This window comes from Paracoccus sp. (in: a-proteobacteria), assembly GCF_030538755.1.
Classification (GTDB): domain Bacteria; phylum Pseudomonadota; class Alphaproteobacteria; order Rhodobacterales; family Rhodobacteraceae; genus Paracoccus.
In genome coordinates this window covers 1-96,560 of the sequence record NZ_JAUNTJ010000011.1, presented here as the reverse complement: position 1 = coordinate 96,560, position 96,560 = coordinate 1, and the positions used below count along the sequence as shown (strand labels likewise).

Annotated in this window: 95 protein-coding genes, 2 tRNA genes, 1 pseudogene and 1 other annotated feature; of the genes and pseudogenes, 52 read left to right on the top strand and 46 right to left on the bottom strand. The window is 65.5% G+C overall.

What is annotated here, in order from left to right; all coding sequences use genetic code 11:
• Positions 1 to 290: 290 nt before the first annotated feature.
• From Q4G14_RS08835 to Q4G14_RS08810, 6 genes are all read right to left on the bottom strand, one after another.
• Complete coding sequence (locus Q4G14_RS08835; protein WP_303361367.1) at positions 291 to 542, bottom strand: hypothetical protein; 252 nt, start codon at positions 540 to 542, stop codon at positions 291 to 293.
• Positions 468 to 584: a sequence feature (AL1L pseudoknot), on the bottom strand. It overlaps the preceding gene by 75 nt.
• A gap of 435 nt (positions 585 to 1,019) precedes the next feature.
• A complete protein-coding gene (locus Q4G14_RS08830) occupies positions 1,020 to 1,763 on the bottom strand; it encodes an SDR family oxidoreductase (RefSeq protein ID WP_303361366.1) in 744 nt (247 codons plus the stop codon).
• Positions 1,764 to 1,865: 102 nt separating this feature from the next.
• The gene (locus Q4G14_RS08825) at positions 1,866 to 2,630 is read right to left on the bottom strand and encodes an SDR family NAD(P)-dependent oxidoreductase (protein ID WP_303361365.1); all 765 of its coding nucleotides are present in this window, start codon (positions 2,628 to 2,630) and stop codon (positions 1,866 to 1,868) included.
• A gap of 48 nt (positions 2,631 to 2,678) precedes the next feature.
• A complete protein-coding gene (locus tag Q4G14_RS08820; RefSeq protein WP_303361364.1) occupies positions 2,679 to 3,113 on the bottom strand; it encodes a lipocalin-like domain-containing protein in 435 nt (144 codons plus the stop codon).
• A gap of 66 nt (positions 3,114 to 3,179) precedes the next feature.
• Positions 3,180 to 3,926 (bottom strand): SDR family oxidoreductase, encoded by a 747-nt coding sequence (locus Q4G14_RS08815; RefSeq protein ID WP_303361363.1) that lies wholly within the window; start codon positions 3,924 to 3,926, stop codon positions 3,180 to 3,182.
• A complete protein-coding gene (locus Q4G14_RS08810; protein ID WP_303361362.1) occupies positions 3,919 to 5,136 on the bottom strand; it encodes an MFS transporter in 1,218 nt (405 codons plus the stop codon). Before Q4G14_RS08810 ends, Q4G14_RS08815 begins: the two co-directional genes overlap by 8 nt.
• A gap of 102 nt (positions 5,137 to 5,238) precedes the next feature.
• Here Q4G14_RS08810 and Q4G14_RS08805 point away from each other — a divergent pair, with 102 nt between their 5' ends.
• Entirely contained in the window at positions 5,239 to 6,144 is a 906-nt protein-coding gene (locus Q4G14_RS08805) for a LysR family transcriptional regulator (RefSeq protein ID WP_303361361.1), read from the top strand.
• 164 nt (positions 6,145 to 6,308) lie between these two features.
• Complete coding sequence (locus Q4G14_RS08800; RefSeq protein WP_303361360.1) at positions 6,309 to 6,698, top strand: hypothetical protein; 390 nt, start codon at positions 6,309 to 6,311, stop codon at positions 6,696 to 6,698.
• Positions 6,699 to 7,169: 471 nt separating this feature from the next.
• On the opposite strand, the gene Q4G14_RS08795 is transcribed toward Q4G14_RS08800, so the two are convergent.
• Both Q4G14_RS08795 and leuB read right to left on the bottom strand, forming a co-directional pair.
• A tRNA-Pro gene (locus Q4G14_RS08795) sits at positions 7,170 to 7,246 on the bottom strand.
• Positions 7,247 to 7,506: 260 nt separating this feature from the next.
• Entirely contained in the window at positions 7,507 to 8,634 is a 1,128-nt protein-coding gene (gene leuB, locus Q4G14_RS08790) for a 3-isopropylmalate dehydrogenase (protein WP_303361359.1), read from the bottom strand.
• Between the two features lie 156 nt (positions 8,635 to 8,790).
• Here leuB and Q4G14_RS08785 point away from each other — a divergent pair, with 156 nt between their 5' ends.
• The 4 genes from Q4G14_RS08785 to Q4G14_RS08770 all read left to right on the top strand — a co-directional run bounded on the left by Q4G14_RS08785 (position 8,791) and on the right by Q4G14_RS08770 (position 14,568).
• Positions 8,791 to 9,174, top strand: coding sequence for a hypothetical protein (locus Q4G14_RS08785; RefSeq protein ID WP_303361358.1), 384 nt, complete (start codon positions 8,791 to 8,793; stop codon positions 9,172 to 9,174).
• Positions 9,175 to 9,293: 119 nt separating this feature from the next.
• On the top strand, positions 9,294 to 10,370 hold the full coding sequence (locus Q4G14_RS08780; RefSeq protein WP_303361357.1) for an efflux RND transporter periplasmic adaptor subunit: 1,077 nt from the start codon (positions 9,294 to 9,296) through the stop codon (positions 10,368 to 10,370).
• Positions 10,367 to 11,479 carry an efflux RND transporter periplasmic adaptor subunit gene (locus Q4G14_RS08775; RefSeq protein ID WP_303361356.1) on the top strand — a complete coding sequence of 371 codons (1,113 nt, stop codon included), beginning with the start codon at positions 10,367 to 10,369 and terminating at the stop codon, positions 11,477 to 11,479. Before Q4G14_RS08780 ends, Q4G14_RS08775 begins: the two co-directional genes overlap by 4 nt.
• Complete coding sequence (locus Q4G14_RS08770; protein WP_303361355.1) at positions 11,476 to 14,568, top strand: efflux RND transporter permease subunit; 3,093 nt, start codon at positions 11,476 to 11,478, stop codon at positions 14,566 to 14,568. Before Q4G14_RS08775 ends, Q4G14_RS08770 begins: the two co-directional genes overlap by 4 nt.
• 47 nt (positions 14,569 to 14,615) lie before the next feature.
• On the opposite strand, the gene dapB is transcribed toward Q4G14_RS08770, so the two are convergent.
• Positions 14,616 to 15,422 carry a 4-hydroxy-tetrahydrodipicolinate reductase gene (dapB, locus tag Q4G14_RS08765; protein ID WP_303361354.1) on the bottom strand — a complete coding sequence of 269 codons (807 nt, stop codon included), beginning with the start codon at positions 15,420 to 15,422 and terminating at the stop codon, positions 14,616 to 14,618.
• A gap of 68 nt (positions 15,423 to 15,490) precedes the next feature.
• Here dapB and rbfA point away from each other — a divergent pair, with 68 nt between their 5' ends.
• The 9 genes from rbfA to Q4G14_RS08720 all read left to right on the top strand — a co-directional run bounded on the left by rbfA (position 15,491) and on the right by Q4G14_RS08720 (position 24,151).
• Positions 15,491 to 15,931, top strand: coding sequence for a 30S ribosome-binding factor RbfA (gene rbfA / locus Q4G14_RS08760; RefSeq protein WP_303361353.1), 441 nt, complete (start codon positions 15,491 to 15,493; stop codon positions 15,929 to 15,931).
• A gap of 43 nt (positions 15,932 to 15,974) precedes the next feature.
• Positions 15,975 to 16,688, top strand: coding sequence for a phosphodiester glycosidase family protein (locus tag Q4G14_RS08755; protein WP_303361376.1), 714 nt, complete (start codon positions 15,975 to 15,977; stop codon positions 16,686 to 16,688).
• Between the two features lie 69 nt (positions 16,689 to 16,757).
• On the top strand, positions 16,758 to 17,651 hold the full coding sequence (gene truB, locus Q4G14_RS08750) for a tRNA pseudouridine(55) synthase TruB (RefSeq protein WP_303361352.1): 894 nt from the start codon (positions 16,758 to 16,760) through the stop codon (positions 17,649 to 17,651).
• 129 nt (positions 17,652 to 17,780) lie between these two features.
• On the top strand, positions 17,781 to 18,962 hold the full coding sequence (locus tag Q4G14_RS08745) for an MFS transporter (RefSeq protein WP_303361375.1): 1,182 nt from the start codon (positions 17,781 to 17,783) through the stop codon (positions 18,960 to 18,962).
• Positions 18,959 to 20,005 (top strand): glycosyltransferase family 4 protein, encoded by a 1,047-nt coding sequence (locus Q4G14_RS08740; protein WP_303361351.1) that lies wholly within the window; start codon positions 18,959 to 18,961, stop codon positions 20,003 to 20,005. The genes Q4G14_RS08745 and Q4G14_RS08740 overlap by 4 nt, the downstream gene beginning before the upstream one ends.
• A 14-nt stretch (positions 20,006 to 20,019) precedes the next feature.
• On the top strand, positions 20,020 to 20,379 hold the full coding sequence (locus Q4G14_RS08735) for a hypothetical protein (RefSeq protein WP_303361350.1): 360 nt from the start codon (positions 20,020 to 20,022) through the stop codon (positions 20,377 to 20,379).
• Between the two features lie 123 nt (positions 20,380 to 20,502).
• On the top strand, positions 20,503 to 21,129 hold the full coding sequence (locus Q4G14_RS08730; protein WP_303361349.1) for a glycosyltransferase family 29 protein: 627 nt from the start codon (positions 20,503 to 20,505) through the stop codon (positions 21,127 to 21,129).
• A gap of 298 nt (positions 21,130 to 21,427) precedes the next feature.
• The gene (locus Q4G14_RS08725) at positions 21,428 to 22,450 is read left to right on the top strand and encodes an aspartate-semialdehyde dehydrogenase (protein ID WP_303361348.1); all 1,023 of its coding nucleotides are present in this window, start codon (positions 21,428 to 21,430) and stop codon (positions 22,448 to 22,450) included.
• A 72-nt stretch (positions 22,451 to 22,522) separates the two neighbouring features.
• Positions 22,523 to 24,151: a DUF4139 domain-containing protein gene (locus Q4G14_RS08720; RefSeq protein WP_303361347.1), complete on the top strand. Its 1,629-nt coding sequence runs from the start codon at positions 22,523 to 22,525 to the stop codon at positions 24,149 to 24,151.
• Positions 24,152 to 24,157: 6 nt separating this feature from the next.
• On the opposite strand, the gene Q4G14_RS08715 is transcribed toward Q4G14_RS08720, so the two are convergent.
• The gene (locus Q4G14_RS08715) at positions 24,158 to 24,802 is read right to left on the bottom strand and encodes a carbonic anhydrase (RefSeq protein ID WP_303361346.1); all 645 of its coding nucleotides are present in this window, start codon (positions 24,800 to 24,802) and stop codon (positions 24,158 to 24,160) included.
• A gap of 148 nt (positions 24,803 to 24,950) precedes the next feature.
• Here Q4G14_RS08715 and Q4G14_RS08710 point away from each other — a divergent pair, with 148 nt between their 5' ends.
• The 3 genes from Q4G14_RS08710 to Q4G14_RS08700 all read left to right on the top strand — a co-directional run bounded on the left by Q4G14_RS08710 (position 24,951) and on the right by Q4G14_RS08700 (position 27,613).
• Positions 24,951 to 25,328, top strand: a complete 378-nt coding sequence (locus tag Q4G14_RS08710) for a hypothetical protein (protein WP_303361345.1) — start codon at positions 24,951 to 24,953, stop codon at positions 25,326 to 25,328.
• A gap of 69 nt (positions 25,329 to 25,397) precedes the next feature.
• Complete coding sequence (locus tag Q4G14_RS08705) at positions 25,398 to 26,783, top strand: M17 family metallopeptidase (protein ID WP_303361374.1); 1,386 nt, start codon at positions 25,398 to 25,400, stop codon at positions 26,781 to 26,783.
• A complete protein-coding gene (locus Q4G14_RS08700; protein ID WP_303361344.1) occupies positions 26,780 to 27,613 on the top strand; it encodes an NlpC/P60 family protein in 834 nt (277 codons plus the stop codon). Before Q4G14_RS08705 ends, Q4G14_RS08700 begins: the two co-directional genes overlap by 4 nt.
• Before the next feature lie 35 nt (positions 27,614 to 27,648).
• On the opposite strand, the gene Q4G14_RS08695 is transcribed toward Q4G14_RS08700, so the two are convergent.
• The 9 genes and pseudogenes from Q4G14_RS08695 to coxB form a co-directional block, all read right to left on the bottom strand.
• On the bottom strand, positions 27,649 to 28,230 hold the full coding sequence (locus Q4G14_RS08695; RefSeq protein ID WP_303361343.1) for a GNAT family N-acetyltransferase: 582 nt from the start codon (positions 28,228 to 28,230) through the stop codon (positions 27,649 to 27,651).
• Positions 28,230 to 29,501, bottom strand: a complete 1,272-nt coding sequence (locus Q4G14_RS08690) for a pitrilysin family protein (RefSeq protein WP_303361342.1) — start codon at positions 29,499 to 29,501, stop codon at positions 28,230 to 28,232. The genes Q4G14_RS08695 and Q4G14_RS08690 overlap by 1 nt, the downstream gene beginning before the upstream one ends.
• The gene (gene thrC / locus Q4G14_RS08685; protein WP_303361341.1) at positions 29,498 to 30,880 is read right to left on the bottom strand and encodes a threonine synthase; all 1,383 of its coding nucleotides are present in this window, start codon (positions 30,878 to 30,880) and stop codon (positions 29,498 to 29,500) included. Before thrC ends, Q4G14_RS08690 begins: the two co-directional genes overlap by 4 nt.
• 11 nt (positions 30,881 to 30,891) lie before the next feature.
• The gene (locus Q4G14_RS08680) at positions 30,892 to 31,563 is read right to left on the bottom strand and encodes an SURF1 family protein (RefSeq protein ID WP_303361340.1); all 672 of its coding nucleotides are present in this window, start codon (positions 31,561 to 31,563) and stop codon (positions 30,892 to 30,894) included.
• Between the two features lie 65 nt (positions 31,564 to 31,628).
• Entirely contained in the window at positions 31,629 to 32,459 is an 831-nt protein-coding gene (locus Q4G14_RS08675; RefSeq protein ID WP_303361339.1) for a cytochrome c oxidase subunit 3, read from the bottom strand.
• 35 nt (positions 32,460 to 32,494) lie between these two features.
• Positions 32,495 to 33,082, bottom strand: coding sequence for a cytochrome c oxidase assembly protein (locus Q4G14_RS08670; RefSeq protein ID WP_303361338.1), 588 nt, complete (start codon positions 33,080 to 33,082; stop codon positions 32,495 to 32,497).
• The gene (locus Q4G14_RS08665) at positions 33,079 to 33,312 is read right to left on the bottom strand and encodes a hypothetical protein (RefSeq protein ID WP_303361337.1); all 234 of its coding nucleotides are present in this window, start codon (positions 33,310 to 33,312) and stop codon (positions 33,079 to 33,081) included. The genes Q4G14_RS08670 and Q4G14_RS08665 overlap by 4 nt, the downstream gene beginning before the upstream one ends.
• A 1-nt stretch (position 33,313) precedes the next feature.
• On the bottom strand, positions 33,314 to 34,231 hold the full coding sequence (cyoE, locus tag Q4G14_RS08660; RefSeq protein ID WP_303361336.1) for a heme o synthase: 918 nt from the start codon (positions 34,229 to 34,231) through the stop codon (positions 33,314 to 33,316).
• A gap of 518 nt (positions 34,232 to 34,749) precedes the next feature.
• Positions 34,750 to 35,505: pseudogene (gene coxB, locus Q4G14_RS08655) on the bottom strand (cytochrome c oxidase subunit II); the annotation flags it as partial.
• Between the two features lie 230 nt (positions 35,506 to 35,735).
• On the opposite strand from coxB, the gene tldD reads away from it, so the two are divergent.
• The 3 genes from tldD (at position 35,736) to Q4G14_RS08640 (ending at position 39,503) form a co-directional block, all read left to right on the top strand.
• Positions 35,736 to 37,157, top strand: coding sequence for a metalloprotease TldD (gene tldD / locus Q4G14_RS08650; protein ID WP_303361335.1), 1,422 nt, complete (start codon positions 35,736 to 35,738; stop codon positions 37,155 to 37,157).
• A gap of 104 nt (positions 37,158 to 37,261) precedes the next feature.
• Positions 37,262 to 38,476, top strand: coding sequence for a DNA-processing protein DprA (gene dprA / locus Q4G14_RS08645; RefSeq protein ID WP_303361334.1), 1,215 nt, complete (start codon positions 37,262 to 37,264; stop codon positions 38,474 to 38,476).
• Between the two features lie 337 nt (positions 38,477 to 38,813).
• Complete coding sequence (locus Q4G14_RS08640) at positions 38,814 to 39,503, top strand: aspartate/glutamate racemase family protein (protein ID WP_303361333.1); 690 nt, start codon at positions 38,814 to 38,816, stop codon at positions 39,501 to 39,503.
• Between the two features lie 3 nt (positions 39,504 to 39,506).
• Here Q4G14_RS08640 and aspS read toward each other — a convergent pair whose 3' ends face one another.
• The 6 genes from aspS to Q4G14_RS08610 all read right to left on the bottom strand — a co-directional run bounded on the left by aspS (position 39,507) and on the right by Q4G14_RS08610 (position 45,814).
• The gene (gene aspS, locus Q4G14_RS08635) at positions 39,507 to 41,279 is read right to left on the bottom strand and encodes an aspartate--tRNA ligase (protein ID WP_303361373.1); all 1,773 of its coding nucleotides are present in this window, start codon (positions 41,277 to 41,279) and stop codon (positions 39,507 to 39,509) included.
• Between the two features lie 59 nt (positions 41,280 to 41,338).
• Positions 41,339 to 42,007 (bottom strand): CPBP family glutamic-type intramembrane protease, encoded by a 669-nt coding sequence (locus Q4G14_RS08630; protein WP_303361332.1) that lies wholly within the window; start codon positions 42,005 to 42,007, stop codon positions 41,339 to 41,341.
• Positions 42,004 to 42,762: a GH25 family lysozyme gene (locus Q4G14_RS08625; protein WP_303361372.1), complete on the bottom strand. Its 759-nt coding sequence runs from the start codon at positions 42,760 to 42,762 to the stop codon at positions 42,004 to 42,006. The genes Q4G14_RS08630 and Q4G14_RS08625 overlap by 4 nt, the downstream gene beginning before the upstream one ends.
• 154 nt (positions 42,763 to 42,916) lie before the next feature.
• Entirely contained in the window at positions 42,917 to 43,213 is a 297-nt protein-coding gene (locus Q4G14_RS08620) for a hypothetical protein (RefSeq protein WP_303361331.1), read from the bottom strand.
• A 99-nt stretch (positions 43,214 to 43,312) separates the two neighbouring features.
• Positions 43,313 to 44,293, bottom strand: coding sequence for a sulfotransferase (locus Q4G14_RS08615; RefSeq protein WP_303361330.1), 981 nt, complete (start codon positions 44,291 to 44,293; stop codon positions 43,313 to 43,315).
• Between the two features lie 141 nt (positions 44,294 to 44,434).
• The gene (locus Q4G14_RS08610) at positions 44,435 to 45,814 is read right to left on the bottom strand and encodes an FAD-binding oxidoreductase (protein WP_303361329.1); all 1,380 of its coding nucleotides are present in this window, start codon (positions 45,812 to 45,814) and stop codon (positions 44,435 to 44,437) included.
• 147 nt (positions 45,815 to 45,961) lie between these two features.
• On the opposite strand from Q4G14_RS08610, the gene Q4G14_RS08605 reads away from it, so the two are divergent.
• From Q4G14_RS08605 to Q4G14_RS08595, 3 genes are all read left to right on the top strand, one after another.
• Positions 45,962 to 46,849, top strand: coding sequence for a glycosyltransferase (locus Q4G14_RS08605; RefSeq protein ID WP_303361328.1), 888 nt, complete (start codon positions 45,962 to 45,964; stop codon positions 46,847 to 46,849).
• Entirely contained in the window at positions 46,846 to 47,661 is an 816-nt protein-coding gene (locus Q4G14_RS08600; protein WP_303361327.1) for an NAD(P)-dependent oxidoreductase, read from the top strand. Before Q4G14_RS08605 ends, Q4G14_RS08600 begins: the two co-directional genes overlap by 4 nt.
• A gap of 138 nt (positions 47,662 to 47,799) precedes the next feature.
• A complete protein-coding gene (locus Q4G14_RS08595; protein ID WP_303361326.1) occupies positions 47,800 to 49,746 on the top strand; it encodes an AAA family ATPase in 1,947 nt (648 codons plus the stop codon).
• Between the two features lie 76 nt (positions 49,747 to 49,822).
• Here Q4G14_RS08595 and Q4G14_RS08590 read toward each other — a convergent pair whose 3' ends face one another.
• Complete coding sequence (locus Q4G14_RS08590; RefSeq protein WP_303361325.1) at positions 49,823 to 50,872, bottom strand: TAXI family TRAP transporter solute-binding subunit; 1,050 nt, start codon at positions 50,870 to 50,872, stop codon at positions 49,823 to 49,825.
• A gap of 28 nt (positions 50,873 to 50,900) precedes the next feature.
• On the bottom strand, positions 50,901 to 51,803 hold the full coding sequence (locus tag Q4G14_RS08585) for a hypothetical protein (RefSeq protein WP_303361324.1): 903 nt from the start codon (positions 51,801 to 51,803) through the stop codon (positions 50,901 to 50,903).
• Positions 51,804 to 52,079: 276 nt separating this feature from the next.
• Here Q4G14_RS08585 and ybgC point away from each other — a divergent pair, with 276 nt between their 5' ends.
• The 11 genes from ybgC (at position 52,080) to folD (ending at position 62,823) form a co-directional block, all read left to right on the top strand.
• Entirely contained in the window at positions 52,080 to 52,484 is a 405-nt protein-coding gene (gene ybgC / locus Q4G14_RS08580) for a tol-pal system-associated acyl-CoA thioesterase (RefSeq protein ID WP_303361323.1), read from the top strand.
• A gap of 172 nt (positions 52,485 to 52,656) precedes the next feature.
• Positions 52,657 to 53,349 (top strand): protein TolQ, encoded by a 693-nt coding sequence (gene tolQ, locus Q4G14_RS08575; protein ID WP_303361322.1) that lies wholly within the window; start codon positions 52,657 to 52,659, stop codon positions 53,347 to 53,349.
• Between the two features lie 2 nt (positions 53,350 to 53,351).
• Positions 53,352 to 53,810, top strand: coding sequence for an ExbD/TolR family protein (locus tag Q4G14_RS08570; RefSeq protein WP_303361321.1), 459 nt, complete (start codon positions 53,352 to 53,354; stop codon positions 53,808 to 53,810).
• A 3-nt stretch (positions 53,811 to 53,813) separates the two neighbouring features.
• Entirely contained in the window at positions 53,814 to 55,397 is a 1,584-nt protein-coding gene (locus tag Q4G14_RS08565) for a protein TolA (RefSeq protein ID WP_303361320.1), read from the top strand.
• Between the two features lie 37 nt (positions 55,398 to 55,434).
• The gene (tolB, locus tag Q4G14_RS08560) at positions 55,435 to 56,769 is read left to right on the top strand and encodes a Tol-Pal system beta propeller repeat protein TolB (RefSeq protein WP_303361319.1); all 1,335 of its coding nucleotides are present in this window, start codon (positions 55,435 to 55,437) and stop codon (positions 56,767 to 56,769) included.
• Between the two features lie 11 nt (positions 56,770 to 56,780).
• A complete protein-coding gene (locus tag Q4G14_RS08555; protein WP_303361318.1) occupies positions 56,781 to 57,338 on the top strand; it encodes an OmpA family protein in 558 nt (185 codons plus the stop codon).
• Between the two features lie 14 nt (positions 57,339 to 57,352).
• Positions 57,353 to 58,267: a tetratricopeptide repeat protein gene (locus Q4G14_RS08550; RefSeq protein WP_303361317.1), complete on the top strand. Its 915-nt coding sequence runs from the start codon at positions 57,353 to 57,355 to the stop codon at positions 58,265 to 58,267.
• Positions 58,260 to 59,492, top strand: coding sequence for a tRNA lysidine(34) synthetase TilS (gene tilS / locus Q4G14_RS08545; RefSeq protein ID WP_303361316.1), 1,233 nt, complete (start codon positions 58,260 to 58,262; stop codon positions 59,490 to 59,492). Before Q4G14_RS08550 ends, tilS begins: the two co-directional genes overlap by 8 nt.
• A gap of 68 nt (positions 59,493 to 59,560) precedes the next feature.
• Positions 59,561 to 61,459, top strand: coding sequence for an ATP-dependent zinc metalloprotease FtsH (ftsH, locus tag Q4G14_RS08540; RefSeq protein WP_303361315.1), 1,899 nt, complete (start codon positions 59,561 to 59,563; stop codon positions 61,457 to 61,459).
• A gap of 189 nt (positions 61,460 to 61,648) precedes the next feature.
• A complete protein-coding gene (locus Q4G14_RS08535; protein ID WP_303361314.1) occupies positions 61,649 to 61,951 on the top strand; it encodes a chorismate mutase in 303 nt (100 codons plus the stop codon).
• Positions 61,948 to 62,823: a bifunctional methylenetetrahydrofolate dehydrogenase/methenyltetrahydrofolate cyclohydrolase FolD gene (gene folD, locus Q4G14_RS08530; RefSeq protein ID WP_303361313.1), complete on the top strand. Its 876-nt coding sequence runs from the start codon at positions 61,948 to 61,950 to the stop codon at positions 62,821 to 62,823. The genes Q4G14_RS08535 and folD overlap by 4 nt, the downstream gene beginning before the upstream one ends.
• A gap of 130 nt (positions 62,824 to 62,953) precedes the next feature.
• Here the strand turns inward: folD and Q4G14_RS08525 are convergent, their stop codons facing one another.
• The 6 genes from Q4G14_RS08525 to ruvC form a co-directional block, all read right to left on the bottom strand.
• Positions 62,954 to 63,382, bottom strand: a complete 429-nt coding sequence (locus Q4G14_RS08525; RefSeq protein ID WP_303361312.1) for a PaaI family thioesterase — start codon at positions 63,380 to 63,382, stop codon at positions 62,954 to 62,956.
• On the bottom strand, positions 63,379 to 64,974 hold the full coding sequence (locus tag Q4G14_RS08520; RefSeq protein WP_303361311.1) for a hypothetical protein: 1,596 nt from the start codon (positions 64,972 to 64,974) through the stop codon (positions 63,379 to 63,381). Before Q4G14_RS08520 ends, Q4G14_RS08525 begins: the two co-directional genes overlap by 4 nt.
• Positions 64,974 to 66,005 (bottom strand): Holliday junction branch migration DNA helicase RuvB, encoded by a 1,032-nt coding sequence (gene ruvB, locus Q4G14_RS08515; RefSeq protein ID WP_303361310.1) that lies wholly within the window; start codon positions 66,003 to 66,005, stop codon positions 64,974 to 64,976. Before ruvB ends, Q4G14_RS08520 begins: the two co-directional genes overlap by 1 nt.
• The gene (locus Q4G14_RS08510) at positions 66,002 to 66,832 is read right to left on the bottom strand and encodes a M48 family metalloprotease (RefSeq protein WP_303361309.1); all 831 of its coding nucleotides are present in this window, start codon (positions 66,830 to 66,832) and stop codon (positions 66,002 to 66,004) included. Before Q4G14_RS08510 ends, ruvB begins: the two co-directional genes overlap by 4 nt.
• A gap of 64 nt (positions 66,833 to 66,896) precedes the next feature.
• Positions 66,897 to 67,583, bottom strand: a complete 687-nt coding sequence (gene ruvA / locus Q4G14_RS08505) for a Holliday junction branch migration protein RuvA (RefSeq protein ID WP_303361308.1) — start codon at positions 67,581 to 67,583, stop codon at positions 66,897 to 66,899.
• The gene (ruvC, locus tag Q4G14_RS08500) at positions 67,580 to 68,074 is read right to left on the bottom strand and encodes a crossover junction endodeoxyribonuclease RuvC (RefSeq protein WP_303361371.1); all 495 of its coding nucleotides are present in this window, start codon (positions 68,072 to 68,074) and stop codon (positions 67,580 to 67,582) included. Before ruvC ends, ruvA begins: the two co-directional genes overlap by 4 nt.
• Before the next feature lie 131 nt (positions 68,075 to 68,205).
• On the opposite strand from ruvC, the gene Q4G14_RS08495 reads away from it, so the two are divergent.
• The 6 genes from Q4G14_RS08495 to Q4G14_RS08470 are packed head-to-tail and all read left to right on the top strand — an operon-like array spanning position 68,206 to position 74,242.
• Positions 68,206 to 71,061 (top strand): monovalent cation/H+ antiporter subunit A, encoded by a 2,856-nt coding sequence (locus Q4G14_RS08495; RefSeq protein ID WP_303361307.1) that lies wholly within the window; start codon positions 68,206 to 68,208, stop codon positions 71,059 to 71,061.
• Positions 71,061 to 71,450: a Na+/H+ antiporter subunit C gene (locus Q4G14_RS08490; RefSeq protein WP_303361306.1), complete on the top strand. Its 390-nt coding sequence runs from the start codon at positions 71,061 to 71,063 to the stop codon at positions 71,448 to 71,450. Before Q4G14_RS08495 ends, Q4G14_RS08490 begins: the two co-directional genes overlap by 1 nt.
• The gene (locus Q4G14_RS08485; protein WP_303361305.1) at positions 71,447 to 73,045 is read left to right on the top strand and encodes a monovalent cation/H+ antiporter subunit D; all 1,599 of its coding nucleotides are present in this window, start codon (positions 71,447 to 71,449) and stop codon (positions 73,043 to 73,045) included. Before Q4G14_RS08490 ends, Q4G14_RS08485 begins: the two co-directional genes overlap by 4 nt.
• On the top strand, positions 73,045 to 73,536 hold the full coding sequence (locus Q4G14_RS08480) for a Na+/H+ antiporter subunit E (RefSeq protein WP_303361304.1): 492 nt from the start codon (positions 73,045 to 73,047) through the stop codon (positions 73,534 to 73,536). Before Q4G14_RS08485 ends, Q4G14_RS08480 begins: the two co-directional genes overlap by 1 nt.
• Positions 73,533 to 73,802 (top strand): K+/H+ antiporter subunit F, encoded by a 270-nt coding sequence (locus Q4G14_RS08475; protein ID WP_303361303.1) that lies wholly within the window; start codon positions 73,533 to 73,535, stop codon positions 73,800 to 73,802. The genes Q4G14_RS08480 and Q4G14_RS08475 overlap by 4 nt, the downstream gene beginning before the upstream one ends.
• A gap of 11 nt (positions 73,803 to 73,813) precedes the next feature.
• Positions 73,814 to 74,242, top strand: coding sequence for a Na+/H+ antiporter subunit G (locus tag Q4G14_RS08470; RefSeq protein WP_303361302.1), 429 nt, complete (start codon positions 73,814 to 73,816; stop codon positions 74,240 to 74,242).
• A gap of 15 nt (positions 74,243 to 74,257) precedes the next feature.
• Here Q4G14_RS08470 and Q4G14_RS08465 read toward each other — a convergent pair whose 3' ends face one another.
• Both Q4G14_RS08465 and Q4G14_RS08460 read right to left on the bottom strand, forming a co-directional pair.
• Positions 74,258 to 75,619, bottom strand: a complete 1,362-nt coding sequence (locus tag Q4G14_RS08465; RefSeq protein WP_303361370.1) for a deoxyribodipyrimidine photo-lyase — start codon at positions 75,617 to 75,619, stop codon at positions 74,258 to 74,260.
• Positions 75,616 to 77,067 carry an aldehyde dehydrogenase family protein gene (locus Q4G14_RS08460; RefSeq protein ID WP_303361301.1) on the bottom strand — a complete coding sequence of 484 codons (1,452 nt, stop codon included), beginning with the start codon at positions 77,065 to 77,067 and terminating at the stop codon, positions 75,616 to 75,618. Before Q4G14_RS08460 ends, Q4G14_RS08465 begins: the two co-directional genes overlap by 4 nt.
• A gap of 176 nt (positions 77,068 to 77,243) precedes the next feature.
• On the opposite strand from Q4G14_RS08460, the gene Q4G14_RS08455 reads away from it, so the two are divergent.
• Entirely contained in the window at positions 77,244 to 77,900 is a 657-nt protein-coding gene (locus Q4G14_RS08455) for a peroxiredoxin (RefSeq protein ID WP_303361300.1), read from the top strand.
• Positions 77,901 to 77,958: 58 nt separating this feature from the next.
• Here the strand turns inward: Q4G14_RS08455 and Q4G14_RS08450 are convergent, their stop codons facing one another.
• From Q4G14_RS08450 to pnp, 3 genes are all read right to left on the bottom strand, one after another.
• Complete coding sequence (locus tag Q4G14_RS08450; RefSeq protein ID WP_303361299.1) at positions 77,959 to 78,768, bottom strand: glycosyltransferase family 2 protein; 810 nt, start codon at positions 78,766 to 78,768, stop codon at positions 77,959 to 77,961.
• A gap of 74 nt (positions 78,769 to 78,842) precedes the next feature.
• Positions 78,843 to 79,646 (bottom strand): hypothetical protein, encoded by an 804-nt coding sequence (locus Q4G14_RS08445; RefSeq protein WP_303361298.1) that lies wholly within the window; start codon positions 79,644 to 79,646, stop codon positions 78,843 to 78,845.
• A 78-nt stretch (positions 79,647 to 79,724) separates the two neighbouring features.
• Positions 79,725 to 81,866: a polyribonucleotide nucleotidyltransferase gene (gene pnp / locus Q4G14_RS08440; protein ID WP_303361297.1), complete on the bottom strand. Its 2,142-nt coding sequence runs from the start codon at positions 81,864 to 81,866 to the stop codon at positions 79,725 to 79,727.
• Between the two features lie 262 nt (positions 81,867 to 82,128).
• On the opposite strand from pnp, the gene Q4G14_RS08435 reads away from it, so the two are divergent.
• Both Q4G14_RS08435 and Q4G14_RS08430 read left to right on the top strand, forming a co-directional pair.
• A complete protein-coding gene (locus Q4G14_RS08435) occupies positions 82,129 to 83,184 on the top strand; it encodes a 2,3-butanediol dehydrogenase (RefSeq protein ID WP_303361296.1) in 1,056 nt (351 codons plus the stop codon).
• Between the two features lie 124 nt (positions 83,185 to 83,308).
• Positions 83,309 to 84,520 (top strand): PLP-dependent aminotransferase family protein, encoded by a 1,212-nt coding sequence (locus Q4G14_RS08430; RefSeq protein WP_303361295.1) that lies wholly within the window; start codon positions 83,309 to 83,311, stop codon positions 84,518 to 84,520.
• 159 nt (positions 84,521 to 84,679) lie between these two features.
• Here Q4G14_RS08430 and Q4G14_RS08425 read toward each other — a convergent pair whose 3' ends face one another.
• The 6 genes from Q4G14_RS08425 to Q4G14_RS08400 all read right to left on the bottom strand — a co-directional run bounded on the left by Q4G14_RS08425 (position 84,680) and on the right by Q4G14_RS08400 (position 87,551).
• A complete protein-coding gene (locus Q4G14_RS08425; protein WP_303361294.1) occupies positions 84,680 to 85,138 on the bottom strand; it encodes a nuclear transport factor 2 family protein in 459 nt (152 codons plus the stop codon).
• 135 nt (positions 85,139 to 85,273) lie between these two features.
• The gene (gene rpsO, locus Q4G14_RS08420) at positions 85,274 to 85,543 is read right to left on the bottom strand and encodes a 30S ribosomal protein S15 (protein WP_303361293.1); all 270 of its coding nucleotides are present in this window, start codon (positions 85,541 to 85,543) and stop codon (positions 85,274 to 85,276) included.
• Between the two features lie 137 nt (positions 85,544 to 85,680).
• Entirely contained in the window at positions 85,681 to 86,571 is an 891-nt protein-coding gene (locus tag Q4G14_RS08415) for a calcium-binding protein (protein WP_303361369.1), read from the bottom strand.
• Positions 86,572 to 86,631: 60 nt separating this feature from the next.
• Positions 86,632 to 87,138, bottom strand: a complete 507-nt coding sequence (locus Q4G14_RS08410) for a DUF1643 domain-containing protein (RefSeq protein WP_303361292.1) — start codon at positions 87,136 to 87,138, stop codon at positions 86,632 to 86,634.
• Positions 87,139 to 87,263: 125 nt separating this feature from the next.
• On the bottom strand, positions 87,264 to 87,389 hold the full coding sequence (ykgO, locus tag Q4G14_RS08405; protein WP_028725484.1) for a type B 50S ribosomal protein L36: 126 nt from the start codon (positions 87,387 to 87,389) through the stop codon (positions 87,264 to 87,266).
• 87 nt (positions 87,390 to 87,476) lie between these two features.
• Positions 87,477 to 87,551 (bottom strand) — tRNA-Val (locus tag Q4G14_RS08400).
• A gap of 156 nt (positions 87,552 to 87,707) precedes the next feature.
• Between Q4G14_RS08400 and Q4G14_RS08395 the strand changes: the two genes are divergently transcribed.
• Genes Q4G14_RS08395 through Q4G14_RS08380 form a run of 4 tightly spaced genes read left to right on the top strand, consistent with a single transcriptional unit; the run spans position 87,708 to position 90,182 of the window.
• Positions 87,708 to 88,571, top strand: coding sequence for an N-formylglutamate amidohydrolase (locus tag Q4G14_RS08395; RefSeq protein WP_303361291.1), 864 nt, complete (start codon positions 87,708 to 87,710; stop codon positions 88,569 to 88,571).
• Positions 88,572 to 88,586: 15 nt separating this feature from the next.
• Complete coding sequence (locus tag Q4G14_RS08390; protein ID WP_303361290.1) at positions 88,587 to 89,477, top strand: SPFH domain-containing protein; 891 nt, start codon at positions 88,587 to 88,589, stop codon at positions 89,475 to 89,477.
• Positions 89,474 to 89,749 (top strand): hypothetical protein, encoded by a 276-nt coding sequence (locus Q4G14_RS08385; protein ID WP_303361289.1) that lies wholly within the window; start codon positions 89,474 to 89,476, stop codon positions 89,747 to 89,749. The genes Q4G14_RS08390 and Q4G14_RS08385 overlap by 4 nt, the downstream gene beginning before the upstream one ends.
• Positions 89,742 to 90,182, top strand: coding sequence for an NUDIX hydrolase (locus Q4G14_RS08380; RefSeq protein WP_303361288.1), 441 nt, complete (start codon positions 89,742 to 89,744; stop codon positions 90,180 to 90,182). The genes Q4G14_RS08385 and Q4G14_RS08380 overlap by 8 nt, the downstream gene beginning before the upstream one ends.
• Before the next feature lie 5 nt (positions 90,183 to 90,187).
• Here the strand turns inward: Q4G14_RS08380 and Q4G14_RS08375 are convergent, their stop codons facing one another.
• Positions 90,188 to 90,946, bottom strand: a complete 759-nt coding sequence (locus Q4G14_RS08375; protein ID WP_303361287.1) for a hypothetical protein — start codon at positions 90,944 to 90,946, stop codon at positions 90,188 to 90,190.
• Between the two features lie 92 nt (positions 90,947 to 91,038).
• Here Q4G14_RS08375 and Q4G14_RS08370 point away from each other — a divergent pair, with 92 nt between their 5' ends.
• Positions 91,039 to 91,524 (top strand): GNAT family N-acetyltransferase, encoded by a 486-nt coding sequence (locus Q4G14_RS08370; protein WP_303361286.1) that lies wholly within the window; start codon positions 91,039 to 91,041, stop codon positions 91,522 to 91,524.
• Here Q4G14_RS08370 and pyrF read toward each other — a convergent pair.
• Positions 91,511 to 92,197: an orotidine-5'-phosphate decarboxylase gene (gene pyrF / locus Q4G14_RS08365; RefSeq protein ID WP_303361368.1), complete on the bottom strand. Its 687-nt coding sequence runs from the start codon at positions 92,195 to 92,197 to the stop codon at positions 91,511 to 91,513. The two genes, Q4G14_RS08370 and pyrF, sit on opposite strands and share 14 nt — an antisense overlap.
• 110 nt (positions 92,198 to 92,307) lie before the next feature.
• Here pyrF and Q4G14_RS08360 point away from each other — a divergent pair, with 110 nt between their 5' ends.
• The 3 genes from Q4G14_RS08360 to Q4G14_RS08350 all read left to right on the top strand — a co-directional run bounded on the left by Q4G14_RS08360 (position 92,308) and on the right by Q4G14_RS08350 (position 96,555).
• Entirely contained in the window at positions 92,308 to 92,502 is a 195-nt protein-coding gene (locus Q4G14_RS08360; protein ID WP_303361285.1) for a hypothetical protein, read from the top strand.
• 95 nt (positions 92,503 to 92,597) lie between these two features.
• Positions 92,598 to 95,237 (top strand): ATP-dependent chaperone ClpB, encoded by a 2,640-nt coding sequence (clpB, locus tag Q4G14_RS08355; protein WP_303361284.1) that lies wholly within the window; start codon positions 92,598 to 92,600, stop codon positions 95,235 to 95,237.
• A 418-nt stretch (positions 95,238 to 95,655) separates the two neighbouring features.
• Positions 95,656 to 96,555 carry a glycerophosphodiester phosphodiesterase family protein gene (locus Q4G14_RS08350; RefSeq protein WP_303361283.1) on the top strand — a complete coding sequence of 300 codons (900 nt, stop codon included), beginning with the start codon at positions 95,656 to 95,658 and terminating at the stop codon, positions 96,553 to 96,555.
• Positions 96,556 to 96,560 lie beyond the last annotated feature (5 nt).

Sequence of the window (96,560 nt, the reverse complement as noted above, 5' to 3'; positions counted from 1 at the left end):
TCGGCAATCGCTCTCGCCGCTACGGTCATCTACTGGCTATGAGTCCTGAGCCTAGGGTTATCAGAATCCGGGCACAAGTATCAAAAGAAATCAATGTAGTGAGGTGGGGTAGTCAAGGTTTTTAACTTTGAAATAAGTCTGAGCCGCCAACCTAGCCAGTTCAAGCCCGAAGTCTTTGCTCTACCGGCTTTCATCTTGGCGCGCAGCGCCAAGATAGACCCCTATATCCCCGAGAGGAAGGCTGCATTCTCGGGGTCAGATGCAACGCTTACCCCCAATTCATAGTGTACTCATTCAGAAATCGCGGTCCAGCGGCATCCTGCCGCACTGATCTTGCGGGTCCCGTAGCGGCCGCGGCTGGCATCGAAAGCGCGCTTGATCTCTGCGCCGTTCCGTGCATCCCGCTTCGCCCGATCCGAGGTTCGATCGGGGGCGCGGAGGATCGCCCTGCGCGCGTAATATGTCGAGGGGGCGATCGGCAGCACGCGACAGATCGGCTCGACCCAGAAGACCTCTCGATGATCTGCAATGAACGCGATCATTTCCGGAACGGGCGGTCGAGCTCCGCCTGCGCGAAATACGCACTCGCCTTCTTCAGGATGTCGTTGGCCGTCCGAAGTTCACGGACCTCGCGCTTCAATTCCTTGATCCGATCCTTCTCTGCGCTTGTCAGTCCGGCCCACTGTCCCGCGCCACATTCGGCCTGCTGGCCCCACACGCGAAGACTGTCCGGAGAGCAGCCCAGCTTCGGGGCAATCGCCCGGTAGGCAGCATTGTCGCTGCATATTCACCACGATGCTCGCGGAAAAGCCGAACGCCGCGATCGCGAAGTTCGGCAGGATAGGCGGGCTATATCTCTTCTGGCTCATCCTTCAAGTGTTTTACTCTCCTGTAAACCAGGGCCGCTTCAGTCCAAAGTTGGCAGGAAGGCACGTTGGGCCGGACTCTAGTCGCAGAGGGAGAAAAAATCTCGTGACAGGTCAGAAGTCGCAGCAACCTCGCTGGTGCCGATCGAGGGATTACCAGGGCTGGTTTGCCGGTCCCACCGTGAATTCGTTGATCGTCGTGTCTTCGGGCTGGTCAATGGCGATGGCCACGACATTGGCGATGCGCTCTGCCGGGATTCCGTAGGTCTTGTAGATCCCATGCAGTGCTTCGGAGGTTTTCTCATCTCCGATAGCGTTCAGAAGCTCGGTGCTGATCGCCGCCGGATAGATCGTGCTGGTGCGGATGTTGGTGCCCTCCATCGCGGATTCCATGCGCAGGACTTCCATGAAGTTCTTCACGAACCACTTCGTGCCGCCATATACGGCTCCGTTCGGGTAAGCCTTCAGGCCGGCGATGGAAGACGTGGCGATGATCTGCCCACCCTTCTGGGCGATGAATGCGGGCAGGATGGCGGCGACCCCGTTCAGAACGCCTTTGACATTGATATCGACCATCTCGTGCCACTCGTCGGTGCGCAGTGCCGAGAGGGGCGAGTTCGGCATGATGCCCGCGTTCAGGAAAACCACGTCCACACGGCCATAGGTCTCGGTGGCAAGCTTGACGATGGCGTCGTTCTGATCCTGACGGGTAACGTCGAGTTCCTGATAGACCGCCTGACCACCTGCGTTGATGATATCGTCCGCGATGGCCTTGAGCTTGTCGGCACGGCGCGCGCCGAGAACGATTCTGGCGCCTTTGCTGGCCAGCAGCCTGGCGGTCGCTTCGCCGATACCAGAGGATGCGCCAGTGATGATAACGACTTTATCCTCGATCATGATAAGATCCTTCCTTCAAACTGTGGTCGCCATGTCCTGCGGCGACCGGTGGGGGATTGGGGCCGGACCCACGCCATCCGGGGCGTTCAGTCCGGCAAGGCGCTAGAGACGGATGCCGGACAAGTCCCGGCACAGTTCCAGAAGACGGCTCTGGATATTGGTGTCTCGTGTGCCCTGCTGTGGTGGGCGCACGCTCATGTGATAGAGGAACGCGCCGCTGAGGTTTTGCAGCGCCCGAGAGGTGCCAGAGGCAAGCGCGGCCTGAGTTGTGGCGCCCTGCTCCAGATCATCCGGGGCAGATCGTCCGCCCATCCGGGTCGGCACCCAGCCCGGATCCACGGCGTTCGAATAGATGTCCGGTCGCAAGCGGGCCACGGCAAAGGCCAGCGCCGTCACGAAAAACTTGCTTTCGGAATAGGCCGAGTAGCCGCTCCAGCTGCGGCGACGCCAGAGCATGTCGTCAAGGTCAGGCGTGACGAAATGCATGTCCGAACTGAGATAGACCAGACGTGTGGGGCCTGGAATGCTTGCCGTCAGCACATAGGGGGCAAGGACGTTGACCCCGAACAGGTCGGGAATGCCGTCGGATGTCAGGGTCAGTCCGGTATCGGCCCCAAGCCCCGCATTGTGGATAACGGCGTCTGGCGGGCCAAGTGCATTGACCTGATCCGCGATGTCGAGGGCCCCCGCAACCGTGCTGATATCGCCGATCACGATGCTGGAGCCATCACCGATGCTGGACCTGAGGGCTTGGGCACGGGCAGCATTGCGGGCATGGAAAATCACGTCGTGCCCCTCGGACAAGAGGGTTCTGCCGGCGTTCAGGCCAAGGCCGGTTGTCGATCCGGTGACGAAGATGCGCGCCATGGTTCGGGCACTCCTGCTGAAGGGGGGCCGGCGGACCGGCCCGATGGTTCACATGCGGTCGTAGGTGACGCGCCAGGGTTCACTGGAATCGACCGGGCCGATGGTCAGTTGATCGCCTTCCACCGTCCAGACGCGGGTCAGTTCCTGACCGATCAGGTCGCGCACCAGCGACGACTCGACCGTGATGGTGAAGGTGCCGTCCTGATCGTCGATGGCGACGGGGCCGTAATAGGCCTCGTATGCGTTCGCCGTATAGGTCGTGGGCGCGGCATCGGGGTCTGCGTCCATGGCCTGAACCGAGAGCGTGCCCGCTTCGGTGAAGATCAACTGGCCGCTGTAGGGGATCGTGATCGTGGTGCCGTCATCCTGTGTCATCATCAGCGCGGTCATGCGCCAGCCGCCGATGATCGGAGACGTGGCGTCCTGAGCGAAGGCGGGGGCGCCCATCATCAGGGCGGTGACAGCCAAAACGGGAAGTCGCATTGTTGTTTTCCTCTTTGTTGGAAGGGATGAGTTCAGGTCACAAGCACCGGCCACGGGCCTGTCTGGTCAGACCGGCTGTTGGACCGGGCGGAACAGGATTTCGTTGATATCGACGTTCTCGGGTTCGTTGATCGCAAAGGCGACCGCGCGCGCGAAAGTGCCGGGTTCGATTGCGAATTTCGAGACCGCATCCTTTACGCCTGCGCGCACATCCGCCTCGCCGATATGGTCGGTCAGCTCGGTGTTGACCGCGCCCGGTGAAATGACGGTGGTGCGGATGTTATAGGGCTTCGTTTCCTTGCGCAGCCCTTCCGACACCGCGCGGACGGCGAATTTCGTTGCGCAATAGACTGCCGCACCCGGATCTACGACATGGCCGTAGACGGAGGACACATTGATGACATGGCCCGACTTCCGAGCCTGCATATGCGGCAGAGCGGCGGCGATACCGTAGAGCGTGCCCTTGAGGTTGACGTCGATCATGCGATCCCATTCGTCGGTTTTCAGGCGCTCCAGCGGGGCAAGCGGCATGAGGCCGGCATTGTTCAGCATCACGTCGATCCGGCCATAGACCTCGACCGCGCGGTCAACCAGCGCCTTTACCTGATCCTTGTCGGTCACGTCGGTTTGGACTGCGGTCGCCTGAAAGCCTGCTTCGGTCAGTTCTTTCGCAAGGGCGTCGATCCGATCCGCGCGGCGGGCGCCAAGCACGACCCGCGCCCCTTTTTCCGCCAGATGACGGGCGGTCGCCGCCCCAAGCCCGCTGCTGGCGCCGGTGATGACGACGACTTTGTTTGCGATGTTCTCAGACATGAGGGATTCCTTCGGGTTGGTATGTGAGGGATGATTTGGCCGGTGCCCGCACCGTGGCCGCGGCAAGCAGGGCCGATCCGATCAGCAAGAGAGAGGCAAGCAGGAAACCGCTCCACCAGCCGACGTGATCGAACAGGACGCCGCCCACGAATGCCCCGCCCGCAAGCGCGCATTGCATAAGGGCGACCTGCAATCCGCCACCGGCCTCAAGATCGTCGGGGATGGTTCGTGCCATCCAGGCGTTCCAGGCGACGATCAGCGGGCTTGTGAAAAGCCCCCAGAGCACCAGAAGCGAGACCGTGACCGGCTGCACATCTCCGAAGGCGATCAGGGCAAGAGCGATGATCGCGGTCATCACGGGAAGGCCGATCAGGATGGGATTGATCCCACGGCGAAGTGCGCGTCCGATCAGGGCCAGACCTGTCAACCCGCCGAGACCCAGCCCAAGCAGCGCGAAGGACACGGCAATCGCGTGAAAGCCGGTGACGCTTTCAAGGAAGGGCCGAAGATAGATCGACAGCGTATTCTGCCCGATGAACGCCACGGCAATGGCCGCCATGCCGGTTGCAAAATCTCGCCGGTTCAGCAGGCCAACCATCGCACCTATCGACGCCGACGCTTTGGGCGGCATCTTGGGCAGCACGGCAAACTGCCAGACGAAAAGCGCAACGCCAATCGGAACGGTGACGAGAAAGGTCGTGCGCCAGCCGATCAGGGCCTCAAGGAAACTGCCAAGCGGGGCTGCGATCACCAGCGCGGACGCGTTTCCGATCTGGAGCAGGGCGATGGCCTTTGTGATGTCCTCCTTGCGCGCCAGCCGGGCGGCAAGCGCGGTCGAGAGCGACCAGAAACCACCGATGGCAATGCCGGCAAGGGCGCGGCCAGCAAGAAATACCACGAAGTTGGGGGCCATGGCGACCGCAAGGCTCGATACCGTCAGAGCGGTCGTATACATCAGCACCGTCTTGCGGCGATCAATCTGGCCAAGCAACGTGTTGCCAAGCAGGCTCGACATCACGGCCAATGCGCCGGAAACGACAATCGAAAGACCGGCCTGACCTTCGGAAATTGCAAGATCCGTTGCGATTGGTGTCAGCAGGCTTGCAGGCATGAATTCAAGGCCGACAAGCAGAAAGGCCAGCACCGAAAGGCTGGTGACTGCCATCCACGGCGTTGCCGCAGGCTCGGTTTTCGTGGTGGTGGCAGTCATCAGTCCGGCTTTTCAATTTGTGTTCCGATCTGCAAGGTAAGGACTCTGATTTACCGTCACTAGGCGCTATAATGTGAACCCGGTAGTGAAACAGGTTCACCAATGAAGCGTGACGAATTCAGTGAGCTGAGGGCACTTATCGAGGTGGCCCATGAACGCAGCTTTACGCGGGCCGCAGCCAATCTGGGCGTGACGCGTTCCGCGCTGAGCCATACAATCCGCGCACTTGAAGAACGCCTGGGCATTCAACTGCTTTCACGCACGACACGCGATGTCGCACCGACCGCAGCAGGCGAACGTTTGATCGAAGGGATTGTGCCCCACTTTCAGGGGATTGCGACCGAGGTCGAGGCAATGGGCAGTTTGCGCAGCAAACCTGCCGGGAACGTCCGTATCGTCTGCCCCGACGACGCCATCACGATTGTCTTCCGGAGCCGGATGCCCGCCTTCCTGAAGGAATACCCCGACATCAACGTGGAACTGGTCGCGGATAATGGTCTCACGAATATCGTCGAAAGCCAGTTCGATGCAGGCGTCAGACTGGGAGAGGCGATTGCGCTGGACATGGTCGCGGTTCGTGTCAGCCCTGACATTCGCTATGTCGTTGCCGGATCAGAAGCCTATCTTGCGGCCAGTCCCTCGCTGGATACGCCAGATGACCTTATGCGGCACCAGTGCATCAATCTGCGGCTTCCCACTTCGGGTGCGATCTACGCATGGGAGTTCCAGAAAGGCGACAGGGAATTCAGTGTCCGTGTCAGCGGGCAACTGACCTTCAACAACTATCTGCCGGCGGTCGAGGCCGCGCTCGACGGGGTGGGGCTGATATACGCCCCGCGCGCGTTCCTTGAAGACCACCTGGCCTCGGGCCGCCTGCAAGAAGCCCTGAACGACTGGACGCCCACATTCCAGGGGTATCACCTCTATTATCCCAGCAGACGCAACCTCCCCCCGGCCTTCTCTGCCTTCGTAAAAGCGTTCAGGTGTCGTTCCGGGCGCGAAGCGTGAGCCATGGGGGTATGGTGAGAAGCCTGAGCTTGCGCATTTTTGCTGAGGGAACCGGGTCTCGAAAATACCAGCTTCATGCAGGTCGTCCGGAACAGCACCGTCTTGGGACGCGTCGCAAAAATACTGTTGCCTGAACTGCTTCTCCGCAAGCAAGAGAAGGGACATTGGTCCGGCGGTTCGATCTTGGTCTTGAATGGCTCGATGTTCTCCAGACAGGATCGCTGTTCGCTGACCTTGCGAAAATATTCGGTCTGGTCGGAGAAATAGGTGCGCGTGGCTCGAATGTCCTGATTGAGGTTCCCCAGACGTTCCTGAAGCGTGCTCTGTTCCTCACGGAGGCGTGCAATGGTTTTACCGAAATCGGATATGAGGCCGCGCCGGGCGGCCTAGCGCCTGTTATTACACGCGCGGATATCTTGAGCACCAGCACCGAAATCCGTCGTTTCGCGGAAGCGCTGGCGCTGTTCATCCGCTATTGGCTGATGGCCACGGCCTCAAGCATGTGCTGGAGAAACTCCCATGCCATCTTTCTGTCAGCTTTCGCGACGAGTTGAGCGATGGTGAAGCCAAACGTCCGGTCGATTCCGACGAATAGGCAGAGCTTGCTCTCGGCGGTGCGCCCCTCGGCAATGTCAATGTGGGGTTTATGCCGTCCTGCGCGATGATTGATCCACTGGATTAATCCCTTATCGCCCGACCCCAGACTCAGTTGTGCGAGCGAATCTTGCGATCATTCGAACAGGCCCTTGGACCGATGGCGCGCCGGCCCTCATTATTGCTGCTCGGACAGCGTGCCTTCGCCAGCGGGCTGGAACCGGTGGCGCCTTGATGGTTCGATCATGGCCATCCCGTGATGAACTTGTCACATAAGGCTTCCTTCCATTCCTGCGAAAGAAGCGCATGATAGAAATCGGGGGATTAAACACCCCAGGAAGAGATGTCGGTCGGCGGAGGGCCTCGCCTCTCCAGAAAGCCGCCCTGTGAAACAAAAGGCAAGACTCTCTGAAACGCCATACGGGAAAAACTGGTCGGAGCGAGAGGATTCGAACCTCCGACCCCCTGCTCCCGAAGCAGGTGCGCTACCAGGCTGCGCTACGCTCCGACCGTGACGGGGCAGGTAGCGCGGCTGGGCGGGGATTGCAAGGGGGGGCGGGCAGGAAAGCTGCGCGATGCGGCGCAGGGGGCGGGCACGGCGGCGATGCGGGGTGCCGCAGCCGCCCGGCGCGGCCCGGATGGCGGAAGGGCCAAGGCCCCCGAACCCTCATTGCGCAGTTACAGGGCGGCCCCGCTGGGGCACTCAGCCCCAAGATGGACGGGGCAGCGTGGGCGATCTGCCCGCGATGCCCCGCTTGGGGCAGGAACCTAAGCCCCGGCGCTCAGTTCGGCCAGGATTTCGTCGCCCATGCCGGCGGTGGATACCGGCGTGCCGCCCTCGGGGCCCATCAGGTCGGCGGTGCGCACGCCCTTGGCCAGCACACGCTGCACGGCGGCCTCAAGATCGTCGGCGGCCTGCCCCTGATCGAAGGAATAGCGCAGCGCCATCGCGAATGACAGGATGCAGGCGATGGGGTTGGCCTTGCCCTGCCCGGCAATATCGGGCGCGGAACCATGGACCGGCTCGTACAGCGCCTTGGGCCGGCCATTCGCCATCACCGCGCCAAGGCTGGCCGAGGGCAGCATCCCAAGGCTGCCGGTCAGCATCGCCGCCGCGTCCGACAGGATGTCGCCGAACAGGTTGTCGGTCACGATCACGTCGAATTGACGCGGGTTGCGCACCAGCTGCATCGCGCCGTTGTCGGCATACATATGCGACAGTTCGACATCGGGATATTCGTTGTCGTGGACCCATTGCACCTCTTCGCGCCACAGAATGCCCGATTCCATGACATTGGCCTTTTCCATTGAGCAGACCTTGTTGCCACGCCGCCGCGCCAGCTCGAATGCGGAACGCGCCACACGCCGGATCTCGCCCGAAGTGTAACGCTGGGTGTTGATGCCGACGCGGCCACCTTCGTTTTCGGGGTTATTGTCGTCGGCATGAATGCCGCGCGGCTCGCCGAAATAGACGCCGCTGGTCAGTTCGCGCACGATCAGAATATCCAGACCGGCGACGATTTCGGGCTTCAGCGACGAAAAATCTGCAAGCGCATCAAAGCATTGCGCCGGGCGCAGGTTGGCGAACAGGTCCATTTCCTTGCGCAGACGCAGCAGGCCGCGTTCGGGTTTGACGCTGAAATCCAGAACGTCGTATTTCGGCCCGCCCACAGCCCCCAGCAGCACCGCATCGGCGGCCTGCGCGCGCGCCATGGTTTCATCCGACAGCGGCTTGCCATGCGCATCATAGGCGGCCCCGCCGACCAGATCCTGCTCGACGCGGAAATCCAGCCCGCGATTGTCGCGGAACCAGTCGATCACGCGGACGACCTGCCCCATGACTTCGGGGCCGATGCCGTCGCCCGGCAGAATCAGCAGGTTATATGTCTGTGTCATCACGGCCTCCTGTTGGGTTCGGTTCCGCCTAGACCCGGTGCCCGGCGGGGTCAAGTTCACGCCGAATTTGGTTGAGCTTTCCCGCCCGATCAGGCCGGATGCGCGCGGCGGAACGACAGGAAATCGAGGCGGCAGATGCGTCTTTGGGATATGATAATGGTGGTTGTGGTTGTGATCGGCGCGGTGATGGCCGGGGCGCAACTGGCGGGCGCGCAGGATCGCGTGCAGGTCACGCTGCCCGATCTGTCGCCGCTGTCGCGTCAGCAGGCCGAATCGCTGAGCCGGGACCTGGCGCAGGCCGATGTCATCACCGCCAACTGTCCCGGTCAGGCGATCAGCAACGGGGAATGGGCGCTGATTAACGGCACCGGCAATCAATTGGCGACCTTGCTGGGGCTGGACCCGGTATCCTATGAACGGAAATTCTATGGCCCCGCCTTCAACCTGCTGGACGATCCGGGCGCCTGCGACCGGCTTGGCCCGGCTGTGCATCCGCTCATTCAACGTCTGATTGAAATGGGCGGCACCACCAGGCCGTGACGCGGGCGGGCGCACGGTAAGGATTTCTCAATAATGCTTAATCTGGACGCCGCGTCACGAGAAACCAGAATCTGACAAGACGGCTTCCCAAAAACGGGCGAATCGCGCAAAAGAACCGAATGGTTTCATTCTGTCGCGCTGCCGTTGTCATATGCCTGCTGTCGCTGACCTGCCACGCCTCTGCCGCTGTGGCCGAGGGGCGGGCACTGGGCGTCGAATTCGTGCCGATCACGCCCACGTTGCAGAACTCGGGCTTCGCCATGACCGGCACGATCGAGGCCAAGGATAACATGTCGCTGGGCTTTCGCCTGGGTGGGCGCGTGGCCGAAGTCATGGTCAGCGAGGGCGATCAGGTCTCCGCCGGTGATCCGCTGGCGCGCACCGATCCGTTGCAGCAGGATCAGGCGTTGCAGGTCGCCACGGCGGCGCTGACCTCGGCGCAGGCGGCGCAGGAACAGACGGCGGCGGCCTCCAGCCGGGCCGATGCCATGCTGGCGCGCGGGGTCGGCACCCGTGCCGCCGCCGATCAGGCGCGGCAGGCGCTGTCGCAGGCAACCGGCGCGGTGGAACGCGCCAGCACCGCCGTCGAACAGGCCCGCCGCGCGGTCGAGGATACCGTGCTGCGCGCGCCCGCCGATGGCGTCGTCACCCTGCGCGCGGCCGAGGCGGGGCAGATCGTCGGCGCGGCGCAGCCGGTGATCGGCCTGTCCAGCCTGACCAGCTTCGAGGCGGTGTTTCAGGTGCCCGACGCGCCGCATCTGAACGATTCCGTCGGCCTGCCCGTCACGCTGGACCTGATCGACGTCGATCTGCCGCAACTGACCGGGCAGGTGGCCGAAATCTCGCCTCTGGTGAACCCGGTGACGGGGGCGGTGGAAATGCGGGTGCGCATCGACGGGGCACCGGCCGATGCCGATCTGCTGGGCACGGCGGTCTATGGCAGCATGACCTATTCCGACGGTGCGGGCATCAGCATTCCGTGGACGGCACTGGCGCGCCATGGGCGCGGGCCTGCCGTCTGGGTCGTGGGCGACGATGGCCGCGTCGCGATGCGCCCCATCACCATCGCGCGGTTCCTGAACAGCGCCATCATCGTGGCCGAGGGGTTGAGCGCGGGCGAAACCGTGGTCGGCGCCGGATCGCAGATGATGTATCCGGGCCGCCCGGTCATCGACGCAGGCAGGGGCAGGCCATGATGCGCGCGCGCGGGCTGTCGGCGGTTGTTCTGGCCCTGGCTCTGTCCGGGCCTGCTGCCGCGTTTGATCTGTCGTTCCTGCCGTGGTCGCCCGGCAATGCCTCTGAAACGCAGGCCCGGCCGCGCCCGGTGGTCAGCGAAATTCTGGCCGACACCGACCAGCGCCAGCGATCCGTCCCCGGCGTGATTTCCGCCCACACCGAAGTAAGCCTGGCATTTCAAACCCTTGGCCGCCTGATCTCGCGCAGCGCCGATCTGGGCGACCATGTGACCGAGGGGCAGGAACTCGCCCGGCTCGACCCCGAGGATCTGACCGGCGATGTCCGCGCAGCCCAAGCCAGCGTCGATGCCGCCGAAGTGCAACTGACCACGCAACAGGCCACCGAACAGCGCACCCGCGAACTGGCCCGGCGCAACGTCGCCTCGCGCGCGCAGCTGGAACAGGCGGAACAGGCGCTGGCCGCCGCGCAGGCCGCCGCCGATCAGGCGCGGTCCGAACTGGTGCGCGCCCGCGATGCCGAAGGCTTCGCCCGGATCACCGCCCCGTTCAGCGGCGTCATCAGCGCCGTCTATGAAAACCCCGGCGCCATCGTCACCGCCGGCACACCGATCCTGCGCCTCTCCGCCGAAGACGGGCGCGAAGCCGTCGTCGATCTGCCCGAGGCGCTGGCCGCCTCGCTGCCCCGCGACAGCCTGTTCATCGCCTTTCAGGACAGCACGCCGCCGCTGGAAACCCGCGCCCGCATCGACCGGATCGAACCGATGACCGACAGCGCCACCCGCACCCGGCGCATCCACCTGTCGCTGGAAAACGGCGACGCCTTCCGGCTGGGCGCGCTGATCCGGGTGCGGATGGGCACCGATTCGGGCGAGGTGCTGACCCTGCCCGAAACCGCCATCCTGCGGCGCGGCGGCGAAACGCTTGTCTGGCGGGTCAGCCGCCCCGATGACGGCACGGCCACCGTGCATCTGACCCCGGTTCAGACCGGCACCCGGCTAGAGGGGCGGGTGCTTGTCACCGGCGGCCTGACCGCTGGCGACGAAATCGTGACGCGCGGCGTCTATTCCCTGACCGAAGGTCAGGCCGTCGGACAAAGGGTCGATCCATGAGGGGCTTCAACCTGTCCGACTGGGCGCTGCATCACAGGTCATTCGTCTGGTTCCTGCTGATCGTGTCGATGATCGCGGGCACGATCAGCTATATCAACCTCGGGCGCGAGGAAGACCCGAACTTCACCGTCAAGGTCATGGTGATCGGCGCATCCCTGCCCGGTGCCAGCACCGAAGAAACGCTGCTTCAGGTCACCACCCGGATCGAAAAAAAGCTGGAAGAACTGGACGAGCTGAAATTCACCCGCTCGGTCACGATGCCCGGCCATGCGGTGGTTTACGTCGAATTGCTGTCCACCATCCGCGGCCCGCAGGTGCCCGAAGTGTGGAAGCGGGTGCGCTCGATGATGGCCGACATCCGCCCCGATTTTCCGCAGGAATTCGCCGGGTTTCAGTTCAACGACAATTTCGGCGACGTGTTCGGCAATATCTATGCCTTTACCACCGACGGCTTTTCCCGGCGCGAGCTGCGCGACCGGGTCGAATCCATCCGCCGTCAGGTCGCCACGCTGCCCGCCGCCGGTAAAACCGAACTGCTGGGCGAACAGGACGAGGTGATCCACCTCGAATTTTCCACCGCGCGTCTGGCCGCGCTGGGGCTGAACCAGCAGCAGGTCATGGCGTCTCTGGCCAGCCAGAACGCCATCCCGCCCTCGGGCGTGATTCAGGCCGGGCCGGAACGGATGCTGCTGCGCGTGGGCGGCCAGTTCGACGACGCATCGGCCATCGCCGCCGTGAACCTGCGCGTGGGCGGGCGGTTCTTCAATCTGGCCGATGTCGCCACCATCCGGCGCGGCTATCAAGACCCGCCGGATCAGTTGTTCCGCTATAACGGCCGCCCCGCCATCGGCTTGCAGGTGGCGATGCGCGGCGGCGAAAACATCATGGATTTCGGGCGCGATCTGGATGCGCTGATGACCCGCATCGCCGCCGATCTGCCCATCGGCATCGAAATGGCAAAATTCGCCGATCAGCCGACCGTGGTCAGAAACGCCATCGGCCATTTCATCACCGCCCTGGCCGAGGCGGTGGCCATCGTCCTGATCGTCAGCTTTATCAGCCTGGGTGTCCGCGCCGGTTTCGTGGTGACGCTGACCATCCCGCTGGTGCTGGCGATTACCTTTGTCGTCATGGATCTCTATGGCATCACCTTGCAGCGCATTTCGCTGGGCGCGCTGATTATCGCCCTTGGCCTGCTGGTCGATGACGCGATGATCGCCATCGAAACCATGATTACCCGGCTGGAAATCGGCGAAAGCCTGGATCGCGCCGCCAGCTATGCCTGGACCTCGATTGCCTTCCCGATGCTGACCGGCACGCTGGTCACGGTCGCCGGTTTCATCCCCATCGGCCTGAACAGTTCCGCCGCGGGCGAGTTCACGTTTTCCCTGTTCGTGGTCATCGCCGTATCGCTGATGATTTCATGGGTGGTCGCGGTTCTGTTCGCGCCGCTGCTGGGCGTCGCCTTTCTGCCGCGCAAGATGGATCACCACGCGGGCCGCGCCGGGCTGCTGCGGCGCGGTTTCCGGCGGCTGCTGCTGATCGCGATGCGGGCGAAATGGCTGACCATCGGCATCACGCTGGCGATCTTTGCCGTTTCGGTCTGGGGGATGCGCTTTGTCGAACAGCAATTCTTCCCCACATCAGACCGGACCGAGGTCATCGTTGACATAAACGAACGTCAGAACGCCTCGATCGCCAAGACCCGCGCCGATATGGACCGGCTGGAATCGCATCTGGCCGACGACCCCGACGTGCTGTTCTGGACATCTTACGTCGGGCGCGGCGCGCCCCGCTTCGTGCTGTCGGCCGATGTGCCGACCGCCGGCCCGCATATGGGGCAGATCGTGATCCAGACCCCTGATCTGGCCGCGCGCGACCGGCTCAAGGCCAAGCTGGCGGGGATTGCCGCCAGCGACCTGATCGGCACCGGGGTCTATATCAAGAATCTGGAAATCGGCCCGCCCGTCGGCAAGCCGGTCCAATACCGCGTCGCCTCGCCCGACATCGACGCCGCCCGCGACGCGGCGCGCGATCTGGCCACCATTCTGGCCTCCGAAGACAGGCTGCGCGACATCGAACTGGACTGGAACGAACCGGCCCGCGTCGTCCGGCTGGAAGTCGATCAGGACAAGGCGCGGCAACTGGGCGTCACCAGTCAGGACATCGCCGGGGCCATGGCCGCGGTGTTTTCCGGCACCATCGTCACCCAGATCCGCGACGGCATCTTCCTGATTAACGTGCTGGCGCGCGGCGACGCACAAGACCGCACCTCGCTTGAGGCGATCCAGAACATGCAGATGTCCTCGGGCGCGGGGCCGAACATTCCGCTGGCCTCGCTGGTGCGCCTGACATGGACCACCGAACAGCCGCTTATCATGCAGCGCGACGGGCTGCCGACAGCCACCGTCAAGGCCGCCATCGCCAGCAAGGAACAACCCGCCACGCTGGTCGAATCGCTGCGCCCGCAAGTTCAGGCGTTTACCGACGCCCTGCCCTCGAATGTCACGGTCGAAATCGGCGGCACCGTCGAAACCTCAACCGAAAGCCAGGGGCCAATTGCCGCTGTCGTCCCGGTGATGATCCTGATTATGGCAATGCTGGTGATGGCCCAAATGCAAAGCTTCCGGCTGTCGCTGATCGTCTTTGCCGCCGCACCGCTGGGGCTGATCGGCGTGGTCGCGGTGCTGGTGCCCTTTGGCGTGCCAATGGGCTTTGTCGCCATTCTGGGCATTCTGGCGCTGATCGGCATCCTGATCCGAAACTCGGTGATTCTGGTCCACGAGATTCAGGAACTCATCAAACGCGGTCGCAACCGCTGGGATGCGGTCTATCTGGCATCCGACAGCCGCGCCCGCCCGATCCTGCTGACGGCGGCGGCGGCCTCGCTGGCGCTGATCCCGATCTCGCGGCAGGTCTTCTGGGGGCCGATGGCATTCGCCATGATGGGCGGCATCATTGCCGGAACGTTGATTACGCTGATCTTTGTCCCCGCCCTTTACTGCGCCGTCTTTGGCGTGCGCGACCACGGCGATCCGATCGCCCCGGAACACGACCCCCACGCACCCCCTGGGCCATCTTTGGTCTGAAAATATCCTCGGGGGGTCCGGGGGGCGAAGCGCCCCCGGCGGCACCCTCACAACCCCAGAACATCGGCCATGGTATATTCCCCCGGCCCCTTGTCCTGCCCCCACAGCGCCGCGCGCAAGGCGCCGCGCGCGAAAATCGCCCGGTCGGTGGCCAGATGACGCAGCACCACACGCTCGCCCGCACTGGCAAAGATCACGTCATGCTCGCCCACCACATCGCCGCCCCGGATCGCGGCAAAGCCGATGCTGCCCGCCCGACGCTCGCCGGTGATCCCCTCGCGCGCAGGCACGCGCAGATCGTCCAGCACCGCGCCGCGCCCTTGGGCAGCAGCCTCGCCCAGCATCAGCGCCGTGCCCGAAGGCGCGTCAACCTTGTGCCGGTGATGCGCCTCGACCACCTCGATATCCCAATCCTCACCCAGCGCGGCGGCCACCTTGCGGGTCAGCCCGACCAGCAGGTTCACCCCCAGCGACATGTTCCCGGCCCGGATCACCGCAGCATGGCGCGCGGCCGCGGCGATCAGCGCCAGATCATCGCCCGACAGCCCGGTGGTGCCGATCACATGCACCGCCCGCGCCTGCGCCGTCAGCTCGGCAAAGGCAACGGTGGCGGCGGGGGCGGTGAAATCAATCACCGCCTGCGCCCCCGCGATCACCTCGACCGCATCATCGCTGACCACCACGCCCAGCGGCGCGCCCCCCATCGCCTCGCCCACATCGCGGCCGATCCAGCCGCTGCCCGGCCGTTCCAGCGCACCGGCCAGCCGCGCATCCGGCGAATCGGCCACCGCGCGCACCAGCATCTGCCCCATCCGCCCCGAGCATCCGGTAATGACGATTCCCGGCTTTTCCATGCGTCTCTCCTGTTTTCCTGCTTCCTAGCCCGTTGCGGCGCGCCCCGCGACCCCCTACATCGGGACGCATGGCACAGAACCGCTTTCATCAGGGCACCGGCCCCTCGCAACGTCAGCTCCGCGTGGGCGAGCTGATCCGCCGCACCCTGTCCGACATCCTCTTGCGGGCCGAGGTCCACGATCCCGACCTGAACCGCCACTCGATCACCGTGGGCGAGGTATCGGCCTCGCCCGATCTCAAGGTGGCAACGGCCTATGTCCTGCCTCTGGGCGGGCATGACGCGCAGGATGCGCTGGCCGCCCTGCGCCGCAACCAGCGCGAGCTGCGCCACCTGGTCGCCAAGGGCATGAACCTGAAATACGCCCCCGAATTGCGCTTTCGGCTGGACGAAACCTTCGACCGGATGGACGACACCCGCCGCATGTTCGCCGATGAACGGGTGCGCCGCGACGTGCAGACCGACGACGCCGATTCTGGCGACGACGCGCCGGATACGCATGACCGCTGAGCTGCGCCGGCATCTGGGCGTCGCCATCGGTGCCCTGATCGCCATGGTCACGCCCGCGCTGGCCGATGGCTGCGGGCGTATGACCCATGACGGGCAGGGCTATGTCATCTGTCAGGTTGACGCCGCGCAGGAACCGCAACTGCGGCTGTGGCAAGACGGCCCCGATGGCAAGCCGCTGAACAATTTCTCCAACATCCGCCGCATTCTGCCATCAGGCCAGCAGATCCGCTGGGCGATGAACGCGGGCATGTATCACCCCGATTACAGCCCCGTCGGCCTGCTGGTGATCGAGGGCGACGAACGCGCTCCCATCGTCACCGCCGGGGGCGGCGGCAATTTCGGGATGCGCCCGAACGGCGTGTTCTGCACCGGCGGCGACCGGCCCTTCGCCGTGATCGAAAGCCGCGCCTTCGCCGCCAGCCCGCCCGCCTGCCGCCTCGCCAGCCAGTCCGGGCCGATGCTGGTGATCGACGGCGATCTGCACCCGCGCTTTCTGACCGATTCCGACAGCCGCTATATCCGTAACGGAGTCGGCGTGTCAGCCGATGGCCAGACCGCATGGTTCGCCATCTCCGACCGCCCGGTGACGTTCCACGAATTCGGGCGGCTGTTCCGCGACGGGCTGGGCACGCCGGATGCGCTGTATTTCGACGGCTCGATCAGCCGCCTTTACGCCCCCGCCCTGCGCCGCGCCGATTGGGGCCGCGCGCTTGGCCCGATGATCGGTCTGGTTGACACAACGACCGGCGGCGGCTGACGGCAACCGACGACAGTTGACGGCGGCCAGACGCACCGCTATCCCGCCGCCTTTCGCATGGAGGCCCCAATGGCACGCAAAAAAGGACGCGAGATCACCGGCTGGCTGATCGTGGACAAACCTGCGGGCATCGGATCAACCGATGTGGTGGGCCGCGTCCGCTGGGCGCTGGATGCGAAAAAGGCAGGCCACGCCGGCACGCTGGACCCGGACGCCACCGGCGTTCTGGCCATCGCCCTGGGCGAGGCGACGAAAACCGTCTCCTACCTGACCGAAGCCCTGAAAGCCTATGATTTCACGGTGAACTGGGGTGCCGAAACCGACAGCGACGATGCCTCGGGCCAGATCACCCGCCAGTCGGACCAACGCCCCACCGCCGATCAGATCACCGCCGCCCTGCCCGGCTTTACCGGCGACATCATGCAGGTGCCGCCCGCCGTTTCCGCCGTCAAGGTCGATGGCGCGCGCGCCTATGACCTTGCGCGGGGGGGCGAAACCCCCGATCTGGCCGCCCGCCCGCTCTGGGTCGAATCGCTGCGCCTGCTGAATGCCACCCCCGACTCCGCCCGGCTGGAAATGACCTGCGGCAAGGGCGGATACGTCCGCGCCATCGCCCGCGATCTGGGCCGCACCCTTGGCTGCCTTGGCCATGTCGCCCAGCTGCGCCGCATCTGGTCCGGCCCGTTCCGCGCCGAACAGGGCGTGCCGCTGGACCTGATCGACCGCGCCAACCAATCCGAACTGGAAACCCGCCTGCTGCCGCTGCAATCGGCGCTGGCCGACCTGCCCTGCCTGCGCGCCACCGAAACCGGCGCCACCCGCATCCGCAACGGCAACCCCGGCGACGTGACCACCGGCGCGGAATATGGCGAAACCGTCTGGGTCACAGGCCCCGCAGGCCCCCTGTGCATCGGCCGCTACATGGCCGGACAGGTCCACCCCGACCGGGTGTTCAACCTGTAACCCCCCATACGCACCCCAAACAAACGCCCGCCGCTTCCTGTTTGCCCAAATACGCACCTTCGGGCACAACGCGGCCCCTTGCGCAACGACAGCCAATCCCGCAGCCTGCCGCAAAAACCAGAGGCCGCCATGTCGTTCTTTTCACCAGGAATCACCAGCCTGATCCTCGCCTATATGCTCAGCCAGTTCTACCGGGCGTTTCTGGCCGTGCTGACCCCGGTGCTGCAAGCAGAGCTGGGCGCGACGCCCGGCGATCTGGCGCTGTCATCGGGGCTGTGGTTCATCGCCTTTGCGGTGATGCAGCCCGCCGTGGGGCGCGGACTGGATCAATACGGCCCGCGCCTGACCGTCGCCCTGCTGCTGGGCCTTGGCGGAGCCTCGGGCGCGGCGGTCTTTGCACTGGCCAGCCAGCCATGGCACCTGCATGTGGCCATGGCGCTGCTGGGGGTGGGCTGCGCGCCGGGGCTGATGGGGGCCTATTACATCATCGCCCGCGAATTTCCGCCCGCAGCCTTCGGCGTGCTGACCGGGGCGGTGGTCGGCATCGGGTCGCTGGGCAATATCCTTGGCGCCGCGCCGCTGGTCTGGGTGACACAAGCCCTGGGCTGGCGCGAAACCCTGTGGGGGCTGGCGGCGATCACCCTGACGGTGGCGGCCATCATCTGGCTGCTGGTGCGCGACCCGGCCCGGCCCGAGGGCGACCAGCCGCAAGGCTCGCTGATGGCGGTGCTGCGGCTCAGGGCGCTGTGGTTCATGCTGCCGCTGTTCGCGGTCAGCTATGCCGCATCCGCCGCCATCCGGGGGCTGTGGGCCGGACCATACCTGACCGAGGTCTATCACGCCGACGCCACCCTGATCGGGCGTGCAACGCTGGCGATGGGGCTGGCCATGGTGATCGGCAATTTCCTGATCGGCCCGATGGTGCGGCTGGTCGGATCGCTGCGGCGCACCATCCTGCTGCTGAATGCCGCCTCTGCCGCGATCCTGTTCGCGCTGTGGGCCGCGCCCGATGCCGGTATCTGGCCCTCGGTCGCGCTGCTGACTCTGGTCGGGTTTTCGGGGGCGGGCTATGTGCTGCTGATGGCGCATGGCAAGGCGTTCCTGCCGCCGCACCTGCTGGGCCGGGGCGTCACCTTGCTGAACATGTTTTCCATTTCCGGCGTCGCGGTGATGCAATTCGCCTCGCGCCCGCTGTATAATGCCATGGCCGGACTGCCGCCGCAGCAGGTCTATGGGCTGATGTTCCTGTTCTTTGCCGTGCCGCTGGCGGTTGGCGTGCTGATTTACCTGCTGACGACCGAGGCCCCATGACCACCACCCCTCCGCTTGTGATCGCGCCCAATCTGAAACGCCGCCTGTCGGGGGTGACGGCCACCGTGGTGCGGCTGATCCCGATTCAGGCGCAGATGATCGCCATCGCCGCCACCGGGCCGGGCCTGCCGCCGGAACTGCCGCATATCCCCCTGCGCCGCGCCGCCACCCTGCCGCGCGACGGGTGGCGCGTGTGGCACGCGCGCCGCAATACCGAAATGGCGCTGGGGCTGATCCTGCGCCATGTCCTGCGCCGCCGCTTCCGGTTGCTGTTCACATCCGCCGCGCAGCGCCGCCACACCGGGTTCACCCGCTGGCTGATCCGGCAACAGGACGCGCTGATCGCCACCTCGCCGCAGGCCGCCAGCTATCTCGAACGCCCCGCCACCACCATCCTGCACGGCGTCGATCTGGACACGTTCCACCCCGCCCCCGCGCCCGAACGCGCCGCGATCCGGGCGCAGATGGGCTTTGCCCCCGATGACATCGTGATCGGCTGCTTTGGCCGGGTGCGGGCGCAAAAGGGCGTCGATCTGCTGGTGAATGCGGCGCTGGATCTGTTCCCGGCGCGGCCCCGCGCGCGGCTGATCCTGACCGGGCGCATCACCGCCGACAATCAGGGCTTTGCCGACGATCTGAAACAGCGGATCGAGGCCGCGGGCCTGTCGGATCGCATCCGCTTTCTGGGCGAAATCCCGTGGGAACAGGTGGTGCGCAGCTATCAGGCGCTGGACCTGTTCGCCGCCCCTGCCCGCTGGGAAGGCTTTGGCCTGACCCCGTTAGAGGCAATGGCCTGCGCCGTTCCCGTCGTCGCCAGCCGCGTCGGCGCCTATGAAACCCTGATCCGCGACGGCGAAACCGGCTCGCTGGTGGCGCGCGAAGATCAGGCGGCGCTGACCGCCGCGCTGGCCCGCTGGCTGGATGACGACGCCGGTCGCGCCGCCGCCGGGCAGGCCGCGCGGGCGCATGTCGCCGCCCGCCACTCGATCCGCGACGAGGCCGCCGCCATCACCGCCGTCTATCGCGAATTGCTGACACGCTAGGCCGCCCTATATAAATGCCATTTTTATTGCCCCCACCTGAAGGATTGCGATCAGTTTCCTATACCAGGATGGAACAATTCCTATCCGCACATGGCGAAAAGATCGAAAACCTGCACGGGCCGGTTTCCTTTGGAAACAGGATGGATTCTATCCGCCTGTTTGAAAGGCGACTGGACGGAAATATATCGCACAATACCCGGCAAATGATCCTTTCTCTTTTAAGCTGCCTGCATGAAAGCCGCGCCGACAAGGTGGGGATTGCGGTTATCAAGCTGAAAGAGGCAGAGATATTCTTATATGCAGACGAAAACAGAGAATATATAGGCAGCATGATATTCCCCCAAAAAGCCGGCGAGGCAAGCACATCGCCTTGAATGCTTGATTCTGGCTGCGCCATGATTACGCTTCGAACGGCCAGATCACCCCGCACCCGCCACAGCAACAGTCGCGCCGAACATTTCGCCGATACGCCCGAAAAGCGTTACAGAAAGGACCACATGACCCCGCTGCGCTTTTACATGGCCCGCACCCTGCGTAACGAACCGGCGATGGCCGCGCTGTCGGTGCCGCAGGCCAGCCTGCTGGTCCCCTTGCGGGGCCGCTCGGTCGCGCTGGTCGGCAATGCCCGCGCGCTGGCCGATGGCACGCAGGGCGCGGCCATCGACGCCGCCGATGTGGTGGTGCGCATCAACCGCGCGCCGATGCCCGATGCCGCCAGCCACGGCAGCCGCACCGACTGGCTGGGCCTCGCCACCAGCCTGCCCGCTGATGATTGCGCCCGGCTGGCCCCCGGCCGCATCCTGTGGATGTCGCCCAAGCGCAAGCGGCTGGATTGGGAAACCGCGCACAGTCCCGGATTCTATCTGCACCCGCTGGCCGATTACGAACGCCTTGCCGAAACGCTGGGCGCACCGCCGACCACCGGCGCGATGCTGATCGACCTGGCTCTGCGCTCCGATCTGTCGGCGCTGTCTCTGTATGGGTTCGATTTCTTTGCCAGCCAAAGCCTGTCGGGCCGTCGCAGTGCCGATCAGGTGCCGCATGATTTCGGGGCCGAACGGAACTGGGTGCAGGGGCTGGCCGCCGCCGATCCGCGCCTGCATCTGCACCTGCCCCCCGCCTGAACCCCGCCGAACCGTCGAACCATCGAACCGACACTCAGGCGTGCCTTGCCGCACGGTTGGGCCAACTCGCTTTTGTTGCGTATCCCTCCCGTTCAGCGCGCGCGGGCTGTGTACAGGTTGTGTACAGCCTGTGCACGGGTTGTGCATTGGTTGTGCAGCCCCAAACCCGGCAATTGCTGGCCCATGCGGGCAGCCGATCACATTCCGGTCACGCAACACGTGTCGCGCAACGCGCGCGGCTGTTGCGCGCTGGCCCGCCGCCACCTATGTGGAACAGGTTGCAGGAAAGGACTGACCGATGGGCTATAACATCGTCGTCGCCGGGGCCACCGGCGATGTGGGCCGCGAGATGCTGAACATTCTGGCCGAACGGGAATTTCCCGTCGATCAGATCGCCGCGCTGGCCAGCCGCCGTTCCATCGGAACCGAGGTCGGCTTTGGCGACAAGACCTTGAAATGCCGCGATATTGATGGCTTTGACTTTGCCGGCTGGGACATCGCCCTGTTCGCCACCGATGCCGAAACCGCGCGCGCCCATGCCCCCGCCGCCGCCCGCGCCGGGTGCTTTGTGATCGACGGGTCCGGCGTCTGGTCCACCGACCCCGACGTGCCCCTGATCGTCCCCGAGGTAAACGCCGCAGCCATTGAAAACGCTGCGAAAAAACACATCATCGCCGGCCCCTTGGGCGCGGTGTCGCAACTGGTGGTGGCGCTGAAGCCCCTGCACGACCGCGCCCGCATCCGCCGCGTCGTGCTGTCCACCTATCAGTCGGTTTCCGACGCCGGCACCAAGGCCATGGACGAGCTGTGGAACCAGACCAAGGGCCTGTATGTCCCCGGCCAAGAGGTTGAACCAAAAGAATTTCCTCGCCAGATCGCCTTTAACGTCATCCCCCAGATCGGCGATTTCATGGAGGACGGCACCACCCGCGAGGAATGGCAGATCGTCGCCGAAACCAAGAAAATCCTCGATCCGAAGATCCGCCTGGCCGTCACCTGCGTCCGCGTGCCGGTGTTCGTCGGTCAGGCCGAATCCCTCAATGTGGAGTTTCAGGATTTTCTGGACGAAGACGAAGCCCGCGACATCCTGCGCGAGGCCCCCGGCCTGCTGGTCATCGACAAGCACGAGGACGGCGGCTATATCACCCCCATTGAATCTGTTGGGGAATTTGCCACTTTCGTCAGCCGCATCCGGCAGGATTCGACGGTCGAAAACGGCCTGAACCTGTGGTGCGTCAGCGACAATCTGCGCAAGGGCGCGGCGCTGAACATGGTGCAGATCGCGGAATTGTTGGGCAATCGTGTGCTGGGCAAGGGCTGAATCGCGGCGCGTGGCGCTTGATTTTTGTGCCGCGCGCGACAACCCTGCCCCCACCCCATTGCAGGAGCAGACATGACCCGCCTTGCCGCCCTTATCGCCGCCACCACCGCCCTGACCAGCCTGCCCGCGCTGGCCGATGAAATCCGGGCGCAGGCGCATATCACCGATATTCTGCTGCATTCCCAAGGCGCTACCATCACGCGGCAGGTGGTGATCGACGCACCTGCCGGGCAGAATCAGCTGATCCTGCCCGGTATGCCCGCAGGCATCGACGCGGCCAGCCTGCGCATTCAGGCCGACGGGGCAACGGTCGGCGCGGTCAATCTGCAACACAGCCGCGCCACCCCGGACGAGCGGCCCGAAACCCCGGAAATGACCGCCGCGCGGGCCGAGGTGGACCGCCTGGAAAAGGCCCTGCGCGACCGCGACGCCGCCACCGCCGCCATCCGCGCCGAGGCGCAGGCGGCCGAGGATACCATCGCTTTCCTGCGCGATCTGGCCAAATCCCAAGGGGCGGCGGCAGGCGATGTCGCCGCGCTGGCCGGGGCGGTTCAGGCGCAGATGCTGGAAGCGCGGCGGCAGGCGATCTGGGCCGAAAACGCCGCCCGCGATGCGGAAACCGGGCGCGACCGCGATCAGCGCGCGCTGGATGCCGCCCGCGCCCGGCTGAACACCCTGACCGAAGCGCCGCTGACCGGCCCGGCGCTGGTGCTGGACGTGCAGACGACCGACGCGCCCGCCACGCTGCGCATCAGCAACGACAGCCCGCAGGCCACATGGCAGCCGGTCTATGACCTGCGGCTGGATCGCGCGGCCAACAGCCTGACCCTTGTGCGCGGCGCGCTGGTGTCGCAATCCACCGGCGAGGACTGGACCGATGTCGCGCTGCGCCTGTCCACCGCCCGCCCCGGCGGTCAGTCGCAGGCCACTCAGGTCACGCCCGAAATCGTCCGCACCGAGGCGGAACCGACGATGCACCCTATGGGCCGCAGCATGGATATGGCCATGTCCGAGGCAATGGCCGCCCCCGCGCCCGTCCCTGCCGCGATGGGTTCCGCGGCGCAAAAGCTCGATCTGGGGGTGACGGTCGCCTATGACATGCCCGCCCCCGTCACCATCCGCGACGGCGCCGATGCGCTGCGCCTGACGCTGGATCAGTCATCGCTGACACCCGAAATCTATGCCGAGGCCGCGCCGCGTTACGACAGCAGCGCCTATCTGACGGTGGATGCCGTCAATGACAGCGGCGCACCGATCCTGCCCGGCCCGGCGACCCTGTTCGCGGATGGCACGCTGACCGGGCAAACCGATCTGGATCTGCTGGCGGCGGGGGACCGGCTGCATCTGGGCTTTGGCCCGATCGACGGGCTGGTGGCCGAACGCCGCCTGCCCGACCGCAGCGAAGGCAGTGGCGGCCTGATCCGCCGCTCGAACACCGAAACCGAAACCGCGCTGTTGCGGGTGGAAAACCTGACCGATAGCGCATGGCCGCTGCGGCTGGTGGACCGGGTGCCGGTGTCGGAACAGGAAACGCTGCGGGTGTCGTGGTCGGCCGACCCGGCCCCCGACGAAACCGACCCCGAAGGCAAGCGCGGCGTGCTGATCTGGCGCTTTGACATCGCCCCCGGCGAAACCCGTCAGGTCACGGTGCAGACCGACATGTCATGGCCCGAGGGCAATATCCTGCTGCGCGACTGGTAAACGCGCTCAAAGCTGGGAAAACTCACCCTTTTCATCGGCCTGCCACAGCACCCCCTCGGCAATGTCATGCACCAGCCCGTGCAGGGACAGTTCGTCTTGCCCAACCGCTTCGCGGACAAAGGGGAAGCTCATCAGGTTTTCGACCGAGATCAGCACCGCCTGCCGTTCCAGCGCGCCAATCTGCTGTTCGGCAGGCAGATCGCGCACCCGTTCGTAACCGGGGCGCAGAATATCCATCCAGCGCCCGACAAAGCTGGTGCGTTCCTCCAGCTCGGGCGCATGGCCGCTGCACATCGCATGGCAACCCGCGACACCGCCGCATTGCGTGTGCCCCAGCACGATCACATGCGCCACCCGCAAGGTGCGCACCGCATATTCCACCGCCGCCGAGGTGCCATGCTGTTCGCCATCGGGCGCATGGGCGGGCACAAGGTTGGCGATGTTGCGGTGGATGAAAAACTCGCCCGAATCCGCGCCAAAGATGCTGCTGACATGCACCCGTGAATCGCAGCACGACACAATCATCGCCCGCGGCCGCTGACCGTCATGCGCCAGTCGCCGGAACCATGCCCGGTTTTCCGCATAGGCGGTGGCTTTCCAGCCCTGATAACGCTGGACAAGGTATTTCGGCAAAGGGCGGGTCAGGGGCATGGCGATCTCTCATCGGTTATGCGCCAACCAATAGGCATCATTCGCTGAAAATTCAAAAGACTTATGCGTGTGCGGATAAGCCTTTTTTCACGCTTTCGCGCCATGTTGCCCAGACGTGTGGGGACACTGATTTTGTTGGAGGTGGGCAATGGCTCATGTCACGGCTTTGGCCGTAAACGAACCTGTGCGCGTGGATGCGCGGCGTGTGGGCGACATCGTGAACGAACTGGGCGAGGCGGCGGCGCAGACCGTGATCGGCCTTGCGCTGGAACAGCTTGCAACCGCGCTGACCGCCATAGACGAGGCGGCGGGCCGCGACGATCTGGCCGATACCATCACGCAGGCCGACCGGCTGTCGCGGCTGGCGTGGCAGGTGGGGCTGACCTCGCTGGCGGGGGTGGCGGCTGATCTGGCGGGCTGCGCCGAGCGGCGCGACAGCGGCGCGCTGGCGGCGGTGCGGGCGCGGCTGATGCGGGTCGGCAACCGCTCGCTGACGCAAATCTGGGACAGCAGCGATTTCACCTGACGCGGCGGGCTGGCAGGGGCGGCAACGGGCGGTTAATCTGGCGCGGTCACACCAGACCCGAGGAATATGATGACCGCCAGCCCTGCCTTTGCCCCGCCCTCGCCCGATGCCCGCCCGCTGTGGCTGGTGGCCAAAGGCGCGCCGCTGCCCAAGGATGCGGGCGACTGGCCTGCGGCGGCAGGGTTCGCGGCCAAGGCGGGCGAAATCTGCCTGCTGCCGGATGGCAACGGCGGGCTGCGCGGGGCGCTGTTCGGCCTTGGCGATCCGGCGCGGGCCGGGCGCGGTCGCTTTGCGCTGGCCCGTGCGGCCGATGCGCTGCCGGCGGGCGATTGGTATCTGGCCGGCGATCTGCCGGGCGGGGTTGACCCCGATCAGGCGGCGCTTGGCTGGCTGCTGGCGGGCTATCGCTTTGACCGCTATGCCAACTCGCCCGCGCCGCGCGCGCGTCTGGTCGCGCCCGGCGGCGTGGATGCCGCGCAGGTGCAGGCCATCGCCGCGGGCGAGTATCTGACCCGCGACCTGATAAACACCCCCGCCGCCGATATGGGACCAGCCGATCTGGCCGATGCCGCCGCCGATCTGGCCCGCCGCATCGGTGCCGCGATCAGCGTGACCACCGGCGATGCGCTGCTGGAGGCCGGGTTTCCGATGATCCACGCCGTTGGCCGTGCCGCCGCGCCCGGCCGCGCGCCACGCCTGATCGACCTGCGGCTGGGGGGCAGCGGCCCGGCTGTGACTCTGGTCGGCAAAGGGGTCTGCTTTGACACCGGCGGGCTGAACCTCAAGCCCGGAGCCTCGATGGGGCTGATGAAAAAGGATATGGGCGGCGCGGCTACGGTGCTGGGGCTGGCGCAGATGCTGGCCGATACCGGCGCGGCGCGGCAGATGAACCTGCGGGTGCTGATCCCGGCGGTGGAAAATGCCGTGTCGGGCGATGCGATCCGCCCCGGCGACATCCTGCGCAGCCGCAAGGGGCTGACGGTCGAGATCAACAACACCGATGCCGAAGGGCGGCTGGTGCTGGCCGACGCGCTGGCCTTTGGTGCCGAGGAACGCCCTGACCTGATGATCTCGATGGCGACGCTGACCGGGGCGGCGCGGGTCGCGCTTGGGCCGGACATTCCGCCGTTCTACTGCGATGACGATGCGCTGGCGGCGGCGCTGGCGCGCGCCTCGGCGGCGGTGGCCGACCCGATCTGGCGAATGCCGTTCTGGGAACCATACGAGGCCATGATCGAACCCGGCATCGCCGATCTGGACAACGCGCCATCGGGCGGCATGGCCGGGTCGATCACCGCCGCGCTGTTCCTGCGCCGCTTTGCCCAAGGGGCGGGCCGATACGCGCATTTCGACATTTATGGCTGGCAACCCACCGCCGCGCCGGGCCGCCCCAAGGGCGGCGTCGGCCAAGGCGCGCGCGCCATCCTTGCCGCCTTGCCGCAGGTGCTGGCATGACCCCGACCCCGGATCGCCGCCTGACCCCCGCCACCGACCGCACCGTGCTGGAGGGGTGGCAGGACCGCGCCCCCCGCCGCCCCAGCATCACCGCAGGGCGCCCGGCCCGGCTGGCCGTGCCGCTGGCCGATCTGTGCCGCGCACCGGCGGGTGCCCGCGACCGGCAGGTGAATTTCGGGGCCGACCTGACCGTGATCGAGGATCGCGACGGCTGGTGCTTTGTCCGCACGGCGCTGGATGGCTATTGCGGCTGGCTGCGCAGCGGCGGGCTGGGCGATCCGGCGGCACCGATCACCCACCGGGTGCGCGCACCCGCGACCCATGTCTACCCCGAACCCGACATGAAAACGCATCAGCTGCACGCCCTGTCCATCGGCGCGCGCCTGTCGGTGACGGAAACGCAGGGCCAGTTTGCCCGGCTGGCGACCGGGGGCTGGGTGCCGGTGCAGCACATCGCCGACCACCCCGCCGCCGATCCGGTCGCCATTGCGGAACGGATGATCGGCACCCCCTATCTGTGGGGCGGCAACAGCGATTGGGGGATCGACTGTTCCGGTCTGGTGCAGGCGGCGCTGACGGCAGCCGACATCCCCTGCCCCGGCGACAGCGATCTGCAACGTGCCGCCTTTGCGCCGACCGACACGATCCGGCGCGGCGATCTGTTGTTCTGGCCCGGCCATGTCGCCATCGCCGAAAGCGACACCAGCATGATCCACGCCACCGCCTGGCAAATGTCGGTCATCCGCGAGGATATCGCCCATGCCAAAGCCCGGATCGAGGCGGCGGGCGACGGCCCCTTTCTGGGCGCGCACCGCCCCGTGCCGGCCTGAAACCGCGCGCCAGTCGCCTGCCCATTGGGCGGCAGCTATCGCACGTCCGTCCGCCCGCGCCGATCACCGCGCAGGTTGGCATACAGCACATGGTTGCGCCAACGCCCGTTGATCTGAAGATAGCTTTGGGCCACGCCCTCGTATTTAAAGCCCGACCGCTCCAGCACCCCGCGCGAGGCGGCGTTTTCGGGCAGGCAGGCGGCCTCGATCCGCGACAGGTCCATCTGCGTAAAAGCGTGGTGGACCAGCGCGCCGATGGCCTCGCGCATATAGCCTTGCCGCGCGAAAGGCGCGCCGACCCAATAGCCGATGGTGCCCGATTGCGCCGGACCGCGGCGGATATTGTCCAGCGTGATCGCCCCCAGCAACACCCCGTCGCGGCGGATCAGGAACAGCGGCAACGCACTGCCGCTGCGGGCGGCGCGGGCGGCCCAATAGACGCGGTTGGTAAAGCTGCGGCGGCTGAGGTGGTCGGGCGACCAGACGGGTTCCCACGGGGTCAGGAAATCGCGGCTGGAATCGCGCAGGCTGCTCCACCCGGCGAAATCCGCGTGGGCGGGCAGGCGCAGGATCATGCGTTCGGTTTCCAGCCGAACCGACGTGCGCCGCCAGATCATCACGCCGCCAGACGTTCCGCCAACGCGGCAACCGCAGGCGCGCGCGCAACCGGGCCATACAGCGCCAGTGCCGGACGCGCCGTCGCCAGCAGCCGTTCGCCATGCGCGCGCACATCCTGCACCGTCACGGCGGAAATGCGCTGCGCCACCTCGGCCGGGTCGGGGACGCGACCCCAGATCGCCAGCGAGCGGGCCATCCGTTCCGCCTGCGACGAGGCGCTTTCCAGCCCCATCAGCAGCCCGGCGCGCAGTTGCGCCTTGGCGCGTTCGACCTCGGCCAGCGACAGGTCATCGGCGGCGCGGCGGATTTCATCGACGGTCAGATGCGCCAGATCGGCGATCTGATCGCCGCCGGTTCCGGCATAGATGGTCATCATCCCGGTATCGTCGTGAAAGCCCGATTGCGCAAAGATGGTATAGCACAGCCCGCGTTCCTCGCGGATTTTCTGGAACAGGCGCGAGGACATGCCGCCGCCCAATGCGCTGGAAAAGATTTGCGCAGGATAGAAATCGGGGGCCAGATAGGACGGCCCTTCCAGCGCCAGTGCGAAATGCGCCTGTTCCAGCTTTTTCTGCCGCCGCAATTCGCCGCCCTGCCAACGCGCCGCTTCGCGCGTGCCGCTGTCGATGGCGGGCAGATGGCCAAAGGCGGCCTCGGCCAGACGGGTGATGCGGTCGTGATCCACCGCCCCCGCCGCCGCAACGATCATCTGCCCCGGCCCGTAATGTTCGGCCACAAAGCCCGACAGATCGGCGCGCCCGAACCGGGTCACGCAATGCGCCGGGCCAAGGATCGTGCGCCCCATCGCCTGCCCCGGATAGGCGGCCTCTTGCAGCCAGTCAAAGATCACATCATCGGGTGTGTCCAGCGCCTGCCCGATTTCTTGCAGGATGACGCCGCGCTCGACCTCGATCTCGCGGTCGTCGAACAGCGGATTCAGCACGATGTCGGAAATCACATCGAAGGCCAGATCGACATCGCTGTCCAGCACGCGGGCGTAATAGGCCGTCACATCGCGCGAGGTATAGGCGTTGATATAGCCGCCCACATCCTCGATCGCCTCGGCAATCTGGATGGCGCTGCGGCGCGGCGTGCCCTTGAAGGCCATGTGTTCCAGAAAATGCGCGATGCCGTTCTGTTCGGCGCGCTCATCCCGGCCACCGGCGTTCACCCAGACACCGACGGTGGCCGAATGCAGCCCCGGCATGTTGCGGGTGACGACGCGAAGGCCGTTGGGAAGGGTGGAAATCTGCACGAATGGGTCGGTCAAGCTGTCCTCCGATCAAGGATCAGCGATTTAAGCGCGGCATTGTCGTTTTCAACCCGAGTCACACGTTCGGGCAGATCGAACAGCCCGGACATATGCGGCGGCAGAGCCGGGCGGATGCCGATGGCATCCTGCACCGCATCGGGGAATTTCGCGGCATGGGCCGTGGCCAGCGTCACCATCGGCACGCCCGGTTCCAGATGCTGGCGCGCGACATGGACGCCGACAGCGGTATGCGGGCAGATCACCTGCCCGGTTTCGGCGCGGATCGTGGCGATCATGGCCCGCGTCTCATCCTCGGACACGCGGCCCGAGGCGTATTGATCGCGCAGGCTTTCCAGCGCGCCCTGACTGATGGCAAAGCCGCCGGTTTTCAGTTCGTCCATCAGCTGCCGGATCGCGCCCGCATCGCCACCATAGGCCAGATACAGCGCCCGTTCAAAATTGGAACTGACCTGAATATCCATCGAGGGGCTGATCGAGGGTTCGACCGTGCCGGTGCGATATTCGCCCGTGGTCAGCGCACGGTGCAGGATGTCGTTCTGATTGGTGGCGACGACAAGGCGGCGGATCGGCACGCCCATCTGCCGGGCGATGGACCCGGCAAAGATGTCGCCAAAGTTGCCGGTCGGCACGGTGAAATCGACCTGACGCCCCGGCGCGCCAAGGCTGACAGCGGCGGTGACATAGTAAACGATCTGCGCCAGCACCCGGCCCCAGTTGATGCTGTTCACCCCAGCCAGACCCACGCTGTCGCGGAAATCATGGTCGTTGAACAGATCCTTCAGCCGCGCCTGACAGTCATCGAAATGCCCGTCCAGCGCCAGGGCGTGAACATTGGCATCCGCAGGCGTGGTCATCTGGCGGCGCTGCACTTCGCTGACGCGGCCGTGGGGGAACAGGATGAACACATCGACATTGGGCAGGCCCCGGAACGCCTCGATCGCGGCGCTGCCGGTGTCGCCGCTGGTCGCGCCGACGATGGTGATGCGCTGCCCCGACCGCGCCAGAGCGATCTGGAACAACTGCCCGATCAACTGCATGGCAAAGTCCTTGAAGGCCAGCGTCGGGCCGTGGAACAGCTCCAGCAGGAAATGGCCGGGGGCAAGCTGGCTCAGCGGCGCGCGGGCGATATGGCCGAACCCGGCATAGGCGCGGCTGATGGCCCCGCGCAGTTCATCGTCGCTAAAGCTGTCGCCGGTAAAGGGTTTCAGCACCCGAAAGGCGGCGTCTTCGTAGGGCATCCCCTCGAACGCGGCCAGATCGTCCAGCACCGGCACGGCCTCGGGCAGATACAGGCCGCCGTCGCGCGCCAGCCCGGTCAGCATCGCCTGTTCGAAATCCAGCACCGGGGCCTGCCCCCGCGTCGAAACATACCGCATCCGTGTTTCCTTCAATAAGTGCGCTGCCTGATACGCCAGATCAGCGCCCCTGTCATCCCTGCCCATGTCGCCGCGATCAGGAACCACTGCACGGCATAGGACAGGTGGTTGTTCGGTATCCCCTCAATCGCGACGGGCACCGGGCGCACGCCCTGACTGTCGCCCTGAACGGCGGCGGCGACCACCAGAACCGGCTCGGTTTCCAGCAGGGCGGCCATGGCGGGCACATCGCGGGCGAACCAGATATTTTCGGCCAGATTCGGGTCGGGCGTGGCGCTGCCCTTTTCATCGGGCCAGTGCAGGTTGCCCCGGATGGTCAGATGCACCGGCGGGCGATCCGCGTGGCGCGCCCCTTGCGGGACAAAGCCGCGATCCACCAAGATCCGCCGTCCGTCATCGGTGACAAGGGCAGACACCACCTGATAGCCGCCGCCCAATTCCCGGTCGCCCGACAGCACGTCGATTTCCTGCCCGGTGGTGGTGCCGCTGACCGTGACCGGCAGGTATTTCATCGAAAGATCGGGATTGGCGGGCAAGGCCACCGGCGCGGCGTCGATGCTGGCCTGAATATCGTCCAGCATCGCCTGCTTCCACGTCATGCGCTGCAACTGCCAGACGCCAAGCGCGATCAGGATGGCGCAGCCGATGATGCCGGCAAGAACAGGAAAGAGATAACGGCGCATGGACGGGTTCCGAACGAAAAGGCGCGGGATTTGCCCCGCGCCCGTTTCAGCACTATCGCAAGGTCTTAGCGGCCCCAGACATAGACCGAAAAGAACAGGAACAGCCAGACCACATCGACAAAGTGCCAATACCACGCGGCGGCCTCGAACCCGATGTGCTGTTTCTGGCTCATCTGGCCTTTCATCATGCGGATCAGGCAGACCAGCAGAAAGATCGTGCCGACGATGACGTGAAAGCCGTGAAAGCCGGTGGCCAGATAAAAGCCGCTGGCATAGGCGGTATCCGCCAGCCCGAACGAGGCATGGCTGTATTCATAAGCCTGCAAGATGCTGAAGAACACGCCCAGGATAACGGCGACGGCCAGCCCGCGGATGGCGGTCTTGCGGTCGTTTTCGTGCAGCAGCGCATGATGCGCCCAGGTCACGGCCACGCCCGACAGCAGCAGAATGACGGTGTTGATGAACGGCAGGTGCCACGGGTCGAACGGCACGATCCCCTCGGGCGGCCAGACGCCATCCTGAATCGGCGACATCGGTCCCATCGGATACAGCACGTTTTTGAACCAGTTCCAGAACCATGCGACAAAGAACATCGCTTCGGAAATGATGAACAGGATAAAGCCGTATTGCAGGCCGATCTGCACCACCGGGGTATGATCGCCGGTTTCGCCCTCATGCACCATATCGGCCCACCAGCCGAACATGACATACAGCACCGCGACCAGACCGATCAGGAACAGCCACGGCCCGTTGACCGGAATGCCCAGCAGTCGCACATCTTCGGCCGACATCCAGCCGACCGCACCGTAAAGCATCAGAAATGCCGCGATCGCGCCAAGAAACGGCCAGACCGACGGTGGCAGGATATGGTAATCGTGGTTCTTCGCATGTGCCATGTGTGCCCCGTCCCTTGTGGTTGTGTCTGGCATTATCAGTTGGTGTTGACCGCAGCATCCCCGGCCAGCGCGGCCTGCGTGGCGCGCGGCGGATCGGTGCGGTGGAAAGTATATGACAGCGTGATGTCCCGGACCCAGCCCGCGTCGCGATCCCCCACGATGTCGGGGTTGACGTAAAAGGTCACGGGCATTTCCATCCGCTCGCCCGGTTGCAGGGTCTGTTCGGTAAAGCAGAAACATTCCACCTTGTCGAAGAAATACCCCGCCACCTCGGGCGCGACGTTAAAGCTGGCGGTGCCGGTGATCGGTTCATCCGAATTGTTGGTCGCCTCGTAAAAGACCAGCGCGGTTTCGCCGATGTTCAGGTCGATGCGGGTCTGCATCGGGCGAAAGGTCCAGTCCAGATTGCGGTCGGTGTTGGCATCGAACCGCACCCGAACGACCTGATCCACCACGGTTTCCGACGCCGAATCCGCCCGCTGCGTCGTGCCGCCATAGCCGGTGACGCGGCAGAACCAGTCGTAGAACGGCACTGCGGCCCATGCCATCGCGCCCATGAACACGACCACGCCCAGCAAGGACCAGACGGTTTTCATATGGTTCGGTTGCGGTCTGTCGGTCATTGTCCTGCCTGCGGTTGGGGGTGAACCTCGTGCGGTTCGGGCGGCGGCAGATAGGTGCTGTCCTGCACCCGGTGGTCATAGCCTTTCAGCATGTTCCCCTCGCCCACCTTGACCTTGACGACGGTCAGGCCAAAGACAAGCGCGACGAACAGCACCAGCACCACGCCCAGCCCGGCATTGCGCGACCAGCGGCGGCGATGCAGTTCGTGATCGGCCCGGAATGCGTTCATCTTACCAGCCTCCGACGACCGATTGCGCCAGCAGCGCGGCGAAATGCAAGAAGGTGTAATACAGCGACAGGCGGAAATAGGATTTCTCGACCCTGTAGCCATCCGCCGTGGCCTGTTCCTCGGTCCGGCGCAGGATACGCCAGCCGCCGGCGATGAACAGCGCGTTCAGCGCCACCGACACCGCCAGATAGATCGGCCCGCCGATGCCGGTAAAGCCCAGCCACAGCGCAAAGGGCGCCAGCACCAGCGTATAGGCAAAGATGTGGCGGCGGGTGACGGCGCGGCCATGGGTGACGGTCAGCATCGGCACCCCGGCCTTGTGATAGTCTTCCTTCATGAACAGCGCCAAGGCCCAGAAATGCGGCGGCGTCCAGAAAAAGATCAGCGCGAACATCAGCAGCGATTCGAGGCTGATCCCACCCGTGGCGCAGGCCCAGCCGATCATCGGCGGAAACGCCCCGGCAGCACCGCCGATGACGATATTCTGCGGCGTGCTGCGCTTCAGCCAGATCGTATAGATCACGGCGTAGAAAAAGATCGTAAAGGCCAGAAAGCCGGCGGCGAACCAGTTGGCGGCCAGCCCCAGCATCAGCACCGCGATGCCCGACAGCGCCAGCCCGACGGCCAGTGCTTCGGGGCCGGTGATCCGGCCTGCGGGAATCGGGCGTCCCTGCGTGCGGCGCATCACCGCGTCGATGTCGGCATCATACCACATGTTCAGCGCGCCCGAGGCCCCGCCGCCAAGGGCGATGAACAGCACGCTGCAAAAGGCGACGAAGGGGTGAACCGTGACCGGCGCCACCCACAGCCCGACAAAGGCCGTGAACACCACCAGCGACATGACGCGCGGTTTAAGCAGCGCGACGTAATCGCCGAACTGAGCCTCGGGCGTGGTATCATATGCGCGAACGTCGGTCATCGGTCCGTTTCAGATCAGTTCGAGACCGCAGGCGCAGCGGCGGGTTCGACGCTCACAGCGGATTCCTGCGCCGGTTCTTCGGCGGCATCCTGCGATTCCGCAGCAGGGGTGGCAGGTTCCGCTGCGGATTCTTCGGCAGAGGCAGCGGGTTCGGCGGGGGCGGCTTCTGCCGCAGGCTCATCCGCGGCGGGGGCAGCTTCTGGCTGGCCCTCATCTGCGGGTTGGGCCGGAGCCTCGGCGGCGGATTCGTCAGCGGCGGCTGCGGGTTCCTCGGCATCTGCGGCAGGCTCGGCCACCGCCGGTTCTTCCGCCGGTTCTTCGACAGCAGCCTCGGCTTCGGCCTGCTCGGCCGAGTTCAGATCAGCGGCGGCGGCATCCGTGTCGGCGGCAGCCTCTGCCTCGGTGCCGGCATCAGCGGCGGCGGTTTCTTCGCTGTCGGCGGCTGCTTCGTCGGCCTCGGCCTCGGCGCTGGCCGGGGCGAAATCAGCCTCGGCCCCGGGCATGGTGCCGCCCTGTTCGGCGACCCAGGCGGCATAAACATCGGGCTGAACGGCCTTGACCACGATGGGCATATAGGCGTGGTTGATGCCGCACAGCTCGCTGCACTGGCCGAAATAGACGCCCTCTTTGTCCACGTTGAACCATGCCTGCGCGATCCGGCCCGGCACGCCGTCCTGCTTGATCGCAAAGGCCGGGATGGTCCAGCTGTGGATCACGTCATTCGCCGTCACCTGCAACAGCACGTTCTGCCCGACCGGCACCACCATGGCATTGTCGGTGGCCAGCAGATATTCATCTTCGGCATAGCCGTAATCAGCCAGTTCGTCCTTGGACAGCATGATCGCATCAAAGGCAATGCCGTTGTCAGGGTATTCATAGGACCAGAACCACTGGTTGCCGATGGTCTTGATAACCACATCCGGGTTTTCCGGCATTTCCTGCGAATAGAACAGCTTGGGCAGCGAAAACACGCCGATTGCGATCAGGATCAGCACCGGGACCAGCGTCCAGCCGATTTCCAGCGGCGTGTTATGGGTGAACTTGGCCGGGGTCGGGTTGCTGCGGCTGTTGTAACGCACAATGACGAACAGCAGCAGCAGGCAGACGAAAATCGTGATCGCCGCGATGATAATCAGGACGAAATAGTCCAGCCACTGCTGCTGATGAGCCAGTTCCGTCACCGGTTCCTGAAAGCCCATGCCGCGTGCCTGCGGCTTGCCGATAGAGGGCAGATCGCCCAGCACATCCTGCGCGCGCACCATTCCCGCCGTCATTGCTGCGGTCAGCCCGCCTGTCGCCGCCAAAGCCTTGCGAATCATCGCTGTTGCCATTGTCTCATCCCGTTCGCTGGGCGCTGCCTTGCCGGTCAAGCGCCGGGCCGGTTGCGGCGATTTGCCACCCCTGTCCCTTTCATCCTTTGGGATTTATGACCATATATCGACCTGTCCGGCAAGTCATACCTGTGCCCGATGCCCAAGATCATCCTTTCCGAAAGGCCCCCCGCATGAGCCGTGCTGCATTTGACCCCTTTGCCCAGCATCTCGACCGCGATGCGGCGCTGGCTGTTTTGCGCGATACGGTCGCGGGGGCCGACGATGGCGAATTGTTCATGGAACGCAGCCTGTCGGAAACGCTGGTGCTGGACGATGGCCGCTTGCGCAGCGCCGGTTACGCCGCGGGCGAGGGATTCGGTCTGCGCGCGGTGCGCGGCGGCACCACCGGCTATGCCCATTCGACCGAAATCAGCCTGCCCGCCCTGCGCCGCGCCAGCGAAACCGCGCGGCTGGCGGTTGGCGCGGGCGGTGGCATCGCCGCCGAGGCGGCACCGATGCGCCCGGTGACGATGTATCCCGCCATCGACCCTGCCGAAGGTGTCAGCTTTGCCCAACGGGTCGCCGTGCTGCGCGACATCGACGCCTATGCCCGCGCCGCCGATCCGCGCGTGGTGCAGGTGACGGCGGCGATCTCGACCTCTCTGCAAGAGGTGGCGATCCTGCGCCCCGAAGGCGGGCTGGCCACCGACATCCGCCCGATGGCGCGGCTGTCGATCACCGTCATCGCCGAAAACAACGACCGCCGCGAATCAGGCAGCACCGGCGGCGGCGGGCGGATGCCGCTGGCCGATCTGCTGGAACCGGCCCACTGGCGCGCCCAGGTGGACGAGGCGCTGCGCATCGCGCTGGTGAACCTGCGCGCCGTGCCCGCGCCTGCGGGGGTGATGGACGTCGTGCTTGGCCCCGGCTGGCCCGGCATCCTGCTGCACGAGGCCGTGGGCCACGGGCTGGAGGGTGATTTCAACCGCAAACAGGCATCAGCCTTTGCCGGGCTGATGGGCCAGCGTGTCGCTGCCCCCGGCGTGACCGTGGTGGATGACGGCACGATTCCGGGGCGGCGCGGCTCGATCGCCATCGACGACGAAGGCACGCCCCCCGCCCGTAACGTGCTGATCGAAGACGGGATTCTGGTCGGCTATCTGCAAGACCGCATGAACGCCCGGCTGATGGGCGTGGCCCCCACCGGCAACGGCCGCCGCGAAAGCTTCGCCCATGCGCCGATGCCGCGCATGACCAACACCTATATGCCCGGCGGCAATGCCGACCCTGCCGCGATTCTGGCCGATCTGCGCGACGGCATCTATGCGGTTGGATTCGGCGGCGGGCAGGTGGACATCACCAACGGCAAGTTCGTCTTTTCCTGCACCGAGGCCTATCGCGTCAAAAACGGCGTGGTCGGCGATCCGATTCGCGGGGCGACGCTGATCGGCGACGGGGCCAGTGCGCTGAAACAGGTGCGCGCCATCGGCAATGACATGGCGCTGGACCCCGGCATCGGCAATTGCGGCAAGCAGGGGCAATGGGTGCCGGTTGGCGTCGGCCAGCCCACGCTGATGATTGGCGGGCTGACGGTGGGCGGATCGGCGGCGTGAATTTTTCCGCTGCGGGCGAAAAGAATCGATTCCGCTAACACTTTGTTAACCAATTGCCGGTTATGCCTGCGCTCAGGATGAGACGAGGGCAGCAAGGTATCGGGATGTTTTCTTTCGACACCCCCAACACCCCACCCACCACGAAGGAAGACGATCTCTGCGTCCTCCGTCTCATCCGCTCTCGCCGCGTGGGGCCGGCGACGTTTTATCGGCTGATCGCGGAACATGGCTCGGTGCGCGCCGCGCTGGAGGCGCTGCCCGAGATTGCCCGTGCCGCCGGGATGGACAGTTATACCCCCTGCCCCGAAGGCGTGGCGGCGGCGGAACTGAACGCCGGGCGCCGGGCCGGGGCGCGGCTGATCCGCTGGGACAGCGCCGATTACCCCGCCGCGCTGCGCGACATCGACGGCGCGCCGCCCGTGCTGTGGCTGCGCGGCGATGTGAAATGGCTGACGGCTGATCCCGTTGCGGTGATCGGGGCGCGCAATGCCTCGTCTCTGGGGCTGCGCATGGCGCGCAGCATGGCGCTGGGGCTGGGCGAGGCCGGGCATTGCGTCGTGGCCGGTCTGGCGCGCGGCATCGACACCGCCGCCCATAACGCCGCGCTGGACAGCGGCACCGTGGCGGTGATGGCGGGCGGGATCGACGTGATTTATCCTTCCGAAAACAACGTGCTGGCCGCGCAGATCGCCGAACGCGGCGCACTGCTGTCGGAACAGCCGCCGGGCACCGAACCCGTGGCGCGGCATTACCCGATGCGCAACCGCATCGTCTCGGGCCTGTCGCGCGCCGTCGTGGTGATCGAGGCCGCGCACCGTTCCGGCAGCCTGATTACCGCCAAGGCGGCGCTGGATCAGGGGCGCGAGGTGATGGCGGTTCCCGGCCATCCGATGGACGCACGCGCGGCGGGCTGCAACACGCTGATCCGCGATGGCGCGACCTTGGTGCGCAGCGCCGCCGATGTGGCCGAGGCGCTGGCGAATGCCCCGCAGCACGCGGCGGAACAGGTGGCGCAACCTGTGCCCGAACCCGCGCCGCGCCGCCCGCGCATGGTCGTGGTGCCCTCTGGCCCCGCGCCCGATCCGGCGGCATCGCGCAACCGCGCCGCTGCTACGCTGGCCCGTGCCCGCGAAGGGCTGCCCAGCCCCGCCGATCTGGAACGCCGCATCCTGTCGTCGCTGTCCCCCAGCCCGACCGAGGAAGACACCCTGATCCGCGACCTTGGCCTGCCCGCAGCCACGCTGACCCCGGCGATCCTGTCGCTGGAACTGCAAGGCCGCCTGACGCGGCTGGCAGGCGGGCGGCTGGCACTGGTGTGACGGCGGGGCGGTTGCGGGGCTGATCTGCCCGGTCAGCCGCACGGCCCCGGATCGCAACAGAGGACCGCAAGCGCGACGGGTCAGGGCATATCTGACAACCATTCAGCCCCCCGACCACAACAGCCAATCTGGCCACACCGACAGAGGCGGCGGCGGGGGCGATGCACTGGAAACACGCTGGCAGCAGCCCCCTGGGGCCAGGCACATAGGATCAGGCCGCAAGCCGCCAGAACCTCTGCCCGTGCCGAACAGCCGCGGCAAGGCACACTCTGCTGGCCTGCGCGCGAAACCGGCGCTAGCCTGCGCGGATGCGGACAGTCGCGCAGACGGGGGACAGATGAAAACCATCGGCATTCTGGGCGGCATGTCCGCCGCCTCGACGCAGATCTATTACCGCAGGCTGTGCAACCTGACGCGCGACCGGCTGGGCGGGCTGCATTCGCCCGATCTGCTGATCCGCTCGGTCGATTTCGCGCCGATTGCCGATTTGCAGGCGGCGGGGGATTGGGATGGCGCGGCGGCGATCCTGAACCGACACGCCAAGGCACTGGCGGCAGGCGGGGCCGATCTGCTGATTCTGGCGACCAATACCATGCACAAGATTGCGGATCAGATAATGACGGGCGTGCCGATCCCCTTGCTGCATATCGCCGATGCCACCGCCGCGCAGATAACCGCAGCCGGGCTGCGCGCGCCGGGGCTGATGGCAACCGCCTTTACCATGGAGCAAGATTTTTACACCAACCGGCTGATCGCCGCCGGGCTGCGCCCGATCATCCCAACCCCCGACGACCGCGCCACGATCCACCGGATCATTTACGACGAATTGTGCCGCGACATCACCACCCCCGCCAGTCGCGCCGCGTTCGAAACCATCGCCGCCCGACTGATTGCGCAGGGGGCCGACAGCCTGATCCTTGGCTGCACCGAGGTCGGAATGCTGCTGCATCAGGGCAATGTCGCGGTGCCGGTCTTTGACACCGCGCTGATCCATTGTCAGGCCGCGCTGGAATCGGCGCGGACCTAGCCCTTATTCCTTGGGCAGCACCCGCAGACGCAGCTCGCGCATCTGTTCGTTGGTCGGCTCGGACGGGGCGCCCATCATCAGGTCTTCGGCGCGCTGGTTCATCGGGAACATGATGACCTCGCGGATGTTCTGTTCATCCGCCAGCAGCATCACGATCCGGTCGATCCCCGCCGCACAACCGCCATGGGGCGGCGCGCCATAGCGGAACGCCTTGACCATGCCGCCAAAGCGTTTTTCCACCTCGTCCTGACCATAGCCGGCCAGTTCGAACGCCTTGAACATGATTTCCGGCTTGTGGTTGCGGATTGCGCCCGAAACCAGTTCGTAGCCGTTGCAGGCCAGATCGTATTGATAGCCCTTGACCGCCAGCGGATCGCCCGACAGCGCGTCAAGGCCACCCTGCGGCATGGAAAACGGGTTGTGGGAAAAGTCGATCTTCCCTTCGTCGCTTTTCTCATACATCGGGAAATCGACGATCCATGCGAATTTGAACTGGTTTTCGTCGGTCAGTTCCAACTCGCGCCCGATTTCGTTGCGGGCACGACCGGCGACGGCCTCGAACTGTTCGGGCTTGCCGCCAAGGAAGAACACCGCGTCGCCTTCGCCCAGCCCAAGCTGAGTGCGGATCGCCTCGGTCGGGGCATCGCCCAAGGCCTTGGCGATGGGACCGGCGGCTTCCATGCCGTTGTCGCCCTTGCGCCAGAAGATATACCCCATCCCCGGCAGGCCCTGCGCTTGGGCAAAAGCGTTCATCCGGTCGGCGAATTTGCGCGAGCCGCCGGTGGGGGCGGGGATGGCGCGGACCTCGGTGCCGTCCTGTTCCAGCAGTTTGGCAAAGATGCCAAAGCCGGAACCGCGGAAATGGTCGGACACGTCCACCATTTCGATCGGGTTGCGCAGGTCGGGCTTGTCGCTGCCGTATTTCAGCATCGCGGTCGCATAGGGGATGCGCGGCCAGTCGGCATCGACGCGACGACCGCCGCCGAATTCCTGAAACAGGCCCTGAATGACGGGCTGCACGGCGGCAAAGACATCCTCTTGATCGACAAAGGACATTTCCAGATCAAGCTGATAGAAATCGGTAGGGCTGCGGTCGGCGCGCGGGTCTTCGTCGCGGAAACAGGGCGCGATCTGGAAATAGCGGTCGAAACCGGCAACCATAATCAACTGCTTGAACTGCTGCGGGGCCTGCGGCAGCGCATAGAACTTGCCCGGATGCAGGCGCGAGGGCACCAGAAAGTCGCGCGCCCCTTCGGGGCTGGAGGCGGTGATGATCGGGGTCTGAAACTCGGTAAAGCCGCCCTCCCACATCCGGTCGCGCAGCCATTTCACCACGCGCGACCGCAGCATGATGTTGTTGTGCAGGCTTTCGCGGCGCAGGTCCAGAAAGCGATAGGCCAGCCGCGTTTCCTCGGGGTAGTCCTGATCGCCGAAGACCGGCAGGGGCAGTTCCTCGGCCGGGCCGAGGACTTCGACCTCGGTGGCGTAAACCTCGATCTCGCCGGTGGGCAGTTTCGGGTTCACCAGCGACGCATCGCGCAGCTTGACCCGGCCATCAATGCGCACCACGGTTTCGGCGCGCAGCCGCTCCATCGCGGCGAATGCCGGGCTGTCGCTGTCGGCCAGCACCTGCGTCATGCCGTAATGATCGCGCAGATCGACGAACAGCACGCCCCCGTGATCGCGGACGCGGTGAACCCAGCCCGACAGACGGACGGTTTCCCCGGCTTGGGCGGCGGTCAGATCGGCGCAGGTATGGCTGCGATAGGCGTGCATGGTCAGTTCCCGGTTGTTCAGCCCCCGCATAAGGCGCGGCAGCGCAGTAAAGTCAACCGTCAGAAGGGCCTCTGGACGTTGCCGGTCCAGAAATAGACGCCCATGCCGACGGCAAAGATCATATTCCCCGCCACCGCGTGCAGCACCCATGCCGCCGGAAAGCCGTGCCGCAGATAGGCGCGGGCAAAGACCCAGCCGCCGATCAGCGTCATGGCGGCGACGATCCATGACCAATACATCAGATGCGCAAAGCTGAAGATCGCCGAATTGACCAGCAGCGCCTGACGCTGATTGTCGAACAGGCTGCCATAGCGGTGAAAGAACAGCGGGCGAAAGATCAGTTCCTGCGGCAAGGCCGACAGCAGCGGATACAGCGACCAGATCACCAGCAGAAACTCGGGCCGCGACCGCAGGATGCCAAAGATCGCCCCCTGCCGTCCGGCCAGCCACAGGATGATGACGCCCGAAACCAGCGTCACGGCGGCCAGCAGCGCGGCTTCGGCCCAGGGGATTTTCCGCCAGCCGCGAAACAGCGACCGCCAGTCGAACCCGCCGGTGAACCACAGCAGGATCAGCCCGGCGACGGTAAAGGCGAACAGTGCCGGAAACATCTGCCGGGGCGGCAGAAACAGCGCCATCGCCAGCGGCGCGCCGATATACAGCGCGGCAAACTCGATCCCCAGCCGCAGGCGGCGGTTTGCGTGTGGCAGGGAATCGCTGGTCGTCATCGTTGCAACCTGTTGTTCAGATACTGACGCCATTGCGCGGGCGATCCGGCAAAGACGTTCAGATCGACGTCGCCCCGGATACCCGGCACGATGCCGGTGCCGGAATATTGCCAAAAGCTCCAGCGTTGGCCGGGATAGACAAGGCGCGGGTGGCCCGCGACGCTGCGCAGCCAGAATTCCTCGGGCCAGTTGCCAAGGTTGTTGTCGCGATAGAAATCGACCGTGGTGTAGATGATCGGGCGCTGACCATAATGCTGGTGCAGGATGTCCTTGAAGATTTTCGCCTCGCGCAGCACCTCGTGGCTGGGCGGGCGGCGCGGGCAGGTGCGCGAGGCCGTCCATTCCAGATCCAGCACCGGCGGCAGCGCGCCACGTTCGCGCGGCACGTTGCGGATGAACCATTCCGCCTGCTGCCGGCCCGAGCGGCAGAAGTAGAAATAGTGATACGCCCCGCGCGGGATGCGGGCCTGCGCGGTTTCATACCAGTAACGGCGAAAGTTCGGGTCGGCATGGTCGCCGCCCTCGGTCGCCTTGATGAACACAAAGCTGACACCGGCGCTGCGCACCCGGTTCCAGTCAACATTGCCCTGCCAGCGCGACACGTCGATGCCATGCACCGGGTGGGCATAGGGGTGCCCGCCGACCCACGGATGCGGGGCGCGGTCGCCCAGTTGCGGCACCGTGGTCGCCACGCTGCCCGCCATGACGGCAGGGCCGCTTGCCCGTTGCTGCGGAGCAGGGCCGCAGGCGGCCATGACGGCCAGAACCAGCCCCAAAAGAAGTTTCGTTGCCTTGCGCACCCTGCCCCCGACTTGTCTGGTGGATTTTCGGCACCTATCGCAAAACTCGGGCGCAAAGTCACGGGTGCCCGAGTGTCACGAAAGCGTCAGCGGGCAGGCAAGGCCCGCATCAGTTCGACGGGGCCGTGGGCAGCGTCTCGCCGGGTGCCGACGTCGCGGGCTGCCCCTCGGCCTGCGGAGGTTCGCTGCCGGGGGTCGGCTCGACCGTGGGGGTCGGCGGAATGGTTTCGGTTCCCCCGGCCTGCCCGCTTTGCGGCACCTCGACCTGCGTCAGATCATCGGGCGAAGGATCGGATGCACCGAAAACGAAAAAGACCAGCGCCGCGACCACCAGCGCCAGCAAAATGGCCAGCAGGGCGGGGCTGTGCTTGCGCGCCTGTTTTTCGGGATTCGGGTTATGGGACATGCTGTTTCTCCTGCTGGTTGAGGGCACAACGCCGCAGGCGGCGCAGGGTTCCACAGCAGGTGCCGGGGCGGCCGATGGCTCACCGTCGCCGGCCATGCACTATTCCAGATGCCGCAGGTCTTGCTGCATGATCCGCTGCCGCGCCTTGTGCCCCAGCCATGCCAGACCCAGCCGGTTCGAGGCCAGGTCCAGCATCGTATCGCGCAGCCCATAGCGGTTTATGCGAAAGCCCATCCGCTTGAGCTTGCCGCGCAGTTTGACCCGCAGCAGCCGCAACCGGGTCAGCCTGACCGGGGCCACATCGCTGACAGAATAGCCGCGCGCCGCAATCAGCGGGCCGACCGCGCTGTCAATCAGCGCAATATCAGACATTTTCGCACTACGCTGCCACCGAAAAGACGATGACGCATCAACCGGGCGATAGCTGGATGTTTCGTGAAACCGCAGCATCACCGGATCAAAATCGACGCCCAGAAACCGGCACAGACGCTCGATCTGTTCTCGGGGTTGATCGACAAGGCTTTCGAAATGCACGGTCTTTATCGGCCTTGTGGCCAGTTGCGATGCGGCCCGGTCCCAGTCGGCTTCGGTTGCGACCCAGTGTTGCGCGGCGTGATACACATCCCCCGCCCAGCCCATGCGGACCGAGGAAATCGCCACATCACGCGGATCGCGCACAAGGTGAATGACCCGTGCATCCGGCAACAGCGCCAATGCGGCATCCAGCCCGCGATGCAGCGACAAAACCAGCCGCGCCTGCGGCTTGTGCGCCTTCAGCGCCGCGATCATCTCGGCCACTGCGGGCTGGCCATGGTGACTGCGGGGCGGCGCGATAGAAGACTGCATAAAGATCCGGTCGCCCAGCAGGCGATTGCGATCCAGAATCCAGCCGCCCCCGGATGGCCGCAGATGATCGAACAGAAAATCCGCCTCGATCGGGCAGGACAGTTGTGGATGCATGTCCAGAATCAACCGCAGCATGGTGGCACCCGACCGCAGCGCACCATACAGAATTACCGGCGGCGCGGCAGGCGGCCCAGCAACAGGCACCGGACCATCGCCCGCCACATCGCGAGACATGATCTCATTTGCAATGTTCATTGCACCGCCACCAAGCAGATTCTTCAATCAGCCGACACGCAGACAAATATCGACCTATGGTAGATCCAAAGGCGGCCCGCAAACCGGATGCGTGTATGTTCTACGCAAACACCTGATATGTCAATTGCGATCGGGTATCAATTTACCCGGATTCAGGATATTACGAGGGTCCAGCGCCGCCTTGATCGCGCCCATGACGACCCATGCCTCGCCATGTTCGGCGGCCATCAGGGGGCGTTTGCCGACACCGATGCCATGTTCGCCGCTGATCGTGCCGCCCACAGCCAGCGCGCGTTCGGCCATGCGGCGCGCGATGGCCTTGGCGCGGGCCAGTTGATCGGTGTCGCCGGGATCGACCAGCAGCGCGGCGTGGAAATTGCCGTCGCCGACATGGCCCAGAATCGGGCCGGTCATCCCCTGTTCGGCAATATCGGCACTGGCGGCGGCAACGGCCTCGGCCAGATGCGACATCGGCACGCAGACATCCGTCACCACCGCCGTCGCGCCGGGGCGCAGCGCCAGACAGGCCGGATAGGCCTGATGCCGCATCTTCCACAGGGCCGAGCGTTCCTCGGGCGTGTCGGCCCAGTCAAAGCCGGTGCCGCCGAATTCCTGCGCCAGATCGCCGAACGCCGCCGCATCGGCGCGCACCGATTCCGCGCTGCCGTTGAATTCCACGAACAGATGCGGCGTTTCGGGATAGCTGCGATGCGCCATCGCGTTCACCGCCCTGATCCCCAGCGAATCGACAAATTCGATCCGTGCCATCGGAATGCCCGACTGCATCGTTGCAGTGACGCATTCGACCGCCGATTCCAGCGTCGGAAAGGCACAAACCGCCGCCGCGACATGTTCAGGCTGGCCGTGCAGCCGCAAGGTCAGTTCGGTGATGATGCCCAGCGTGCCTTCAGACCCGACCATCAGCCCGGTCAGATCGTAACCGGCGCTGGATTTCGCCGCGCGGGTGCCGGTGCGGATCACCCGGCCATCGGCCAGCACCACTTCAAGCGCCAGCACGTTATCGCGCATCGTGCCGTATCGCACCGCCGTCGTGCCACTGGCCCGCGTGGCCGCCATGCCGCCAAGGCTGGCATTGGCGCCCGGATCGACCGGGAAAAACAGCCCCGTCGCGCGCAGTTCGGTGTTCAGCGCCTCACGCGTGACGCCGGGCTGAACCGTGACCTGCATATCGCCGGGGCGGATCTCGATCACCTTGTCCATGCGGCCAAGGTCCAGCACCACCCCGCCATGAACCGCCAGCGCGTGCCCCTCTAACGAGGTGCCGGTGCCCCAGCCGATCACCGGCACCCGGTGTTCGTTGCAGATCGCCAGCGCGGACGAGACCTCGGCCGTGGTCAGCGGCCAGATCACCGCATCGGGCGGCGGGGCGCGATGAAAGGTCTCTGACCCGGCATGGTGATCGCGGTCAGCGGCACGTTGCGACAACCGGTCGCCGAAAACGGCGGTCAGAGCGGCGATGGCGGGTTCGGAAATGGGCATGGGCGTCTCCTCGCTGAAGGGGGTTCTAGCGTGATCCGGCGCTCTGTCCAAGACGCGCGGCGGCTGTCATAATTCATTCATCCGATTGTGACAGTGTTGCCCCGACAATCCTGGCCCACGCCCCACAAGAGATTGAAAAACATGACAATGCAGCCACCGCCCCAAACCACGCCGACAGAATCGCCCGCCGATTGTTACACCCTTGCGCCCGGATTGCGGGCTGAACGCGGGCCACAGGCCGGGTGCGCCTATGTGACGCTGGTCACGAATGCCGATTATCTGCCGGGGGCCGAGGCTCTGGTGCGCTCGCTGCGGCTGACCGGCACCGGGGCCGATATTGCGGTGATGCACCGCGGCATTCCGCATCCCGCGCTGCAAGGGCTGCGCGACCTTGGCGCACGGCTGATCGCGGCGGACCTGCTGCCCACTTCGGCGGAATTCGACCGCACCCACGCCCGCGACGCCCTGCACGCCCGCGCCGCATTCACGCGCGGGGGCAAGCCCGATTTCCACACGCCGCTGGATAATTTCGTCAAGCTGCGGCTGTGGCAACTGGATTACGCCCGCACGGTGTTCATCGACGCCGATGCGCTGGTGGTGCGCAATATCGACAAGCTGTTCGGCTTTCCCGAATTCTGCGCCGCCCCGAATGTGTATGAGGGGCTGGACGGGTTCCACCGCATGAACTCGGGCGTGTTCACGGCGCGCCCCGACGCGGCCACCTTTGATGCGATGATGGCGCGGCTGGATCGGCCCGGCGTGTTCTGGCGGCGCACCGACCAGACCTTTTTGCAGGAGTTTTTCCCCGACTGGCACGGGCTGCCGGTCCAATACAACATGCTGCAATATGTCTGGATCAACATGCCCGCGCTGTGGGACTGGGACGGGCTGCATGTGATCCATTACCAATATGAAAAGCCGTGGTCGGATCATGCCAAGGCGGCGGCGCTGCGCCCTCTGATCCAGATCTGGCGCGACATCGCGGCGGGCGGCCCGCTGCCCGACCTGTCCGCCCAGATCCGCCCCGCCGCATGAGGGTGGCGCTGACCGGCGCGACCGGGCGGCTGGGGGGCATGATCGCGCCCGCGCTGGCGGCAGCGGGGCATGATCTGAACTTGCTGCCCGGCTGGCGGCTGGGGGATACCCCCGATCTGCGCGGCACCGATGCGCTGGTGCATCTGGCGCTGGCCCATGCCCCCGGCCGCTATCGCGGGGGCGAGGGCGACGACCCCGCCGGGTTCCGCGCCGCCAATCTGGATGGCACCCTGCGCCTGTGGCAAGCCGCCGCCCGCGATGGCGTGGGCCGCGTGGTGTTTCTGTCATCGCGCGCCGTGCATGACGGCCATCCGCCGGGGATGCGCCTGCCCGACGACCTGCCCCCCGCGCCGACCAGCCTTTACGGGCAGGTCAAGGCGCAGGCCGAGGCCGCGCTGGCCGCTCTGCCCCTGCGCGGCACCAGCCTGCGGGCAACCGGCGTTTACGGGCCGGGGCGGGCGAATAAATGGGCACCGCTGTTCGCCGCATTTCTGGCCGGGCAACCGTTCGAGCCGCATGTCGCCACGGAACTGCATGGCGACGATCTGGCCGCCGCCATCGGGCTGATCCTTGCGCATCCCGCCCCGCCCGCCACGCTGAACGCCAGCGATCTGGTGCTGGACCGCCACGATCTGCTGGCCGAGGTGGCCAAGCTGACGGGGTGCCGCCACCCTCTGCCCGCGCGCGCCGATGCCAGCGGGCTGCGCCGTCTCGATTGCACCGGGCTGGCCGCAATGGGCTGGCGTCCGGGCGGGTTTGCACGGCTAAGGGCCAGCCTGCCCGGCCTGATCTGCGACATTCCTGCATCATAGCGGGAAAACCCTGAAAATAGCGGGCATTTATTGGAATTTCTGCCTCTGATCGGGGGTCCGCTGAATAGACAAGGCGCGGGGCTGGCTTTACACTGTCAATCATAAAAGAACCCCGTTTTTATTGATTGCGCCCCGCCGATGACACCAGCCCGGCCTGCCTTGCCCTTGTTTTGCCCCGCCTTCCGCGCCATTCCCGATCCGGCCTGCCATTTCATGTCGGCCAGCCATCGTCAGGCCATGACGATGATGGAATTTGCCGTTGCCAATAATCAGGCCATTTCCCTGCTGACCGGCGATGTCGGCACCGGGAAAACATTGCTGATCCGCAGTTTTGTCGAATTGCACCGGGATCAGGCGCATATCGGGCTGATCGGGCAAAGCGGCGCCGATCTGCTGAACCCGCTGCGCTGGGTCTTGCAGGCCTTCGGGCAGGATGATTCTGACGCGCCGCCGTTCGAATTGCTGGGCCGGTTGCGCCAGTTCCTGCACGCCCGCCACGCCGAGGGGCGGAAAGCCCTGCTGATCGCGGACGAGGCGCAATCCCTGTCGCCCGAGGCACTGGACCACTTGCGGCAACTGGCCGATCTGCATCAGGACGGGCTGACGCTGATGCCGCTGTTTCTGGTCGGCGACCCGGCGCTGCGCGTGATGGTGGCCGCGCCGGAAAACCGCGCTCTTGGCAGCCGCATCGGCGGGCAGGTTCACCTGACGCCGCTGACCGAACAGGAAACCGCCGCCTATGTTGCGCACAGGCTGGCGGTGGCGCAATGTCTTTGCCATCAGGGCGCGCAGGTGTTCGATGCCGGCAGTCTGGCCATCCTGCATCAGATGTCAGGTGGCGTGCCCCGGATCATCAACTATCTGGCGCAGCATTGCCTGTATCAAGCCGCGATGGATGGCCGGCGCGAACTGGACGCCGATTTCGTGCGCAACTGCCTTGCCGGGGCCATATCCGATGGCACGTTGTCGCATCTGGCCCCCTGGGCGCTGTCGGGTGCAGATGCGGCACCTGTGGCGGCGGCGGGATCATCGGCGGATCTGACACTGGCCACGCAGGCCATGCAGCAGATGCAGAGGTGGCAGGATCAGCCCTTGCCCGCCGACCCCGCTCGGCCCGAAGCGCCCGCCGTTCAGGACGACACACCCCCTGCGCCGGTGACGCAGCCGCAGGTTTCGCAGGCTGTGGATATGGCAGAGGCCGAACCGGTCGCAAACCCGACACCGGCAGTCGATCCCACGCCGTCAGCCCCGGCCACCGCCCCGCCCCTGCCCCAGCCGGCACCGCGCCGGGGCCGGGTCGCGGCCTTGGGCGCGGCCGGCGCCCTTGCGGCGGCACTGGCCGGGGTCTGGTTGCTGCGGCCCGGCCCCGACACCGCCCAAGGCCCTGCGCCCTTGGGCACCACCGCCGAACAGTCCATGGCATCCGCCGCCCCCACACCCGCCGCGATGACCGCTGAAACACCCGCGATGCTGCTGGCCGCGCCTGCCGTCACCACAGCGCCGCCTGCCGCCGTGGTGGTCGCCGAACCCCCGCCCCTGCCCCCCGTCATCGAGCCGAACGCACCGCCCCCGCCCCAGGACCTGTTCAATCAGGCCCTGACGGTCGAGGCGACAGACCCGGCGCAGGCGGCACTGCTGTATGCGCGGGCGGCGCTACGCGGGCATCAGCGGGCGGCCTATTACCTTGGCCAGTTGTATGACACCGGCGTTGGCGTGCCTGCCGACCACCTGCGCGCCGCCGCCTGGTATGACCGCGCGCCCGACATCGCGGCGGCGCAGGCGCGGCTGACCGCACTTGCCGAGACCCCGGCATCACCCACCCTCGCAGACGCGCCGGTTCTGGTGATGCAGGACAAGCTGTCAGACGGTCGGGCCGAACTGCATTGGCGCGGCGCAGCGGGCACCCCCCGCTTTGCCGTCGAATATATCATCGCGGGGCAAGAGACCTCGCAGCATCTTGAAACCGTGCTGAACGCAGCGATGATCGACGCCCCGGTGGCACGCTGGCGGGTGACGGCGATGGACGCGGCGGGGCAGCCCGCAGGCATCAGCGCATGGGCCGATCTGACGCCAGCCCTGAACTGAGCCAGCCCGCGCAACGCATCTGAAAACAGCAAAACGCCCGGCGCATCGCACCGGGCGCTTGCCGTCAGGGCACAGATCAGCAGCCCAGGGCGGCGCAGATGCTGCGGCGATACGCCTCGTTCGCTTCGCTTTCGATGGCCGCGGCAGGGGTGGCGGGGGCGGTGCAGTTCGCCTGATAATCCGGGCTGATGCCCCGGTTCACGCAGCTTGCAATATCCCAGCCGGGGGGAATGTCGGACAGATCGACATCCTTCCATTTCGGATGCCCGTTTTCGCGCAGATCATCCAGCCGGGTCAGGATCAGCGACGACAGATCCGACACGCCATTGCACGCCGCCCGGTGATAGGCATTCTGACGCGGATTATATTCATAGGTCATCAGCACCGCCTTGACCGCCAGCAACTCGACCGCCTGCGACTGGAAATCATAGGTGCCCGCCGGAATGGTTGCCGGAGTGTAAACCGCGCTCAGCGTCGGGTCGGCAATCGGCAGCAGATGGAACTGCGCCCCGTCGATCTGCCCTTCGGTATAGATCGCCGCCGGGGCACCCGCGACATAAAAGAACGCGTCGATATTCCCGGCCTTCAGTTCCGGCAGCGCATCGGCGGGCGAGATCTGCACCGTTTCCGCCGGCTCGACCCCGGACAGCGACAGCATCAGCGAGGCGGTCAGAAAGGTGCCGCTGTTTTCCACCCCGATCGCCACACGCTTGCCCGCCAGCCCCTGAAAATCGGCGATGTCGTTGCGGGCAAGGATATGCACTTCTTCCTCATACAACGGAAAGGCGATGCGCACGCCGGTGATCGCACGGGCCACCGCCGGATCATCCGCAGCGAAGGTCTGCATATATTCCAGCACGTCGTTCTGGACGATGCCGAACTGCGTGCTGGGGCGCTGACGCACACCCAGAAAGTTTTCCAGCGAGCCGGCCGATTCCACCACATTCAGCGTCTGCCCGCATTGCTGCATCAAACCCGCCATATCGCGACCGAACTGGATATAGGTGCCGGTCGGACCGCCGGTCATCACACTCATCTCGGTTCCTTGCGCATGGGCTGGCAACAGCGGCCCCGTGACAAGGGCGGCCGCAAAGGCAATCTGGCGCAGAATCCGTGACAGTCTCATGGTTTGTTTCCTTTGTTGGTCCCTGACGTCAGCAGCCGCCAAGTCGAGATACAAGCACCAGCAGGGTCTGCCGGTTGATGGGGTTCTGCACCTGCCCCAATGCCTCGGGGGCACAGGTGCCATCGGCCAGCAGGTTGCGCAGACGGGTGCGCAGGGCCGGATCGGCGGGCAACCCCGGCGCATTGGCCAAGGCCGCGTCAATGGCCGCCAGACGCGCGCGGCTGTCTGTCGCCTGCTGCGGCTGCGATTGCGACGTGGCTGGCAGGGCGTCTGCCTCGGCAACAGGGGTGGGCTGCGCCGCTGCCTGATCGCGCAGGGCCGCCACATCCGCCGATACCGCATCACGATCAGCCGTCAGCGCAGCGACTTCGCCACGCAGCGTTTCCGCCTGCGATTGCAGCGCGGCCAGCTCATCCCGCGCCGCTGCGGCATCGCCCGCAACCTGCGCCTGCTGTGCGGCGGCTGTCTCGGCCTCGGCCTGCGCGGCGGTCACGCGATCCTGCTGCGCCGCCTCATCCGCCGCCAACTGCGCCAGACGCGCCTCTGCTGTGTCAAGCTCGGCCCGCACCTCGGCCTGCCGCGCAGTCAGAGCCTGCGCCGCCTCGGTCTGCTCAGCGATCTGCGCCTGCACCGCATCACGTTCGCCGGTCAGGGCGGCAACCTCGGCGCGCGCAGCCTCGGCCTGCTGTGCCAACTGGTCCAGTTCGGACCGGGCCTCGGTCAGTTGCGCTGCCACCTGCTCATGTTCAGCGGCGGCCTGTTGCGCCTGGGTAATCTGCGCCTGCGCCGCGTCGCGCTCGCCGGTCAAGGCGGCAACGTCGGATCGCAACGCCTCGGCCTGTTGCGTCAGCTGCGCCGCCTCATCCTCTAGCGCGGCGACAATCTGGCGCAGGTTTTGCGCCTGCTGCGACATATCCTCTTGCGCGCGCAATCCGGATGGAGCGGTCAGAAAAACCAGCGACGCCAACAAATAACACATAAACCGCAGCACAAATTTCCCCCAATTCAGCCCGGTTCAGGATCAGAAATAACAATCGCTTGTCAACGATTCTGACCACCGCTTGCAATATTTATCCAAGCAGGCTGCTTATTTACCATGCCGCACACCAAAACAAGACCGCCCCGTTCAAAATACGCCGCCCGGTGCTGGACGACAGCAACAAAGCAGGCCACAAACTGATTGGGCAAAGCCACGGAAAGAACCAGAATGCACAAATTCCCGATCCGTATTTATTACGAGGATACCGACCTTGCCGGAATCGTCTATTACGCCAACTATTTGAAATTCATCGAACGGGCGCGGTCAGAATGGCTGCGCGACCTTGGCGTGGATCAGGCCGCGCTCAAGGATACGGGCATCGTCTTCGCCGTTCGCCGGGTCGAGGCCGACTACCTGTCCCCGGCCCGCTTCGACGACCTGCTGACGGTCGAAACGCGCCCGATCCAACTGGGCGGATCGCGGATCGTGATGGGGCAGGATGTGCTGCGCGACGGGGTGCCCCTGTTCCGCGCCATCGTCACCGTGGTCTGCGTCGCGCTGAACAGCGGCCGCCCGACCCGCATCCCCGCCTCGGTCGCAGCGGCGCTTTTCCCGCAGGAAAGCCCCGGCTGACCCCACAGACAAACCGCGCAGCCCATCTTTGGTCCGTAAATATCCCGGGGGTCCGGGGGCTGGCCCCCGGCCTGCTCACCCCGGCCTCGCGCCAAAGTGTTGCCCAAGCCGCTGACGACGGCGTAAACTGCCGCTAGAAGCCCGCCACAGACGGGCACACAAGAGGCAGAGCATGGAAACCCTTCAGGCCGCACAGGCCATCGACTTTTCGCTGTTGGCGCTGTTTGCCCGCGCCTCGCTGACCGTCAAGGTCGTGATGGTGGTGCTGATCCTGATGTCCTTCTGGGCATGGGCGATCATCATTCAGAAACTGCTGGCCTTCGCCGCCGCCCGCACCTCTGCCGGGCGTTTCGACCGCAGCTTCTGGTCGGGCGAGCCGCTGGACGATCTGTATGACCGCATCGGCGACACGCCGCGCGGCGCGGCAGAACGCATCTTTGCCGCCGGGATGACCGAATGGCGGCGCAGCCACCGCGATGATGGCGCGCTGATCCCCGGAGCCGGCCAGCGCATCGACCGCGCCATGAACGTCGCCATCCAGCGCGAAGAAACGCGGCTGATGCGCGGCCTGTCCTTTCTGGCCACCACCGGCGCGACCGCCCCCTTCATCGGGCTGTTCGGCACCGTCTGGGGCATCAAGAACGCGTTCGAAGGCATCGCCGTCAGCCAGAATACCAACCTTGCCGTCGTCGCCCCCGGCATCGCCGAGGCGCTGCTGGCGACCGCGCTTGGCCTGCTGGCCGCAATCCCGGCGGTGGTGTTCTATAACAAACTGTCGGGCGATGCCGATCGCATCACGGGCAATTACGAAACCTTTGCCGACGAATTTTCCACCCTGCTGTCGCGGCAGATGGCTGCGGACTGACCATGGCGCAGGTGGTCAGACGTATGGCGCGGGGGCGCGGCGCACGCGGGCGGCGGCGCAATGCGCCCATGGCGGAAATCAACGTCACGCCCTTCGTGGATGTGATGCTGGTGCTGCTGATTATCTTCATGGTCGCGGCCCCTCTGTTAACCGTGGGCGTGCCGCTGGAACTGCCGCGCACCGCCGCGCAGGCCGTCCCGACCGAACCCGAGGAACCGCTGGTCGTGTCGATCCCGGTCGAGGGCGACATCCGGGTGATGGACAGCGCCGTCACCGAATCCGAACTGATCGCGCGCCTTGGCGCGGTGCTGGCCGAACGCCAGTCGCAACGCATCTTTTTGCGGGCCGATGGCAGCATCCCCTATGCCCGCGTGGTGCAGGTGATGGGGGCGCTGAACGCGGCGGGCCTGACCGATCTGGTGCTGGTGACGGAAACCGGCGGGCCGCGGATGGGCGGTTAAGCCATGGAGCGGGCCGAACGCATCGGGCGCTGGACCTCGGGGGTGGCGCATGGCGGGCTGATCCTCTGGGCAGTGCTGGCGGGGGCTTTCCTGCGCCCGCAAGATGGCCCGGCGATCCGCCAGACCGAAGTCACCACCATGTCCGAGGCCGAATTTCAGGACTTTGCCGCCGCATCACGCGGGGCCGGGCCGATAACGCCGGGCACGACCGACATTGCCGCCCTGCCGCAACCGCCCGCCGATGACAGCGCCGCGCCTCTGCCCGACGCTGCCGCGCCGACCGACACACCCGACACCGCCGCCGCTCTGCCCGCGCCGCAGCCCGCCGAGGACCAGCCGGATCTGAGCGGCGTCCCCCCCGCGGCCCCGGTCAGCGCGGCCACGGAACTGCCGCAGATGGCCGCACCCACGCCCGACAGCGCACCGGCCCCGGCACCCCTGCCCGCGCCCCCTGCCCCGCCGCAAACCGCGCAGGCCCCGGTCGCACCGCCCGCGCCACAGGCGGAAACCGGCCTGACGCCCCCCGCCGCGCCTGAAACCGCCCCGCAGCCGCGTTCGGAGCTGGCGCTGGACGCCTCGCCCCGCCCACAGGCCCGCCCCGACGGGCTGCTGGCCGCCCGCGAGGCCCGCCTCGCCGAGGCCGCGCGCCAGCAGGCCGAGGAACAGGCACAGCGTCAGGCCGAGGCGGACCGCATTGCCCAGGAACAAGCCGCCGAAGCCGCGCGCCAAGCCGAGGCAGATCGGATTGCACAGGAACAGGCGGCAGAACAGGCCCGTCAGGCCGAGGCGCAGCGCATCGCACAGGAACGCGCCGCACAGGCCGCACGTCAGGCCGAGGCGCAGCGGCAGGCCGAAGAAGCACGGCGGCAAGCCGAGGCGGATCGCATCGCTCAGGAACAGGCCGCCGAAGCCGCCCGGCAGGCCGAAGCAGACCGCATCGCGCAGGAACAAGCCGCCGAAGCCGCACGGCAGGCCGAGGCCGAGGCCGCGCGGCGGCGGTCGGCCGAAATGCCCTATGATCCGCTGGCCGAGGCACTGGCAGATGCCTTTGCGACCGATCCCGACGCAGCGGCCAGCATCGGCGGCGGGCTGTCGGCGGAATTGCAGGCGGCGCTGGATGATGCCGCGCGCGCCGAACAGGCGGTGCGCGATGCGGGGGCTGCGGCGGCGGTCGGGGCCTCGCGCACCGAACCGCAGGGCGACGCCTTGGCGATGGCGCTGGACCGCGCGCTTGGTGCCCCCAATGCCGGGGCGGCGGACGGCCCGCCGCTGTCGCTGTCGGAACGCGAAGGGCTGGTCGTCGCCATCAACGCCTGCTGGAACCGCGCCATGCTGTCACTGGACGCGGCGCAGACCTCGGTTTCGGTGCGCTTTCAGATGAATATGAACGGCATCCCCGATCAGGCCACGCTGCGGCTGGATGCGTCGGATGGCGGATCGCCCGCCGCCGTGCAGCAGGCGTTCGAGGTGGCCAGCCGCGCCATTCTGGAATGTGGCCGGGGCGGTTACGCGCTGCCGCCGGAAAAATACAACCGCTGGCGCGAAATCATCGTCGATTTCCGCCCTCAGGGGCTAAGCGTGAACTGATCTTTCGCCGCAGGGCCAACATTGCTAAGGACCGGATATGTTTTGCCGTGTGATCCCGTTTTGCGCCTTGCTGACCGCCGCCCTGCCGCTGGCGGCGCCCGCCTTTGCGCAAGACCAGGAAGGCCCGTTGCGGATCGAGATCACCGATGGCGTCACCGAACCCATGCCGCTGGCGATCGCACCCTTTCACGGTGATGCGGACATGGCCGCGAAGGTGCGGCAGGTGGTGATCGACGATCTGACCGGCACCAGCCTGTTCCGCGCCATCCCCGATGAGGCGCATATCACCACCCCCGCCAGCTTTCGCAGCCCCGTCGCCTATGCCGACTGGCGCGCGATCAATGCGCAGGCGCTGGTCACGGGCGATGTGGCCGTGACGGGCGAAGGTGATGCCGCCGAAGTCACCGTCAAGTTCCGCCTGTTCGACGTGGTGGCGGGCCAGCCCCTGGGCGAGGGGATGCAATTCGTCACCGCCCATGCCGACTGGCGCCGCGCCGCGCATAAGATCGCCGATCAGATCTATGCCCGGCTGACCGGCGAAGGCCCCTATTTCGACAGCCGCGTGGCCTTTATTCAGGAAACCGGCCCCAAGGACGCGCGCCGGATGCGGCTGGGGGTGATGGATTTCGACGGTGCCAACCCCGTCTGGCTGACCGACGATTCTCATCTGGTGCTGTCGCCGCGCTTTTCCCCCGACGGGACCAGCATCCTGTTCACCAGCTTTGAAACGGGGGTGCCGCAGATTCGGGTGATGGATGTGGAATCCGTCACCTCGCGCCCGCTGACCTCGGCGCGCGACAGCATGGCCTTTGCGCCGCGCTGGTCGCCCGATGGCCGCTGGATCGTCTATTCCCGTGAAAAGCGGGGCAATTCCGACATCTGGCTGATGGATGCCGCCACCGGGGCCGCGCGGCCTCTGGCCGAATCGCCCGGTATCGACACTTCGCCCGATTTCAGCCCCGATGGCAGCCAGATCGTGTTCGAAAGCGACCGTTCCGGCACGCAGCAACTGTATGTGCAGCCGCTGACCGGCAGCGAGCCGGCGCGCATCAGCTTTGGCGAGGGACGCTATAGCAGCCCCGTCTGGTCGCCGCGCGGCGATATGATCGCCTTTACCCGCCAGAACGGCGACACCTTTCATATCGGCGCCATGCGCACCGACGGGTCGGGCGAACGCAGCCTGACGGAATCGTTCCTTGACGAAAGCCCAAGCTGGGCGCCCAATGGCCGGGTGGTGATGTTCACCCGTGTAACGCCCGGTGGCGATGGTGCGCCGCGTCTGCATTCTGTGGACATCACTGGCCGTAACATGCGGCCGCTGGATCTGGATTTCGCGGCCTCGGACCCGTCCTGGGGACCGCTTTTGCCATGAGGACACCGGCCATGACGCCCCGCTTTCCCCTGATCGCCGCCGTGGCCCTGCCACTGCTGGCGGCCTGCACCCCGCCTGCCCCGCCGCAGCCGGTCGCCGACCCCTATGTGAACAGCGGTCGCGGGGCGGTCTATCAGGGCAGGATCACGCAAGGCGACTTGGGCGGGCAGGCGACGGCGGCCTATTTCAGCGGCACCGTGGGCGATACCGTCACCTTCATGCAGGACGAGGTGAACCTGTCGGCCGAGGCCCGCGCGATCCTGACCCGTCAGGCGGAATGGCTGCGCCAGCACACCGGCTTTACCGCCCGGATCGAGGGCCACTCGGATGAAAAGGGCACGCGCGAATATAACCTTGCCCTGGGTGCCCGGCGGGCGGGCGCGGTGCAGGAATACCTGATCGCGCAGGGCATCGACACCGCGCGGGTGCAGACCAGCTCTTTCGGCAAGGAACGCCCGCTTGAGGTCTGCTCGACCGAGGTCTGTTTTGCCCGCAACCGCCGGGCCGTGACCATCGTGACGCCCGCCGATGCGCCGGTTGCGCCGCCTGTCGCGGGGGCCGGGGTATGATGCGGGGCCGGATCATGCGGGCCGGGCTGGTCGCGCTGACGCTGTGCTGTGCCGCGCCGTTGACGGCACCGGCGCAGCCCGCGGCTGAAGCGGCCACCACCCTGGCCGATCTGCGCGCCCAGTTGCGCAGTCTGGCCAGCGAACTGCAATCGCTGCGGGCCGAACTGAACGCCTCGGGCGCGGCGGGCTTTCAGGCGGCGGGCGGCGACAGCGCCATCGACCGCATGAACGCGATCGAAGCGCAGATCGCCCGCCTGACCGGCCAGACCGAACAGTTGCAAAACCGCATTGGCCACGTCGTGACCGATGGCACCCGCCGCATCAACGACATCGAGTTCCGCCTGTGCGAGATGGACCCGGCCTGCGATCTGGGCGCGCTGATGACGCAGCCCGATCTGGGCAGCATGGCGCAGGGCGGCGCGCCGGTCGCCCCGGTGATCGCGCCCGTCCCCGACAGCAACGGCGGTGCCGGCGCGGCACCGGCCTCGACCACGGAACAGGCCGAATTCGACCGGGCGCAGGAGGTGCTCGGTCAGGGTGACTTTCAACGCGCGGCCGAACTTTTCGCGGCCTTTGCCCAGACCCACGCCGGCGGGCCGCTGACGGCGAATGCGCTGTTTCTGCGCGGCGCGGCGCTGGACAGTGCGGGCGATCCGCAGGGGGCCGGGGCGGCGTGGCTGGAATCCTTTGCCGCAGCACCCGACGGGCCGCAGGCCGGGGCCAGCCTGCTGGGACTGGCGCGGGTCATCAGCGACAGCGGCGATGCGCTGGCTGCCTGCCTGTATCTGGCCGAAATCCCCGCCCGCTTTCCCGGCAGCGCCGCTGCGGACGAGGCAAACCGCAGGCTGAACGCGCTGGATTGCGCCAGCCAGTCGCTGCCGCTGATCGACGATCCCGAAGCCGCCGCCGATCTGGCCGAACATGGCTGACACGGCCAGCACGGAATCCCGTGTCCGTGCCTCGCTGGACCGGCTGGCAGGCGATCTGCCTGCGCTGGGGATCGCGCTGTCGGGCGGCGGCGATTCGACCGCGCTGCTGCATATCGCGCATGGCTGGGCGCGTGGGCGCAGGCTGATGGCCGCCACCGTCGATCACGGCCTGCGCCCCGAAAGCGCCGCCGAGGCCCGCACGGCGCAAAAGGTCGCGGAAACGCTGGGTATCCCTCATGCCACGCTGAAATGGCAGCGCGACACGACCGAGGGCAACCTGATGGCCAATGCCCGCGACGCGCGGCTGCGGCTGTTGTCGGGATGGGCGCAGCGGAATGATCTGCCCGCCGTGCTGCTGGGCCACACGCAGGACGATCAGGCCGAAACCCTGCTGATGCGGCTGGCGCGCGGGGCGGGGGTGGACGGGCTTGCCGGAATGGCGGAATGGCGCGACGCCTTTGGCATCCGCTGGCTGCGCCCGATGCTGTCGGCCAGCCGGGCCAGCCTGCGCGACTGGCTGGCCGAGCGCGGCCTGCGCTGGATCGACGATCCCAGCAACGACAATGCCGATTTCGACCGCATCCGCATCCGCAAGGCCATGGCGGCGCTGCAACTGGACCCGGCGGCACTGGCGCAATCGGCGCGCAATATCGGGCAGGCCCGCGACGCGCTGGCCCATTACGCGGCGCAGGCGGCAGACGAGGCAACAGCCGACCGAGGCAGCCTGGTTCTGCCGCGCGCGCCCTTTCGCCTCAGCCCGCCCGAGGTGCAGCGCCGTCTGGCGGTGGCCGCCGCCCGCTGGATCACCGGCGCCGACTATCCCCCCCGCCGCGCCACGGTTGCCCATGCGCTGGCCGCTTTGGCCGCAGGCAGCCGGGTGACGCTGGACGGCGCGCTGTTCTGGCCCGCCGGCGATCGCATCCGCGTCATCCGCGAACCCGCCGCCGCCATGCGCGCCGCCGAAACCGATGCGCCGGTCTGGGACAACCGCTGGCAGATCAACGGCCTGTCACCGGGCCAGACGGTTGCGGCGCTTGGATTCGAATCGCTCGATCAGGTGAACTGGCGTCTGTCGGGCCTGTCGCGCGACGAAGCGGCGGCAAGCCCCGCGATCCGGGCCAAAGGCCGGGTTCTGGCCGCGCCTGCCCTGCGCCCGCAGGCCCCCTGGCACGCCGAACCGCTGCGCGGCGCGACGGAATTTGGCCGACTTGTTCACCTTGATTGAGCATTCGCATTGAACCTGACGCCATAATCCCTATCTTGCCGGGAAACCGTGGTATCGGAGGCTCCCGCTTGGGTAACGCACGCAATATCGCCTTCTGGGTGGTCCTGTTCCTGATGATTCTGGCGCTGTTCAATCTGTTCGGCGGCGAATCCGCGCAGATGAACAGCCGCCAGATCAGCTATTCCGACTTCATCCAGCGGGTGAATAACGATCAGGTCGCATCCGTCACCATTGATGGTGAGGATGTCGGCTTTGTGACCCGCGACGGCCAGCGTTATGCCACCGTCCGCCCCGAGGGCGAGGAAATCGCCAACCGCCTGATCGACCGCAATGTCGAGGTGCGGGTGGTGAAACAGCAAAGCTCGGGCTTCATGTCCCTGCTGGGGGTGTGGCTGCCGTTCATTCTGCTGATCGGCGTCTGGATTTTCTTTATGAACCGGATGCAGGGCGGCGGGCGCGGCGGGGCCATGGGCTTTGGCAAGTCCAAGGCCAAGCTGCTGACCGAAAAGCACGGGCGCGTCACATTTGACGACGTGGCGGGCATCGACGAGGCCAAGGAAGAACTGGAAGAAATCGTCGAATTCCTGCGTAACCCGCAGAAATTCAGCCGCCTTGGCGGCAAAATCCCCAAGGGCGCGCTGCTGGTCGGCCCGCCCGGCACCGGGAAAACCCTGCTGGCCCGCGCCATCGCGGGCGAGGCGGGCGTGCCGTTCTTTACCATCTCGGGTTCCGATTTCGTGGAAATGTTCGTCGGCGTCGGCGCAAGCCGTGTGCGCGACATGTTCGAACAGGCCAAGAAATCCGCCCCCTGCATCCTGTTCATCGACGAAATCGACGCGGTGGGCCGGGCGCGCGGCGTCGGCATCGGCGGCGGCAATGACGAACGCGAACAGACGCTGAACCAGCTTCTGGTGGAAATGGACGGGTTCGAGGCGAACGAAGGCATCATCATCATCGCCGCCACCAACCGCAAAGACGTGCTGGACCCGGCGCTGCTGCGCCCCGGCCGCTTTGACCGCCAGATCCATGTGCCCAACCCCGACATCAAGGGGCGCGAGAAAATCCTTGGCGTTCATTCGCGCAAGGTGCCGGTCGGTCCCGATGTCGATCTGCGCATCATCGCGCGCGGCACGCCGGGCTTTTCGGGCGCAGACCTGATGAACCTGGTGAACGAGGCCGCGCTGATGGCTGCGCGCATCGGCCGCCGCTTTGTCAGCATGGAAGATTTCGAAAACGCCAAGGACAAGGTGATGCTGGGCGTCGAACGCCGCAGTCTTGTGCTGACCCCGGAACAAAAGGAAAAGACCGCCTATCACGAGGCGGGGCACGCCATCGTCGGTCTGTCGCTGCCGAAATGCGATCCGGTCTATAAGGCCACCATCATCCCGCGTGGTGGCGCTTTGGGCATGGTCGTCAGCCTGCCGGAAATGGACCGGCTGAACATGCACAAGGACGAGGCCAAGCAGAAAATCACCATGACCATGGCCGGCAAGGCCGCCGAGATCATCAAATACGGTGAAGAAGGCGTCTCGAACGGCCCGGCAGGCGACATCATGCAGGCCAGCCAGTTGGCGCGCGCCATGGTGATGCGCTGGGGCATGTCCGACAAGGTGGGCGCGGTGGACTATGCCGAGGCGCATGAGGGCTATTCCGGCAACACCGGCGGGTTCTCGGTCTCGGCCACCACCAAGGAACTGATCGAATCCGAGGTGCGTCAGCTGATCGAGGACGGCTATCAGGACGCGCGCCGCATCCTGCTGGAAAAATCCGAAGAATTCGAGCGGCTGGCCAAGGGCTTGCTGGAATACGAAACCCTCACCGGCGAAGAAATCGGCAAAGTCATCCGAGGCGAGGCTTTGGGCGGTGACGACGACACCCCGTCCAGCACCATCCCCTCGGTCGCCTCGGTGCCGAAAATCGGCGGCGTCGGCCCCGCCCCGACCGACAGCGAGCCGAACCCGGCCTAAGCCGGACAGGTGCCATCATCACAGCAAAAGGCGCGGCAATGGTCGCGCCTTTTTCATACGCGACGCGGCAGGCAGCGATATTCGGACGAACCGGCCCCGTCATGGCGCGCAACAGGGGGACCGCGCCCCATTCAAAGCCAAAACCCCGCCGGGCTTGCGCCCGCGCCGCGCAGGGTGCATTCCCCTGATATGGAAAACCCGTCTGACCTGCCCGATATGCCCGCCCTGCGCGCTGCCATCGACACGCTGGATACAGACCTGATCGCGCTGCTGGGGCGGCGGGCGGCGCTGATCGACCGCGCGGCGCAGATCAAGATGCGCGACGGCCTGCCCGCCCGCATCGACGCCCGCGTGGAACAGGTGGTCGCAAATGCGCGCCGTCATGCCGCTGATGCCGGGCTGGACCCCGACCTGATCGAACATATCTGGCGCCAGTTGATCGAAACCGCCATCGCCCGCGAAGAATCGCTGATGAAAGGGGACCGCCCATGACCGCCACGCTGATCGACGGAAAAGCCTTTGCCGCCCGCCTGCGCAGCCGGATCGCCGACGAGGTGACGGCGCTTAAAGCGCGCGGCATCGCCCCCGGTCTGGCGGTGGTGCTGGTGGGCGAAGACCCGGCCTCGGCGGTTTATGTCCGCTCCAAGGGCAAGATGACGCGCGAGGTGGGGATGAATTCCTATGAACACCGCCTGCCCGCCGACACCGCCCAGGACGATCTGCTGGCGCTGATCGACCAGTTGAACAACGATCCGGCGGTGAACGGCATTCTGGTGCAACTGCCGCTGCCCCGGCATATGGACGAATCGGCGGTTATCAATGCCATCGCGCCCGAAAAGGACGTGGACGGGTTCCACATCCTGAACGTCGGGCGGCTGGCGACCGGGCAAAAGGCGATGGTGCCCTGCACGCCTCTGGGCTGCCTGATGCTGCTGCGCGATCACCTGGGCGATCTGTCGGGCAAGAACGCGGTGGTGATCGGGCGGTCGAACATCGTCGGCAAGCCGATGGCGCAACTGCTGCTGCGCGACAGCGCCACGGTAACGGTGGCGCATTCGCGCACGCAGGATCTGCCCGGCCTGTGCCGTCAGGCCGATATTCTGGTCGCCGCCGTCGGTCGCCCGAAAATGGTGGCCGCCGACTGGGTTAAGCCCGGCGCGGTGGTGATCGACGTGGGCATCAACCGCACGGATGAGGGGCTGGTCGGCGATGTCGATTTCGACGCGGTGCAGCCGGTGGCGGGCGCGATCACCCCGGTGCCGGGCGGTGTCGGACCGATGACCATCGCCTGCCTGCTGGCCAACACGCTGACGGCGACGGCGCGCGCAAACGGCCTGCCCGACCCGCAGGGTCTGACACCCTAAGCGATTAACCGCTTTTTAATCCGAATCAGTTAGTCAGGGATCAACCGGGCAAGACGCTCGCCCGGAAACGGCTTCGCGCCCTGCCCTGTTTCCCCTCATGTAGGGCGGGGCGCGATCAGCCTGCCTTGGGTCAGCCCGCCGCATCCGGCGTGACCGGGATCATCGTCCCTTGCAGCATGGCCACATGTTTGCGCCCCTTGGGCGTTTCGGCCCAGACATCGGACGCCACCACCACCAGCCGCCGCCCGGCGCGGATCACCCGGCCTTCTGCCACCAGACGATCGCCGACAGCGGGCGACATCAGGTTGATCTTGATTTCCGCCGTCATCACCTCGGCCCCCTCGGGCAAGGTCGTCAGCGCGGCATAGCCCGCCGCCGAATCGCCGATGCCAAAGGTCAGCGCCGCATGCCCGGCCCCGTGCTGTTGCAGCGACCCCGGCAAGATCGGTGCCGAAATCACCACCCGCCCCGGTTCGGCGGATTCCAACTGCGCCCCAAAGGTCGCCATCATGGTCTGGCGGTCGAAACTGGCACGAATGCGCGTGGTCAGGTTGGTCATTTGCTGTTATCCGATTTGACAAGGCCCGAAAAACCCGCGACGGCCAACAGCGTCAGCCCCCAGCCCGACATGATGTGCAGCCACAGATACAGCCGCGCCCACCCGCCAAACGGCTTGCGGTCATCTGGTATCCAATAGCTTTGCATTTCCAGTGACACAATGGGCAACAGCGTATCGGCGGAATAGACCAGCGCATCGAAGCGCGGATAGGATGCCGCCTCGGGCTGAGACAGGAAACAGGCCATTTGCGTCTGCCCCGTCAGCGCACGCCCCTGCACCGGCGGGTTCCCGCGTGACTGCCCCTGCGGGATCGCGCAGCCAACCCATTCGGGGGCCCGCTGAATTTGCGGCAGATTGGGCTTGATCTGACCGGCAAGCGCGGAAATCGCAAAGATATTCGCCCCGATCAGCAGCAGAAACAATAACGGCACCGCCGCCTGCAAAGGCTTGCGCCCATAAGCAACCGTATATTTCAGCAACCCGTCGGCCACGGCATAGCCAAGGCTTTGCAAATAGGGCGCAAAGTGAAAACGCCCCCCAGCCCGATATGCCCGACGCAAACGCTGTTGCCGCACGGCGCGTTGCAACCGTTCCTTTTCGATCAGAACATCGCGCGCATCCGCCCCATGGCCCGCCTCGCGCAAGACACGGGCGCATTCCTCATAGGGCTGCGGCCAGAACTCGGTATCATATGCCTGCGGCGTCATTCTTGACAGCCAGTCGATACGTTCCGCCGCGCTGACCCCTTTGCCAACAAAGGCCCCGTATTGGCAGCGATTCAGGCGAATTTCGGTGGGCCAGCAGGCCGGATCGTCACAGATCGTGCCGATGGTGGCGGTCTCCAGGTTCAGGGTGCCCACGCTTTTGGCGTTGTTGCGCCAGAACCAAGCACCATCAATCCGCGCCCCCTGAAGGTCCAGCGCATCACCCCTCGCATTCAGCGTGGCACCGCCGCAATCCAGATCGCCACCCAGCTTTGCCCCCAGCAGACGGATTTTGCCCGCAGACGTGATCCCGCGCAGGAAAACGCTACCCTTTGCCTCTAGCATGTCGGCAGACAACGCATTATCCGTCGCATTCAGCGTGGCACCGTCGCAATCCAGATCGCCACCCAGCTTTGCCCCCAGCAGACGGATTTCGCCCTCAGACGTGATCCTGCGCAGGAAAACGCTGCCCTTTGCCTCCAGCCGGTCGGCAGACAGGGTGCCAAGCAGATGTGAGCCGGTCAGGTTAAGGTTCACAACCGTTGCGCTGCGCAAAATCAGCGGGTCGGGGATACAGCAATGTGCCAACCCCAGATCATGGGCCAGTGTCGCGCCCTCCAGATCCAGCCCCATGGTTTCAGCGTCCTCCGGCCCGTCACCAAGGATAAAGGCCCCCCGCACCCGCAGCCCCTTTTCCGGCAGTAGCACGTCAGTGATCTGTTTCAGCACCAGTGCCCGGATCAGGCTGGCGCGGATGTGCAGATCAGGCGGCGCGTCGGTGGGCGGGGTCTGATCGCTGATCTGGCAGATCCCTACGCCACCGCCGCGCAGGTGCTGGATCAGTTTGCTTTCCGCATCAGTCAGCGCACCAAAATCGTCAAGTTTCATCACCCATCCCCGAACAAGCCCACCTGCCCCGGTTGCGGGGCCTCTAGCCCCAGGTGCCGCCATGCGCCTGCGGTCAGCATTCGGCCGCGGGGGGTGCGGGCGATCAGGCCCTGTTGCAGCAGATAGGGTTCGATCACTTCCTCGATGGCGTCGCGGCTTTCGGACAGGGCGGCGGACAGGGTTTCCACGCCCACCGGCCCGCCGCCATAGTGCTGCGCGATCAGCGTCAGATAGCGGCGGTCGGCGGCGTCGAGGCCACGGTGATCGACGCCCAGCCGGGTCAGCGCGCTGTCGGCGATGTCGCGGGTCAGGCGGCCATCGCCCTCGACCAGCGCAAAGTCGATCACCCGGCGCAGCAACCGCCCGGCGATCCGCGGCGTGCCGCGCGCGCGGGTGGCGATTTCGCGGGTGCCGGATGCGTCGGCCTTGATGCCGCGCTTGGCCGCGCCGCGCTGAACGATCAGGTCCAGTTCATCGACGCTGTAAAACTCGAGCCGCGTCGGAATCCCGAAACGGTCGCGCAGCGGTGTGGTCAGCAGGCCCAGACGGGTGGTCGCGCCGACCAGTGTAAAGGGCTGCAACTCGATGCGGACGGTGCGCGCGGCGGGGCCTTCGCCGATGACCAGATCCAGTTCGAAATCCTCCATCGCGGGGTAAAGCACCTCCTCTACCGCGGGGTTCATGCGGTGGATTTCGTCGATGAACAGTACGTCGCGCGATTCCAGATTGGTCAGGATCGCCGCCAGATCGCCAGCCCGCGCCAGCACCGGACCCGAGGTCATGCGGAAATTCACCCCCAGTTCCCGCGCCATGATCTGCGCCAGCGTGGTTTTGCCCAGACCCGGCGGGCCAAAGAACAGCGTGTGATCCATCGCCTGCCCGCGCATCCGGGCGCTGTTGATGAACACGCGCAGGTTGGCCCGCGCCTCGGCCTGACCGATGAAATCGGTCAGCGCCTGCGGGCGCAGGGCGCGGTCTTCGGGTTCGCCCTCGATCCGTTCGGGGCGCAGCGTGGGGTCGGGCTGGGTCATGCGCGCATGGCCATCAGGCGGTTGATGCGTTCCTCGGTCGGCGGGTGGGTGGAAAACAGCGCATCCATCCGCAGCGCGTGCAGCGGGTTGATGATGAACATCGCCGCCGAAGCCGGGTTCTTTTCCGCCGGGATATTGACCGTGCGCCCCGCCATCTGCGCGATCCGCGCCAGTGCCGAGGCCAGAGCCTGCGGCTGCCCGGTGATTTCTGCGGCCAGCCGGTCGGCCTCGTATTCGCGGGCGCGGCTGATGGCCATCTGCACCAGACCGGCGGCCAGCGGTGCAAGGATCATCGCCAGAATGCCGCCCAAGGCACCGCCGCGATTGTCGCGCCCGCCGGTGAACATCATCATGTTGCCCAGCATCGCAATCGCCCCGGCCATGGTGGCGGTGACGGTCATCATCAGCGTGTCGCGGTGGCGGATATGGGCCAGCTCATGCGCGATCACGCCGGCCAGTTCGTCGCGGCTCATCGCCGCGACCAGCCCGCGCGTGACGGCGACGGCGGCGTTTTGCGGATCGCGGCCGGTGGCAAAGGCGTTGGGCTGATCGGTTTCCAGCAGATACAGCCTGGGCATCGGCAGGCCCGCGCGCTGCGCCAGTGCGGCGGTCAGATCGAACAGATCGGGGGCATTGGCGCGGCTGAGTTCCACCGCGCCCTGCTGGCGCAGCACCATCTTGTCGCTGTTCCACCAGGCCCAGATATTCCCCGCCCCGGCGACCATCAGCGCAAGAATGGCGCCCTGACTGCCACCGGCCATCGCGCCAAGGCCCATCAGCAGCGCCGTCATCACGGCCATCAGGATAAAGGTGCGTGCATTGCCCATCGGCATCCCTTTCATTTCATGCTGCATGATAAACTGCGGCGTGGCGGCCCCGGTTTCCAGTGCTTTATCCCTTGGGGGCCAGGGCGCGCAGGGCCGCGCGGATCAGGCCGGGGGCCAGGGCGGCGGGATCGGCAGCCTGCGCAGTGGCAACCGCCGAGGCCGCCTCGGACGGGCCATAGCCAAGGTTGGTCAGCGCCGACAGCGCATCTGCGGCGGCACTGGCATCGGCGCGCACGCCCGCAGGTGGCGGCGGCGCGGGGGCCGGGGCGTCGTCGATCACCGCGCCATCCGCCGGATCGGCGGCGGGCACGGCCGCGCCCACCGTCAGGCTGCCGCCAAGGGCGATCACTGCGGGGGCCTTGTCTTTCAGCTCCAGCACGATGCGCTGCGCCAGCTTTGGCCCCACGCCCTGCGCCTTGCGGACCGAGGCCCAATCGCCGATCGCAATCGCCCGGCCCAGACCTTCGGCCCCCAAAGTGCCCAGAACAGCCAGCGAGACCTTGGCCCCGACCCCCTGCACCCCGGTCAGCAGCCGGTGCCATTCCTTTTCATACAGCGTCGGAAAGCCGAACAATTGCAGCAAATCCTCGCGCACAAGCAGGTCGGTATACAGCGCCGTCGCCTGCCCCACCGGCGGCAGGCTGGCCGCCGTGCGTTCGCTGATATGCACGATGTAACCGACGCCGCGCACGTCGATCAGCACATGATCCTGCGCCCGGTGCAGGATCACCCCGGCGATACGCCCGATCATGACGCCACCTTGATGCGCAGGCTGCGGCCTTGCAGGTGGTGGGCGTGGCAGATGGCGATGGCCAGGGCGTCGGCGGCATCCGGCCCCGCCAGAACCACGCCGGGCAGGTGAAAGCGCACCATATGCGCGATCTGATCCTTGGCGGCATGGCCGACGCCGACCACGGTTTTCTTGACGGCGTTCGGGGCATATTCACCCACGCTCAGCCCCGCGCGGGCCGGGGCCAGCAGGGCGATGCCGCGCGCCTGACCCAGTTTCAGCGTGCCCGAGGCATCCTTGTTGACGAAGGTCTGTTCGACCGCCGCCTGATCGGGGCGGTGCGCCGCGATCACGTCGCACAGACCGTCGAACAGCACCACCAGCCGCGCGGCCAGATCATCGCCCGCCGAGCGGATCACGCCGCTGGCGACATGGCGCAGGCGCGGCCCGTCCACGTCGATGATTCCCCAGCCGGTGTTCCGTAAACCCGGATCAATGCCCAGAACCCGCATCACTGCCTCTTTTGTCGTTTCCGCCGCCATAGCACGAAAGGCGAACACCGGCAAAGGCTTTGGGTGATCTGCTTGACTCCGATGCAACGATTCTAAAGAAACACCGGAAATCCCTTAGGAGTGAGCGGCCCATGTCACCCATCCTGATCGCGATCCTGCCCTTTCTTGGCGCCTTGCTGCCGGGGTTGCTGATCCGTTCAGGGCGCGATGTCGCCGCCACCGCCTGCGCCACGGCCACCGGGCTGGCGCTGCTGGGGTTGCTGCTGCACATCCCCGCGATCATGGCCGGGCAGGTCATCACCGCCGGCTTCGACTGGATGCCGCGTATCGGGCTGCGCGCCAGTTTCCGCATCGACGGGCTAAGCCTGCTGTTCGGCATCCTCATTCTGGGGATCGGGCTGCTGATTATCATCTATGCCCGCTATTACCTCAGCCGCCGCGATCCGGTGGGCAAGTTCTACACCTATCTGATGCTGTTTCAGGGCGCGATGGTCGGGATCGTGCTGTCGGATAACATCCTGCTGCTGCTGGTGTTCTGGGAACTGACCTCGCTGTCGTCATTCCTGTTGATCGGTTACTGGCGGCACCTGCCCGAAGGCCGTCAGGGCGCGCGCATGGCTCTGGCCGTGACAGGAGCGGGCGGGCTGGCGATGATCGCCGGGATGCTGATCCTGGGCCAGATCGCCGGCAGCTATGAAATCAGCGACATCCTGGCCGCGCGCGAGGCGATTCAGGCCAGCGAGTGGTATCTGCCCGCGCTGATCCTGATCCTGCTGGGGGCGTTTACCAAATCGGCGCAGTTCCCGTTCCATTTCTGGCTGCCGCACGCCATGGCCGCGCCGACGCCGGTATCGGCCTATCTGCACTCGGCCACGATGGTAAAGGCGGGGCTGTTCCTGATGGCGCGGCTGTGGCCGGTGCTGGCGGGCACCGATGCGTGGTTCTGGATCGTGGCGCCGGTCGGGCTGATAACCATGGTGCTGGGGGCGGGAATCGCGCTGTTCAAGGACGATCTCAAGGCGCTGCTGGCCTTTTCCACGGTCAGCCACCTTGGCCTGATTACCATGCTGCTGGGCTTTGGCACGGAAACGGCGGCGATGGTGGCGATGTTCCACATCATCAACCATGCCACCTTCAAGGCGGCCCTGTTCATGACCGCCGGAATCGTGGACCATGAAACCGGCACCCGCTCGCTGGCGCGTCTGGGGGGGCTGCGGCGGCTAATGCCGATCACCTTTGTCATCGGCACCATCGCATCGCTGTCGATGGCCGGTTTCCCGCCGCTGAACGGGTTCTATTCCAAGGAACTGATGCTCGAGGCCACCAGCCATGCCGATCACTGGGCATCGGCCTTTATGGTGCTGGCAACCATCGGGGCGCTGTTTTCAGTCGGTTATTCGCTGCGGTTCATCTTTGGCACCTTCGCCGGGGCCGAGCGCCACGATTACCCGCATCATCCGCATGACCCCGGCCCCGGCCTGTGGGGGCCGCCCGCGCTGTTGGTGGTGCTGGTGGTGCTGATCGGGCTGGTGCCCAATGCGATGGCGCTGTGGCTGGTCAAGGCCAGCACGCTGGCCGTGACCGGGCAGCCGTTCACCGGCTATTTCGCGCTGTGGCACGGCTGGTCGCCCGCGCTGATGATGTCGATCATCGCCATCGGCGGCGGTGCGATCCTGCTGCGGCTGCATCGCCCGCTGCTGGCCGCGTGGGATGCCGCCCCCCGCCCCGAGGCCAAGGCGATGTTCGATGCGCTGGTGCTGGCCCTGGTGCGGCTGGCGCGCAGGATCACCGACGGGCTGACCAACGGCTCGATGGCGCGGGCCATCGCGCTGCTGGTGGTGGCGGCACTGGCCGCTGGCTGGCTGGCCTGGAGCACCTCGGTCAATGCAGCGCCTGTGCGGCCGCTGCTGCCGGTGCCGCCGGTGGTGCTGGCCGGGTGGTTCATGCTGATCGTCAGCAGCTTTGCCATGGTCGTCTATCACCGCAACCGCCTGCTGGCGCTGGTGCTGATGGCGATTGTCGGGCTGATGGTCTCGGTCGGGTTCGCCTATCTGTCGGCCCCCGACCTTGCGCTGACGCAGATCTCGGTCGAGGTGGTGACGGTGATCCTGCTGCTGCTGGCGCTGAATTTTCTGCCCAAGGCCACGCCGGTGGAATCCAGCGCGGGCAAGCGGCGGCTGGATGGCGCGCTGGCGGTATTGGCCGGGCTGGGTTTTGGCGGGCTGGCCTATGCCATGCTGCGCAGCGATTTCGCGTTCGAAACCATCTCGGGCTATATGCTGGACAACAGCTATACCGGCGGCGGCGGCACCAATGTGGTGAACGTGATCCTGGTGGATTTCCGCGGCTATGATACCTTCGGCGAAATCACGGTGCTGAGCATCGCCGCCCTTGCCATCTTTGCGCTGACCGAAACGCTGATGCAGGGCAAGTCCGCGCAAAAGCTGCGCCAGTGGGTGCCCGACATGGCCCGCGCGGGCGACCGGCATCCGATGATGCTGGTGGTGGCGACGCGGGTGATCCTGCCGATTTCGCTGGTCGTCGGCGTCTATATCTTTATGCGCGGGCACAACCAGCCGGGCGGCGGCTTTATCGCCGGTCTGGTCGTCTCGATCGCGCTGCTGATGCAATACATGGCCTCGGGCTTTGCCTGGGCGCAGGAACGCCAGCGGGTGCCCTATCACGCGCTGATCGGGGCCGGTGTGCTGTCGGCGGGCGTAACCGGCGTCGCGGCATGGTTTGCCGGAATGCCGTTCCTGACCTCGGCCTTTGGCTATTTCGGCATCCCGTTCCTGCCCTTTATCGAACGATTTGAGCTGGCCTCGGCCATGGGCTTTGACCTTGGCGTCTTCCTGTGCGTCGTCGGCGCGGTGATGCTGGCGCTGAATTCGCTCAGCCGTCTGTCGCGGATGTCGGGCGCGCCGGTCAATACCGAACCGATGGACATCGCCCCATCCCGCAACCAGACATCGCAAGGGAGCCGCTGATGGAACTGCTTGTCGCCTCTGCCATCGGCGTTCTGATGGCCTGTGCCATCTATCTGATGCTGCGCCGACGCGCCTTTGCGGTGGTGCTGGGTGCCACCATGCTGACCTATGCGATCAACGCATTTCTGTTCGTGTCCGGGCGTCTGGCGGTAAACCAGCCGCCGATCCTGAACAATTACGCCGAAAACATCAGCTATACCGACCCGCTGCCGCAGGCGCTGGTGCTGACGGCCATCGTGATCGCCTTTGGCATGACCGCCGTGGTGGTGATGATGGCCCTTGGCGCCTTTATCGAGGGCGGCGACGACCATATCGACATGCCCGACGATGACCGCCTGATGCCGCCGCTGAAAACCGCCAGGACCAAGCCCGAGGACGAAACCGCATGAGCCATCTGCTGATCGCCCCGGTTCTGCTGCCTGCCTTCGTGGGGGCGCTTATCATTCTGTGGATGCGCCACGATCTGGTGCTGCAACGTGTGTTCAGCGTTCTGGGCACCTCGCTGCTGCTGGGGCTGGCGCTGTATCTGAACCTGCTGACGGCGGATGGCACCGTCCATGTGTATCGCCTTGGCAACTGGTCCGCGCCCTTTGGCATCGTGCTGATGCTGGACCGGCTGTCCACCATGATGCTGCTGCTGACCACCGTGCTGGCGCTGTCGGTGCAGCTTTACGCCATCGGTTCCGGCTGGGATCGCAAGGGCTGGCACTTTCACGCGCTGTGGCAGTTTCAGCTGATGGGCGTCTGCGGCGCGTTCCTGACCGGCGACGCCTTTAACCTGTTCGTGTTCTTTGAGGTGCTGCTGATCGCCAGCTATGGCCTGATGACCCATGGCGGCGGCGCGATGCGGCTGCGCGCGGGGGTGCAATACGTCACCTATAACATCGTCGGGTCGTCGCTGTTTCTCGCGGCACTGGGGCTGCTTTATGCCTCGACCGGGACGCTGAACATGGTCGATATGGCGCAGCGCGTGGCGGAAATGCCGGTGGGCGACACCGCCCTGCTGCGCGTGGGTGCGGTGATCCTGCTGATGGTCTTTGCCATCAAGGCGGCGGTGGTGCCGCTGCATTTCTGGCTGCCCGCGACCTATGCCAATGCGCCCGGCCCGGTGGCGGCGCTGTTCGCCATCATGTCCAAGGTCGGCATCTATGCGATCATCCGCTTTTTCACGCTGGTCTTTCCGCAAGACAGCGTGATCGAGACCCTGGCCACCGACCTGATCCTGCCTGCCGCACTGATTACGCTGGCCCTTGGCCAGATCGGCGTCGTCGGCACGCAAAGCCTGTCGCGGCTGGCGGCCTTTGCGGCCATCGGCTCTGTCGGGATGCTGCTGATCCCGATCGCGCGGTTCACACCGCCCGGCGTGGGCGCGGGCCTGTATTACATGATCCATTCGACACTGGCCGCCGCTGCCCTGTTCCTGATCGCCGATCTGGTCATTGCACGGCGCGGCGGCGATGGCTGGCTGCGGGTGCGCCCGGCGATCATCAACAGCGGCCTGATCTCGGCGCTGTTCTTTGCCACCGCCATCGCGGTTGCGGGTCTGCCGCCGCTGTCGGGCTTTCTGGGCAAGCTGATGGTGCTGGAGGTGACGGCCCGCGATCCGTGGATGGTCTGGATCTGGTCGGTGGTGCTGGTCACGTCGCTGCTGGCGATCATCGGCTTTGCCCGCGCCGGATCGGTGCTGTTCTGGAAGGCCGAGGCGCTGTCGCCCGACCCCGGCAATGACAGCGACGAAGGCCCCCGCCCGCCGCGCGGCCCGGTTCCGGTGCGGCTGGAAACCGATGAACCCGTGCAGGACGTGGGCGATTCCGCCGCGCCCGCACTGGCCTTTGTCTCGGTCGGGCTGCTGCTGGCGGGTCTGGCGGCGCTGACGCTGCTGGGTGGGCCGGTCAGCGATTACCTGCAAACCACCGCCGATCAACTGTTCGACCTGCCCGCCTATGTCGATGCGGTGCTGACCAATCAGGAGGGCACGAAATAATGATGCGGCGCCTGTTCCCCCACCCGATGCTAAGCCTGCTGCTGATCGTGGTCTGGATGCTGCTGGTGAACCGCTTTGCCTGGGGATCGCTGGTCTTTGCGACCATCCTTGGCATCGTGATCCCGGCGATGACCGCGCCTTACTGGCCCGACCGCCCCCGCATGCGCGGGATCGGCAACGTCATCTCTTACGCTCTGCTGGTGATCTGGGACATTATCGTGGCCAATATTCAGGTGGCCAAGATCATCCTGTTCAAACCCAACAGCGCGCTGCGCCCCGCCTGGATTTCGGTGCCGCTGGATCTGACCACGCCCGAAGCGATCACCGTGCTGGCGGGCACCGTCACCCTGACCCCGGGCACCGTCAGTTCCGACCTGTCCGAGGACGGCCGCTATCTGCTGGTCCACTGCCTGCACGCGCCCGACCCGGATTCGGTGCGCGACGACATCAAAGCCCGCTATGAAACGCGCCTGAAGGAGATTTTCGAATGATCCAATATGCGCTGATGTTCGCCTTTGGCTGTTTCGGACTGGCGCAACTGCTGTGCCTGTATCGCGTGGTCTTTGCCCCCGGCGTGGGCGACCGGGTGCTGGCGTTGGACACGATGGCAATCAACATGATCGCGCTGATTTCGCTGTTCGGCATTCTGCACGGCACCACCATGTATTTCGAGGTGTCGCTGCTGTTCGCGATGGTGGGCTTTGTGTCCTCGGTCGCCTATGCGAAATTCCTGCTGCGCGGCGATGTAATCGAATAAGGGGCAGACAGATGGCATTTATTGCGGAAATCCTTATCTCGGCCCTGCTGGTGATTGCCGGCCTGTTCGGGCTGATCGGGGCCATCGGTCTGGTCAAGCTGCCCGACCCGATGACCCGGCTGCACGGCCCGACCAAGGCGGCGACGCTGGGGGTTGGCGGAGTGCTGATCGCCTCGTTTCTGTGGTTTGCGGTCTTTGGCGATCATGTCAGCGTGCATGAGCTGCTGATTACCCTGTTCATCTTTCTGACCGCGCCGATCACCGGCATGATGATCGCCAAGGCGCATATCCATCACATATGGCGTCAGGAAGACCTGCCCCCGCCCGGTAATGGCGAGGTCTGGGCCAATTTCGGCGATTCCGACAAACAGGGCGCGGTCGAACAGGCAATGCCGGAAAAACGCGCCGCGGTGCGCGCGGGCGACGAAAGCGCGCATTAAGGCAGCCGCTTCCGCCTAACCCGGCACCTGCCGCGCCGCCTCATAGGCGGCCAGTGCCCGTGCCCGGCCTTGGGCCAAGCCGATCACCGGCGCGGGGCGGGCAGACGGTATATCCCACGACAGCGGGATCGCGGCGCGGAACCGCGCATCCCCCGGCCCGCTTAGCCAATAGCGGCAATAATCGCCGCGCGGATCGAATTTCGCCGCCTGCGTGTCGGGGTTGAAGATGCGGAAATAGGGCGCGGCATCCGGCCCGCTGCCCGCCACCCATTGCCAGTTCATCGCATTGCTGGCCGGGTCCCAGTCGGTCAGCGTATCGGCAAACCAGTCAAGGCCGATGCGCCAATGCGTCAGCAAGTGTTTCGTCAGGAAACTGGCGGCGATCATCCGCACGCGGTTGTGCATCCGCCCGGTGGCATAAACTTCGCGCATCCCGGCGTCCACGATGTCGATGCCGGTCAGCCCGCGCCGCCAAGACCCGGCATCGGGGTTATCGTCGCGCCATGGGAAACTGTCCCATTCCGCCCGCCACGCCTGCCGGTCCATCGCCGGGCTGTGGAAATACAGATCGCGGGCGAAATCGCGCCATGCCAGTTCAGACAGAAACGTCTCGGCCCCCGGCGCGCCCTCGGCCCGCGCGGCCGTTGCGGCGTGCCAGATGTGCCGGGCGGAAATCTCGCCCACGGCCAGCGCATCCGACAGGCCGCTGGTGCCGGGGTGGGCGGGCAGGTTGCGGGCGTCGGTGTAATCCTGAACCGGACCGTCCAGAAACTCGGCCAGCCTGGCAAGGGCGGCAGCTTGGCCCGCCCGCGTTTCCCGCGCCACAATCGCAGCACCCCGGCGCATGGCGGTGCCAAGCTGCCAATCGTCAGACGCAGGCCAGGCTGCGGGCGCGGTGATCCGGGGCACCGGCATAGGCGCGGCAATGTCACGCCCGCGCAGATTGCGCCAGAACGGAGTGAATTTCTGATAAGCCCCACCCGCGCCGGTCTTGACCGAACCGGGGGCCAACAGCCAGTTGCCGGGGTGGATGTGCAGCGCCTCGCCCAAAGCCACCCGCACTGCTGCTGCGCTGAAAAACGGGCGTGGGCTGTTCAGATGCACCGCCTGCGCGCCGGTCTGCGCCATCAGCGCCGCCAGAACCGTGGCAGCATCGCCGCGCCGCACGATCAGCCGCGACCCGCGCGCCGCCAGATTATCGGCCAGCGCGCGCATCGCCTGCCCCAGCCGCCACGCCGGTGCCGCGCCCAAGGCATCTTCGGGCGTGTCCAGCACCATAAGCGGCAGCACCGGCCCGCTGGCCGCTGCCGCCACCAGCGCCGGGTTATCGGTCAGCCGCAGATCGCGGCCGACCCACCAGATGACCGGCGCGCTCAGGCGTCGCTGTCCCAGCCGCTGATTTCCCTGGAGTCCATGAACTCCTCCAGCCCCATGACGCCGCCTTCGCGGGCGCGGCCCGATTTGCCGACGCCGCCAAAGGCCGATCCTGCGCCGCGCGACACGCCGTTCATCTCGACCATCCCCGACCGCAATTGCCGCGCCAGCCGGTTACGCCGCGCACCGTCCTGAGACTGAACATAGTTGGTCAGCCCGTAAACCGTGTCATTGGCGATGGCGATGGCCTCTTCCTCGGTATCAAAGGGGATGATCGACAGCACCGGGCCAAAGATTTCCTGCCGCGCGATGGTCATGTCATTGTTCACATCGGCAAAGACCGTCGGGCGCACGAAATAGCCGCGGTTCACCCCCTCGGGCAGACCGGGGCCACCGGCGACCAGACGCGCGCCTTCGTCGATGCCCTTTTGGATCAGGCCCTGAATCTGATCCCACTGGCGCTTGCTGACCACGGGACCGATATGATTGCCCGGCTGATGCGCGGTGGCGACCGCCGTTTCATTGGCCACCTGCGCCGCCGTTTCCACCGCCTTGTCATAGACCTGACGCTGAACCAGCATCCGCGTGGGCGCGTTGCACGACTGGCCGCTGTTATAGAAACAATGCCGCGCCCCGCGCACCACCGCCTTGTCGTCGGCATCGGCAAAGATCAGGTTCGCCCCCTTGCCGCCCAGTTCCAGCGCCACCTTTTTCAGCCCCTCGGCGGCGGCCTTGCTGATGGCGATGCCCGCGCGGGTCGATCCGGTAAAAGAGATCATCTCGACATCGGGATGCACGGTCAGTTGCGTGCCCACCCCTTCGCCATCGCCATTGACCATGTTGAACACACCCGGCGGCAGGCCCGCCTCGTCAACGATCTCGGCAAAGACGATGCTGGACAGCGGCGCGATTTCCGACGGTTTCAGGATGCAGGTATCCCCCGCCAGCAGCGCCGGAATAACCTTGAGCGTGACCTGATTCATCGGCCAGTTCCACGGCGTAATCAGCGCCACCACGCCCACGGGTTCCCACGCGGTCATGCTGGTGGGGGCGTGATCGCCCAAGGGGCGGATGAACTTGAAATCCTTGAACGCCTTGATGAAATTCCCGATGTGATAGCTGCCGGCATCAACCTGATCGCCCAGCGACATATCCTGCGGCGCGCCCATTTCATGGGTGATCGCGGCGGCCATGTCGCTGGCGCGGCGGTTATAGATTTCAAGGATCTTTTCCACATAGGCCAGCCGTTCCGCAGGCGCGGTTGCCGACCATGCCGGGAATGCCGCCTTGGCCGCAGCCACCGCCCGGTCGGTATCGGCCTGATCGCCAAGGCTGATGACGGCGACGGCTTCTTCGGTGGACGGGTCGATCACCTCAAGGTCGTTCGGCTGCGCCGGGTCCACCCATTCGCCGTTGATATAGAACTTCCGCTTGTCGGCAAGATCGGCCATGTCGCGTCTCCCTTGAGGTTGTTTGCATCAAGGTGGCACCCGCGATTGCCGTCTGCAAGGCCGGATCAATGGGCGATCTGCCCGGTTTGCCGGTCATTCTGCCAGCACGATCACGGGTGGCAATCAGCGCCGGCGACCCTATGCTATGCCCCGACCACCCTTTGCAAGAGGTTCCCATGTCGCTTCGTATCAACGACACCACCCCCGATTTCACCGCCAATTCGACCGAGGGCGAAATCCGCTTTCACGACTGGATCGGCGACAGCTATGCCATCATCTTCAGCCACCCGCGCGACTTTACCCCGGTCTGCACCACCGAATTCGGCGCCGTCGCGCAACTGGCCGCCGAATGGGAAAAGCGGAACACCAAGGTCATCGGCGTGTCGGTGGACAGCGTGGACGACCACCAGAAATGGAAGCGCGACATTTCCGCCTTTGCCAGCGCACCGGCGGATTTCCCGATCATCGACGACACCGATCTGACGGTTTCCAAAGCCTATGACATGCTGCCCGCCGAATTCTATCTGCCGACCGAGGGCCGCACGCCCGCGCATTCAGCCACGGTGCGCACCGTCTATATCATCGGGCCTGACAAAAAGGTGCGGCTGTCGCTGACCTATCCGATGTCGGTGGGGCGCAACTTTGCCGAAATCCTGCGCGCGCTGGACGCGATCCAGAAAACCGACGGCGTGCCGCTGGCCACCCCGGCGAACTGGGTGCCCGGTCAGGATGTGATCGTCGCCCTGTCGCTGGACGACGCCGCAGCCGAGGCCAAATACGGCACGCTGGACAAAAAGCTGCCCTATCTGCGCTTTGCGAAAGACCCGGCGTAACGCACCCGCGCGCCGTCAGCCCTGCGGGCGGCGCGCGATCTGATCCGGGCTGCGACGGTCAGTATCCGTCCGGCTCGTGCGGCTCGTCGGGGGGAACCCGGCGAGCGGCCTCGGCCTGATACCGCTTGGCCTCGGTCAGGAAGGCATAGATGCCGCCCTTGGCCGCGTGAATAAAGCCCGGCCAGCCGCAGCGCCACAGCCCGTAGCGGAAATACCAGCGCAGAAAGAACACCGGCGGGCTGAAGATCATCTTCCACGGCCGGGCCTTTTTCCCGCGCCCGGCCTGCATCTGCGCCTTGAGCGTCGAGTATTTGTTTTCCTTCTGCATCTGGTCGTGCAGAAAGATCGGGCTGAAATGCAGCAAGCCGCCAGGCTGCGCCTTGCGCACCTCGCCGTCGATCAGGATACCCTCGTGGACCAGATCGGTGGCGTTGAAACGCCCCGTTCCCCGCCGGAACAGCCGGTTGTGATACCGCTCATGCGCGCGCAGGGGGACATAGCCATAGCCGATCAGATAATCGTAACGGGTAATCTTCCACCCGTTCACGCCCGGCTGATTCAGCAATTCCGGTATCCGGGCGCGCAGGTTGCGGCTGACCCTTTCGTCGCTGTCGATGGACAGGCACCAATCCTGCGTGCATTGGTCCAGCGCGAACCGTTTTTGCGCCCCGAACCCGCGCCATGGTTCGTGCAGAAGCGTGATCGGCAGCCCCTCATCGCGCAGAGCCTCGACGAGGGCCACCGTGTTGTCGGTCGAGCCAGAGTCCACGACGATGATCTCGGCGCAGAAGTCCACGCTGCGCAGGCAGCGTTCAATCACACGTTCTTCGTTCTGACAGATCACGAAGGCAGAAATGGGAAGGGTCATCGTCAGGTCCAGCAAAAGCGCAAAGCAGTCATGCGGGGCATCATGGTCAAGAAAAGCGCCATCGAACAGATGGCTTAGACGGTGATCCCGTCACGTCGCGCCTGTTCGATCAGCCCGGCCATATACGACCCTTCGGGCACCTGCCCGCCATGATGCTGCGCCAGATGCGCCCGCATCAGGCCGCCCCACAGATGCAGCCCATAGGCTGAATCGGGGATCTGCGCCGGGGTCAGCGCGCCAGGGGTGATGAACCGCTCCATCTGGCCGATATGCACGGAATAGAACGCCTCGACCGGCATGGTGTGGGAAATTTCGCCGGTTTCGCGCAGATAATGCGTCAGCGCATGAGGGCCGATGCTGCCCCACGGCCACACGTCGATCGGCAGGCCGCGCCCAAGACCGCGCAGGCGATATTTCCATTTCCGAAACCCCGTCAGCAAGGGCGGGGTGCCAACCGTATCCTCGTTGAAGGCCAGCAATGCCCGAAGGGCCTGCGATTCACGGGGCATCCGCAAGACCGCGCAATTCACCGACCCGGCGTGATCTTCAAAGCCAAAGACGTAAGGCGAATCGAACCGGAAGGGCCGCAGGGCGATCATATCCAGATCGACCCAGATCGCCGCGCTGCGATCCATCAGCGCATAACGGAACAGATCAGAATGCAGCGCAGGACTGCCGCTGCGGCGATGCCGGACGATGCGGCGGGCGGGCAGGATCTGCGCCGCATCCCTGCTTTCCACATCGCGCGGCAGATTGGGAACGGGATCATAGCTGTAAACGATCAGCTTGTGCCCCAGCCGCAGAAACGAATGGATGCTGGCGATTTCAATTTCGCCAAGCTGTCCGCCAATCCAGAGGCTGGCAAGGTCACGATCCATCGGCATTCCTTGACGCAGGGGCGCTTTGAAAAGGAAAGACCCGGATGATTCCGGGTCTTTCCACAGATCGGAGCGGAATTATTCCGCCGATTCTTCTTTTTTCTCGACGATTTCTTCGCCGGTTTCCTGATCGACCATCTTCATGCCAAGGCGCACCTTGCCGCGGTCGTCAAAGCCCAGCAGTTTCACCTTAACTTCCTGCCCTTCTTTCAGCAGTTCGTTCGGGTGACCCAGACGCTTGTTGGCGATCTGGCTGACGTGAACCAGACCATCGCGCTTGCCGAAGAAGTTCACGAAGGCGCCGAAATCGACCAGCTTCACCACCTTGCCGGTGTAGATCTGACCTTCTTCCGGCTCGGCCACGATCGACCAGATCATGTCGTAAGCCTTCTTGATCGAATCGGCATTGGCCGAGGCGATCTTGATGGTGCCGTCGTCGTTGATGTCCACTTTCGCGCCCGAGGTTTCCACGATCTCGCGGATGACCTTGCCGCCCGAGCCGATCACTTCGCGGATCTTGTCGGTCGGGATCTGCATCGTTTCGATGCGCGGGGCGTGGGCGGAAAATTCGCGGCGGCCTTCGGTCAGGGCTTTGGACATTTCGGCCAGAATGTGCATCCGGCCATCCTTGGCCTGTGCCAGCGCCTGTTCCATGATCGCGGGCGTGATGCCGGCCACCTTGATGTCCATTTGCAGGCTGGTGATGCCGTTTTCGGTGCCGGCAACCTTGAAGTCCATGTCGCCCAGATGATCTTCGTCACCCAGAATGTCGGTCAGCACCGCCCATTTGCCGTCATCTTCCAGAATCAGGCCCATGGCGACACCGGCGACCGGCGCTTTCAGCGGCACGCCCGCATCCATCATCGACAGCGAGCCACCGCAGACCGACGCCATCGAGGATGAGCCGTTCGATTCGGTGATCTCGGACACGACGCGGATGGTATAGGGGAAGTCGGTCGCCGCAGGCAACACCGCTTGCAGCGCGCGCCATGCCAGCTTGCCATGGCCGATCTCGCGGCGGCCGGGGCTGCCGACGCGGCCAACCTCGCCCACCGAATAGGGGGGGAAGTTGTAATGCAGCAGGAAGTTCGACCGGAAATTGCCGTGCAGCGCGTCGATGATCTGTTCGTCATCGCCGGTGCCCAGCGTGGTCACGACCAGCGCCTGCGTTTCGCCACGGGTGAACAGCGCCGAGCCATGGGTGCGCGGCAGGATGCCGACTTCGCTGTCGATGGCGCGCACGGTGCGGTTGTCGCGCCCGTCGATACGCGCGCCGCCCGAAATGATGTCACCGCGCAGAATGCCCGATTCCAGCTTTTTCAGCGCCGAACCAAGGTTGGCATCCGCCAGTTCGTCTTCGCCCAGAGATTCAAGGATTTTCGCCTTGGCGGCGTCAATCGCATCGCGGCGTTCGCCCTTGTCGCGGATGGCATAGGCGGCGCGCATATCGTCGCCACCCAAGGCTTTGACCCGCTCATACAGGGCGGAATAGTCGGGCGATTTGAAATCGAACGGCTCTTTCGCGGCGGCTTCGGCCAGGTCGATAATCAGGTCGATGACCGGCTGCATCTGTTCATGGCCGAATTTGACCGCGCCCAGCATTTCGTCTTCGGTCAGCTCATAGGCTTCGGATTCGACCATCATCACGGCGTCTTTGGTGCCCGCGACGACCAGATCCAGACGCTGTTCCGGGTTGTTGCGCAGCTGATCCATATCGGCAACTTCGGGGTTCAGCACATATTCGCCATTGCTGAAACCGACGCGCGCGGCACCGATCGGCCCCATGAACGGCACGCCCGAAATGGTCAGCGCGGCCGAGGCGGCGATCATCGCCACGATGTCGGGATCATTGACCAGATCGTGCGACAGCACGGTGCACATGACCAGCACTTCGTTCTTGAAGCCCGGCGCGAACAGCGGGCGGCAGGGACGGTCGATCAGACGCGCGGTCAGCGTCTCTTTTTCGGTCGGGCGCGCCTCGCGTTTGAAAAAGCCGCCCGGCACTTTACCGGCGGCATAGTATTTTTCCTGATAATGCACGGTCAGCGGGAAAAAGTCCTGCCCCGGCTTGGGTTCTTTGGCAAAGGTGACGTTCGCCATGACGCTGGTTTCGCCCAGCGTGGCGATGACCGACCCGTCGGCCTGACGCGCAACCTTGCCCGTTTCCAGCGTCAGCGTTTCCTGACCCCACTGGATTGATTTCTTCACTTCATCAAACATCTGATTTCCTCATGGATGCCAGCCCTCTGGCAACCCTTTCCTATGGCGGCCCCATTGCCGCCGCCCCCTATCCTGTGCATGTGGCCGGGGGCGGGCCTCACGTCGCAGATTGCATGGACATATCGGAAAATGCGCCTGTTGGAAAGTGTTTGCCGCAAGGCGCGCCCGGCCCCACCCCTGCACCCCCGGCATGGCGGCCTTGCCTGTCGGAAACGGCGGTTTTGTGCTATGATGGCGGGGCAACCTCTCAGGAGAAAAAGCCATGAAAGCAGCACGCTGGCACAAGGCCAAAGACATCCGTGTCGAAGACGTTGCCGAACCGGCCCCCGGCCCCGGTCAGGTCAAGATCAAGGTGAAATGGACCGGCATCTGCGGCAGCGACCTGCACGAATATCTGGCCGGCCCGATCTTTGTTCCCGTCGATGCGCCGCACCCGGTCAGCGGCGACGTGGCCCCGATCATCATGGGGCACGAGTTTTCGGGCGAAGTCGCCGAACTGGGTCAGGGCGTGACCCGGCTGGCAGTCGGCGACCGCGTGGTGGTGGAACCGATCCTGGCCTGCGGCGAATGCGATTCCTGCCGCCATGGCAAATACAACACCTGCGACAAGCTGGGCTTTCACGGCCTGTCGGGCGGCGGCGGCGGGTTTTCCGCCTATACCGTGGTGGGCGAGCAATGGGCGCACAAGATGCCCGAGGGGCTGTCCTTTGAACAGGGCGCGCTGGTCGAACCCGCCGCCGTGGCGCTGCACTCGATCCGGGTGTCCAGCCTCAAGGCGGGCGGCACGGCGGTGGTGTTCGGGGCCGGTCCCATCGGTCTGCTGATCGTGGAATCGCTGCGCATCGCCGGGGCCTCGGCCATCCATGTGGTCGAGCTGTCCGCCGAACGCGGGGCCAAGGCGCTGGAACTGGGCGCGACGACAATCATCAACCCCGCAAACGAAGACGCCGTCGCCCGCATCCGCGCACTGACCCCCGGCGGCGTCGATGTCGCCTATGAGGTGACGGGCGTGCCCGCCGTTCTGCAACAATGTATCGACGCCACCCGCTATGACGGCGAAACGGTGATTGTGTCGATCTGGGAAAAAGAGGCGTCTTTCCAGCCCAATACCGTCGTGCTGAAAGAACGCAGCATGAAGGGCACCATCGCCTATCGCGACGTGTTCCCCGCCGTGATGCAACTGATGACGCAGGGCTGGTATGCCGCCGACAAGCTGGTGACAAAGCGCATCCAGATCGACGACATCGTGGACGAAGGCTTCGAGGCGCTGGTCAGGGAAAAGACCCAGATCAAGATTCTGGTTCAGGCCCCCGACTGACCCCGACTGACCCCGGCGGCGGCACCCGCGCGGTGCCGCCCGCGCTGTCCAGACTGCGGCAGGGTCATTGACATTTCTCTGCCGCAGGAATTTTCTGGCGCGACACTCTGGGCACAGGACGAACATGGATTGGCAGCAGATATTTGCCTCGCGCATGATGCGGATGAAGGCGTCGGAAATCCGCGAGCTTCTGAAGCTGCTGGATCAGCCCGACATCATCTCGTTCGCGGGCGGCATCCCTGACCCGGCGCTGTTCCCGACCGCCGCCTATCGCACCGCCATGGCCGAGGCGCTGTCGGATGCCACCGCCCCCACCGCGCTGCAATATTCCGTCAGCGAAGGCTATCGCCCGCTGCGCGACTGGATCGTGCAGGAAATGGCGCGATCCGGTGTGACCTGCACCGCCGACAATATCCTGATTACCTCGGGTTCCCAACAGGCGCTGGATTATCTGGGCAAGCTGCTGCTGTCGCCCGGCGATACCGCGCTGGTGAACTGGCCCAGCTATATGGGCGCCTTGGGGGCCTTCAACGCTTATGAGCCGCGCTATGACCGGCTGAACGGCAATGCCGGGCCTGCCGAATTTGCTGCGGCGGCTGCGGCGGCAGGGGGGCGGGTGAAATTCGCCTATCTCTCGGCCGATTTCGGCAACCCGACCGGGGAAACGCTGGATCTTGCCGGGCGTCAGGCGCTGATCGACCTTGCCGACGATCTGGACATCGCCATCATTGAGGACAACGCCTATCAGCGCCTGCGCTATGACGGCGAACCCGTGCCCTCGATCCTGGCGCTGGAAATCGCGCGCAAGGGCAGTATCGAAAACTGCCGCACGGTCTATTGCGGGTCGTTTTCCAAATCGCTGGCACCGGGGCTGCGCATCGGCTGGGTCTGCGCCGCGCAAGACGCGATCAACCGGCTGGTGCTGCTGAAACAGGCCGCCGATCTGCATTCGGCGACGCTGAATCAGGTCGTCACCGCCCATGTCGCGCAATCGGTGTTCGAAGATCACGTCGCCGGGCTGCGCCAGACCTATGGCCGCCGCCGCGACCTGATGCTGGCCGCGCTGGATCGCGAAATGCCCGATGGCGTCACATGGACCCGGCCACAGGGCGGCATGTTCGTCTGGCTGACCCTGCCCGCGCAGATGGACGGCGCAACGCTGCTGGCGCAGGCACTGGCCGATGAAAAGGTGGCCTTCGTGCCGGGGCGGGCCTTCTTTGCCGACGGCTCGAACGGCAACACCATCCGGCTGAGCTTTACCCTGCACGAAGCCGCCCCGATGGACGAAGGCATCGCCCGTCTGGGCCGCGCCATCAGGAACTATCGCGCGGCCTGAACGGCACGGCTTGCGGGTGCCAACCCGCAACTGGGTCGGGGTGCGCAATCTGGTGACGCATGGCGCGTTTTTGTCACCCATCGGCGACCTTTAAACCCACCGCGCAAATAAAAACGCCCGCAGCGATTTGCGGGCGTTTGCGGGCTGGACCCCGGCCGATCAGAACATCGTGTTTTCATTCGCCGCTTCGGTCGGGACGTTCTGGATCACGTCCCAATGTTCGACGATCATGCCGTCCTCGACACGGAAAATATCCACCACGGCCTGACCGGGGTCATCCGCGCCATTGGTCGAGTGGATATGCAGCCAGACCAGATCGCCATCAGCGGCAGAGCGCACGATCCGCGCCCGCGATTCGGGGTTCTCGGCGAAGAAGCCGGTGAAATAGCCGACGAAGGGCGCTTTGCCGTCGGGCACTTCGGGATTGTGCTGGATGTAATCCTCGGCCACGACATCGGCGGCGCTTGCATCATGGCGGTTAAAGAAACCGTCATAGAATTCAACGACAAGCTGGCGGTTGGCCTCTTCCTGCGCGGTGTCACGCTCTTGCGCAAGGGCGGCATTCGCACCCAGCATCAAGGCAGCACCGAGGGTAAGCGGCTTTATCAATCGGATCATGGTTATATCCTTTCCCAAAAGGAACCGAAGGCAGGAATCGGCCCGCCTGTGGCCAGAATAAGCCCCAGCCCGGCCGGTGCAAACAAAACGCCCGCAGCCATCGGCCACGGGCGTTTTCCATTCCGGCCAGCCGGATCAGCGGCGCAGGCCAAGGCGCTGAATCAGGGCGGTATAGCGCGCTTCTTCCTTGCCTTTCAGATAGTCCAGCAGCTTGCGGCGCTGTGCGACCAGCTTCAGCAGGCCACGGCGGCTGTGGTTGTCTTTCTTGTGGGTTTTGAAATGCTCGGTCAGGGTGGCAATGCGCGAGGACAGGATCGCAACCTGCACTTCGGGGCTGCCGGTGTCACCAGCTTTGGTGCCGAATTCCTTGATGACGCGATTCTTTTCTTCAACCGTGATCGACATCGGGGTCTCCTTTCAGGATCAAAGGGTTATGGCGCAGGCCGGGATGTCGTCCAGCGCAGGCCCGTGGAGCGCCGCACAGGCCAATCGCCCGGCGGATGCGCGCGTATAGGGGAATATGCCGCAAAAAGAAACCCCTGTTACGCGCGAACCACAACGATCTGCGCCTGATCCAGCGCCAGCGGGTTCAAAAATTCGCCCACCGCCGCGCCGCCGACATGCAGGCGCATATTGCCGTTCTGATGTTCCACAAAGTCGATCAGAATGTCATCGGGGGCATCGGCGGGCAGGTGAACCTCGATCCGGTCCTCGCGCCCGTCGAAATCGCCGATCGTCGGCACGCGGCCATCGACCAGATGCAGCGCAAAGGTATCGGCGCCCGCGCCGCCTTCGGCAAAATCGCCCGCGCCCGGCATCAGCGTGTCATCGCCGTCACCGCCATGCAGCCATGCCTGCCCGCGATCATTCCCGACCAGCAGATCATTACCGGCACCGCCATTCAGATCGTCATTGCCCGGCCCGGCGATCAGCGTGTCGTCACCCTCGCCGCCGGACAGCCAGTCGTCGCCCGACCCACCCTCCAGCAGATCGTCGCCGGTGCCGCCGAACAGCGTGTCGTTGCCCGGACCGCCGCGCAGCGTGTCATTGCCGCCCTGCCCGGCCAGCCAGTCATCGCCGCGCCCGCCGATCAGCAGATCATCGCCCGCCGCGTCATGGGTGCCATCGCCTTCCAGCCAGTCGTTGCCAAGGCCGCCGATCAGCGTATCATTGCCGCCACCGCCGCGCATGTCATCGTCGCCATCATGGCCACGGATCAGATCGTCGCCATCGCCGCCGCCCAACTGGTCGTTGCCGGGGCTGCCATCGACCGGCTGCTGCGCCTCGGCCGTGTCATCGGAGGGCAGATCGTCATCGTCGGGCAAGGGGTCATCCTCGGTCGCGTCCCGGCCCGAAGAAAAGTCAAGCGCCACCCCGACCAACAAAAGACCCACCGCACTGGCCAGCATCCACATCGCCACACTCCACACCATCACACACTGGTGGGATAGCAGATTCACACATCGTTAACGAAGTGCTTTCTTAATAATGGGTTAAGGCCGCCACAACTCGGGCGCGCGGGCATAGGCCACATAGAGCGGATGCCGCGGCGCTCCCCCCGCCGTCAGCCCCAGATGCAGCAAGCGCTGCCCACTGCCCGCCAGCATCCCCCGCACCACCGCATCCCGGCCATGCAGCGCGCCATGCACGCCCCAGGCGCACAGCACCGCAGCGCCCCCGGCGACGGTTTCCAGAATCACCGCATCGTTATCCGGCCCGACCGGATCACCCGCCCGCGCCAGATCCGCCGGGCGCGTCGCGCGCCATGCGAACAGGTTGACCACCGACAGCGCATCATAGCCCAGCATCCGGCTGCGCCGCTCGACCCGCTCGATCGTGGGGTCATTCGCCGCCTCGGTCGCGGTCGAGGGGTTCAGCATCACCCAGACCAGCGCCGCCCCCGGCCCCCAGCGGCGCGTCAGCGCATAGCGATAGGCACCGCAATCCGAATAAACCGCGCGGGAATCGCGGCCATCGCCCGAATGCTGCCGTTCGATCATCGCCATTCCCCTGTCAGCTGTTCGTGTCAGCCCCCTTGCCGCCCCGCCATCGGCAGCCGGACACCAGCGGGCAAAGAAAAACCCGCCGTTTCCGGCGGGCCATTCGTTTCGCAAAATCGCGTGCCTCAGCCCTGACGGGCCTTGAAGCGGCGATTCGTCTTGTTGATAACGTAGATGCGCCCCTTGCGGCGGACGATCTGACAATCACGGTGCCGGCTCTTGAGCGAGCGGAGCGAGTTGCGAACCTTCATCGGTCTCTCCTCTTGTCGCGGCGCTGCGCTGGCCGCCTTGGCGAAAACGAAATGCCCCCGACGCGAATGCCGGGGGCGGCGAATAAATGGTGGGCGGTACTGGGATCGAACCAGTGGCCACTACGATGTCAACGTAGTGCTCTACCGCTGAGCTAACCGCCCGAACCTTGGTGATTCTGCCAGCAGCCACTGGGGCTGCATCGGCCAAACCGCGTTTGGTCCGCGTGTCTATATAGTCACCCGCCGGGGGTTTCAAGTGCTATTGGCGACAAACGAAACAGGCTATACATTGGCAACCGTTCCGACCAAGGCCGCACCATGACCTGTGATCCGCCGCCCTTTGAAATGAATGTCCCCGGCGATTGGGCCAGTGGCGTGATCTTTGCATCGCCGCATTCGGGCGATCATTACCCCGACTGGTTTCTGGCCGGAACCTCGCTGCCGCAAAATGTGCTGCGCTCGTCCGAGGATGCCTTTGTGGACCGGCTGATCGCATCGGCCCCGAACCACGGCGCCGCCACGCTGACCGCGCGGTTTCCGCGCTGTCTGGTGGACCTGAACCGGGGCGCGGATGAAATCGACCCCCATATCGTGCGCGGCGTGCCGCGCCATCCGCTGAACCAGCGGACCATGGCCGGGCTGGGGGTGATTCCGCGCGTGGTCACGCAGGGCCGGGCCATCCACGACAACCCCATCGACCGGGCCGAGGCCGACCGCCGAATCAACCAATACTGGCGGCCCTATCATCAGGCGCTGACCTCGATGATCTGCGCCGCGCGGGCGCGATTCGGGCAGGCGATCCTGATCGACATGCACTCGATGCCGCGCGATGCGCTGAACCATCTCAGCGGGGCGCGGCCCGATGTGGTGTTGGGCAACCGGCACGGCCTGTCCGCCTCGACCCGGATCAGCGACATCATCGCCGCCGCCTTCAACGCCGAGGGCTGGCGGGTGCGCCGCAACGCGCCCTTTGCCGGTGCCTATATCGCATCGACCTATGGCCGCCCGACCCAGAACATCCATGTGGTTCAGGTCGAAATCGACCGCAGCCTGTATATGGACGAAGCCAGCATCACCCCCCTGCCCGGCTTTTCCGTGTTTGCGACGCGGATGAACCGGGTGATCCGCAGCCTGTCCCGGCTTGAGGCAGGCGGCAACAGCAACCTGATGGCAGCCGAATAACCCAACGGAGAACGAATGCCCGATCAAATCATCGAATTGCTGTCGCGGAACGTGGCCCTGATCGTTCTGGCCATCGTCATTTACTGGGCAATCTCGTCCGCGGTGCGCATCGTGCCGCAATCGGAAAAATTCGTGGTCGAACGCTTTGGCCGGCTGCGCTCGGTTCTGGGGCCGGGGATCAACATCATCACGCCGTTCATCGACCGGGTGGCGCATCGCATCTCGATCCTGGAGCGGCAGTTGCCGACCAACAGCCAGGACGCCATCACCGCCGATAACGTGCTGGTGCAGGTGGAAACCTCGGTCTTTTATCGCATCATCGAACCGGAAAAGACCGTCTATCGTATCCGCGACATCGACGGCGCCATCGCCACCACCGTCGCCGGGATCGTGCGCTCGGAAATCGGCACGATGGAGCTGGATCAGGTGCAGTCGAACCGCGCCGCCCTGATCGCGCGGGTCAAGGAATCGGTCGCCGATGCCGTGGATGACTGGGGGATCGAGGTGACGCGCGCCGAAATCCTCGACGTCAATCTGGACGAGGCGACCCGCGCCGCCATGCTGCAACAGCTGAACGCCGAACGCGCCCGCCGCGCGCAAGTGACCGAGGCCGAGGGCAAGCGCCGCGCCGTCGAACTGGCCGCCGACGGCGATCTGTATGCCGCCGAGCAAGAGGCCAAGGCCAAACGCATTCTGGCCGAGGCCGAGGCATTCGCCACCACCGCCATCGCCGAGGCGATCGCCAAAGGTGGCATTCAGGCCGCGCAATATCAGGTGGCGATGAAACAGGTCGATGCGCTGACCGCCGTGGGCAACGGGCCGGGCAAGCAGACCGTGCTGATCCCCGCCGCCGCGCTGGATTCCTTTGCCGATGCCTTCCGGCTGTTGCGGGGGGCAGAGAAATGATGTGGCAGAACGGCTGGATCTGGCTGAACGCCGCGCTGCTGCTGGCGGCGCTGGAACTGGCGCTGCCGGGCTGGTTCTTTATCGGCATCGCATTGGCCGTGGCGCTGATGGGCATGGCGTTGCTGGCCGGGTTGTGGACGGGCGGGCTGCCGATGGCGCTGGTCGTCACGGCCGTTCTGTCGGGGGTGATCTGGCTGATCCTGCGCCGCGCCCTGCCCCGCAGCCGGGGCGAGGTCCGCATCTGGGACCGCGACATCAACGACAATGACTGAGGCACCCGCGCCGACCGGCCGCTTTGTCGGGGCCAAGCTGCTGCTGACCTGCGGCGACAGCATCCTTGTGATGCAGCGCGACGATCTGCCCGGCCTGCCATGGGCCGGGATGTGGGATCTGCCCGGCGGCGGCGCAGAGCCGGGCGAAACCCCGCCCGAATGCGCCCTGCGCGAACTGGCCGAGGAAACCGGCCTGCATCTGGGTCAGGACCGCATCACCCGCGCCGAGCCGCGCCCCTCGATCAGCAAGCCGGGGCGGGTCGGCTGGTATTTCGTCCTGCCGATCACTGTGGCCGAGGCAAAGGCCGCCCGGCTGGGCGACGAAGGTCAGGCGCTGCGGCTGATGCCGGTGGCGGAATTCATCGCCCATCCGCAGGCAATCCCCGCCTTTCGTGACATCGTGGCGGAAATGGTGGCGGTCCCCTCGGCCTAGCGCCTCTATCCGGTCACGCGCGCCGCCAGACGCACCAGCCAGCGCATCCCGTCGCCCTTGACCGCCCAACTGGTCGCAAAGGCAAAGCAGGCCAGCGCCTCGGCCCAGAAAACCGGCTGCCACAGGCTGCCCGACGCCGCGCGGGTGCCCCACAGCAGCGCAATGGCCAGCATCGCCAGCACGATGACCGCGCCGCAGATGCGATAGATCAGCTTGCTGGCGCGGCGTTCCACCGTGTCATCGGGGCCGCGTGTGAACAGGATCAGGCAGAACACCACCAGCGCCGCAAAGAACATCGCCGCAAACAGCACATGCGCCCGGCCCGCCAGTGCCGGCGTCAGCACTTGCTGGGCAAAGCTGCAATTGGCCGGCAGCGCCGCCAGATCGCACAGCGGCAGCTCAAAGCGCGGCACCGCCGGAATCCACGCCGTGCCAAGCGCCCCGACCGAGGCCACGCGCGCCACCACCAGATCGCTGAAGAACTGGTCCTTCAGCCGCCGAAACCCCTGATACGACCACAGAAACACCGCAATCGCGCAAAGCGTGCCGGTAAAGATCACTCCGACCGGGCTGTAGTGATAATCCGACATGGTGGGCAGCGGTGCCTGTCGGTGCGAAACGCTGTAAAGAAACAGCGCCAGCGGCAGGAAAAACCCCAACAGCCCGACCGCGCGCCGCACCGACCGGAACGACAGGACCAGATCGTTATCGGCCTTTTGCTGATCGTGCAGCGCCTGTTCGGCTGCGGTTGTGGTGCTGGCCATGGCATCCCCCTTTTCACCAAAGGGTTGCACGGTCGCGCAGAGCGATCAACAATCCCTTAATGCAGCGCACGTTGCCCGGTCAGGATCTTGCCATGCCCCCAGTCGAAATGCGGCCCTATGCGGCGCGGTTTCAGGATGATGTCATCAATCTGGCGCTGATGGCGTGGCGTCCGGTCTTTGCGCAGACCGCCGCCGAAGTGCCGCGCTTTGTCTATGATGCGTTTTACCCCGATGGCTGGGAACAGCGTCTGCGTCAGGACATTGCCGCGTTTCTGGCCAGCCACGGCGATCATGTCTGGCTGGCCGATGCGGGCGAGGTCGCAGGTTTCATCGGCCTGCGCCAGCACCCACAGGATCAGATGGGCGAGGTCTATATGCTGGCCGTCCACCCCGACCATCAGCGGCAAGGCATCGGGCGGCGGCTGATGGTCTTTGCCGAACAGCATCTGCGCGATGCCGGGTTCAGGATGGTCATGGTCGAAACCACCGGCGACAGCGGTCATGCCCCCGCGCGCGGGCTGTATCAGGATACCGGCTATCAGCCCTGGCCCGTCGCCCGCTACTTTAAACCGCTTTGATCTCGTCCAGCACCGCCTGCGCTGCCGCGCGCGGATCGGCGGCCTGCCAGATCGGCCGCCCGACGACGATGTGATCCGCCCCGGCAGTCAGCGCGGCGGCGGGTGTCTCGACCCGCTTCTGGTCGCCCTTGTCCGCACCCACAGGCCGCACCCCCGGCGTGACGATCAGCCCCGCGCCGGGCAAGGCACGGATCGCCGCCGCCTCGCGCGGGGAACAGATGATGCCGTCGGCCCCGGCCTCGAACGCGCGGGCGGCGCGGTCCACGGTCAGATCGTGCAGATCGCCGGGCGCGATCAGCGCCGCATCCAGATCGGCCCGGTCCAGCGAGGTCAGGATCGTGACCGCCAGAATCTTCAGATCGCTGCCCGCCGCGCCCTGTTTGGCGGCGCGCACCACATGAGGGTCGCCATGCACGGTCAGGAAATCCAGATCGAACTGCGCCAGCCCGCGCACGGCGGCCTCGACCGTGGCGCCGATGTCGAACAGCTTCATATCCAGAAAGATGCGCTTGCCGTGTTCCTGTTTCAGCTCGTTGGCAAGGGCCAGACCGCCGCCGGTCAGCATCCCCAGCCCGATCTTGTAGAACCCGACGGCATCGCCCAGCCGTCCGGCCAGATCCAGCCCCGCCACCGCATTCGGCACATCCAGCGCCACGATCAGCCTGTCGTCCATCGTCATCACCCCCGTTGATGCCCGCCTTGTGCCATGACGCCAAGCCGGTTGAAACCCCGGTCCCGACACCGCATCCTGCGGCCAGCGGCAGGGGCAAACGGATCACACGCTTGCCCGGCCAGTTGCAGGCCGAATGGATCACCCTGCATGACAACCCCGACTTCCGCGATTTCGTGGCATTTCTGCGGCAGGAACCGGACCGCGTGGGGCCGGGCGATCCCGACACCTGCCGGTATTTCTTTGGCCGTGCCGTCGCGCTAGAGGCGGCGTTCTTCGATGCCGCTTTGGACGCCCCGCCATCTTGAAGCCGGGCGGCGGCAACCACAGATAAGCCCTGGACCCGCAGCACGCCGCGCCACATCGGGCGGCATAATCGCGGGGGCTGAAAGAGGATTATCACATGAACATGGAAAAATTTACCGAACGGTCCCGCGGCTTTATCCAGTCGGCCCAGACCATTGCGATCCGTGAAGAAAACCAGCGGGTTGTGCCCGAACACCTGCTCAAGGCGCTGATGGATGACGATCAGGGGCTGGCCGCCAATCTGATTACCCGCGCCGGCGGCAACGCGCAGGCCGTGCGCGGTGCCGTGGATCAGGCCGTGGCCAAGCTGCCCAAGGTTCAGGGCGGCGGCGGTCAGGTTTACGTCGATCCCTCGATGGTGCGCGTGCTGGACGAGGCCGAACAGGTCGCGAAAAAGGCGGGCGACAGCTTTGTGCCGGTCGAACGCATCCTGATGGCGCTGACCATGGTCAACACCAATGCCAAGGACGCGCTGGATGCAGGCAGCGTCACCGCGCAGAAACTGAACAGCGCGATCAACGACATCCGCAAGGGCCGCACGGCAGATTCCGCCTCGTCCGAGGACACGATGGAGGCGCTGTCGAAATATGCCCGCGACCTGACCGAGGCGGCGGAACAGGGCAAGATCGACCCGATCATCGGCCGCGACGAAGAAATCCGCCGCGCCATGCAGGTGCTGTCGCGCCGCACCAAGAACAACCCGGTGCTGATCGGTGAACCCGGCGTCGGCAAGACCGCCATCGCCGAAGGGCTGGCGCTGCGCATCGTCAACGGCGACGTGCCCGAATCCCTGCGCGACAAGAAGCTGATGGCGCTGGACATGGGCGCGCTGATCGCCGGGGCGAAATACCGTGGCGAGTTCGAGGAACGGCTGAAGGCCATCCTGAAAGAGGTCGAAACCGCCGCCGGGGAAATTATCCTGTTCATCGACGAATTGCACACGCTGGTCGGCGCGGGCAAGACCGATGGCGCGATGGATGCCGCCAACCTGATAAAACCGGCGCTTGCGCGGGGCGAATTGCATTGCGTCGGCGCCACCACGCTGGACGAATACCGCAAATATATCGAAAAGGATGCCGCCTTGGCCCGCCGGTTCCAGCCGGTGCTGATCGAACAGCCCACGGTCGAGGATACCATCAGCATCCTGCGCGGCATCAAGGAAAAATACGAGCTTCACCACGGGGTGCGCATTTCCGATGCGGCGCTGGTCGCGGCGGCGGAACTGTCGAACCGCTATATCACCGACCGCTTTCTGCCCGACAAGGCCATCGACCTTGTGGACGAGGCCGCATCCCGCCTGCGGATGGAGGTGGACAGCAAGCCCGAAGAACTGGACGCGCTGGACCGCCAGATCCTGCAAATGCAGATCGAGGCCGAAGCCCTGAAGAAAGAGGACGACGACGCATCCCGCGACCGGCTGGAACGGCTGGAAAAGGATCTGGCCGACCTGCAACAGCGCAGCGCCGAAATGACCGCACGCTGGCAGGGCGAACGTGACCGGCTGGAAGGCGCGCGCGGCCTGAAGGAGCAGCTCGACCGCGCCCGCGCCGAACTGGATCAGGCCAAGCGCGAAGGCAATCTGGCCCGCGCGGGCGAACTGTCTTACGGCATCATTCCGGGGCTGGAAAAGCAACTGGCCGAAGCCGAGGATCAGGACAACGCCCTGATGGTCGAAGAGGCCGTGCGCCCCGAACAGATCGCCGAGGTGGTCGAACGCTGGACCGGCATCCCCACCAGCAAGATGCTGGAGGGCGAGCGTGACAAGCTGCTGAAGATGGAGGAAATCCTTGGCAAGCGCGTCATCGGTCAGGCCGAGGCCGTCACCGCCATTTCCAAGGCCGTGCGCCGCGCCCGCGCCGGGCTGTCGGATGAAAAGCGCCCCTTGGGCAGCTTTCTGTTCCTTGGCCCGACCGGGGTGGGCAAGACCGAACTGACCAAGGCGATGGCCGAATACATGTTCGACGACGAAGATGCGATGGTGCGCATCGACATGTCCGAGTTCATGGAAAAGCACGCCGTCAGCCGCCTGATCGGCGCGCCCCCCGGCTATGTCGGCTATGACGAAGGCGGGGTGCTGACCGAGGCCGTGCGCCGCCGCCCCTATGCTGTAGTGCTGTTCGACGAGGTGGAAAAGGCGCACCCGGATGTGTTCAACATCCTGCTGCAAGTGCTGGATGACGGGCAGTTGACCGACGGTCAGGGCCGCAAGGTCGATTTCAAGAACACGCTGATCGTGCTGACCTCGAACCTTGGCGCGCAGGCGCTGTCGCATCTGCCGGCCGATGCCGACAGCGGCGCGGCGCGGGCCGATGTGATGGAGGCGGTGCGGGCGCATTTCCGCCCCGAGTTCCTGAACCGTCTGGACGAGATCATCATCTTCCGCCGCCTGACGCGGGACAATATGGACGGGATCGTGCGCATTCAGCTGGCCCTGCTGGAACGGCGGCTGGCGCAGCGCAAGATCACGCTGGATCTGGACGACAAGGCCATGCGCTGGCTGGCCGACGAAGGCTATGATCCGGTGTTCGGTGCCCGCCCGCTGAAACGGGTGATCCAGCGCGCGCTGCAAGACCCGCTGGCCGAAATGCTGTTGTCGGGCGATGTGCTGGACGGGCAGACGGTTCAGGTCAGCGCCGGGGATGCCGGGCTGATCGTGGGCAACCACGTCGGCACCGCCGGGCACAAGCTGGGCGCGGTGGGCCAAGGCCCGCGCGACGACGAACCGACGGTTCACTGAAAAACTGTTCACTGAAAAACCGTTTACTGACACGCGCAAGGCCCCGGTCCGCCGGGGCCTTGTTGCATCGCGGCCCCGGTTCCTGAACCCCTGAACTGCGCCGGTGCAGCGGGTCTCGCGGGCAGATCGCCCTTGCCCCCATCCCTGCCGGGCCTATGGACATGCGCCCCCCACGCGCGCGCCGTGCATCACGCACGGCTCATCTGACCACTCAACCGCCCTGCGAACGGGGCGGGCCGGAACCAGGAACCGCGCCACCACCCTGAACGACAGCGCAGCGGCGCCAAGCTCTGCCCCTGCCCCGGTTTCATATTTCCATCATCAAATCATCATGCGCCGTTGACCTTTGCGTTACCCGGCGCGCGCAGTCTGCCGCCCTATGGACCGCGCATTCACCCCATTCGCAAGGAACAACCCCATGCAAAAGATCGCCTCTGTTGCCGCCGCGCTGTCGCTGCTGGCAGTGCTGGCACCCGCTGCCCATGCCGCGACGACCGTGCCTTACAACACGCTGACCGGCAATGCGCCGCTGGTCATCGGCCATCGTGGCGCGCCTGCCTATCTGCCGGAAAACACCATCGGCGGGAACGAGCTGGCCGCGCGGATGGGGTCGGATTACATCGAAACCGACGTGATGATGACCGCCGACAAGGTGCTGATCGCCATGCACGACCTGACGCTGACCCGCACCACCAATGTCGCGCAGGTCTATGCCCCGCGCAACGGCGGCTATGCCGTCGAGGACTTTACCTATGCCGAGTTGCAGGCGCTGACGGTGCAGCCGACCGGCAGCGGCGACTGGACCTATCCGGGCTTTGCCCCGGCGGATGCCGACCCCTATCGCATTCCGACCTTTGCCGACATGCTGGACGCGCTGACCGATTATAACGCCGCCAACGGCACCAATGTCGGGATGCTGACCGAGGGCAAATATGCCTATGACGCCGCCACCAACCGCGCGGTGATCGAAACCCTGATCGAGCGGGGGTATGACTCGCCGGAAAAATCCATCGTGCAATCGTTCGATTTCGCCAATGTCAGCGAATATGCCGCGCTGCTGGCGGAACATGGCGTCGATATGGGCGTCGCGCAACTGGGCGGCGGCAATCTGATTGGCGACCAGTGGTTCATCGGCACCACCGCCAGCTTTGAAACGCTGGCGGGCTATACCGATACCGTGGCGCTTTACTATCAGTCGATCACCGAGGGGCTTATCAAGGCCGCGCATGATCTGAACCTCAGCGTATTCGCCTGGACCTTCCGCCCCATACGCGCTAACTTAAGGGTTAGACGGGCGGCATCTGTCCGTGATTCATAAGGTGG

Excerpts from the sequence above, each read along its gene's own strand:
- Q4G14_RS08825 (WP_303361365.1), bottom strand. The coding sequence starts at position 2,630 with ATGGCGCGCATCTTCGTCACCGGATCGACAACCGGCCTTGGCCTGAAC.
- Q4G14_RS08680 (WP_303361340.1), bottom strand. The coding sequence starts at position 31,563 with ATGCGCCGTTATCTCTTTCCTGTTCTTGCCGGCATCATCGGCTGCGCC.
- Q4G14_RS08535 (WP_303361314.1), top strand. The coding sequence starts at position 61,649 with ATGGAAAACCCGTCTGACCTGCCCGATATGCCCGCCCTGCGCGCTGCC.
- Q4G14_RS08610 (WP_303361329.1), bottom strand. The coding sequence starts at position 45,814 with ATGCCCATTTCCGAACCCGCCATCGCCGCTCTGACCGCCGTTTTCGGC.
- Q4G14_RS08835 (WP_303361367.1), bottom strand. The coding sequence starts at position 542 with ATGATCGCGTTCATTGCAGATCATCGAGAGGTCTTCTGGGTCGAGCCG.
- Q4G14_RS08805 (WP_303361361.1), top strand. The coding sequence starts at position 5,239 with ATGAAGCGTGACGAATTCAGTGAGCTGAGGGCACTTATCGAGGTGGCC.
- thrC (WP_303361341.1), bottom strand. The coding sequence starts at position 30,880 with ATGCGGTATGTTTCGACGCGGGGGCAGGCCCCGGTGCTGGATTTCGAA.
- Q4G14_RS08550 (WP_303361317.1), top strand. The coding sequence starts at position 57,353 with ATGCGGGCCGGGCTGGTCGCGCTGACGCTGTGCTGTGCCGCGCCGTTG.
- Q4G14_RS08525 (WP_303361312.1), bottom strand. The coding sequence starts at position 63,382 with ATGACCAACCTGACCACGCGCATTCGTGCCAGTTTCGACCGCCAGACC.
- pnp (WP_303361297.1), bottom strand. The coding sequence starts at position 81,866 with ATGTTTGATGAAGTGAAGAAATCAATCCAGTGGGGTCAGGAAACGCTG.
- Q4G14_RS08715 (WP_303361346.1), bottom strand. The coding sequence starts at position 24,802 with ATGCCCCTGACCCGCCCTTTGCCGAAATACCTTGTCCAGCGTTATCAG.
- Q4G14_RS08445 (WP_303361298.1), bottom strand. The coding sequence starts at position 79,646 with ATGGATCGTGACCTTGCCAGCCTCTGGATTGGCGGACAGCTTGGCGAA.
- dprA (WP_303361334.1), top strand. The coding sequence starts at position 37,262 with ATGTTTTCTTTCGACACCCCCAACACCCCACCCACCACGAAGGAAGAC.
- Q4G14_RS08520 (WP_303361311.1), bottom strand. The coding sequence starts at position 64,974 with ATGAAACTTGACGATTTTGGTGCGCTGACTGATGCGGAAAGCAAACTG.
- Q4G14_RS08820 (WP_303361364.1), bottom strand. The coding sequence starts at position 3,113 with ATGCGACTTCCCGTTTTGGCTGTCACCGCCCTGATGATGGGCGCCCCC.
- Q4G14_RS08665 (WP_303361337.1), bottom strand. The coding sequence starts at position 33,312 with ATGAACGCATTCCGGGCCGATCACGAACTGCATCGCCGCCGCTGGTCG.
- Q4G14_RS08460 (WP_303361301.1), bottom strand. The coding sequence starts at position 77,067 with ATGGCCGATCTTGCCGACAAGCGGAAGTTCTATATCAACGGCGAATGG.
- dapB (WP_303361354.1), bottom strand. The coding sequence starts at position 15,422 with ATGGAAAAGCCGGGAATCGTCATTACCGGATGCTCGGGGCGGATGGGG.
- cyoE (WP_303361336.1), bottom strand. The coding sequence starts at position 34,231 with ATGACCGACGTTCGCGCATATGATACCACGCCCGAGGCTCAGTTCGGC.
- Q4G14_RS08375 (WP_303361287.1), bottom strand. The coding sequence starts at position 90,946 with ATGGCCAGCACCACAACCGCAGCCGAACAGGCGCTGCACGATCAGCAA.
- Q4G14_RS08600 (WP_303361327.1), top strand. The coding sequence starts at position 46,846 with ATGAGGGTGGCGCTGACCGGCGCGACCGGGCGGCTGGGGGGCATGATC.
- Q4G14_RS08755 (WP_303361376.1), top strand. The coding sequence starts at position 15,975 with ATGGTCACGCCCGCGCTGGCCGATGGCTGCGGGCGTATGACCCATGAC.
- Q4G14_RS08435 (WP_303361296.1), top strand. The coding sequence starts at position 82,129 with ATGAAAGCAGCACGCTGGCACAAGGCCAAAGACATCCGTGTCGAAGAC.
- Q4G14_RS08455 (WP_303361300.1), top strand. The coding sequence starts at position 77,244 with ATGTCGCTTCGTATCAACGACACCACCCCCGATTTCACCGCCAATTCG.
- leuB (WP_303361359.1), bottom strand. The coding sequence starts at position 8,634 with ATGACACAGACATATAACCTGCTGATTCTGCCGGGCGACGGCATCGGC.
- folD (WP_303361313.1), top strand. The coding sequence starts at position 61,948 with ATGACCGCCACGCTGATCGACGGAAAAGCCTTTGCCGCCCGCCTGCGC.
- Q4G14_RS08415 (WP_303361369.1), bottom strand. The coding sequence starts at position 86,571 with ATGGTGTGGAGTGTGGCGATGTGGATGCTGGCCAGTGCGGTGGGTCTT.
- Q4G14_RS08670 (WP_303361338.1), bottom strand. The coding sequence starts at position 33,082 with ATGACCGACAGACCGCAACCGAACCATATGAAAACCGTCTGGTCCTTG.
- Q4G14_RS08350 (WP_303361283.1), top strand. The coding sequence starts at position 95,656 with ATGCAAAAGATCGCCTCTGTTGCCGCCGCGCTGTCGCTGCTGGCAGTG.
- Q4G14_RS08370 (WP_303361286.1), top strand. The coding sequence starts at position 91,039 with ATGCCCCCAGTCGAAATGCGGCCCTATGCGGCGCGGTTTCAGGATGAT.
- Q4G14_RS08770 (WP_303361355.1), top strand. The coding sequence starts at position 11,476 with ATGAGGGGCTTCAACCTGTCCGACTGGGCGCTGCATCACAGGTCATTC.
- Q4G14_RS08410 (WP_303361292.1), bottom strand. The coding sequence starts at position 87,138 with ATGATCGAACGGCAGCATTCGGGCGATGGCCGCGATTCCCGCGCGGTT.
- Q4G14_RS08640 (WP_303361333.1), top strand. The coding sequence starts at position 38,814 with ATGAAAACCATCGGCATTCTGGGCGGCATGTCCGCCGCCTCGACGCAG.
- truB (WP_303361352.1), top strand. The coding sequence starts at position 16,758 with ATGGCACGCAAAAAAGGACGCGAGATCACCGGCTGGCTGATCGTGGAC.
- Q4G14_RS08725 (WP_303361348.1), top strand. The coding sequence starts at position 21,428 with ATGGGCTATAACATCGTCGTCGCCGGGGCCACCGGCGATGTGGGCCGC.
- Q4G14_RS08485 (WP_303361305.1), top strand. The coding sequence starts at position 71,447 with ATGAGCCATCTGCTGATCGCCCCGGTTCTGCTGCCTGCCTTCGTGGGG.
- rbfA (WP_303361353.1), top strand. The coding sequence starts at position 15,491 with ATGGCACAGAACCGCTTTCATCAGGGCACCGGCCCCTCGCAACGTCAG.
- Q4G14_RS08830 (WP_303361366.1), bottom strand. The coding sequence starts at position 1,763 with ATGATCGAGGATAAAGTCGTTATCATCACTGGCGCATCCTCTGGTATC.
- Q4G14_RS08710 (WP_303361345.1), top strand. The coding sequence starts at position 24,951 with ATGGCTCATGTCACGGCTTTGGCCGTAAACGAACCTGTGCGCGTGGAT.
- tilS (WP_303361316.1), top strand. The coding sequence starts at position 58,260 with ATGGCTGACACGGCCAGCACGGAATCCCGTGTCCGTGCCTCGCTGGAC.
- Q4G14_RS08605 (WP_303361328.1), top strand. The coding sequence starts at position 45,962 with ATGCAGCCACCGCCCCAAACCACGCCGACAGAATCGCCCGCCGATTGT.
- Q4G14_RS08810 (WP_303361362.1), bottom strand. The coding sequence starts at position 5,136 with ATGACTGCCACCACCACGAAAACCGAGCCTGCGGCAACGCCGTGGATG.
- Q4G14_RS08425 (WP_303361294.1), bottom strand. The coding sequence starts at position 85,138 with ATGATCCGATTGATAAAGCCGCTTACCCTCGGTGCTGCCTTGATGCTG.
- Q4G14_RS08780 (WP_303361357.1), top strand. The coding sequence starts at position 9,294 with ATGGTTTCATTCTGTCGCGCTGCCGTTGTCATATGCCTGCTGTCGCTG.
- Q4G14_RS08570 (WP_303361321.1), top strand. The coding sequence starts at position 53,352 with ATGGCGCAGGTGGTCAGACGTATGGCGCGGGGGCGCGGCGCACGCGGG.
- ruvC (WP_303361371.1), bottom strand. The coding sequence starts at position 68,074 with ATGCGGGTTCTGGGCATTGATCCGGGTTTACGGAACACCGGCTGGGGA.
- Q4G14_RS08490 (WP_303361306.1), top strand. The coding sequence starts at position 71,061 with ATGGAACTGCTTGTCGCCTCTGCCATCGGCGTTCTGATGGCCTGTGCC.
- Q4G14_RS08705 (WP_303361374.1), top strand. The coding sequence starts at position 25,398 with ATGACCGCCAGCCCTGCCTTTGCCCCGCCCTCGCCCGATGCCCGCCCG.
- tolQ (WP_303361322.1), top strand. The coding sequence starts at position 52,657 with ATGGAAACCCTTCAGGCCGCACAGGCCATCGACTTTTCGCTGTTGGCG.
- Q4G14_RS08390 (WP_303361290.1), top strand. The coding sequence starts at position 88,587 with ATGCCCGATCAAATCATCGAATTGCTGTCGCGGAACGTGGCCCTGATC.
- ruvB (WP_303361310.1), bottom strand. The coding sequence starts at position 66,005 with ATGACCCAGCCCGACCCCACGCTGCGCCCCGAACGGATCGAGGGCGAA.
- Q4G14_RS08470 (WP_303361302.1), top strand. The coding sequence starts at position 73,814 with ATGGCATTTATTGCGGAAATCCTTATCTCGGCCCTGCTGGTGATTGCC.
- Q4G14_RS08630 (WP_303361332.1), bottom strand. The coding sequence starts at position 42,007 with ATGACGACCAGCGATTCCCTGCCACACGCAAACCGCCGCCTGCGGCTG.
- Q4G14_RS08720 (WP_303361347.1), top strand. The coding sequence starts at position 22,523 with ATGACCCGCCTTGCCGCCCTTATCGCCGCCACCACCGCCCTGACCAGC.
- ruvA (WP_303361308.1), bottom strand. The coding sequence starts at position 67,583 with ATGATCGGGCGTATCGCCGGGGTGATCCTGCACCGGGCGCAGGATCAT.
- Q4G14_RS08615 (WP_303361330.1), bottom strand. The coding sequence starts at position 44,293 with ATGTCTCGCGATGTGGCGGGCGATGGTCCGGTGCCTGTTGCTGGGCCG.
- Q4G14_RS08625 (WP_303361372.1), bottom strand. The coding sequence starts at position 42,762 with ATGGCCGCCTGCGGCCCTGCTCCGCAGCAACGGGCAAGCGGCCCTGCC.
- Q4G14_RS08815 (WP_303361363.1), bottom strand. The coding sequence starts at position 3,926 with ATGTCTGAGAACATCGCAAACAAAGTCGTCGTCATCACCGGCGCCAGC.
- aspS (WP_303361373.1), bottom strand. The coding sequence starts at position 41,279 with ATGCACGCCTATCGCAGCCATACCTGCGCCGATCTGACCGCCGCCCAA.
- Q4G14_RS08395 (WP_303361291.1), top strand. The coding sequence starts at position 87,708 with ATGACCTGTGATCCGCCGCCCTTTGAAATGAATGTCCCCGGCGATTGG.
- Q4G14_RS08565 (WP_303361320.1), top strand. The coding sequence starts at position 53,814 with ATGGAGCGGGCCGAACGCATCGGGCGCTGGACCTCGGGGGTGGCGCAT.
- Q4G14_RS08475 (WP_303361303.1), top strand. The coding sequence starts at position 73,533 with ATGATCCAATATGCGCTGATGTTCGCCTTTGGCTGTTTCGGACTGGCG.
- Q4G14_RS08745 (WP_303361375.1), top strand. The coding sequence starts at position 17,781 with ATGTCGTTCTTTTCACCAGGAATCACCAGCCTGATCCTCGCCTATATG.
- tolB (WP_303361319.1), top strand. The coding sequence starts at position 55,435 with ATGTTTTGCCGTGTGATCCCGTTTTGCGCCTTGCTGACCGCCGCCCTG.
- ybgC (WP_303361323.1), top strand. The coding sequence starts at position 52,080 with ATGCACAAATTCCCGATCCGTATTTATTACGAGGATACCGACCTTGCC.
- Q4G14_RS08785 (WP_303361358.1), top strand. The coding sequence starts at position 8,791 with ATGGTGGTTGTGGTTGTGATCGGCGCGGTGATGGCCGGGGCGCAACTG.
- ykgO (WP_028725484.1), bottom strand. The coding sequence starts at position 87,389 with ATGAAGGTTCGCAACTCGCTCCGCTCGCTCAAGAGCCGGCACCGTGAT.
- Q4G14_RS08510 (WP_303361309.1), bottom strand. The coding sequence starts at position 66,832 with ATGGGCAATGCACGCACCTTTATCCTGATGGCCGTGATGACGGCGCTG.
- Q4G14_RS08695 (WP_303361343.1), bottom strand. The coding sequence starts at position 28,230 with ATGATCTGGCGGCGCACGTCGGTTCGGCTGGAAACCGAACGCATGATC.
- tldD (WP_303361335.1), top strand. The coding sequence starts at position 35,736 with ATGAGCCGTGCTGCATTTGACCCCTTTGCCCAGCATCTCGACCGCGAT.
- Q4G14_RS08775 (WP_303361356.1), top strand. The coding sequence starts at position 10,367 with ATGATGCGCGCGCGCGGGCTGTCGGCGGTTGTTCTGGCCCTGGCTCTG.
- Q4G14_RS08555 (WP_303361318.1), top strand. The coding sequence starts at position 56,781 with ATGACGCCCCGCTTTCCCCTGATCGCCGCCGTGGCCCTGCCACTGCTG.
- Q4G14_RS08730 (WP_303361349.1), top strand. The coding sequence starts at position 20,503 with ATGACCCCGCTGCGCTTTTACATGGCCCGCACCCTGCGTAACGAACCG.
- Q4G14_RS08480 (WP_303361304.1), top strand. The coding sequence starts at position 73,045 with ATGATGCGGCGCCTGTTCCCCCACCCGATGCTAAGCCTGCTGCTGATC.
- Q4G14_RS08740 (WP_303361351.1), top strand. The coding sequence starts at position 18,959 with ATGACCACCACCCCTCCGCTTGTGATCGCGCCCAATCTGAAACGCCGC.
- pyrF (WP_303361368.1), bottom strand. The coding sequence starts at position 92,197 with ATGGACGACAGGCTGATCGTGGCGCTGGATGTGCCGAATGCGGTGGCG.
- Q4G14_RS08380 (WP_303361288.1), top strand. The coding sequence starts at position 89,742 with ATGACTGAGGCACCCGCGCCGACCGGCCGCTTTGTCGGGGCCAAGCTG.
- Q4G14_RS08495 (WP_303361307.1), top strand. The coding sequence starts at position 68,206 with ATGTCACCCATCCTGATCGCGATCCTGCCCTTTCTTGGCGCCTTGCTG.
- Q4G14_RS08620 (WP_303361331.1), bottom strand. The coding sequence starts at position 43,213 with ATGTCCCATAACCCGAATCCCGAAAAACAGGCGCGCAAGCACAGCCCC.
- Q4G14_RS08385 (WP_303361289.1), top strand. The coding sequence starts at position 89,474 with ATGATGTGGCAGAACGGCTGGATCTGGCTGAACGCCGCGCTGCTGCTG.
- Q4G14_RS08700 (WP_303361344.1), top strand. The coding sequence starts at position 26,780 with ATGACCCCGACCCCGGATCGCCGCCTGACCCCCGCCACCGACCGCACC.
- Q4G14_RS08450 (WP_303361299.1), bottom strand. The coding sequence starts at position 78,768 with ATGACCCTTCCCATTTCTGCCTTCGTGATCTGTCAGAACGAAGAACGT.
- clpB (WP_303361284.1), top strand. The coding sequence starts at position 92,598 with ATGAACATGGAAAAATTTACCGAACGGTCCCGCGGCTTTATCCAGTCG.
- Q4G14_RS08595 (WP_303361326.1), top strand. The coding sequence starts at position 47,800 with ATGACACCAGCCCGGCCTGCCTTGCCCTTGTTTTGCCCCGCCTTCCGC.
- Q4G14_RS08590 (WP_303361325.1), bottom strand. The coding sequence starts at position 50,872 with ATGAGACTGTCACGGATTCTGCGCCAGATTGCCTTTGCGGCCGCCCTT.
- Q4G14_RS08675 (WP_303361339.1), bottom strand. The coding sequence starts at position 32,459 with ATGGCACATGCGAAGAACCACGATTACCATATCCTGCCACCGTCGGTC.
- Q4G14_RS08735 (WP_303361350.1), top strand. The coding sequence starts at position 20,020 with ATGCCATTTTTATTGCCCCCACCTGAAGGATTGCGATCAGTTTCCTAT.
- rpsO (WP_303361293.1), bottom strand. The coding sequence starts at position 85,543 with ATGTCGATCACGGTTGAAGAAAAGAATCGCGTCATCAAGGAATTCGGC.
- Q4G14_RS08430 (WP_303361295.1), top strand. The coding sequence starts at position 83,309 with ATGGATTGGCAGCAGATATTTGCCTCGCGCATGATGCGGATGAAGGCG.